The organism is Marinobacterium lutimaris (assembly GCF_900108065.1).
Lineage (GTDB): Bacteria > Pseudomonadota > Gammaproteobacteria > Pseudomonadales > Balneatricaceae > Marinobacterium_D > Marinobacterium_D lutimaris.
Window position 1 is genome coordinate 281,901 of sequence record NZ_FNVQ01000001.1, and the last position, 115,343, is coordinate 397,243.

The 115,343-nt window shown below is 55.4% G+C and carries 92 protein-coding genes (2 of these 92 cut by a window edge); 55 read left to right on the forward strand and 37 right to left on the reverse strand.

Translation table 11 applies throughout. From position 1 onward, the window contains the following. Positions 1 to 339 carry the 5' portion of a riboflavin synthase subunit alpha gene (locus C4S72_RS01400; protein ID WP_104001290.1) on the reverse strand. It extends 276 nt beyond the left edge of the window, so 339 of the gene's 615 nt are visible here — the first part of the coding sequence; the start codon lies at positions 337 to 339; the stop codon falls past the left edge of the window. Positions 340 to 488: 149 nt separating this feature from the next. Between C4S72_RS01400 and C4S72_RS01405 the strand changes: the two genes are divergently transcribed. Then, positions 489 to 1,373, forward strand: coding sequence for a TIGR01777 family oxidoreductase (locus tag C4S72_RS01405; protein WP_104001291.1), 885 nt, complete (start codon positions 489 to 491; stop codon positions 1,371 to 1,373). Here the strand turns inward: C4S72_RS01405 and C4S72_RS01410 are convergent. Next, positions 1,351 to 2,232 carry a potassium channel family protein gene (locus C4S72_RS01410; RefSeq protein WP_104001292.1) on the reverse strand — a complete coding sequence of 294 codons (882 nt, stop codon included), beginning with the start codon at positions 2,230 to 2,232 and terminating at the stop codon, positions 1,351 to 1,353. The two genes, C4S72_RS01405 and C4S72_RS01410, sit on opposite strands and share 23 nt — an antisense overlap. A 24-nt stretch (positions 2,233 to 2,256) precedes the next feature. Continuing rightward, complete coding sequence (locus C4S72_RS01415; RefSeq protein WP_104001293.1) at positions 2,257 to 3,915, reverse strand: BatD family protein; 1,659 nt, start codon at positions 3,913 to 3,915, stop codon at positions 2,257 to 2,259. Between the two features lie 124 nt (positions 3,916 to 4,039). Here C4S72_RS01415 and C4S72_RS01420 point away from each other — a divergent pair, with 124 nt between their 5' ends. Together C4S72_RS01420 and C4S72_RS01425 are read left to right on the forward strand one after the other, a co-directional pair. Beyond that, positions 4,040 to 4,258: a DUF2835 family protein gene (locus C4S72_RS01420; RefSeq protein WP_104001294.1), complete on the forward strand. Its 219-nt coding sequence runs from the start codon at positions 4,040 to 4,042 to the stop codon at positions 4,256 to 4,258. 113 nt (positions 4,259 to 4,371) lie between these two features. Beyond that, the gene (locus C4S72_RS01425; RefSeq protein ID WP_104001295.1) at positions 4,372 to 5,406 is read left to right on the forward strand and encodes a quinone-dependent dihydroorotate dehydrogenase; all 1,035 of its coding nucleotides are present in this window, start codon (positions 4,372 to 4,374) and stop codon (positions 5,404 to 5,406) included. Between the two features lie 75 nt (positions 5,407 to 5,481). Here the strand turns inward: C4S72_RS01425 and rmf are convergent, their stop codons facing one another. Then, positions 5,482 to 5,688: a ribosome modulation factor gene (gene rmf / locus C4S72_RS01430; protein WP_081849848.1), complete on the reverse strand. Its 207-nt coding sequence runs from the start codon at positions 5,686 to 5,688 to the stop codon at positions 5,482 to 5,484. Between the two features lie 306 nt (positions 5,689 to 5,994). On the opposite strand from rmf, the gene rlmKL reads away from it, so the two are divergent. The 5 genes from rlmKL to C4S72_RS01455 all read left to right on the forward strand — a co-directional run bounded on the left by rlmKL (position 5,995) and on the right by C4S72_RS01455 (position 13,509). Beyond that, complete coding sequence (gene rlmKL / locus C4S72_RS01435; protein ID WP_104001296.1) at positions 5,995 to 8,118, forward strand: bifunctional 23S rRNA (guanine(2069)-N(7))-methyltransferase RlmK/23S rRNA (guanine(2445)-N(2))-methyltransferase RlmL; 2,124 nt, start codon at positions 5,995 to 5,997, stop codon at positions 8,116 to 8,118. Between the two features lie 160 nt (positions 8,119 to 8,278). Further along, on the forward strand, positions 8,279 to 10,093 hold the full coding sequence (locus tag C4S72_RS01440) for a DUF3604 domain-containing protein (RefSeq protein ID WP_160115428.1): 1,815 nt from the start codon (positions 8,279 to 8,281) through the stop codon (positions 10,091 to 10,093). A 4-nt stretch (positions 10,094 to 10,097) separates the two neighbouring features. After that, a complete protein-coding gene (locus tag C4S72_RS01445) occupies positions 10,098 to 10,973 on the forward strand; it encodes a peptidyl-prolyl cis-trans isomerase (protein WP_160115429.1) in 876 nt (291 codons plus the stop codon). A gap of 86 nt (positions 10,974 to 11,059) precedes the next feature. Next, positions 11,060 to 11,965 carry a HupE/UreJ family protein gene (locus tag C4S72_RS01450; protein ID WP_200826639.1) on the forward strand — a complete coding sequence of 302 codons (906 nt, stop codon included), beginning with the start codon at positions 11,060 to 11,062 and terminating at the stop codon, positions 11,963 to 11,965. Between the two features lie 335 nt (positions 11,966 to 12,300). After that, positions 12,301 to 13,509, forward strand: coding sequence for an ammonium transporter (locus C4S72_RS01455; RefSeq protein WP_104001299.1), 1,209 nt, complete (start codon positions 12,301 to 12,303; stop codon positions 13,507 to 13,509). Positions 13,510 to 13,580: 71 nt separating this feature from the next. Here C4S72_RS01455 and C4S72_RS01460 read toward each other — a convergent pair whose 3' ends face one another. The 3 genes from C4S72_RS01460 to C4S72_RS01470 form a co-directional block, all read right to left on the reverse strand. After that, entirely contained in the window at positions 13,581 to 15,119 is a 1,539-nt protein-coding gene (locus C4S72_RS01460; protein WP_104001300.1) for an arylsulfatase, read from the reverse strand. Positions 15,120 to 15,587: 468 nt separating this feature from the next. Continuing rightward, positions 15,588 to 16,250 (reverse strand): thiopurine S-methyltransferase, encoded by a 663-nt coding sequence (locus C4S72_RS01465; RefSeq protein WP_200826640.1) that lies wholly within the window; start codon positions 16,248 to 16,250, stop codon positions 15,588 to 15,590. A gap of 286 nt (positions 16,251 to 16,536) precedes the next feature. Continuing rightward, on the reverse strand, positions 16,537 to 17,019 hold the full coding sequence (locus C4S72_RS01470; protein ID WP_104001301.1) for an FKBP-type peptidyl-prolyl cis-trans isomerase: 483 nt from the start codon (positions 17,017 to 17,019) through the stop codon (positions 16,537 to 16,539). A 306-nt stretch (positions 17,020 to 17,325) separates the two neighbouring features. On the opposite strand from C4S72_RS01470, the gene C4S72_RS01475 reads away from it, so the two are divergent. The 7 genes from C4S72_RS01475 (at position 17,326) to C4S72_RS01505 (ending at position 25,535) form a co-directional block, all read left to right on the forward strand. Next, positions 17,326 to 17,892, forward strand: a complete 567-nt coding sequence (locus C4S72_RS01475) for a glutathione peroxidase (protein ID WP_104001302.1) — start codon at positions 17,326 to 17,328, stop codon at positions 17,890 to 17,892. A 52-nt stretch (positions 17,893 to 17,944) separates the two neighbouring features. Next, positions 17,945 to 18,919 carry an NAD(P)/FAD-dependent oxidoreductase gene (locus C4S72_RS01480; protein WP_104001303.1) on the forward strand — a complete coding sequence of 325 codons (975 nt, stop codon included), beginning with the start codon at positions 17,945 to 17,947 and terminating at the stop codon, positions 18,917 to 18,919. 84 nt (positions 18,920 to 19,003) lie between these two features. Next, positions 19,004 to 19,936, forward strand: coding sequence for an AAA family ATPase (locus tag C4S72_RS01485; protein ID WP_200826641.1), 933 nt, complete (start codon positions 19,004 to 19,006; stop codon positions 19,934 to 19,936). Further along, positions 19,923 to 20,906 carry a DUF58 domain-containing protein gene (locus C4S72_RS01490; RefSeq protein ID WP_104001304.1) on the forward strand — a complete coding sequence of 328 codons (984 nt, stop codon included), beginning with the start codon at positions 19,923 to 19,925 and terminating at the stop codon, positions 20,904 to 20,906. The genes C4S72_RS01485 and C4S72_RS01490 overlap by 14 nt, the downstream gene beginning before the upstream one ends. Before the next feature lie 18 nt (positions 20,907 to 20,924). Next, positions 20,925 to 22,904: a transglutaminase family protein gene (locus C4S72_RS01495; RefSeq protein ID WP_104001305.1), complete on the forward strand. Its 1,980-nt coding sequence runs from the start codon at positions 20,925 to 20,927 to the stop codon at positions 22,902 to 22,904. 1 nt (position 22,905) lies between these two features. Further along, entirely contained in the window at positions 22,906 to 23,610 is a 705-nt protein-coding gene (locus C4S72_RS01500; protein WP_104001306.1) for a M48 family metallopeptidase, read from the forward strand. A 119-nt stretch (positions 23,611 to 23,729) separates the two neighbouring features. Further along, the gene (locus C4S72_RS01505) at positions 23,730 to 25,535 is read left to right on the forward strand and encodes a methyl-accepting chemotaxis protein (protein ID WP_104001307.1); all 1,806 of its coding nucleotides are present in this window, start codon (positions 23,730 to 23,732) and stop codon (positions 25,533 to 25,535) included. Positions 25,536 to 25,606: 71 nt separating this feature from the next. Here the strand turns inward: C4S72_RS01505 and C4S72_RS01510 are convergent, their stop codons facing one another. Both C4S72_RS01510 and ptsP read right to left on the reverse strand, forming a co-directional pair. Continuing rightward, positions 25,607 to 26,404 (reverse strand): response regulator, encoded by a 798-nt coding sequence (locus C4S72_RS01510; protein ID WP_104001308.1) that lies wholly within the window; start codon positions 26,402 to 26,404, stop codon positions 25,607 to 25,609. Positions 26,405 to 26,893: 489 nt separating this feature from the next. After that, a complete protein-coding gene (gene ptsP, locus C4S72_RS01515) occupies positions 26,894 to 29,185 on the reverse strand; it encodes a phosphoenolpyruvate--protein phosphotransferase (protein WP_104001309.1) in 2,292 nt (763 codons plus the stop codon). A 203-nt stretch (positions 29,186 to 29,388) separates the two neighbouring features. On the opposite strand from ptsP, the gene C4S72_RS01520 reads away from it, so the two are divergent. Together C4S72_RS01520 and C4S72_RS01525 are read left to right on the forward strand one after the other, a co-directional pair. After that, positions 29,389 to 31,926 carry an EAL domain-containing protein gene (locus C4S72_RS01520; RefSeq protein ID WP_104001310.1) on the forward strand — a complete coding sequence of 846 codons (2,538 nt, stop codon included), beginning with the start codon at positions 29,389 to 29,391 and terminating at the stop codon, positions 31,924 to 31,926. Next, positions 31,923 to 32,147, forward strand: a complete 225-nt coding sequence (locus tag C4S72_RS01525) for a hypothetical protein (protein WP_104001311.1) — start codon at positions 31,923 to 31,925, stop codon at positions 32,145 to 32,147. Before C4S72_RS01520 ends, C4S72_RS01525 begins: the two co-directional genes overlap by 4 nt. Positions 32,148 to 32,452: 305 nt before the next feature. Here the strand turns inward: C4S72_RS01525 and C4S72_RS26130 are convergent, their stop codons facing one another. From C4S72_RS26130 to C4S72_RS01535, 3 genes are all read right to left on the reverse strand, one after another. Then, complete coding sequence (locus C4S72_RS26130; protein WP_268807666.1) at positions 32,453 to 32,587, reverse strand: hypothetical protein; 135 nt, start codon at positions 32,585 to 32,587, stop codon at positions 32,453 to 32,455. 54 nt (positions 32,588 to 32,641) lie between these two features. Continuing rightward, positions 32,642 to 32,884 carry a GrxA family glutaredoxin gene (locus tag C4S72_RS01530; RefSeq protein WP_104001312.1) on the reverse strand — a complete coding sequence of 81 codons (243 nt, stop codon included), beginning with the start codon at positions 32,882 to 32,884 and terminating at the stop codon, positions 32,642 to 32,644. Positions 32,885 to 33,008: 124 nt separating this feature from the next. Next, positions 33,009 to 33,575, reverse strand: coding sequence for a TIGR04211 family SH3 domain-containing protein (locus C4S72_RS01535; RefSeq protein WP_104001313.1), 567 nt, complete (start codon positions 33,573 to 33,575; stop codon positions 33,009 to 33,011). Between the two features lie 247 nt (positions 33,576 to 33,822). Between C4S72_RS01535 and C4S72_RS01540 the strand changes: the two genes are divergently transcribed. After that, positions 33,823 to 34,632, forward strand: a complete 810-nt coding sequence (locus C4S72_RS01540; RefSeq protein ID WP_104001314.1) for a mechanosensitive ion channel family protein — start codon at positions 33,823 to 33,825, stop codon at positions 34,630 to 34,632. 36 nt (positions 34,633 to 34,668) lie between these two features. On the opposite strand, the gene C4S72_RS01545 is transcribed toward C4S72_RS01540, so the two are convergent. The 4 genes from C4S72_RS01545 to C4S72_RS01560 all read right to left on the reverse strand — a co-directional run bounded on the left by C4S72_RS01545 (position 34,669) and on the right by C4S72_RS01560 (position 40,604). Next, positions 34,669 to 36,846: a sodium:solute symporter family transporter gene (locus C4S72_RS01545; protein WP_104001315.1), complete on the reverse strand. Its 2,178-nt coding sequence runs from the start codon at positions 36,844 to 36,846 to the stop codon at positions 34,669 to 34,671. 36 nt (positions 36,847 to 36,882) lie between these two features. Further along, complete coding sequence (yidD, locus tag C4S72_RS01550; protein ID WP_104001316.1) at positions 36,883 to 37,143, reverse strand: membrane protein insertion efficiency factor YidD; 261 nt, start codon at positions 37,141 to 37,143, stop codon at positions 36,883 to 36,885. A gap of 100 nt (positions 37,144 to 37,243) precedes the next feature. Continuing rightward, positions 37,244 to 38,746, reverse strand: coding sequence for a malate dehydrogenase (quinone) (mqo, locus tag C4S72_RS01555; protein ID WP_104001317.1), 1,503 nt, complete (start codon positions 38,744 to 38,746; stop codon positions 37,244 to 37,246). A gap of 469 nt (positions 38,747 to 39,215) precedes the next feature. Next, positions 39,216 to 40,604 carry a PhoH family protein gene (locus tag C4S72_RS01560; protein ID WP_104001318.1) on the reverse strand — a complete coding sequence of 463 codons (1,389 nt, stop codon included), beginning with the start codon at positions 40,602 to 40,604 and terminating at the stop codon, positions 39,216 to 39,218. Positions 40,605 to 40,801: 197 nt separating this feature from the next. Between C4S72_RS01560 and ppnN the strand changes: the two genes are divergently transcribed. Next, positions 40,802 to 42,199 (forward strand): nucleotide 5'-monophosphate nucleosidase PpnN, encoded by a 1,398-nt coding sequence (ppnN, locus tag C4S72_RS01565; RefSeq protein WP_104001319.1) that lies wholly within the window; start codon positions 40,802 to 40,804, stop codon positions 42,197 to 42,199. Here ppnN and C4S72_RS01570 read toward each other — a convergent pair. Continuing rightward, the gene (locus C4S72_RS01570) at positions 42,186 to 44,678 is read right to left on the reverse strand and encodes an aldehyde dehydrogenase family protein (protein WP_104001320.1); all 2,493 of its coding nucleotides are present in this window, start codon (positions 44,676 to 44,678) and stop codon (positions 42,186 to 42,188) included. The genes ppnN and C4S72_RS01570 overlap by 14 nt on opposite strands. A 209-nt stretch (positions 44,679 to 44,887) precedes the next feature. Here C4S72_RS01570 and C4S72_RS01575 point away from each other — a divergent pair, with 209 nt between their 5' ends. The 7 genes from C4S72_RS01575 to C4S72_RS01605 all read left to right on the forward strand — a co-directional run bounded on the left by C4S72_RS01575 (position 44,888) and on the right by C4S72_RS01605 (position 55,941). Beyond that, entirely contained in the window at positions 44,888 to 45,820 is a 933-nt protein-coding gene (locus tag C4S72_RS01575) for a M23 family metallopeptidase (RefSeq protein ID WP_104001321.1), read from the forward strand. After that, entirely contained in the window at positions 45,769 to 46,278 is a 510-nt protein-coding gene (locus C4S72_RS01580) for a bactofilin family protein (protein WP_235009013.1), read from the forward strand. The genes C4S72_RS01575 and C4S72_RS01580 overlap by 52 nt, the downstream gene beginning before the upstream one ends. Positions 46,279 to 46,303: 25 nt before the next feature. Then, positions 46,304 to 47,104: a class II glutamine amidotransferase gene (locus C4S72_RS01585; protein ID WP_104001322.1), complete on the forward strand. Its 801-nt coding sequence runs from the start codon at positions 46,304 to 46,306 to the stop codon at positions 47,102 to 47,104. Further along, positions 47,101 to 48,744, forward strand: a complete 1,644-nt coding sequence (locus C4S72_RS01590; protein ID WP_104001323.1) for an AMP-binding protein — start codon at positions 47,101 to 47,103, stop codon at positions 48,742 to 48,744. Before C4S72_RS01585 ends, C4S72_RS01590 begins: the two co-directional genes overlap by 4 nt. Positions 48,745 to 48,785: 41 nt before the next feature. Beyond that, positions 48,786 to 52,697: an ATP-dependent RNA helicase HrpA gene (gene hrpA, locus C4S72_RS01595; protein WP_104001324.1), complete on the forward strand. Its 3,912-nt coding sequence runs from the start codon at positions 48,786 to 48,788 to the stop codon at positions 52,695 to 52,697. Between the two features lie 344 nt (positions 52,698 to 53,041). Then, positions 53,042 to 54,037 carry a porin gene (locus C4S72_RS01600; protein ID WP_104001325.1) on the forward strand — a complete coding sequence of 332 codons (996 nt, stop codon included), beginning with the start codon at positions 53,042 to 53,044 and terminating at the stop codon, positions 54,035 to 54,037. Positions 54,038 to 54,462: 425 nt separating this feature from the next. Next, complete coding sequence (locus tag C4S72_RS01605) at positions 54,463 to 55,941, forward strand: protein adenylyltransferase SelO (protein ID WP_104001326.1); 1,479 nt, start codon at positions 54,463 to 54,465, stop codon at positions 55,939 to 55,941. Between the two features lie 118 nt (positions 55,942 to 56,059). Here C4S72_RS01605 and aroQ read toward each other — a convergent pair whose 3' ends face one another. The 4 genes from aroQ to C4S72_RS01625 form a co-directional block, all read right to left on the reverse strand. Then, the gene (aroQ, locus tag C4S72_RS01610) at positions 56,060 to 56,488 is read right to left on the reverse strand and encodes a type II 3-dehydroquinate dehydratase (protein ID WP_104001327.1); all 429 of its coding nucleotides are present in this window, start codon (positions 56,486 to 56,488) and stop codon (positions 56,060 to 56,062) included. Positions 56,489 to 56,504: 16 nt separating this feature from the next. Beyond that, the gene (locus C4S72_RS01615) at positions 56,505 to 57,773 is read right to left on the reverse strand and encodes a TRAP transporter large permease (RefSeq protein ID WP_104001328.1); all 1,269 of its coding nucleotides are present in this window, start codon (positions 57,771 to 57,773) and stop codon (positions 56,505 to 56,507) included. Position 57,774: 1 nt separating this feature from the next. Further along, positions 57,775 to 58,248, reverse strand: a complete 474-nt coding sequence (locus C4S72_RS01620; protein WP_104001329.1) for a TRAP transporter small permease — start codon at positions 58,246 to 58,248, stop codon at positions 57,775 to 57,777. Positions 58,249 to 58,320: 72 nt separating this feature from the next. Continuing rightward, the gene (locus C4S72_RS01625; RefSeq protein WP_104001330.1) at positions 58,321 to 59,346 is read right to left on the reverse strand and encodes a DctP family TRAP transporter solute-binding subunit; all 1,026 of its coding nucleotides are present in this window, start codon (positions 59,344 to 59,346) and stop codon (positions 58,321 to 58,323) included. Between the two features lie 364 nt (positions 59,347 to 59,710). Between C4S72_RS01625 and C4S72_RS01630 the strand changes: the two genes are divergently transcribed. Continuing rightward, on the forward strand, positions 59,711 to 60,562 hold the full coding sequence (locus C4S72_RS01630) for a shikimate dehydrogenase family protein (protein ID WP_104001331.1): 852 nt from the start codon (positions 59,711 to 59,713) through the stop codon (positions 60,560 to 60,562). A gap of 202 nt (positions 60,563 to 60,764) precedes the next feature. Next, positions 60,765 to 61,436, forward strand: coding sequence for a GntR family transcriptional regulator (locus tag C4S72_RS01635; protein ID WP_104003004.1), 672 nt, complete (start codon positions 60,765 to 60,767; stop codon positions 61,434 to 61,436). Between the two features lie 83 nt (positions 61,437 to 61,519). On the opposite strand, the gene C4S72_RS01640 is transcribed toward C4S72_RS01635, so the two are convergent. Then, positions 61,520 to 62,452: an AEC family transporter gene (locus C4S72_RS01640; protein ID WP_104001332.1), complete on the reverse strand. Its 933-nt coding sequence runs from the start codon at positions 62,450 to 62,452 to the stop codon at positions 61,520 to 61,522. 320 nt (positions 62,453 to 62,772) lie between these two features. On the opposite strand from C4S72_RS01640, the gene C4S72_RS01645 reads away from it, so the two are divergent. After that, complete coding sequence (locus tag C4S72_RS01645) at positions 62,773 to 64,632, forward strand: bifunctional sugar phosphate isomerase/epimerase/4-hydroxyphenylpyruvate dioxygenase family protein (RefSeq protein WP_104001333.1); 1,860 nt, start codon at positions 62,773 to 62,775, stop codon at positions 64,630 to 64,632. A 69-nt stretch (positions 64,633 to 64,701) separates the two neighbouring features. Here the strand turns inward: C4S72_RS01645 and C4S72_RS01650 are convergent, their stop codons facing one another. Together C4S72_RS01650 and C4S72_RS01655 are read right to left on the reverse strand one after the other, a co-directional pair. Beyond that, positions 64,702 to 65,541 carry a sugar phosphate isomerase/epimerase family protein gene (locus C4S72_RS01650; RefSeq protein ID WP_160115430.1) on the reverse strand — a complete coding sequence of 280 codons (840 nt, stop codon included), beginning with the start codon at positions 65,539 to 65,541 and terminating at the stop codon, positions 64,702 to 64,704. 19 nt (positions 65,542 to 65,560) lie between these two features. Beyond that, complete coding sequence (locus tag C4S72_RS01655) at positions 65,561 to 66,376, reverse strand: hypothetical protein (protein WP_104001335.1); 816 nt, start codon at positions 66,374 to 66,376, stop codon at positions 65,561 to 65,563. Between the two features lie 313 nt (positions 66,377 to 66,689). On the opposite strand from C4S72_RS01655, the gene C4S72_RS01660 reads away from it, so the two are divergent. After that, complete coding sequence (locus tag C4S72_RS01660) at positions 66,690 to 67,364, forward strand: GntR family transcriptional regulator (RefSeq protein WP_104001336.1); 675 nt, start codon at positions 66,690 to 66,692, stop codon at positions 67,362 to 67,364. Positions 67,365 to 67,434: 70 nt separating this feature from the next. Here C4S72_RS01660 and C4S72_RS01665 read toward each other — a convergent pair whose 3' ends face one another. After that, positions 67,435 to 68,460, reverse strand: coding sequence for a zinc-dependent alcohol dehydrogenase family protein (locus C4S72_RS01665; protein ID WP_200826642.1), 1,026 nt, complete (start codon positions 68,458 to 68,460; stop codon positions 67,435 to 67,437). 445 nt (positions 68,461 to 68,905) lie between these two features. Here C4S72_RS01665 and C4S72_RS01670 point away from each other — a divergent pair, with 445 nt between their 5' ends. The 8 genes from C4S72_RS01670 to C4S72_RS01705 all read left to right on the forward strand — a co-directional run bounded on the left by C4S72_RS01670 (position 68,906) and on the right by C4S72_RS01705 (position 74,316). Further along, entirely contained in the window at positions 68,906 to 69,097 is a 192-nt protein-coding gene (locus tag C4S72_RS01670) for a CsbD family protein (RefSeq protein WP_104001337.1), read from the forward strand. Between the two features lie 468 nt (positions 69,098 to 69,565). Then, complete coding sequence (locus C4S72_RS01675) at positions 69,566 to 69,691, forward strand: DUF1328 family protein (RefSeq protein WP_456085542.1); 126 nt, start codon at positions 69,566 to 69,568, stop codon at positions 69,689 to 69,691. A 67-nt stretch (positions 69,692 to 69,758) separates the two neighbouring features. Then, positions 69,759 to 69,953, forward strand: a complete 195-nt coding sequence (locus C4S72_RS01680; RefSeq protein ID WP_235009014.1) for a hypothetical protein — start codon at positions 69,759 to 69,761, stop codon at positions 69,951 to 69,953. A gap of 241 nt (positions 69,954 to 70,194) precedes the next feature. After that, entirely contained in the window at positions 70,195 to 70,761 is a 567-nt protein-coding gene (locus tag C4S72_RS01685; protein WP_104001340.1) for a BON domain-containing protein, read from the forward strand. A gap of 15 nt (positions 70,762 to 70,776) precedes the next feature. Then, positions 70,777 to 71,235, forward strand: coding sequence for a PA2169 family four-helix-bundle protein (locus tag C4S72_RS01690; RefSeq protein ID WP_104001341.1), 459 nt, complete (start codon positions 70,777 to 70,779; stop codon positions 71,233 to 71,235). 253 nt (positions 71,236 to 71,488) lie between these two features. Then, on the forward strand, positions 71,489 to 72,799 hold the full coding sequence (locus tag C4S72_RS01695; RefSeq protein ID WP_200826643.1) for a sigma-54 interaction domain-containing protein: 1,311 nt from the start codon (positions 71,489 to 71,491) through the stop codon (positions 72,797 to 72,799). Positions 72,800 to 73,049: 250 nt separating this feature from the next. Next, entirely contained in the window at positions 73,050 to 73,235 is a 186-nt protein-coding gene (locus C4S72_RS01700; RefSeq protein WP_104001343.1) for a hypothetical protein, read from the forward strand. Positions 73,236 to 73,863: 628 nt separating this feature from the next. Next, a complete protein-coding gene (locus tag C4S72_RS01705) occupies positions 73,864 to 74,316 on the forward strand; it encodes a PA2169 family four-helix-bundle protein (protein WP_104001344.1) in 453 nt (150 codons plus the stop codon). A gap of 202 nt (positions 74,317 to 74,518) precedes the next feature. Here C4S72_RS01705 and C4S72_RS01710 read toward each other — a convergent pair whose 3' ends face one another. The 10 genes from C4S72_RS01710 to C4S72_RS01755 form a co-directional block, all read right to left on the reverse strand. After that, positions 74,519 to 75,316, reverse strand: coding sequence for a DUF4123 domain-containing protein (locus tag C4S72_RS01710; RefSeq protein ID WP_104001345.1), 798 nt, complete (start codon positions 75,314 to 75,316; stop codon positions 74,519 to 74,521). Positions 75,317 to 75,323: 7 nt separating this feature from the next. Then, positions 75,324 to 77,996 (reverse strand): type VI secretion system Vgr family protein, encoded by a 2,673-nt coding sequence (locus tag C4S72_RS01715; RefSeq protein ID WP_235009015.1) that lies wholly within the window; start codon positions 77,994 to 77,996, stop codon positions 75,324 to 75,326. Between the two features lie 36 nt (positions 77,997 to 78,032). Beyond that, positions 78,033 to 80,687 (reverse strand): type VI secretion system ATPase TssH, encoded by a 2,655-nt coding sequence (tssH, locus tag C4S72_RS01720; RefSeq protein ID WP_104001346.1) that lies wholly within the window; start codon positions 80,685 to 80,687, stop codon positions 78,033 to 78,035. Continuing rightward, positions 80,684 to 81,790 carry a type VI secretion system baseplate subunit TssG gene (tssG, locus tag C4S72_RS01725; protein WP_104001347.1) on the reverse strand — a complete coding sequence of 369 codons (1,107 nt, stop codon included), beginning with the start codon at positions 81,788 to 81,790 and terminating at the stop codon, positions 80,684 to 80,686. The genes tssH and tssG overlap by 4 nt, the downstream gene beginning before the upstream one ends. Next, a complete protein-coding gene (tssF, locus tag C4S72_RS01730; RefSeq protein ID WP_104001348.1) occupies positions 81,754 to 83,589 on the reverse strand; it encodes a type VI secretion system baseplate subunit TssF in 1,836 nt (611 codons plus the stop codon). Before tssF ends, tssG begins: the two co-directional genes overlap by 37 nt. Then, positions 83,589 to 84,071, reverse strand: coding sequence for a type VI secretion system baseplate subunit TssE (gene tssE / locus C4S72_RS01735; protein ID WP_104001349.1), 483 nt, complete (start codon positions 84,069 to 84,071; stop codon positions 83,589 to 83,591). The genes tssF and tssE overlap by 1 nt, the downstream gene beginning before the upstream one ends. Positions 84,072 to 84,159: 88 nt before the next feature. Continuing rightward, positions 84,160 to 85,659: a type VI secretion system contractile sheath large subunit gene (tssC, locus tag C4S72_RS01740; protein ID WP_104001350.1), complete on the reverse strand. Its 1,500-nt coding sequence runs from the start codon at positions 85,657 to 85,659 to the stop codon at positions 84,160 to 84,162. 28 nt (positions 85,660 to 85,687) lie between these two features. Continuing rightward, positions 85,688 to 86,221, reverse strand: coding sequence for a type VI secretion system contractile sheath small subunit (gene tssB, locus C4S72_RS01745; protein WP_104001351.1), 534 nt, complete (start codon positions 86,219 to 86,221; stop codon positions 85,688 to 85,690). A 70-nt stretch (positions 86,222 to 86,291) separates the two neighbouring features. Then, on the reverse strand, positions 86,292 to 87,041 hold the full coding sequence (locus C4S72_RS01750) for a hypothetical protein (protein WP_104001352.1): 750 nt from the start codon (positions 87,039 to 87,041) through the stop codon (positions 86,292 to 86,294). Between the two features lie 276 nt (positions 87,042 to 87,317). Then, positions 87,318 to 87,779: a copper resistance protein NlpE N-terminal domain-containing protein gene (locus tag C4S72_RS01755; protein ID WP_160115431.1), complete on the reverse strand. Its 462-nt coding sequence runs from the start codon at positions 87,777 to 87,779 to the stop codon at positions 87,318 to 87,320. Positions 87,780 to 88,020: 241 nt separating this feature from the next. On the opposite strand from C4S72_RS01755, the gene tssJ reads away from it, so the two are divergent. The 9 genes from tssJ (at position 88,021) to C4S72_RS01800 (ending at position 101,417) form a co-directional block, all read left to right on the forward strand. Continuing rightward, positions 88,021 to 88,578, forward strand: coding sequence for a type VI secretion system lipoprotein TssJ (tssJ, locus tag C4S72_RS01760; protein WP_104001354.1), 558 nt, complete (start codon positions 88,021 to 88,023; stop codon positions 88,576 to 88,578). A gap of 100 nt (positions 88,579 to 88,678) precedes the next feature. Continuing rightward, positions 88,679 to 90,004 carry a type VI secretion system baseplate subunit TssK gene (tssK, locus tag C4S72_RS01765; protein WP_235009016.1) on the forward strand — a complete coding sequence of 442 codons (1,326 nt, stop codon included), beginning with the start codon at positions 88,679 to 88,681 and terminating at the stop codon, positions 90,002 to 90,004. Next, a complete protein-coding gene (icmH, locus tag C4S72_RS01770) occupies positions 90,001 to 90,717 on the forward strand; it encodes a type IVB secretion system protein IcmH/DotU (RefSeq protein WP_104001356.1) in 717 nt (238 codons plus the stop codon). The genes tssK and icmH overlap by 4 nt, the downstream gene beginning before the upstream one ends. A 10-nt stretch (positions 90,718 to 90,727) precedes the next feature. Continuing rightward, the gene (locus C4S72_RS01775) at positions 90,728 to 94,729 is read left to right on the forward strand and encodes a type VI secretion protein IcmF/TssM N-terminal domain-containing protein (protein ID WP_104001357.1); all 4,002 of its coding nucleotides are present in this window, start codon (positions 90,728 to 90,730) and stop codon (positions 94,727 to 94,729) included. A gap of 33 nt (positions 94,730 to 94,762) precedes the next feature. Then, positions 94,763 to 95,692 carry a type VI secretion system-associated protein TagF gene (gene tagF / locus C4S72_RS01780; RefSeq protein ID WP_104001358.1) on the forward strand — a complete coding sequence of 310 codons (930 nt, stop codon included), beginning with the start codon at positions 94,763 to 94,765 and terminating at the stop codon, positions 95,690 to 95,692. A 13-nt stretch (positions 95,693 to 95,705) separates the two neighbouring features. Beyond that, positions 95,706 to 98,195, forward strand: coding sequence for a type VI secretion system membrane subunit TssM (gene tssM / locus C4S72_RS01785; RefSeq protein ID WP_104001359.1), 2,490 nt, complete (start codon positions 95,706 to 95,708; stop codon positions 98,193 to 98,195). Between the two features lie 198 nt (positions 98,196 to 98,393). Next, a complete protein-coding gene (locus tag C4S72_RS01790; RefSeq protein WP_104001360.1) occupies positions 98,394 to 98,924 on the forward strand; it encodes an Hcp family type VI secretion system effector in 531 nt (176 codons plus the stop codon). Positions 98,925 to 99,132: 208 nt separating this feature from the next. Beyond that, on the forward strand, positions 99,133 to 100,245 hold the full coding sequence (tssA, locus tag C4S72_RS01795; protein WP_104001361.1) for a type VI secretion system protein TssA: 1,113 nt from the start codon (positions 99,133 to 99,135) through the stop codon (positions 100,243 to 100,245). 2 nt (positions 100,246 to 100,247) lie between these two features. Next, a complete protein-coding gene (locus C4S72_RS01800) occupies positions 100,248 to 101,417 on the forward strand; it encodes a hypothetical protein (protein ID WP_104001362.1) in 1,170 nt (389 codons plus the stop codon). Here the strand turns inward: C4S72_RS01800 and C4S72_RS01805 are convergent. Beyond that, a complete protein-coding gene (locus tag C4S72_RS01805) occupies positions 101,408 to 101,677 on the reverse strand; it encodes a PAAR domain-containing protein (RefSeq protein ID WP_104001363.1) in 270 nt (89 codons plus the stop codon). The two genes, C4S72_RS01800 and C4S72_RS01805, sit on opposite strands and share 10 nt — an antisense overlap. A gap of 121 nt (positions 101,678 to 101,798) precedes the next feature. Here C4S72_RS01805 and C4S72_RS01810 point away from each other — a divergent pair, with 121 nt between their 5' ends. From C4S72_RS01810 to C4S72_RS01850, 8 genes are all read left to right on the forward strand, one after another. Beyond that, positions 101,799 to 104,456: a type VI secretion system Vgr family protein gene (locus C4S72_RS01810; RefSeq protein ID WP_104001364.1), complete on the forward strand. Its 2,658-nt coding sequence runs from the start codon at positions 101,799 to 101,801 to the stop codon at positions 104,454 to 104,456. Then, positions 104,453 to 105,355, forward strand: coding sequence for a DUF4123 domain-containing protein (locus C4S72_RS01815; protein WP_104001365.1), 903 nt, complete (start codon positions 104,453 to 104,455; stop codon positions 105,353 to 105,355). The genes C4S72_RS01810 and C4S72_RS01815 overlap by 4 nt, the downstream gene beginning before the upstream one ends. Continuing rightward, positions 105,348 to 108,011 carry a T6SS effector BTH_I2691 family protein gene (locus tag C4S72_RS01820; protein ID WP_104001366.1) on the forward strand — a complete coding sequence of 888 codons (2,664 nt, stop codon included), beginning with the start codon at positions 105,348 to 105,350 and terminating at the stop codon, positions 108,009 to 108,011. The genes C4S72_RS01815 and C4S72_RS01820 overlap by 8 nt, the downstream gene beginning before the upstream one ends. Further along, positions 108,011 to 109,012, forward strand: a complete 1,002-nt coding sequence (locus C4S72_RS01825) for a DUF6708 domain-containing protein (protein WP_235009017.1) — start codon at positions 108,011 to 108,013, stop codon at positions 109,010 to 109,012. Before C4S72_RS01820 ends, C4S72_RS01825 begins: the two co-directional genes overlap by 1 nt. A gap of 660 nt (positions 109,013 to 109,672) precedes the next feature. Next, complete coding sequence (locus tag C4S72_RS01835) at positions 109,673 to 110,518, forward strand: tetratricopeptide repeat protein (RefSeq protein WP_104001368.1); 846 nt, start codon at positions 109,673 to 109,675, stop codon at positions 110,516 to 110,518. 329 nt (positions 110,519 to 110,847) lie between these two features. Then, positions 110,848 to 111,447, forward strand: a complete 600-nt coding sequence (locus C4S72_RS01840; RefSeq protein ID WP_104001369.1) for a hypothetical protein — start codon at positions 110,848 to 110,850, stop codon at positions 111,445 to 111,447. A 117-nt stretch (positions 111,448 to 111,564) separates the two neighbouring features. Beyond that, positions 111,565 to 112,611, forward strand: coding sequence for a DUF6708 domain-containing protein (locus tag C4S72_RS01845; protein ID WP_146071848.1), 1,047 nt, complete (start codon positions 111,565 to 111,567; stop codon positions 112,609 to 112,611). Between the two features lie 179 nt (positions 112,612 to 112,790). After that, positions 112,791 to 114,035 carry a sterol desaturase family protein gene (locus C4S72_RS01850; protein WP_235009098.1) on the forward strand — a complete coding sequence of 415 codons (1,245 nt, stop codon included), beginning with the start codon at positions 112,791 to 112,793 and terminating at the stop codon, positions 114,033 to 114,035. 156 nt (positions 114,036 to 114,191) lie between these two features. Here the strand turns inward: C4S72_RS01850 and gltA are convergent, their stop codons facing one another. Beyond that, positions 114,192 to 115,343 carry the 3' portion of a citrate synthase gene (gltA, locus tag C4S72_RS01855; RefSeq protein WP_104001372.1) on the reverse strand. It continues 129 nt past the right edge of the window, so 1,152 of the gene's 1,281 nt are visible here — the last part of the coding sequence; its start codon lies beyond the right edge, outside the window; the stop codon is at positions 114,192 to 114,194.

The following is a 115,343-nucleotide window of genomic DNA, read 5'->3' on the forward strand; positions in this document are numbered from 1 at the left end:
TTCTATCGACAACACCTCAAGCGTGGCAAATACGTGGCCGGACATGGTATGACCACCAATCTCGTCGCCGACGCGCGCGGCACGTTCAAAGTTGACCTCATCACCTAAAGCCAATCTGCCCAGGTTGGTGGTATCCAGCGTTGCAGCGATCAGGTCAAAGCTGATCTTTGCGCCCTCGAAACTGGTTACTGTCAGGCAGGTTCCGTTCACGGCGATGCTGGCGCCGGTCTGCAGGCGCTCGCAATGCTCGATCGGCAGGGAGAGTGTCAGCCGCATGAAATCATCCTTTCTTTGCAGATCAATAACCTGCGCCTTGCCCTGAACGATGCCGGTGAACATGCTGTGCTAATCTCCTAGTAAGCAGGGTGTTGAAAAGCGCTTTTGAGGCAGCCGAGGCAACGCAGATAGCTTTTCAGCATCCTGTGGGTGAACCAAGTGGGATGGACTGCCCGTAGCAATATACCGGAAACCCACAGGGGAGAATAATCATGAGAGTCCTGATCACCGGCGGTACCGGCTTTATTGGGCGTCGTCTTGTGGCGGCACTGCTGGCGCGAGGTGATGACGTAGTGGTGTTGAGTCGCAGGCCCGAATCGGCCGAACTGGACGCCCGGGTTGGCCTGTACTCTGAGCTGGATCAGATACGTGGCCCCGTGGATGCGGTGGTTAATCTGGCCGGCGCGCCCATCGCCGACAAGCGCTGGAGTGATAAGCGCAAGGCGCTGTTGCGTGAGAGCCGCCTTAAAACTACAGAGCAGCTGGTCAGTTGGATGGCAGGGCTTGAGGCTCGGCCCGAGGTACTGGTGAGTGGGTCGGCCATAGGTTTTTATGGCAGTCAGGGCGATCTGGAGCTCGGTGAGGAGGCCGCTCCAAAGGTCGACTTTGCCCATCAGCTCTGCGCCGATTGGGAGGCGCAAGCGCTCAAGGCAAAAGAGCAGGGTGTGCGGGTCTGTTTGATCCGCACTGGCGTGGTGTTAGGCAAAGGCGGCGCGCTGAATAAGATGCTGCCACCGTTTCGCTTTGGCCTCGGCGGCCCCATCGGCAGTGGTCGGCAGTGGATGTCATGGATTCATATCGATGATGAGGTGGCCGCAATTCTCCACTTGATCGATCACGAAACCCTGGAGGGTCCGTTCAACCTGACCGCACCCAGGCCCGAGACTAACGAAAGCTTCAGTAAAACCCTGGCCTCGGTGCTGGGGCGCCCCTGTATTTTCAGGGTGCCGACGCCGGTGATGCAGCTGATGATGGGTGAGGCGGCGGATCTGGTGGTGAAGGGGCAGAGAGTGGTGCCTACCAAGTTAATGCAAAGCGGGTACAGCTTTCGCTACACCGATCTTGAACCGGCGCTTACTCAGGTTTTGAAGGCTTAGGGGGCGGCTCATTTTTTGGTGCCCGCTCCCGCGCCTCCAGTGCTTCAAGGCGCTCAAGGGTGGTGACGGCGCGAGCCAGATGGTGCTCGATACGATCGAGACGGGCCTCAAGCTGGTTGATCCGCTTGATGTTCTGATCTTCCTTCTCGACCATCTCCTGCTCGTCGCGCTCGATGAAAAACACCGAGAAACTGGCAGTCAGCATCGAAAACAGACCCAGCCCCAGCAGGATCAGCACCATGCCGAACAGGCGACCTTCGGTGGTGGAGGGAACCAGGTCGCCATATCCCACCGTAGTCATGGTCACCCATGCCCACCAGATGCCGTCGAGCGGGCCGTTAAAGGCTGGATCGATGCCTGAGATAAGGAATCCGGACATCACCAGAAACAGAAAGGCGATGCCCATGGTTTTGCCGAGTTGGTGACGCGACAGTATCAATCTCAGGTCCTGGGAGACTTTAAACAGAATGCTGACCATGATCAGCAGTCTCAGGCCCCTGAGCATGCCCGTGTAGAAAAACTGAGCGCCGAGAAGCACCGGGATACCGGTCAGTATAATCAGCAGGTTGAGCCAGTTGCGGCGAAGATAGCGGCGGCGATCATCAACCAGAGAGAGCATCACCGCCATTTCGGCCGTGAAGCAGAGCCAGGTAAACCAGTCTGTCAGCATCGTCAGCTGTGGCGAACCCATACCCTTGGCCTTCAAATACCAGTCCAGCACTATCCAGAACACCAGTGCCAGCATGGGCCACTCCATGCGCTTGCCCCAGCGTTGGGCGCGGGCGTTTTCGTGACTGCCGACGCCGCCAAGCCCTATCCAGTGCATCAGTCGGTTGTGTTGGCGGTAGCGGTCGCTCATGGTGCTAGAGTCCGGTTTTTGATATCAGGATGCCTGCAGAAAAGTGGGTTCGCTGGCGCTGTTGGTGACTGCTTCCTGCTGGTGCTGGCGCCTCCGCCGCAGGGTATCGATCGCCTGCATCAGCAGGTCGCCCTGCCAGAAACTGGCGTCATCGTGGAGCTGTTGTTCAAGGTCGAGAATCAGGTAGTCGAGCGTCTGGTTGCGTGCGGCATCACCGATATCTTCCAGGCAGTCGATATGGCGCTCGGGCCAGAAGTTCTGTGCCCACTCGGTGAGGCGTGCCTTGGCTAAAGCGGCGTTATTCTGCTGGCAGGCGATAGCCAGGGCCTGGAAAGTGTTGCGTTCTGCACGGTCGTTGGCAAGCAGGAGCTTACGCTGGCGGCGGATCTCCTCCTCTTTCTCCTCGGCGCTGTTATCGGCCTGGTATTTCTTAAGCTTTGACCAGGTGTAAAGCCAGCCCAGCGAGCTGACGATGCTGAGCAGGGTCAATAGCCCGATCAGGAGGTAAAGGCGAGGCCCGCTTAATGGGTTTGCGTCGAGCGATCCCACACCGGCAGCGGCAGAGTCTACCAGCGGCGGTGCTTCAACGTGGAAGCGGCGTGCGGGCAGGGCGGCGTGTCGCGCACGGTCCAGGCTGACATCCCACCAGTGCAGATCAATAGGGGGTAAACTGAAGTCACCGCTACCCAGCGGCTCGATGCTGACCGTCTCCCGTCGTGTGCTTACCAGACCAAACTGCGAAGCGGATTCGCTCAGACTCACATTCTGAATCTCAATGTAAGAGTCGTCGCTTTCGGTGGATACCAGCTGCGGCAGGCTGCTGGCGGGCAGGCCTGTCACGGTGAGGGTCAGTTCACGGGTAAAGCGTCCGCCGGGGCGCAGGTTCTGGGGTGGGCTCCAGCTCTCTTCCAGGCTGAGGCTTTGTGCCGGCAGCCAGGATCCCTGGGTGCTGCGATGGGCTGGCTCCAGCACTTCTACTTCCAGCGTTTCCCCCTGCAGCTCGGTCAGGTTCTGATCCGCGGTGCGTGGCAGCTGCAGCCGGGGCCCGTCGATTACCAACGGGCCGGTTTCCACCGGGAAGATCGCGTACTGCTGCTCGGTAATCTGATAGTTGGCGCCGCGGAATTCGCCGCTATAGTGCTGACGTTCACCAAGCTCGTGCACCTCGCTGTTTCCCGCTGAGGGGGCAATAAGGCGCGCGTTCTGTGGTAGCGGGTCGCGGTGGTAGATACGGGCGGTATAGAGCAGCTGGCCCTTCAGATAAACGTCGCGGCTGTCCAGGCTGCTATCGAAAAAGGTGGCGGCGCCGGGTTGGCCTGCCATGGCGGGGCTGACCTCTGCGACCTGAATGGCGATAGGTTGAGTCAGCTGCTCTGCCAGGGTTAGCGCCGGGACCTGCAGCGTGCCTGAGCTGCGTGGTCGCAGCGTGATCTGCCAGCGGGTGCGGACATCGCGACCGGCACTGCTGTGGCTGGAGATCAACGTGCGTTTACTGCCTAAAATACGGAAATCGCGGTGCAGCGGTGAGAAGTCGGGGCGGCTTTCGACCTGGTCATCCACTTCGAGAGTCAGTGTCAGGTTGTCCAGCGCAGTGATCTCGGTCCGGTCCAGCGTCGCTTCAGCCTCCGCAAATGCGGTTGTCGCGGTTCCCAGCAGTAACAGCGCAGCTAGCAATCGTTGCATTAATTAATCCGGACAGGTTTGGACTCGTCACCTCTAATTCATTATCAGTTAAGGTAAAATGCATGGCAACTGTATGAAAGAGCAGACGTGATATTAGTGTCTGTCAGTGAGCAAAAAAACGCCAATGAATGAACTTATTGTGGATCTAAACATAAGTGACAGGGAGTTTGAGCGGCTTTATCGCGGTGAAGTCCGCGATGTGGTCGTGCGGGCGCGTGACGGCCGCAGGGTACGTTTTCCTGCAACTTCGTTGAAGCGTTTCGTCACCCGTGAAGGGATTCGTGGCAGTTTCCGCATTCGTTATTCGCCAGAAGGGCGTCTGCAGGATATTTCCCGCCTTTAAACGACCTCGTTGAGCCGCTAATTACGCCGTCTTTTCTCTGCGAGAGTTGAGGTGTCAACTCGGCAGCAGATCGTTATAATGTCCAATCATTTTTTTGTGCCTGATGAGGAACCATGCTCTACGATCTGGCTCGCGCACTGATGTTTAAACTTGATGCCGAAAAAGCCCATGACCTGGCGCTTGGCAGCCTGTCGATGAGTTCTTCCCTCGGGCTTGATCGTATGTTCAGGTCTCCGGAAAGCTCCACGCCGGTAGAGGTGATGGGTATCAGGTTCCCCAACCCGGTTGGTCTGGCCGCGGGGCTCGACAAAAACGGCTCTGCCGTTGACGGTCTGGCAGCGCTGGGTTTCGGCTTTATCGAGGTGGGTACGGTCACGCCGAGAGCGCAGTCGGGCAACCCCAAGCCGCGCCTTTTTCGCCTGCCGGAGCATCGCGCGATTATCAACCGCATGGGCTTCAACAATGATGGCGTTGATCAGCTGCTTGCCAACCTGGAAGGCAGCCGGTACAAGGGCGTGCTGGGCATCAACATCGGCAAGAACAAGGATACACCCAACAACAAGGCTAACGACGACTACCTGTTGTGCCTGCGCAAGGTGTACGACCGTGCCAGCTATATCACGGTGAATGTTTCCTCACCCAATACGCCGGGGCTGCGTACCCTGCAGTTCGGTGAGTCGCTGAACAGCCTGCTTGATGCATTGAAAACCGAACAGGCGCGTCTGGCCCGGGTACACGGTCGCTATGTACCTATCGCGGTAAAGATCGCGCCGGATATGAGCGAAGAAGAGTTCGGTCTGGTGGCGGGTTCGCTGAAAACTTACGAGATGGATGCGGTTATCGCCACTAACACCACGCTGTCGCGCGAGGGGGTCGAGGACTCCCCGCTGGCGGATGAAGCGGGTGGCTTGAGCGGTGAGCCGGTGCGTCAGTTCTCCAACCAGGCGATTCGTACCCTGTCCAAAGAGCTGGGCGGCGCGCTGCCGATTATCGGTGTCGGTGGTATTTGCGAAGGGTTTGATGCGGCGGAGAAGATTGAAGCCGGTGCGAGCCTGGTGCAGATCTATACCGGTTTTATCTACCGTGGCCCGGCATTGGTTCGAGATGCTGTTCGGGAGATCGCGATGCTGAACAGCGCCAGGCGCTGATCAGCATCGGTGCCGGAACGCTAGGGTGGGGTTTAGCGGACCGGCGATCGTAAAGAATAGTCAGTTGTTAATCGGTTAATGAAGTGATGGATTTGCCTGTATTGCAGAAACGCCGGACATTCCGCTCCAGTGTGCCTCGCGTCCTTCACGCCAGCCGCTCATCCAGTGGCTTCTAAGTTCCGTTGCCTGAACCGGACATTCGCTCTGGGACTTGCCACAAAGACCGGCCTGAAAACCGCGGTTGAACAGAGTTGAGGTACGATCCCGTTTCTGTTTTTTCATATTGCGCCTCGCATTGTTCTATTCTTCGAAGTGGCGCGACGGGGAATACCGCCGCGCTTGACGCTTGAGACAACTAACCGCTGTCGTCTCGAACTCATTCATATCTCGAACGTCGTATTCAGGTGTAATTTAAAATACCTATTTGTAATAAATTTCTGATAGCGGAACTTATGACGCAGGTGCAAAATAACTGTAAATTCAAAAGCTTGTAACCTGTCTGAAATTAAGTTCCGTGCCGTGAAAATATTTCACCTGGCCAAAAAACTGAACCTGAGCTGAATTACCCACGCTGGAGCCCTGTCTGAGATGAGATTTTTCGTTACCTGCCCCAAGGGAATAGAGCAACTTCTGGAGCAGGAACTGTCTGCCTTGGGCGCCGAAAGCGTCAAGCAAACGGTTGCTGGTGTATACGCCGAAGGCGAACTTGAGATGGCTTACCGCATCTGTCTCTGGTCACGCCTGGCAAACCGCGTCCTGCTGCAGCTCTGCGAGGCAGAGGTAGAGACCGCTGACCAGCTTTATGCCCTGGTGCAAACGGTGGATTGGCTGGAGCACCTGCGCCCCTCGGGTACCTTCTGTGTGGATTTCAGTGGTAAGAGCAACGCGATCAATAACACTCATTTTGGCGCGCTCAAGGTCAAGGATGCGGTGGTCGACCAGGTGCGTGCTGCCACCGGCAAGCGTCCCTCGGTAGAGCGCACCGGGCCGGATCTGCGGGTGAACGTACACCTGGCTAAAGGCAAGGCCAGTGTCGCGCTGGATCTGTCCGGTGATAGCCTGCATCGCCGCGGTTACCGTCAGCAGGCGGGTGAAGCGCCGATGAAGGAGAACCTGGCGGCAGCGGTGTTGATCCGTGCCGGCTGGCCGGAGATGGGCGAGGGCACGCTTGTGCTCGATCCCATGTGTGGTTCCGGTACCTTGTTGGTCGAAGCGCTGTTGATGGCTACCGATACTGCGCCTGGCCTGCTGCGCAAGCAGTTTGGCTTCAGTTACTGGCCCGGTCATCAGTCGTCGCTCTGGCAGCAGCTCGTCGCAGAGGCCGAACAGCGTCGTGCCGCCGGTCTTGAGCGCTGCTCTGTCCGGGCGTTTGGTTTTGACGCCGATGACAAGGTGCTCAACAAGGCAAAGCATAATGCCCGCCAGGCGGGTGTGGATCGCTTTATCAGCTTCCGTCAGCAGGAACTCGCGGGTCTTAAGCAGCCTCAGGGAATCGAGCCGGGTCTGGTGATTACCAACCCGCCTTACGGTGAGCGTCTCGGTGAAGAGTCTGAGCTGATGTTCCTCTACCGCCTGTTCGGTCAATTGCTGCGGGCCCACTTTGTTAACTGGCGCGTCGGGGTCTTCACCGGTAACCCAGAGCTGTGCAAAGTGATGAAACTGCGCGCGGACAAGCAGTACCGCATGTTTAACGGTGCTATCCCGAGCCAGCTGCTGATGTTTCAGGTGCATCAGCGTGAAGAGTCTGCCGAGACTGAAACCCACAAGCTGTCGGATCAGGCGCAGATGTTCGAAAACCGCCTGCGCAAAAACCTCAAGCAGATGGGGCGCTGGCGCAAGAAAGAGGGGATCACCTGTTTTCGCGCCTACGACGCCGATATTCCCGAATATTCGGTGGCGGTGGACTGCTACGATTCCATGGTGATGGTGCAGGAATACGCGCCACCCGCCAGCGTCGATAAGGTGAAGGCGTTTGAGCGGCTGCAGGATGTGATGAAGGTGGTGCAGCAGGTATTTGAGCTGACCCCGGATCAGGTGGTGCTGAAGCAGCGTAAGCGTCAGTCGGGTACGGATCAGTACAACCGTCACGACGAGATCGGTCACTTCTTCACGGTTGAGGAGCATGGCTGCAAGCTGCGTGTAAACCTGCATGACTACCTGGATTCCGGGCTGTTCCTTGATCATCGCCCGGTGCGGCGCATGATTCAGCAGCAGGCCCAGGGCAAGGATATGCTGAACCTGTTCTGTTACACGGCCTCGGCCAGTGTTCACGCCCTGGTGGGCGGTGCCAAGAGCACCACCAGCGTGGATATGTCGTCGACCTACGTGGAGTGGGCGCGGCAGAACCTGGCGCTCAATGGTGCAGACCCTGCCAAGCATGTTCTGATTCAGGAGGACTGCTTCAAGTGGCTGTCGCGTCCGCGTAAGGAACGTTTCGACCTGATCTTCATGGATCCGCCCACCTTCTCCAACTCCAAGCGGATGCAGGATGTGCTGGACGTGCAGCGCGATCATGTGCGCCTGATCAAGGATGCCATGGAGCTGCTGCGTCCCGGTGGCCTGCTGATCTTCTCCAACAACTACCGCCGCTTCAGTCTTGATTATGAAGCGCTGGAGGCGTTTGCGATCCGCGATACCACACCGGCGACGCTGGATCCCGATTTCAAGCGTAATTCACGTATCCACTGCGTGTTTGAAATTCGCCACGGCTAGGCAAAAGCGAGACGTTTAAAAAGGCTTGTCTGCAGATGCAGATAAGCCTTTTTTTGGCTTTGAGCTGCGGAATGGTGAGTAGGACAAAGTCACTTATTCTTCATGGATAAATCATCGTATTCATCTAATATGAGCGTAATTCGTTCTGGAGATGGATGCCATGCGACTCTCAAATACCGCCCGTTACTCCGCTTTTGTTGCTCTCGCTTCAGTCATTACCCCCGTTTGGTCAGCCTCCGAAGCTGATGCTCCTCAAAATCCTCTTAAAGAAGCCTATTTCGGTGAAACCCATGTCCATACAGGGGTTTCCATGGATGCTTTCATTGCCGGTAACCGCCTTACGCCCGATGATGCCTATCGCTTTGCCAAGGGTGAGGAGATCATGGTTAACGGCAGCCTGCACAAGATAAAGCGCCCGCTGGATTTTGCTGCAGTCACCGATCATTCCGAGTTCCTCGGTGAGGCGTACAGCCTTATGAATGAGGGAGTGGCGGGGTATGACGATGACGTCGCTGTAGCTTTTCGTGAGGCCCCAGATCTGGAAACGGCACTGGGTCTTTACAACAAATACGTGTTGGCGCCTTTGGCGGGAGGGGGCGATCCGCATCCAGAATTTTTCCAGGGTATCGAGGCGATCAAGTCGACCTGGAAACAGAACTACGAAGCGACGCAGAAGCATTACGAACCCGGCAAGTTCACCACCATTCATGCCTATGAGTGGACCTCAGCCCCGGGTGGGTCGAACCAGCACCGCAACATCCTGTTCCGCGATACCAATCTGCCCGATATGCCGTTTTCATCCAGTGATGGTTCGGATCCCGAACAGCTCTGGGCCTGGATGCAGACCCATCGTGACGATGGCAAAAAGGTGTTCGCAATACCGCACAACTCAAACGAGTCCAAGGGGCTGCTGTTTGCTGAAGCCAGCTTGACCGGCGTGCCGATCGGTAAGGAATACGCGGAAACCCGCGCCAGCATGGAACCTCTGATCGAGATGATGCAGGTGAAGGGTAACTCCGAGGTCGTGCCTAACTTCTGGCCCAATGACGAGTTTGCCGATTTTGAGAATGCGGTTTCGATTCAGAAATTCAGCGGCCGTGGTTTCGTCAAGGAGAACTTCGTTCGTTACGGCCTGGGACGAGGCATCAAATATAATGCCGAGATCGGCGTGAACCCGTTCAAATACGGCTTCGTTGGCGGTACAGATAACCATAACGGTACGCCGAGCAATGTCGAAGAGGATAACTACAAGGTAGGTAGCCACGGCTATGCCGACCAGACTGCGGCGGTGCGTGCCACCTCCATGCTGGAAGGTGAAATGCTGATCGCCGACGCCAACCCCGGGGCACTGACCGGTGTCTGGGCGACCTCTAACACCCGTGGTGCGATCTGGGATGCCATGCTCGCCAAGGAAACCTTCGCCACCAGCGGCCCGCGTATGAAGGTCCGCGCCTTCGCCGGTCAGGGATTTGCCGGCAGCTACGACAGCTATGAAACCCTGGTGATCGATGGCTACGCCAAGGGCGTGCCGATGGGCAGTGATTACACCGGAGAAGAAGCACCGCAGATTCTGGTGTGGGCGCTTAAAGACCCGATCGGCCCGAACCTGGACCGCATTCAGATCATCAAGGGATGGTATGAAAACGGTGAGATGAAAGACAAAGTCTATAACGCCGTGGCTTCGGGTGATCGACTCAAGGCGGATGGCAGCGTTGAACCTATTGATGCGCCGATCAACCTGTCAACCGGTGAGTTCAACACTGAAAAAGGTGATCCCGAACTGATGGGCGTCTGGACCGATCCGGATTTCGATCCCGCACAGCAGGCCTATTACTACGTTCGTGTTCTGCAGCTGCCCACCGCACGCTGGACTCTCTACGATGAGCTGCGTGAAGGTGTGAAATATCCCGACGAGGTTAAGCGGGAGATCGTTGAGCGTGCCTGGGGCTCGCCCATCTGGCATGAGGTCAACTGAAGTTATGACAGGAAACGCATGGAAAGCGATCGTCAGGGAACCGCTGCTTCACTTTCTGCTAGTAGGTGGTTTGGTCTTCGGTGCTTACTCCTGGGTAACGCCAGAGGCGCAGGTTGAGACTGATAGCGAGGTGATCCTGATCGATCAGGCTGAGCTCGATCACCTTAAGACGCTCTGGAAAGCCCAATGGCGCAGAGACCCGAACACAGAAGATGTGGCGGCGATTATCGATCGTTATCTGCGGCAGGAAGTTTTCTACCGGGAAGCGCTGCGGATGAACCTTGATCACAACGATCAGATCGTGAAGAAGCGCCTGGCACAGAAGATGGAAGCGGTGGCGAACGATCTTTCTACGCTGATGCAGCCGCCCACCGATGAACGTCTGCGCGCCTACTTCCATGAGCGCGAAGCCTTTTTCACCCTGCCGCAGGCATACGCGTTCAAGCAGCTGCTGTTCGCGCCTCATACCTCTGAGGAGCAGCTCAAGCAGACACTCGCCAGCCTGCGTGCGAATGCCGAGGTGGCGGCCAGTCTGAACTCTTCTTCGCTACCTTTTGAATGGGAGCTCGATTCTGAGACGGCGATCGAGAATGCCTTTGGCGGTGGTTTCAGCAAGGCTCTGGCAAGTCTGCCAGCCGGGGAGTGGGCCGGCCCTGTTCGTTCTGGACTTGGTTGGCACCTGGTCTACCTGGAGCAGAATCAGCCTGAGCATCTGCCGTCCTTCGAGTCGGTGCGGGATTTCGTTGCACGGCAATACGAGTATTACGCCGTATTGGAAGCGCAGGAGCAGGTGTTTGATGAGCTGATCGGGAAATACGAAGTGCGTATCAGTGCTGAGGATGTTCCGGACGCTATTCTGAATGAGTTTCCGCAATCATGATGAGGCTCGGATATCTGTTCGCATTCATTGCCTGTTGCATCGCGCTGGTATCGCCCGCTGGAGCACATGAAATCAGGCCTGCTTTCTTGCAGATTAACGAGATATCAACCGGCCTCTATGATGTGCTCTGGAAGGTGCCGGTTAAGGGGAGTATGGCGCTCAATATTCAGCCGGAGTTTGATCCGGCATATACCCTGAAACGTGCAGGGGAAGAAGCGTTGCTCGATGGTTTCGCCGTTTACCGCTATCGCCTGGCCGGTGATCAGGGGTTGCCGGGTTCCGTGGTCAGGGTTCCCAGTCTGAGAAATACCACGGTTGATGTGTTGGTGAATATCGCCCTGGAAGATGGGGTGCACTACAGCTTCGTGATGAACCCGAAAGATCCGCAGGTACAGGTGCCGCAGACGCCATCGAGCCTACAGGTTGCGAAAACCTACATTACACTCGGCGTCGAGCATATCCTGGGTGGTATTGACCACCTGATGTTTGTGGCCGCGCTGATGCTGATCGTACGGGGTTGGCCGATGCTGCTGAAAACCATCACCGCTTTTACCCTGGCGCATTCAATTACGCTGGTGTTGGCCACGCTCGGCCTGGTATCTCTGCCGCCACCACCTGTTGAAACGATGATAGCGTTCAGCATTTTGCTGGTCGCAGTGGAAGCGGTGCGGCTGCGCCGAGGGCAGACGAGCCTTGCTACCCGCTGGCCCTGGGTGGTCGCCTTCGCTTTTGGTCTACTGCACGGTTTTGGCTTTGCCGGTGCATTGGGCGATATCGGTCTTCCGCAGACCGATATCCCGCTGGCGTTGCTGTTCTTCAACCTGGGCGTGGAGTCCGGTCAGATTATGTTTATTGCTGCGGTAATGGCGCTGGTCTGGCTGCTGCACAAAAGCGTTACTTTGCCCGAGCGCGCGCCGGTTGCCGCCGCTTACGCCATAGGTTGTCTGGCTAGCTTCTGGGTGTTTGAGCGCCTCGGGACCCTATTCGTCTGATTCTGTTTGTCTGATTCATCACTTCACTTCTGATCTTTTCCGGCTATGCGCCCAATTCTGATATCAACAGCTAGTTTATGGTGCGGGCGCAGTGGTCTGGATTATCTGGCGTGCACTAATATGTGGCTCAAATATTGCTTATATTGGTGCGCACTTATCCAGTTTGCATTAAAACAGTGCTGTTCCTTGTCTTTCCGGAAGCCTTGCTGCTTGTGGGCGAAGTGTGGAATTCGATACTGAAACGATGCCCTATTCATCATTCAATTAATGCTCTATTAAAGTGCTAAAAATATAAAATGCCCCGTAATTGTGCGAAATATTAGGCAGGAGAGACTGTGGATACGATCAACAGCGCGGTAGAAGCGCTCACTCAGGGCGCTAACACCCTCTTTATTCTTATGGGCGCGATCATGGTGTTTGCCATGCATGCGGGTTTTGCGTTTCTTGAAGTAGGCACGGTGCGGCGCAAGAACCAGGTCAATGCGCTGGTCAAGATCATGACCGACTTCGGCTTTTCGGCGTTGGCCTATTTCTTTGTTGGCTACTGGGTCGCCTACGGTGTGACCTTCTTTACCGATGCGGCAACGCTGGCCCAGGGCAGCGGCTATGATCTGGTTAAGTTCTTCTTTCTGATGACCTTTGCGGCGGCGATACCGGCTATCGTCTCAGGTGGTATAGCAGAGCGAGCCCGCTTCTGGCCGTTGCTGACCTGTTCTGCACTGTCGGTGGGTCTGGTATATCCGTTTTATGAGGGGATGATCTGGAACGGCAACTACGGTTTTCAGGCCTGGCTCGAGGCCAGCTTTGGCGCGCCGTTCCATGATTTTGCAGGCTCAGTCGTGGTTCATGCGGTAGGTGGCTGGATCGCGCTGGTGGCGGTATTGCTGCTCGGTATTCGCCGTGGCCGTTATCGTGGTGACCGGCTGGTGGCCTTTCCGCCGTCCAATATCCCGTTTCTTGCGCTGGGTGCCTGGATACTCTGTATCGGCTGGTTCGGCTTTAACGTCATGTCGGCACAGACGCTGGACAGTATCTCCGGCCTGGTAGCAGTTAACAGCCTGATGGCGATGGTCGGCGGTATTGTGGTTGCCACTATCCTGGGCAAGAACGACCCTGGTTTTATTCATAACGGGCCGTTGGCCGGTCTGGTGGCGATCTGTGCCGGTTCCGACCTGGTGCATCCGATCGGTGCGCTGGTGATTGGTGGTGTCGCCGGAGGTCTCTTCGTCTGGGTCTTCACTCTGCTGCAGAACCGCTGGAAGATCGATGATGTTTTGGGTGTCTGGCCGCTACACGGTCTCTGCGGTATCTGGGGCGGCGTTGCTGCAGGTATTTTCGGTAGCGAATCCCTGGGTGGACTGGGTGGCGTGTCCCTCATATCGCAGCTGATGGGCAGCCTGGCGGGTATCGCCGTCGCCGTGATCGGTGCTTCGATTATTTACGGCCTGGTGAAATCTGTGGTCGGACTGAGGCTCAGTGAGGAAGAGGAGTTCGACGGTGCTGATCTGAGTATCCATCGCATCGAAGCCACTTCTGAAGATTGATCAAGCCGATGGCAAACAAAAGCCCGCTCCTGTTGGATGCGGGCTTTTTAGTGGCTGGTGTTTGAAGGATCTTAGCGGGTGGCGGCGGCGGCCTTGGCTGCTTCGATCGCTTTGTTCACATCCAGTGATGCCGCTTCCTGGCGCGGCGGGAACTCGGCGAAGGTCGCTACGTGCTCATTCAGCAGCGCGATAATCGGCTGCAGCACCCAGCTTTTACGCATTACCTGCTGGAAGCCGATATCGCCGTCATACTGCTCGTAGGGGTCTTTACGCAGGTTGAACAGCTTCGGCATGGTGTGGCTGACCATATCTTCATAGTACTTGCCACCCGGCTTGCTGGAGAAGTGCAGCTTCCAGGGGCCTACGCGTACCGCAGAAAGGGTGGTTTCGTAGTAGTAAAAGAAAGAGTTGCGTGCGGATTTATCGGTCTTGCCTTCCCAGTAATCCAGGTTGTTGTAACCGTCGATCAGCACCTTGTGGCTCTCTTTCAGCTCCTCAGAGATATTGGGGCGACCCGCCGCTGCGGCGATGGTCGGCAATACATCCTCGTGTGAAGAGATGCCGTTCAGCTCCAGGCCCGCGGGGATGTGCGCTGGCCAGCGAACCAGGAAGGGCACGCGGACGCCGCCTTCCCAGGTGGTCATCTTCTCACCGCGGAACTGGGTGACGCCGGCATGCGGCCAGCTGCTGCTTTCGGGGCCGTTGTCAGTGGTGTAAATGACGATGGTGTTGTCGGCGATACCGAGATCGTCCAGCTTGTCGAGCAGCTGTCCGACATGGCCGTCATGCTCCATCAGGCCGCTACCGAAGAGATCATCAGCGGAGCTGATTGGGGTCGCCAGGTTACGGCTTTCCTCTTTCAGGTGGGTATAAACGTGCATACGGCTGGGTGCGTGCCAGATAAAGAACGGTTTGTCGGCCTTGACCGCGCGCTCCATGAAGTCCAGTGAGCGAGCCAGAACTTCTTCATCGAAGGTTTTCATACGCTCGGTAGTGAGCGGACCGGTATCCTTCACGGTCTGGCCGCCATCTGCGGTGGCGAATGACTCGATAACGCCGCGGGGACCGAATTTTTTCACGAACTCTGGATTGGTCGGGTAGTCCGCCTGTTCCGGTTCTTCCGACACGTTCAGGTGGTAGAGGTTACCGAAGAACTCATCAAAACCATGCACGGTTGGCAGATGCTGATCCAGGTCGCCAAGATGGTTTTTACCGAACTGCGCGGTCATGTAGCCCTCTTCCTTGAGAACTTCCGCCAGGGTGGGGTCTTCCTTCTGGATACCCAGCGGGTTACCCGGCTGACCAACGGTGGTCAGGCCCGTGCGGATCGGCATCTGGCCCATGAGGAAGGCGGCGCGACCGGCGGTACAGCTGGGCTGTGCGTAGTGGTCGGTAAACAAAGCGCCTTCATCGGCGATGCGGTCGATGTTTGGGGTCGGGTACTGCATGCCGTGGCTGTAGGCGGCGATGCTGGTTTGGGCAACGTCATCAACCATGATCGCGAGTACGTTCGGCTTATCGGCAGCCTGCGCGAAGGCGGAGGCCCCTAGCAGGGTAAACGCGAGAGCGCTGGCGAGGCGGCCGTTGCGACGCGAGGTAGGGGTTTTCATGAAATGCTCTCCTTTCTGGCATTCAATCTGTGCTTTAACGCACCATTAATTTATTGAAATAAATACGGTTTCCATGTTTTTTCTGTCTGGTACGTCAGTACCCATATTGCCTATGGGGGAAATCAAAGGCTAGTGCTATTTATGGCTGGTCGATCCCGCTTCTGTTCCGGAGCAGCATCGGGAGGAGTTCCGTAAAGGAAACCCGCTTCTCCGAAAGCCCGCTGGTTAGCATTGACTCCTGTTCACCACTACAGCTGCTTAGTGGCTGGTAGGGATATCCGGCTGGACATGGGAAATCATTGATTTCGAAAGCCCTTTGAAAAATAGTCCAGGTTTATGACAGTCGCTAGCGGTAGTGGGCTGTTAATTTGGCGGTGGGAGATGTCTATAGAAGGTCTAAAGTCGGCGCGCAGTGGTTTCGTGCAAGGAAAGCAACGTGGCGGTTCTGCTTGCAGGGCAGGGATGGCGTCAGTCTAGAGGGGTTAGTCTATAAACCTTGTTGAGTGCGTCGGTATCACCTTGCGAGAGGTTTTTTTCTTGACCTGGATAGGCTGCTTCGAAGTGTTGCAGGTTGATCCGGTATCGCGTTGCGCACAGCAGGCTTAATTCCGTGTCGATGCCTTGAAAATGTTGATCCGATTCGTTCTGCTGTCGGTCCTCGGTTGTAAGCAGCAGTGCGGGCGAGTGTTTACCGGTTAGATGTTGAAGGTGTTCTATGTACGCGCCTCTTAACCCTGCTGGCAAGGCGGTCAGTGCGGCCCGGTCGTAGATTGCATCGATTCGACCCAGTTGTTCTGGTTGTAGCTGAAATAGGTCGCCGCAGTAGATCGATAACCTCCCATGTTTCCACAGTGTCAGCTGGCCGTCGCGCTTTCGCGAGGGTTTGATGTGGTTCTCTTTAAAGAAGGTTTTGACCGCTAGAGGGCTTAGCTCGACGCCGATCACTTCATGTCCCTGTTGCGAGAGCCAGATCATATCGAGACTTTTGCCGCATAACGGAACCAGAATGCGGCTGCGTCGCGGCAGCTTGAGCTCTGTCCAGAAGCGTATAAGCAGGCTGTTCACCTTACGCTGATGAAATGCAGTGTCGCGGTCACGCCAGAGTGAAAGCCAGAGATCATTATCGTTCATGGTCAGCTGCACCAGTCAGGGGCGGAGCCGCTGGAGCCATGCTCATGCCAGGAGATTGAAAGGGAGGTCGGCTTTGTTGGGGGTGGAGCGCACGGGAGGTTGTGCGATAAGGAGGCCAAGCTAAACCCTTGAGTCTTGAGACTAGCACGCTCATCCTGAGTACCCTAGTAAAAAATAGGGTTTTGGGGGCGGGCGACGAGTACGGCCTTGTTGTCAGGGGCGGCTGGGCTGGCCATAAAAAAGCCCGCAACAGGATGCGGGCTTTTTTAGGTAAATGCGGAGGAGCTTAGTGCTCGTGACCGCCTTCGCCGTGTACGTGACCGTGGGAGAGTTCTTCCTCGGTAGCTTCACGTACTTCAACAACTTCTACGTCGAAGCTCAGGGTCTGGCCCGCCAGCGGGTGGTTGCCATCCAGAGTGACGTTGTCGCCTTCAACCTTAACAACGGTTACCGGCTGCTGACCCCAGGGAGTCTGAGCCATGAACTGCATGCCCGGCTCAACCACGTCGATGCCTTCGAAGTTGGAGCGGTCCACTTCCTGAACCAGCTCTTCGCGCACTTCGCCGTAGCCTTCTTCCGGCTCAACGGTAACGCTCAGCTTGTCGCCTACGGCTTTGCCGACCAGGGCGTTTTCCAGGCCCGGAATGATGTTGCTGGCGCCGTGCAGGTAAGCCAGCGGCTGCTGACCTTCGGAGCTGTCCAGTTTTTCGCCGGCGGCGTTGGTCAGCGTGTAATGGATGGATACAACGGCGTTCGCTGCAATCTGCATCTATGTTCTCCTGTCGTTCAGAGGTGCGTTACCGCACAGACAACCTTCTGCAGCGATGCCTCGCCGCCAGCGTGAACTTGCTCGCTGGCCGGGACATTGAACGTGCGGATGACTGAGGGTTATGCAGTGCTCCCGGGATGGGGGTTAATCGAACCGCACATGCTAACGGACAGATCCCGGATAACGCAACCGTATAGCGTCTGAAATCGCCGTACCGCCGACTGCAATTTGATTGAAACCGCCAACGAGACAAAATGTCGTATTAATGTATGTTATGAGAATGCTGTTATCTGAGGAGGTTAGGACATGTTGAAACGATGGAGGTGGCTGTCGCTGCTGCTTGGTATCGCTGTTGCTGGCTCAGGTGTGGCGAGGGGGGATGCCGAGGGGCTGCTGAATTTTGATCTGCGCAAACTGGCGGACGACAGTGAGGTTAATCTTGGCGAGGAATATTCCGGTCAGGTGTTGCTCGTGGTCAATACCGCAAGTCGTTGCGCCTTTACCAAACAGTACGATGGGCTCGAAGCGCTGTATGCTGAGTACAAGGATCAGGGCTTCGCGGTGCTCGGCTTTCCATCGAACGATTTCGGTGGCCAGGAGCCTGGCACCGAAGATCAGATTCAGGACTTCTGCCGTACAACCTACGGTGTCGAATTTCCCATGTTTGCCAAAAGCCGGGTGAAAGGCGCTGATGCAGATCCGTTCTGGCAGAATCTGGTGGCGGTCAGCGGCACCTCACCGAAATGGAATTTTTATAAATATCTCATTGGCCGTGATGGCCAGATGATCGATACCTATTCCAGCATGACCTCTCCGGATAGCGACCGCTTGCGGGCCGATATCGAAAAGGCACTGGCTGACAACAAGAAATAAATAAAAGAACCTGAAGTTGATTTGCGGGTTCAGAGTGAAACAGGGAGTGCAAATGACAGTAGAGAGAGTAGCGATCATTGGCAGTGGTATTGCCGGAATGAGGCTCGGGGAGCTTCTAAGCAATGCCGGTATTGACGTTGTCGTGTTTGAAAAAAGCCGGGGCACGGGGGGGCGCCTTGCGTCCACCCGTTTGGGGCAGGGCAGTGCCGATCTGGGAACGGCGTTGATCGAACCGGGCAGTGCGGCATTTGAGTCCTGGCTGCAGGCTCAGGGTGCGCGAGAGTGGGCACCGGTTAAAACCGATTTTTCATTGAATCCGCAAGAAGGTCATCGTGGCTGGGTGGGCTATCCGCGTTCCAGTTCGCTGACCCGCAACCTGACTGGAGCTGTCGAGTTGCGTACCGAAGTGCGCGTGGGTGTTGTCTGGCCGGATCGGGAGGGTGTTCTGCTGCGTGACAGCGAGGGTGAGCCGCTCGGCTACTTCGATGCAGTGGTGGTGACCACCCCGGCACCTCAGGCAGCGCCGCTGCTGGATGCCGTGCAGCGGTTCAGACAGCGTGCGGAAAAGGTGGAGATGCATCCGGTATGGAGCCTGCTGCTGTCCTTGCCTTCACGCCCCCAACGCCTTGGCGAGTGTGATTGGCTGGAGGGTGCGCATCCGATACTTCAACGCGTGGTTCGCGACAGCAGCAAGCCTGGCCGCGAAGGTGAAAACTGGGTGATTCAGGCTTCTCAGGAGTGGAGCCAGTTACATCGTGACGAGGAGCCGTCCTGGGTAGCCGAGCAGCTCACCGCGGCCTTGTCAGAGCTCTGTGACGAGCGTGTCCATCCCGCTTTCAGTCGCGTTCACCGCTGGGCTTATGCCCGGGCGGCCGTCGCTGCTGGCCAGGAACTGTCACTCTGGGATGAACATCTCGGGATCGGTGCCTGCGGTGACTGGCTGAGTGGTGGTGATGTGGAAGGAGCCTGGCGCAGCGCCAACGAGCTGGCAGCCAGGATTCTGGAGTGTTCATCGAAGGTTGCTTGAGTGGCTGCTTTGAGACAAAGTTGATGCCTGTTCGCGCAGGCGACCGGCTTAATTAAACGTGGAACGGAATTAAAGGGAGGTTGATTGGCCGATTCTTTGTTAAGGGGTGTTGAAGAGGCATCCCGCTCGCTGGAAAAGGTACTACTGGGCAAACAGCAGCAGATTCGGCTGGCGCTGACCTGTCTTCTCTCGCAAGGACATCTGTTGATCGAAGACCTGCCTGGCATGGGTAAAACCACGCTGGCGCATGGTCTTGCGAGAGTGCTGGGTCTGGAAGATCAGCGCGTGCAGTTCACCTCCGATATGCTGCCCGCCGATATTATCGGTGTTTCCGTATTTGAGCCGTCCAGCGGTGAGTTTCGTTTTCATGCCGGGCCGGTCTTCTGTCAGCTGCTGCTGGCAGACGAGATCAACCGGACCACACCGAAAACCCAAAGCGCCTTGCTGGAGGCGATGGAAGAGGGGCAGGTAACTGCTGATGGTCACAGCTACCGGTTGCCCAAGCCTTTCTTTGTCATAGCGACACAGAATCCGGTGACGCAGTTTGGCACCTTCCCGCTGCCAGAATCCCAGCTTGATCGTTTTCTGATGCGAATTTCTCTGGGGTATCCTGCGCCAGAGGTTGAGCGGCAACTGCTGCTCGGGGGAGATACCCGGTCGATGCTGGACAGTCTGCCGCGCAGCCTGACGCCCAATGATCTGCTCGATATTCAGCAGCATTGCAGCCAGGTGCATGCGTCGAGCAGCGTGATCGATTATCTGCAGCGGCTGATTCAGTTTACCCGTGATTCCGAGCTGTTCAGCTATGGGGTCTCGCCGCGTGGCGGACTCGCACTGTTGCGCAGTGCCAGGACCTGGGCCTGGCTGGATGGCCGTACCCACCTGGTCCCGGAGGATATTCAGCAGGTGCTGGAGCCGGTGATAGGGCATCGCATCCGCCCCGCTGAGGAGATCGGCAGTCACGCCGGTAAACGTCTGGTTAACGAACTGCTGGCGCAGGTCGATGTTCTGGGCTGATCGTAAACCTGGTTTCTCTCTTGCCCAGCGTCTGCGTAACTGGAGCGTGCGACGCTTTCCGCGGAACCGCACCGTTAAGCTGACGCAGAAGCGTATCTACATCCTGCCCACCGGGGCAGGGTTGGGATTCTGCGTGCTGTTGCTGCTGTTGCTTCTGCTGGCGATCAACTACGAGAACAACCTGGCCTATGCGTTGACCTTTCTGCTGGCCGGAATCTTTGTGGTCTCGATTATTCATACCTTCGGCAATCTTGCCGGGCTGCAGGTGAGCGCGCAGGCGGGGCGACCCTGCTTTCGCGGTGATAAGGCCGGCTTTTCACTGCAGCTGACGGCAGCGCCCAAGCGCGATCATGAGCAGTTGAGCCTGTGCTGGGAGGGTGGGGTCGCGCAGACGCTCGATCTGACCGAAGAGCGCATGCTTCAGGTGGAGTTGGCTTGTGATGCCGCGGAGCGAGGCTGGCTCGATCCTGGTCCGCTGTTGGTGGAAACCCGATTTCCATTAGGACTTTTTCGCGCCTGGACCTGGATTGATACGGGTCTGAAGGCGCTGGTGTATCCGCGTCCTGTCAGTTGTGCAGCGCCACCAGCGGGGGGTGGTGAGGGCGGCGCGGAAGTCACCGGTATCAAGTCGCGGGGGCCTGAGGACTTTCAGGGGCTGGCACGCTTCGAAAAGGGCGGCTCGCTGAACCAGGTGGCCTGGAAGGTCTATGCCCGCGGCCAGGGACTGCATCTGAAGCAGTATGCCGGCACGGTCAGTGAAGAGATCTGGCTGGACTGGGAAAGCTGGCACAACGGCACGGTTGAGGAAAAACTGTCCGGTATCTGTTTCTGGGCGCTGGAGTTTCATCAGCGTGAGCAGCCTTATGGCCTGCGTCTGCCCGGCCTGATTCTGGCGCCGGCAAGCGGAGAGGCGCAGCGTCAACGTGTACTCAAGGCGTTGGCGCTATACGGGCGTGAGCAGCAGGAATAAGACGGAAATGAAGCAGAGATGAAACAGCTCAGTCGTGCCGCCGTTCTGTGGCAACTGGCGGCCTTTTTTGCCACCCTGGCGCCACACCTTTCGTGGCTGCCATTCTGGCTTATCGCGCTGGCGATCATCACGCCTGGGATTCGTCTGATGATTTACAGCGGGCGTTGGCCGCTGCCGCACTGGAGTGTGAAGCTGGTGCTGGTGCTTGCGGTCATCGGCGGACTGCTGCTCACATTCACCCGTGAAACCGGCATGGCTGCCACGGTGTCGCTGTTGATTGCTGGTCTCGCGCTCAAGATGATCGAGATCTACCATCGCCGCGATGCGCTGGTGTTGCTCTATGTGTCCCTGTTTGTCTCTGGAACTGCATTTCTGTTCCATCAGTCGATCCTGATGGCGCTGTATGCGTTGTTCAACCTGGTGTTGATCATCGCTGCGCTTAACAGTATCTACCAGGATCCGTTGCGCAACGACTGGCTGCGGCCGCTGAAGCGCTCCTTACGTCTGCTGGGGTTCGCGCTGCCGTTGATGCTGGTGCTGTTTATCGTATTTCCGCGTATCGGTCCGCTCTGGTCGGTGCCCATGAACCAGAATGCGGCCCGATCGGGGCTTTCTGACCAGATGGCGCCCGGCGATATTTCACGCCTGACCCGCTCCAATGATCTGGCGTTTCGTGCCACCTTCGATGGTGCGGTGCCGCCGCCACAGCAGCGCTATTGGCGCTCCATGGTCTATGGCAACTACGATGGCCGGACCTGGAGCCGGGTGTCGCGTGGCGACCAGTTCAGGCTCGCGGATGTGGAGCTGATCAGCGATGCCACTCCCCTGGCCTATGAAGTGGTTTTCGAAGCTTCTAACAACCCCTGGTTGGTGGCGCTGGATCAACCGAGCGCTGCGCCTGCTGGCAGTTTCCTGACAAAAGGTAATGCGCCGTTAAGGTATCGGCCGGTGGATAGGCGGATCAGTTATCAGAGTAGCGCTTTGCTCGACTATCGGTTGCAGCCCGACCTTACCGATTTTGATCGCGAGATTTATCTGCAGCTCCCGGAAGGAAGCGATCCCCGCAGTCGTGAACTGGCCGAGCGCTGGCGGCAGGAGAGCGGCACGGATGATGCCGCTATTGTGCGCCGCGCCTTCGAGCTGTTTAACGCGGAGTTCACCTACACCCTGACACCACCGCAGCTTTCGGGCGATCGTGTGGATGCCTTTCTGTTTGATTCCCGGCAGGGGTTCTGTGGCCATTTCGCGGGCGCTCTGACATTCCTGCTGCGCTCTGCCGGAATACCGGCGCGTGTTGTCGCCGGCTATCAGGGTGGCGAATGGAATGAGCGCGAGGCCTACCTGACCGTACGGCAGTACGATGCTCACGCGTGGGTGGAGTATTGGCAGCAGGATGAGGGTTGGATTCGGGTAGACCCAACCGCAGCGGTGGCTCCGGAACGGGTCAGTCAGCAGGCCGATCAGCTGTTTGCCGATGACCCGGCGTTTCTTGCGGATACGCCGATGGCCCGGTTGCAGTTTGGCAATGCCTGGATGCTCGATATCAGGCGTCAGATCGATGCGCTTAACTTCAGCTGGAACCGTTGGGTGCTTAACTACCAGGGTCAACAGATGCAGTTGCTCAAGGATTTGCTGGGCGAGGTGAATCTGACACGGCTGGCGCTGCTGTTTATTGTGCCATTTGTGCTGGTGATGGCGCTGGTGGCGTGGATTCAGCTTGGCGGTCGGCGTCGACCCAGGGATCCTCTGGAGCGTGCTTTGGAGCGTCTGCTCGATGGTTTTGCCAAACGCGGTTACCGGCGTGAGAGTCGCGAATCTATCCAGGCGTTCAGTAAGCGTATGGCGAGCGATTTTCCGTCGATGGCGGGCGAGCTGCGTGCTCTGGCGAACTGTGACGAGGCGGTCCGTTATGCCGCGCGGCCAGATGGCAGGAAAGCGTTGCTTGCAGCGATCAAGGCCTGTTACCGTGCGCTGAAAACCATCAAGGCCCCTGCATAACGTGAACAGCGAAACTGAACTGCCTTTTGACTATCACATTGTCCGCAGCCGCAAGCGGCGTACCGCCTCGTTGATGATCGATAAGGGCCGGGTCGAGGTGCGGGTGCCGGCATTGGCGGATGAGTGCTGGATCGACAACTGGGTGCGCAGCAAGGTGGACTGGGTTCTGCCGCGTCTGCAGCGTCAGACCCGCGCGTTGGAGCAGCGGGCGATAGAGATCAGCCAGGGCGGTCGCTTCTTCGTCAATGGCAGGGAGCTGGCACTTAGCTGGCGCCGAGCGAGTCGCTCGGGCGTGGTCATGGCAGATCAGGAGATCCAGGTTAGCATTTCCGCCCGAGTGCGCCGGCCGGAATCCGAGGTTGTGCATGAGCAGCTTCAGCAGTGGATGGCGCAGCAGGCGGAAGCGATTCTTGTGCCCCTGTGTCTGCAGCTGGGCAGGGAGATGCGCCTTGTGCCCTCCACCGTGCGGATCAAGAATTACCGGCGTAAATGGGGGCAATGTGACAGTCGTGGTGTGATTACGCTGAACTGGCGAATCCTGCACCTGGACCCCGCATTGCAGAGATACATCCTGGTGCATGAGCTGTGTCATCTAAAAGAGATGAATCACAGTAGTGCGTTCTGGCGTCTGGTATCGTTGCACTGCCCGGAATATGCAACGCTCAGGCGCCAGCTGACGGAAACCTACCCCTATTTGATATGGTGACTACGACTTTTGGCGTGTTGTGAGGCTCGCGTTAAGTACGCAGTATGCTTATGGCTACAGATTTATAAAAAGTAATTCGTAAACAACACACTATAAAAATAAAAGGATTACGCTGGGTGATGGGGCTCTATACGGCGATAGAACGCAGGTTCTTCAACTCACTGACCAGAAAGATTGTTGGCAACGTGGTGTTTCTGCTGCTGCCTCATCTCGCCATGGTATTGCTGGGTATCCATTATGTGGGCGAGTTGCGCTTGCAGCTGGGTTCCCTGGGGCTCGAGGGCGGGACGCTGGGCTCATTAGAGACCCTCCTTGATAACTTTTCTCTGTACGCACTGGTGACGGTGGCCTTTGCCCTGATGGCGGGTGTCGGCACTATCTTCTTTATGCGTCATCTTTTCCTCAGGCCGATCAGTGCAATCACCAAGGTGCTTCACGGTATCAAGGATCGTGGCGGTGATATCTCGGCAACGCTGCCTGCTTATACCTACGACGAAATCTCTGAGATGGCGCAGGCTTACAACGACTTCTCTGACAATCTTAAGCGTATTATCGCCGAGACCCGCCGCCGTTCCGTGAATGTGTCGGTCAGCGCGACCCGCTTGCAGAAGGTGATTCTGCAGGCGCATGATTCCGCCGAAACTCAGGAAGCTCAGGCGCAGCAGGTGTTCCAGTCTTCCAGTGAGGCGACCCAGGCAATAGATGAAATTGCTGCCACCACACTCAATATCAATGAGCAGAACAGCACCAACATGGAAGAGGTGCGCAGCTCCAATGAAGAGTTGCAGCGCGTATCGAAGCAGGTGGGTGATACCCGGGAGCTGGTCACCCGGTTTCAGGACACGGTGGAGCAGCTACAGGAAAATTCGCAGAACATCACTCATATCCTCGGCATGGTACAGGAGTTTTCGGAGCAGACCAATCTGCTGGCGCTGAACGCGTCCATCGAAGCAGCGCGGGCTGGCGATGCCGGTCGAGGTTTCTCGGTGGTGGCGGATGAGGTGCGTAACCTGTCGCAGAAGGTGAGCCAGGCGACCACAGAGATTGAGAGCAATATCGGCCAGATGGCGCGGCTGGTAGGGGATACCCGCAAGAGTGCGGGCGATATCCTCCAGGGTATCGAAGAGACCGAGGCGTTTATCGGCGACACCAGTACCCAGTTCCAGAAGCTGGTGAAAGACTTTGATGTCGTCAATGGCCAACTCGCCGGAATCAGCAGCGCTATAGATGAGTTGTCCTATACCAACAGGGAATCCCACGGTCATGTGGCGCGAATCACCGAGCTCTCTTCTGCGATTAAGGCAGAGATGGCGGAGTCACGGGATTACTCGCGCCAGCTGGAGCTTTCCACCGAGGAAACCCAGGAGCTGTTGTCGCGCTTTATCATCGGCTTTGGCGGCTTTGAAAACATGCTGTTGACCGGTGCGCAGTGGGCGAAGCGCACCGAAGAGGCGCTGCAGGCGTTACAGGGGAAAGGGCTCGATCTGTTTGATCGCAACTACCGCCGCCTGAACGACGGCCAGAAACCGGAAAAATTCGAAACTCGATACAGTGCGGCCTACGAGCCGGTGATGCGTGCGCTGTTCGATAGCTTTATTGAAGAGCGTCCTGAATTTATCTACGCCATCGCGGTGGATACCAAGGGTTATGCGGCCGCTCATCACGCCAAGGTGTCCCATCCGATGACCGGCGATTTCGCGGTAGATAATCTGAAAAGCCGTCATATGCGGATCTTTGCCGGTAACCGTGCCGAGAAGCGCCGCGCCAGTCATACCTCGCCTTTCCTGTTGCAGACGTTTGTTCGCGATACCGGCGAGGTGCTCAATGATCTTTCGATCCCGCTTTACCTTAATGGCAAGCATTGGGGCGCGTTGATTATGGGCTTTAACCCTGAATGTCTACTTGATGAGGGGAGGAAGGAGTAAGGCGGCGCTGTGACTGGGAGTCCTGCCGATAGATGGTTACCGGCAGGGTTTTACGGCTGGCAGGATGAGGCTCAGAGGTCGCGGTCCGCAACCAGCTGCTGAATCAACTGCTTCATCATGTCATAGGAGAGCGGTTTGGAGCATAGCGCCGAGACGCCGGCGTTTTGTATTGCGGCGAGGCGGCTTTCATTCTGTTCCGAGGTGATCATCATCACCGGCACCGTTGGCTGAGAGCTGTAGTTGCGGATGTGCTCCACCAGTTCAAGACCATCGATATTGGGCATGTTGTAATCCGAGATAATCAGGTCGAACATGCGCTCTTCCAGGAACTGCAGTGCTTCGGCACCATCCTTGGCTTCGACGACATTCTCGATGCCTGCGGATTTCAGAATCTGATGTACAAATTTGCGCGACATGCCGCTGTCATCAACGACCAGAACGCTCATATCCTCGAAAAACTCATCTTCCTCTTCGCGCAGCTTGTCGCCGATGTAGTGCATGGTGCTTTGCAGCGCTCGCATCAGGTCGTTACGGCTGAACGGCTTTGGCAGAATTGCGATGGCACCAGCCTGGCGGATCGGCTCCAGGTAACGGTAGTGGGTTTCAGATGAAACCAGCAGAAAGGTGATCTCTGAAAGCTCCGGCTGCTGGCGCATCCGGGTGACCAGTTCAGTGCCGGTAATATCCGGCAGGTGCATGGAAGACATCACGATATCTGGCTTCATGATGCTCATGCGGGTGAGCGCGGGGGCTGCTGAGTCGAACGTCTCGATCTGCTCTATACCCAGTTGGCGCAGGGCATCAACGATGATGTGGCGTTGCACCCTGGAGGGCTCGATCACCTGAACCAGAAGCTCGTCTAATCTCATAACAACCTGTTCCGCAAACTGGTTTATGATGTGGGAAATTTGTAGCTATTCTAGCACGCTTTGATCTGCGTTCGAGCCCCTTGGCTTGGGGCTTGGCCTTGGATGCTAGGCCAAAGAGGTTCTGAAGGGCAAATTACTTGCCTGAATATTTTCCTTCAATAGGGTTAACCTGAACGTTGTTAAGGAAACTGTTCAGCTTCGGTTCATGTCCGTTTTGCTTTACTGGCAGTCCGTATCGATAGTCGCTGTACCGGAGCAGGGCTGTCAGCAGGCGGTCAGGAGCTTACAGGCGTTAATTTTTAGTACGCCGGGTTGATGGATAAACAGCCCATACAAATTTTTTCTTCATATTTTCACTTCAAGGGTCGCTATCAGCGACCCTTTTTCTTTTCTACTGCGCTCGAGCGCTACATCCTTCGTCCACCGCGGTAAGACGGCAAAGGGAGCCTTTGTCGCTCCCTTGGCGTATTAGTCCTGGGATGATTGATCTCAGGCCGCGCTTGAATCCTCAGGGGGCTGGCGGCCATCCTTCGACCATCCCAATTTGACCAGTACGGGCTCAAACAGTGCGCGAATCTGGCTTTCGTCCGTGCAGTCGCGAGCTTTTTCCAGCAATGGCATCAGGTCGGCGCGGCGCACGGAACGGATCAGCAGCTTGATCTTTGGAATGTTGTAGGCGCTCAGGCTAAGCGTGTCGTAGCCGATCGCGATCAGCATCAGAACGGCCACCGGGTCGGAAGCCATCTCACCGCAAAGCGAGACAGGCAGTCCGAGGCTTTTGCAGGTGGTCAGGATCTGCTCCAGTGCCACCAGCATGGCCGGATGCATATTGTCGAACAGGTTGGATACACGCGGGTTGTTGCGATCCACCGCCAGCAGATATTGGGTCAGGTCGTTGGAGCCCACCGAGACAAAATCGATATGCTGTGCCAGTTTGGGTAGCAGCAGCATCGCCGAGGGCACCTCGATCATCATGCCTACCTGGGGACGCGGTATCTCGATGCCATCGCGCTTCAGCGCCTCTGAGGCTTTATCAAGAATTTCGCGTACGGCGATAATCTCATCCACGCGGCTGATCATTGGCACCAGTAGCTTCAGGTTGCCGCATTCGGCATGGGCGCGCAGCATGGCGCGGATCTGGGTGACCAGAAGCTGGGTGTTATCCAGAGTAAAGCGGATACCTCGCCAGCCCAGGTAGGGGTTGCTTTCGTTGATCTCGAAATAGGGCAGTTGTTTGTCGCCGCCGATATCCAGAGTACGCATCGATACCGGTAGCGGGGAGTACGCCTTGAGTACGTTGACGTAGATGCGGTACTGCTCCTGCTCGGTAGGGAAGCTGTCATGAACCATAAACGGAATTTCTGAGCGGTACAGGCCGACGCCTTCGGCGCCGCGCTCAAGACCGGGGGTGGCGTCCGCCAGAAGACCGGTATTGGTATGCAGTTGGATGCGCACATTATCCAGGGTTTCCGCCGGCATGTTGCGCAGTCGCTCCAGGTCGCGCATCACGCGATTTTCCTGGTCGATCATCCGCTTGTATTCGGTCAGCAGCGCCTGAGGCGGATTGATGATGCACTCGGCGCGGTTGCCGTCGATAATCACCTTGGCGCCACGGTTCTGCTCCAGCTCGACACCCTCTACACCCATCACGGCCGGGATGCCCAGGGCGTTGGCGACGATGGCGGTATGGGACAGTGTCGATCCGGAGGTGCACACCAGGCCCTGGATGCGCTCCTGCGGGAAGGCGGCCAGGTCGGCGATGCTAATTAGTTCGCCGCCCAGTATCAGAGGCTCGTCCGGCGCTTCAAGTACCTGCTGGTCCCGCTCCAGTAACTGGTTCAGGATACGCTGGCCGATATTGTAGATATCCTCGCTGCGCGCCTTCATGTACGGGTCGTCGGACTGCTCGAACAGGGAGGCCATCCCTTCGATGGTCTGTTTCAGTGCCCATTCAGCCGAAGCGCCTTCGGTGATCAGTTGCTTGACGCCGTCGCTCAGCTCCGGGCTCTGCAGCATCAGCTGATAAACATGAAACAGGGCGCTAACGTCGGACGGAAGGTGCTTGCCCAGACGTCCGGAACCTGACTCCAGCTCTTCCTTTACCGAACTCAGGGCATCCATGAAATCGCTTTTCTGCTGCGCCGGATTGCTCGTCATTGACGGCTTGATATCTGCCAGCGACAGCTGGGGATGAACCAGCCAGAGGCGGCCGCAGCCAACGCCGGATGCGCCTTTGACGCCGCGGTAACGGCGAAACGGAGAAATATCCTGAACGTCCGACATCCATTCGCCGTCGCGGTGCAGCTGGTAAAGGGTGCTGCCAAGCTGCGAGGCGACCGTGATCAGGAAGGCTTCATCCTCTTCGCTGAACGGCTCGCGCTGATGACCCTGAATAACCAGTACCCCAACCAGTTTGCGCAGGTGCAGAAGCGGCACGCCGAGAAAACGGTGGTAGGGCATCTCATGAGTTTCGGGAATGTAGACGAAGCGGTCATCTGCCGGCGCATCGGCCAGGTTGACGGCGCTGAGCGTGCCGGCGATGTTGCCAACCAGCCCCTCGTTCACCGCCAGCTGCACATGGCCGACTGCCGCCGGAGACAGCCCCTGGGTGGCCGCAAGAATCAGCGAGTCACGCTCTGGAGTGCACAGATAGATGCTGCAGACCTCCACATTGAGCAGCTCGCTGAGGCGCTGCACGATGGTGGACATCATAGCCGTGGGGTCTTGGGTACGCGCGATCTGCTCGACCAGCGAAGTTAGCGTACTGAGGGGGTGATGCATGGCTGTGTCGGCTCCAGACGCAGGTTTCCAATGCTATGAATAATACAGTATTTTGATGGTGGTTGGCGGCACTTAATAAAGATCAAGGTTGTTGCCGTTTTCGTCAGGAGCGGGCCCGATAGCTATATCTCGGGTGCATCGAACTGCTACAATCGCCTTCGCCGCTTGCCCCCTTTTCCCCGTGGAGTGACCTCGCTGTATCCATGAACACCGAAGTAAAATTCAGCCATGAAAGAGCCGTTTCCAGGATCTGCCAGACAGACGTGGTTTGCTGCTCCCCAGAGGAATCCCTCGACAGTGCACTGAAATCGATGTCCCGTCGGGGCATAGGTTCAGTACTCATCTGTGAGGGTCGCAAGCCTCTCGGTATTCTGACGCGCCGTCAGGCGATGAGCTGCTGTGTTCGCGGTATCGATGCAGAAAAGGTGGCTCTCGATGAGGTGATGTCTTCGCACCTGCTGCTGGTTCGAGGCGACGACAGCATAGATGAAGTGGGTGTCGAAATGATGACACGCCGGCTTCAGCATGCCGTGGTCACCAATGAAACCGGAGCTCTGGTTGGAATCGTCAGCGAAAGCGATATCGTCAACAGCCAGGGGATAGAGCACGATCTGTTTCTGCGCAGCGTGGTCGATATTGCGCCGGCCCGTTCTCTGTTTCTGGATGATCAGCTTTACATGCGCGATGCAATTCAGCGTATCCGCAATGAAGACAAGAGCGCCGCCGTAGTGCGCTCCGCTGGCCGTCAATACATCATCACGGAAACCGACATCATCGGTTTGCTCGCCTCGGGTACCGATCTGGATTGTCCCCTCTCCGAGTTTACTCTATCGGAGCTTGTCACCATTGATGAGTCGATCAGTCTCTACATTGCGCGCAAAATTTTCCGGCGTCATGGTTTTCGACACCTGGGGCTGACCGATGCAAGCGGGCGTGTAACCCGAATTCTCTCTTACGCAGATATTCTGCGCAGCGTGGAGCGCGACTACGTTGCACGGCTTCGCGAGTTGCTGGCCAATCGTAATCACGCGTTACAGCAGTCACAGCATAACCTGCGCCTGATCGAGCGTGTCATCAATGCGTCGATGGAGGGGGTTGTGGTAACCGACTCCAACGGCGCTATACAGAGCGTAAACCCGGCATTCAGCGCGATTACCGGTTACGAGGCTCATGAGGTTATCGGACGTAACCCCAATATCCTCAGTTCTGGACGCCACGGTCGCGAGTTCTACCAGGAGATGTGGAGCACGCTGAAGCGGGAAGGTGAGTGGCAGGGTGAGATCTGGAACCGGACGCGCAGCGGCACGGTTTACCCTGAGTGGCTGAGTATCACTGCGATCAGCGATGATAAGGGGCAGGTCACCCAGTATGCGGCTATCTTCCACGATCTTACGGAAACCAAGCGGTCCGAAGATAAGATTCGCCGTATGGCTCAATTCGACGAGCTGACCCGGCTGGCAAACCGCAAACTGTTTTCAGACCGGCTGGGGATGGCGCTGCACTACGCCCATGAACAGAGCAAGCGTGTGGCTGTTCTCGCGGTGGACCTGGATATGTTCAAGCGGGTCAATGATCGCTTTGGGCATGATGCCGGCGATGATGTGATCCGCACTCTGGCCAAACGTATTGAGAGCACTCTTGGTTCGGGTGATACGGCGGCGCGTCCTGCGGGCGACGAATTCTCGCTGATTCTCAGTGATATCACCGAGGAGAGCCTTACCTGTCGTGTCGAGCATCTGGCACGGGTGATTTCTACACCGGTTCTGGTAGGTTCCTCCGAGCTGCGCATTACCGCCAGTATCGGCGTGGCGATCTATCCATCGGATGCTGATTCTGTGGAGGAGTTGCTGCGCGCGGCCGATGCAGCCATGCACAACTCCAAGGATCTGGGCCGGAACAGCTGGTCCTACTTTTCCAGCGAAATGCATCAGCGGCGTCAGTCACGTTATCTGATCGGCGCGCATCTGCAGCAGGCGCTGCAGAATAATGAGATGCATCTTGCCTACCAACCCAAGCTCTCTTTGGGCACGGGGGAGGTGGTTGGTGTCGAGGCGTTGCTGCGCTGGCAGAATCCAGAGCTGGGTACCGTTCCTCCGGATCAGTTTGTACCGCTGGCGGAAGACAGCGGGCAGATTCACGAGATCGGCGACTGGGTGCTGGAAACGGCGATAGGTCAGGCCCGGCGCTGGGAATTGTCGGGTCGGTGCATACCGGTAGCGGTCAACCTTTCCGCCCGCCAGTTTCAGCGCGAAGGTCTGGTTGCCCGGATCAAGCAGTTGCTGAGTAAGTATTCGCTCGACGCGTCGCTGCTGTGTGTTGAACTCACCGAAACCTGTTTTCTGCATAGCGCGGAAGAGACAGCCCTGGCGCTGCATGAACTGCGCGAGCACGGGGTCAAAGTATCGATCGACGACTTCGGCACGGGTTACTCCAGTCTGAGTTACATTCGCACCATGTCGCTGGATCAGCTCAAGATCGATCGCAGCTTCGTCAACAACATCAATGAAGCGCAGCGTGATCGTCAGTTGGTCAGTGCAATGATCGCCATGAGCCAGGCCCTGGGGCTCAGTGTTGTTGCCGAGGGGGTGGAAACCCGGGAGCAGTTGGATATGCTACGTCAGCTGGGTTGTGACGAGGTTCAGGGTTATCTGATCTGCAGACCTATCCCGGCGGAAGAGCTGGATAAAGTATTGCCTGATCTGGCCGGAAAAAACTGGATTGACGCGGGAGAAGAGCGGTGAAAAGTTACCTGTTTACCACCAGCAATGGGCGTGGCGGCGTAATGCTGTGCGATATCGATACGCTGGAGGAGGCCGTGCCCTATCTGCAGAAGCGCTTTGATGGTGTGGTGCGTATCGAACAGGGCTTGGAACTCTGGACAGCGGAAGAGGGCTTCGGTGAATTTAAGCCCAGTTCAGTGGAAGAGGCATTGGCTGCCAGCGGCGAGTCCGGCGGGCGCTAGCCCCGTCACATTTCTATCTGGCGCCGGTGCCACCGGCGCTCATCCTTGATCAGTTCAAATCCGTGGTTGTGAAACTGTATCCGGCCTGATGACATCAATCGGTGGTCGCGGTTCTGTTGTGGCCGAAATTTGTGGCCGAAATTCATACAGGCGCTAGCAGCGATATATCGTTGTGCCTAGCGTGTCTGGGCCAGTTGATCTGCCCCCGCCAGGCAGGCAGAGGTGGATAAAACAACAAAGACTGAACCGGACCGACTCATTATGTCGGCCCGTGATTCAGGACTGAAGAGGAAGGGGAGTCTCGATCAGCGACGACGACGGCGAGGGTGCTCGTCCTCAACGCGGATGCGAATGGGGGCAGGCTTGGACTGCTGCTGAAGCAAGTACCAGCCGGCACCGGCAATCATGACTGCTGCAATAATAAACAGTGACGTCAGCATCGAGAATCTCCTCTCTGGTCGGGGTATACGTGGCGCGTCTTGCTGTTATTGAGGTTAAGACTGCGCTTCTGAGATAAATGCCGCAAATTCAGTATAACCGCCTATATGTTTCTGACCACAAAAAATTTGCGGTACGGTTTCTACAGACTTGCCAACGGTTTTCTCAAGATCGGCCTTGGTGATGCCTTCGGCATGGATGTCGATATAGCGATGATCCAGGTTCTGGGTTTCGCATAGCTGTTTGGCGCGAACACAGAAGCCGCAACCCGGACGGCCGAAAATGGTAATGCGTTCCATCAGGTTCTCCCTAAAAGTGTGAGTCGATTTCAATAAAACCATTAAACCCGGGTCGGCGCGGGATGAACAATCGTCATCATTAATGGTGCCGATTGCCTCTTGCTATCGCCCAGTGTTAATCGGCTTAGAACCAGTCATTACGCGGCTTGCGGCGTTTCGGCAGATAGGGAACCAACAGTCCGAGGATGACGCCGCCCAGGGCAACCAGGCCGCCGTGGGTCAGCCAGCGCATCAGGTTCGATTGATCCATGTTGGTGATCTGCGATTTCAGCGAGGTAATCTCTCGCTCCAGTTCTACGACTCTCGCCTTGCTCTGTTCATTTTCACTGGCGTGAGACTGAGCGGCCTGCTCCAGAACATCTATTCGCTGCTGCTGAGTGCTGATCAGCTGTTTAGACTCTTGCAGCTCCGTTTCCAGTTCCGGCATGCGAATCAGGTTGCTTTCGCCCTCGGCGACAAAGTTCGCCGGCACCCAGCCTACGCGGCCGCCTTCTGTGCGGATCTGGATATAGTCGTTGCGGCGGTCCAGGGTCTCGATCGCTTCGCCGCTGTTGACGCGCCCATTGATGCGGTACTGGTTGCTCGGTCCGCTGTTCATAAAGACATACACATCATCCGCTATGTGTGCAGACTCGGCGGTGGCGTAGCTTGAAAGCCCGGAAAGTAGAGCGACTAGTAACACTTTTTTCATACAGCAGTCCGACGGTGTTGCAGGGTGAATTGGGTTCTTTCGACTGTTGATGGAGGTTTAAGTTCACCAAGTGTCGAAAAGCGTACAGCTTACCACAGTCGGCGCTTCCCCGGGCCGCGTTAACTCCTTAGTTTGATTGACTTTGGTGGCCCTCCCTTTCATTCTTCACCTGTTGAGCGGGTCTCCCCCGTATCCCTAATTAAGATGTGCCTGTTATGGGCATGAATAAGGAATCGAGGATCTTTAAATGGAAAGCTTCTGGGATCTTTACGTGGTGCCCTGGGCGTTGAATATCGCCTTTGCGCTGGCGATTTTCTTCGTTGGGCGCTGGATAGCCAAGCGTCTGGTTAACCTCTGCGGCCGCTTGATGCGTCGTGCCAAACTTGACGAGATGTTGATCAATTTTGTCTCGTCGATTATCAGCGTGCTTCTGCTGCTGTTTATCATCGTTGCAGCACTCGGTCAGCTGGGTGTGGATACGACTTCGCTGATTGCTCTGGTCGGTGCCGCTGGTCTGGCGGTTGGTCTGGCTCTGCAGGACTCGCTGAAGAACTTTGCCGCTGGCGTGCTGCTGATCATCTTCCGCCCGTTCCGGGAAGGGGATTTTGTTGAAGTGGCCGGCATAGCAGGTATCTGTGAGCACATCTCCATTTTCAATACGGTTATGCGTACCGGTGATAACCGTGAGGTGATCGTTCCGAACGGCTCTATCTACTCAGGTGTCATCACGAACTATTCGGCCCGTGATACCCGTCGTGTGGATATGGTGTTTGGTATCAGCTACGACGATGATCTGCGCAAAGCGAAAGAGATTCTGATGGATATCGTCAAGTCCGACGAGCGCGTGCTTGCCGATCCGGCGCCGGTGGTGGTTGTGGCTGCGCTGGCTGATAGCAGCGTCAACTTCAATGTACGTCCCTGGGTTAAGACTGCCGATTACTGGGCGGTTCTCTGGGATGTGACCGAGCAGGTAAAACTGCGCTTTGATGAAGCCGGTATCACGATTCCGTACCCGCAGGTTCAGGTACATACCAATCAGCCGGAATCTACCGACTGATACAACCGGCGCCCCTTCGACAGGGGCGCCGTTTTTTTAGCTGTCCAATTCCATTTTCCTTAGCTGTTCCCTGATTGCCTCGTTGTCCTGCTTGAGGCGCTGTTCGCTGATCCTCAGGTTGAAGTTCTTCTCGAACAGGGTTTCTAGTCGCTTTTCCATCTGAATGAGCTTTTCCTGCTGCTCAGTCTTTTCTTTCTCCAGTGCTTCTACCTGTTGCTGTAACTCAACCAGCAGACTGTAACCATCGCTGTCGTTGTCCTGATCCGGCGTGAGGCTTGGCCGTATTTCGCTGACCAGGTGGCTGTACAGGGCCTTGAGGTCGGTGGATTCGCGGTCGTTGTAGTGGATCTCTTCACTGATGGCGCTGTGGGCTGCGGCTGCACCGATCGAGCCCGCCAGGAAATGTTCCAGCATACGGTGGAACTCCATCAGTTCGATGACCGTGATCTGGTGCTTGCCACTTACCTGAAGATCGTCTGTCAGCTGGCTGAGACTGCTTTCAACCTTACCCTCCGGCAGATAGCGGCTGAGGATACTACGCGCTTCCTCCAGTTTCGGGGCGAAGCTGATGTAGGGGTCCAAACCGGTGGGGCGGGCTCGGTTCAGTAGCGGATTGCCGCGCATACAGTTGAATAGTTCGCGGGTCAGGCGGCGTTCTTTCTTGCTCGCTTTAAGTACCAGGCTTAGCAGGATATACACCAGCAGGTTGAGCGACAGGGACCAGATCACGCTGTGGCTGAGCGGATTGAGGGCGCCAAGGCCGAACAGCTGCTCGGGTTTCAGTTGCTCTATACCGAAGGGCCCGCGCAGCAGCATCTGGCTGTTGATCCAGCCCTGTTCGATAAAACCGGGGATCATCAGGGTATAAAACCAGACGATAAAGCCTGTGAGCAGACCGCAGAGAGCGCCAAGGCTACTGCCGCGGCGCCAGAACATGCCAAGCAGCATTGCAGGTGCAAACTGGAGAACGGCAGCAAAGGAGATCAGGCCGATCGATACTAGTATGTAGGTGTCGCTCAAGGTTCTCGCTGTGAAGTAGGCGAGCGAAAGGATGGCCAGCACGAGCACCCAGCGGATCTGCAGCAGGTAGCTGCGCAGCGGGGCAAGAGGGCCGATTTTCTGGCACAGAGGCAGCACCAGATGGTTGGATGCCATGGTGGCCAGCGCCATGGTGGTAATCAGGATCATGCCGGTGGCGGCCGCATAGCCGCCCAGAAAGGCGATCAGTGTGAATAGTGGGTTGTCGGCGAGTTGTGGAATGAGCAGCATAAACTGGTCGCCGCTGTCCGCGGGCAGGCCGAGTAGCAGGCCTGCCGCCGCGATCGGAACCACAAACATGCTGATCAGTACCGTATAGGCCGGAAAGCTCCAGGGCAGGGTACGTAGATGGTGGCGGCTGCTGTTTTCCACGACGGCCACATGGAACTGGCGTGGCAGGCAGTGGATCGCGGCAAAACCGAGCAGTATCAGCGTAAACCAGCTGACGCCGGGATGCGGGCCCTGGGTGAAGCTGAGCAAGTGGTCCAGGTTCTGTTCGCGCAGCTGATAGGCGATATCGGTGGGGCCGTCGAACAGGCTGTAGGCAACAAACAGCCCTATAGCGATAAACGCCAGCAGCTTGACGATACACTCTGCCACCAGTGCCGCGACTATGCCCTGGTGTCTTTCGGTGGGGTCGAGCCGGCGCACGCCAAAGACGATAGTAAAGATCACCATCAGTCCGGTCACCAGGGTGCCGGCCAGGTTCCAGTCTGCGCTATTTTGGCCGTTGGTGGTAATTACGCTAAGGCTGTCAATAATCGCTTTCAACTGCAGGGAGATGTATGGAATCAGGCCTATCAGCGCTATCAGCGTGACCAGAGAGGCGATTTTTTGGGAGTGACGGTAACGGATCGAGAGGAAGTCGGCGATGCTGGTGATGCGGAACGCCTCTTTGGCTCGCACCATGCGCTTAAAGGTGAAGCCGGACAGCATCATGCCGAGCATTGCGCCGATATAAATGCCGAAGAACTGCAGTCCATATTCGACGGCAAAGCCGACGCTGCCAAAGAATGTCCAGGAGGTAAAGAAGACCGCTTGGGACAGAGCGTAAACCCAGGGAGAGTTGAACCGGCTGCGGCCCACAGAAATACGATGCTCCACCCACTGCGCCAGGGCGAAGATCAGTGCCATGTAGCTGAGTACCGCCAGCAGAACGCTAATCGGTGAGAACATCGGTGAAGCTCCCGGTAACTGACCTTCAGGCCAGTATCAATGCTGCTCCGGGTGTTTGCAACAGCCCTTCCTGGGCGGAACGGGGTCGATGCCGCCGTCGGAAAACGGATGGCAGCGCAGGATTCGCTTCAGTGCCAGCCAGCTGCCGTAGAGAGGCCCGTGAGTACGAATTGCTTCGATGGCGTAGCTGGAGCAGCTGGGATAAAAGCGACAGTTGCTGCCGAGAAACGGGCTGATCAGGTATTGGTAACCACGGATCAGTAGTGTCAGCAGGCGAATGGCGAGGTTTCGGACCACAGATTTATCCGGGCTTGTTCACGGAAAGGCTAGGATAACGCGGGGAGGCCTCCGTCGCCAGTGACTGGCGACGGAGGCTGGGCGGCAAAGATTGCCGCGGTCAGACGTCGGCGGTTTCGCGCTTTTGCAGCTCGAGGGTGCCCAGGGTGCGCTCACGGATGCTGCGCAGCAGTTCGGGGTTATCGTTGAGTGATTCGCCATAGGAGGGAATCATGCTCTTGATACGCTCTTTCCACTCGTTCTTGCCGCGGTGCTGGATGTAGCAGCGCTCAACAATGCTGATCATGGTCGGTACTGCGGTGGATGCACCTGGAGATGCGCCAAGCAGGGCGGCGATGGAGCCATCCTCTGCGGTGATCACTTCGGTGCCGAACTCCAGCTTGCCGCCGAGTTTCTCATCCTTCTTGATGATCTGAACGCGCTGGCCGGCATGCGCCAGGGTCCAGTCTTCATCGCGGGCATCCGGGAAGAAGTTGCGCAGGGCATCAACACGGGCGCTGTGTGACTGCATCACTTCGCTGATCAGGTAGCGGGTCAGATCCATGTTCTTCATCGCTACTGACAGCATCGGTTTGATGTTGCCTGTACGGATGCTCTTAGGCAGGTCAAACAGGGAGCCCTGCTTCAGGAACTTGGTGGTGAAGCCGGCAAACGGGCCGAACAGCAGGGCGCGCTGGCCATCGATAATGCGGGTGTCCAGGTGCGGAACCGACATGGGAGGTGCACCAATCGGCGCCTTGCCGTATACCTTGGCGAGATGCTGTTCGACGATCTCCGGTTTCTTGCAGACCAGCCACTGGCCGCTGACGGGGAAGCCGCCGTAGCCCTTGCCTTCCTTGATGCCGGATTTCTGCAGCAGCGGCAGTGCACCACCGCCAGCGCCGAGGAATACGAACTGGCTGTTGATCACCTCTTTTTCACCGGTATCGGTGTTCTTGAGGGTGACGTTCCAGCTGCCGTCGGACTGCTTGTCGAGATCGTTGACGATACGGCTCAGCAGCAGGTCGAAATCGGGCTGGGTGCCCAGGTGTTTGGCCATGGAGCGGGCCAGCTCGCCGAAGTTGACGTCGGTGCCGTAGCTGACGCGGGTAGCGGCAACCCTGTCGGCCGGGTCGCGGTGCTGCATTACCAGCGGCATCCACTCCCGCAGTACTTCAGGATCTTCGCTGAACTCCATATCGCAGAACGCGGCGGTGGCTGACAGCGTCGCGTGGCGCTGGCGCAGGAATTCGACGTTTTCTTCACCCCAGACGAAGCTGATATGCGGTGTCGGGTTGATGAACTGTTTCGGCGAGGGCAGGACGCTCTGTTCCACCAGGTAAGACCAGAACTGCAGGCTGGTTTCGAACTCTGAGTTGATCTTGAACGCCTTGGTGGTATCGATGCTGCCGTCGGCCTTTTTCGGCGTGTAGTTCAGCTCGCAGTAGGCGGCGTGTCCTGTACCTGCGTTGTTCCAGCCGTCAGAGCTTTCGTGGGCCACGTAGTCGAGTCGCTCGACCATACAGATTTTGATGCTGGGATCTAGCTGCTTGAGCAGCATCCCCAGGGTGGTACTCATGGCACCTGCACCGACAAGCAGTACGTCGACAGATTTTGTAGTCATAGGAATACGCCAATTGATAATAAACAATGGGATTCGTTACGCACCTGATAAGGGCTTTTGGCGCCATGCACGAACGAGAGTTCGTAGATCAGGTGTCGTCCCCCGGATCTGATCGCCCGGGTTGGGCTGGGCGTTATCGCCTGCGGATCAGTCGGGGTGGGTCGCCGTTAAATGGGACCCTGGAGCAAGTTCCCCGTTGCGCTCTCCGGCAGACAGTAAGGGCCTGCTCTGGATAAGTCGCACGAGGTTATAGTTTTAAATTCTGTTTCACGGTTGCTGCGGTGCATTATAGGGATTCGGATGCCAAAAAAAACCTGTGAAACATGAGGTAACCCCATGAAACTCAGTGTTTCTGGTCTGCAGGTCGCGGATGGCGCGGGGTTTGGCGTGATTAAGACTTTCGTCTGTTAGGCTTTTTTGTAGGGCTGAAACGCCGATGGTACGACGTTTCAGCCTGTTGGCGGGGGCGTTACAGCTGTTCTTCGGCGTATTCCGCCAGACGGGAGCGGAAGATCCCTTCAAAGTGGATACTGGCCGAGCCGCTGAATCCGCGGAAGCGTTCAACGATATAGGTCAGACCTGAGGTCAGCGCGGTCAGGTAGTTGGAATCGATCTGCGCCAGGTTACCGAGGCAGACCATCTTGGTGTTTTTACCGCAGCGGGTGAGGATGGTTTTCAGCTGCTGAGGTGTAAGGTTCTGGGATTCGTCGATCAGGACGATGGCGTTCTGAATGCTGCGACCACGGATGAAGTTCAATGACTTGAACTGGATGTTCGCCTTTTCGATCGCGTATTTCACGCTGCTCTGCGGGCGTTCGTCATGCTCGTGCATCGCTTCCAGGTTGTCGTTGATCGAGCTGAGCCAGGGGGTCATCTTCTCCTCCTCAGTGCCGGGCAGGAAGCCGATATCCTCGGCTACCGGCGGGGTGGAGCGGGTGACGATAATCTTGTTGTAGCGGCGGTCCTCGATAACCATCTCCAGGGCGCAGGCGAGGGCTACCAGCGTTTTACCGGAGCCTGCGGCACCGAGCAGAATGCTCAGATCGATATCGGGATCGAGCAGGGCGTTCATGGCGAAGGCTTGCTGCACGTTGATCGGCTGGATACCCCAGCAGCTCTGCTGCATCAGGCGGTCGTAGCCCAGGTCCAGCAGTGTCACCTGATCTTCGGTGACCTCGACGGTGCGCGCGGCGAAGTCTTTGCTGTCATCGAAGATATACTCGTTAGGATAGGTGTCCGGTAGTACCTCGCGGGCGACGCGGTGGTAGGTATGGCCATCCTTCTGAAAGCTCTCAACCTGTTCTACACCTTCCCAGAAAGGGGTTTCCATGTGCAGATGGCCGGCGGGCAGCAGTTCGATATCCGAGACAAGCTGGTCGGTACGATAGTCTTCAACCTGCTGCAGTCCCGCGCCCAGAGCCTTGAGGCGCATGTTGATATCCTTGGTAACAAGGATCACCTGGCGATGCGGGAAGGTGGCCTGCAGGTGCAGGGCACAGTTGATGATCTTGTTGTCCTTGTTGCGCTCGTCGGGGAGGAACCCCTGGCGGGTGGTCAGTTCGTGGTCGGGGAAAATGGATAGGCGGCCCAGCTTGGTAACCCTGTCCTTGCCCTCAAGCTTGATCTGAACCCCTTTGGTTATCTGGCTGGCATCCTTTGCCGTGCTGATGATGTCGTCTATGGCGCGTATGGCGTGTCGGGCTTCGGCGGCCACGTTTTTCTTGCGGTCCTTGATGTCATCCAGTTCTTCAAGAACTGTCATCGGGATGGTGATGTCCTGTTCCTTGAATTCATAGAGACACTTAGGGTCGTGCAGCAGAACGTTGGTGTCGAGAATGTACAGCTTGGACGCAGTCATCTGGCGCTTCCTTCTGCGGAGGGATCTGTCCCAAAACTAATTCAACGGATCGGTGTTTACAATCGTTGTCTGATACAAACTCTCCCAAGTAACTGTTTTTTATCAAGCTAGTAGCCAAAGAGCGGCAAAGGGTTCATATTGGATCTGTCGCTTGCGGCAATCCCGGAGGCGATTTCATCCGTGCAGGGAGGTCGAATATGATGACTGAAGCTTTTGTAAACGCCAGCGTCACCCCGCTGGAAAGTCTCGACATGCTTTCCCCCTACGAGGTGGCAAAACTTCAGGATAAATCCCAGGGCGGCCTCTACCGGCTGCTGCGTCAATGCGCACTCGCGGTACTCAATTGTGGCAGTGAAATGGACAGTACCCGAATGGTGCTGGAGCGCTACCGCAAGTTCGATATTCAGATCAGTCAGAAGCACCGCGGGGTTCAGCTGGACCTTATCAACGCACCAGCATCCGCCTTTGTCGACGGCGAGCTGATTCAGGGTATACGCGAACATCTTTTTGCCGTCGTTCGCGATCTTCTTTACGTTCAGGACGAATTCAAAGACTGCTGTGACGGCCTGGCGCCGTCCGCTGTCGCCACCAACCTGGTCTTCCATACCTTGCGCCACGCCAATGCGTTTCGCCCTCACGTGAAGCCCAATGTGATGGTGTGTTGGGGCGGTCATTCGATCAGTCGTCCCGAGTATGAATACACCAAAAAAGTCGGCTATGAGCTCGGCCTGCGGCGGCTGCAGATCTGCACCGGCTGCGGTCCCGGTGCCATGAAGGGCCCGATGAAAGGGGCGGCCATCGCCCATGCCAAGCAGCGTAAGGCTGCCCCGCGTTATATCGGTATTACCGAGCCAGGAATCATTGCCGCTGAATCGCCGAACCCGATCGTTAACGAGCTGGTGATCATGCCGGATATCGAAAAGCGGTTGGAGGCGTTTGTTCGGCTCGGACACGGCATCATCGTATTCCCGGGTGGTGCCGGGACGGCGGAGGAGATTCTCTACATGCTCAGCATTCTGTTGCGCGAAGAGAACGATGCGATTCCCTTCCCGTTCATCTTCACGGGGCCGGCCGGCAGCGAGGAATACTTCGAGACCGTGGATCGCTTTATCGCCGATACCCTGGGCGAGAGAGCGCGCAGTAAATACGAAATTATCATCGACGACCCGCACGGCGTTGCGTCGCGGGCAAAAGAGGGGTTGCTGGACGTAACCGCGCATCGACGCAAGATGGGCGAGGCGTTCCACTACAACTGGCAGTTGCATATTCCGCTGGATCTGCAGCAGACCTTTGAGCCCACCCACGCCAATATGGCGGCATTGAACCTGTCACTTGATCAGCCCGATTACGAGCTGGCGAGCCAGCTGCGCTGTGCCTTGTCGGGCATCGTTGCGGGCAACGTGAAGGAACCGGGGATCAAGGCGATTGAGGAGTTCGGGCCTTTCGAGCTGCATGGCGAGCCGGCGTTGATGGCCTCGCTCGATCAGCTGCTGACCGCGTTTATCGAGCAGCGGCGCATGAAGATCGACTTTGAGGACTACCAGCCCTGTTTCCGTATCGCCAGGGAGGACAAGGACCGGGTCAGCTCAGGTTGATCCCGTCTCCGGGTTCCGATAACCGCTGATAGCGCACCAGTGCGCGCAGATAGTCAGCGGTTCCGGGACGGGCAGCGGTGCCGGAAAGGCCGAGGCCCGCACCGGGGCACTCCATGCTATTGGGGCAGAGTGTCGGCGGGTTGATGTTCAATTCGCTGGCGCGGCTGTAACGTTTTACCTGCTCAGTAAGCGCGCTGTCGCCTGAAAACAGCGATAGTGCCATACCTATGCCAGAACGGTTGATCTCATCCAGCTTGGCGTTCAACTCCTCTCGATCAAACCTCACCAGATGCAGAATCGGTGCTTCGATCTGCTCCTGAAGCTCGTCCAGAGTGTAGAGCTTTAGCAGCGTGGGCGGCACGAAATAACCTTCTTGATGAGCGGAGTTCAGCTCGCCTTGCGCCAGCAATCGGCCGGCCGCCTGGAAACGCTCTATATGCATGTACGCATTATCCATCTGCTTGCGGCTGACCAGTGGGCCTATATCGGTTTCGCGGCTTTCCGGTGAGCCGATGCGCAGCTGGTTTATCGCCTGGCTTAGCAGATCCAGGAGCTCATCGGCCAGGGTCGTTTCCACGTACAGGACACGTAGCGAGCCGTGGTGTTGGCCTGCATGGGAGAATGCGCCGCGCAGCAGTCGCGGTAGCAGATCGTTGATCGACTGGTCGGCATCGATAATGGCGGCGTGGCGCCCGCCGGTATCGCTGATAACCGGTATTAGCGGTGCGCCTGCACGTTTGGTGAGGCGGTGCTGGATCTCTGCGGCGGCGAGAGCGCTGCCGCAGAACAGCACGCCATCGAGACGGTAATCCTCCAGCAGATAGCTGCCAACCTCATCCAGAGAGCCGGGCAGTAGCGCGAAGTATTCAGCGGGGACGCCGCAGGCCAGGAGCTGATCGAACAGCCAGTGTGCGGTCAGGGCGGCCTGGGCTGCCGGCTTGATCAGCAGGGTGTTGCCTGAAAGCAGCGCGGCGCTGGTCATGGCGATGAACTGAAGGATCGGCTGGCTCCAGGGGGTAAAGCCGAGCAGGGTCCCGAGCGGTAGTGGGGTCAGCTCACAGACGGTATCGCAGCTGGCGTGGATCTCCTGGGGCGACAAAAGGCTGCTGGCCAGTTGCAGGTGTTGATCGAGCAGTACGATGGAATCTTCAATCTCATACAGGCAGTCGTTCACCGGCTTGCCGGTCTCCCGGGCGCAGAGGCAGGCCAGTTCAAACTGTTGTCGGAGTACCCTTTCCGCAAAGGCTTCTAGCAGGGTCCGACGAGCGTAGGCTGAAAGTGTGCTGTTGATGCCTTCCCCTTCGCTGCAGACCTTGAATGCCTGTTTTGCATCCAGCTCGGTAATATCAACCTGGCTGCCGACCGGCGTATGAATGTCGGAGGGGAGAAAGCGGACCTTTGCTGCCTGGCTGGTCAGGGCCTCGCCGGCAATAACCGGGGCTGCCTTGGGTTGCTGCAGCTCAAGGGATTCCCGTGTTAGCTTCAGCCGCTGCTCGATAATATGAATGCCGCGTAATGAACAGGGGCGGTCACTGAAACCGAGATCTGACTTGGGTTTTGGGGCTGGTGGTGGATCACACAGCCTGCAGGGCCAGCTCTTACTGCTGCAGATCAGCCCCATTACCGGTTGCAGGCGCGGGTCGCTTATCACCAGCTCGGGTTGAAGATGCTGGCTGTTGGTGCTTTCGAGGAAGGCGCAGGCGGCGGCCAGGTTGAGTCTGATCGCGCTGGCCATGGTCAGTATCGGCGTCTCAAAACGGGCGTAACTGCGTTGATCGTTATTGAACGGCTGCTCGAGAATCTGGATCGCTATCTTACTTTTCAGCTCATTGCCCAGGCTTTCAAGATAGCCAAGGGTGGGCAGCAGGCGTTTGGAGGCGGCGCTAAGGCCGATACCCACACCGAAATTACTAATCCCTTGGGGAGTCTCTTGAGAGGTCTCTTGTGAACTCTCTTGACTGGTGCCACGGAGCGCAGGATCGCGCATCAGATCGTTCAGCAAGGATAGCCAGCACTCGAGCTGCTGTTCTGTAGGTTGCTGCAGAAGCAGGCAGATGTTTTCAGCCCGTGCCAACTGCAGCAAAGCCGCCAGCTTTTTGATCAGGCTGCTTCGGGTGCGATGGTCCGGGTTGAGTGAGCAGTTTGGATACAGATTAAGCGGATTGATCTGGAGCTGTTTTATGCTTTCTGTCGGCCGGGATGCGAGCTCTTCTATCTGGTGAAGGTATAGGTTGAACTGGTGATTGGCCTGGTCCCAGGTATGTACACGGGCGGATGTTGCAGGCATGGGAAATATGGGAAGAGGCGCGGTGCTGTTTGCAGCGGTGCTTGTGCTGCCCGTGAGCGTGAGCCCCAGCGACTTAAGTTCTGTGCTCAATCGGGCTTCTTCTATCAGCGCCGATTGGAATACCCCCTGCAGCAGCTGGTTAGCGCTCATCAGGCGGAACTCTTCAGAGAAATAGAGCGGCAGTGGTAGCATTTTCTTTCCCTGTCATGAGCCGGGCCTGGTAAATCCGGCCAGTTAACTTGAGCTTTAGAGCCCCTTTCCCGGTCTACGTTCCCTGCGCAGACTGCCCGTTTTCCGCGGCGACGCTCGTTTTAAAGCGTACTTGCGTTGACGCTGTTATGACATCACGCGCACAAGGCGTTATATTAGCGCGATTTTCTCTCTATCCGCGGGTGTTCGTTTTGCGGCGAAAGTTAGTAGTTACGCTGACGACCGTGCATGGATCACGGCAGTATACGCTCAATCAGTTAGCGAAGTATCTGGTGGCAGGTTTCCTGCTCATGGCTGCGCTGAGCTTTTTTGTGTCCAACCTGTTACTGGTAAAGACCACCGACGATCTGCTTGATCTCGAGGACACACACCAGCAGTTGACGGACCAGTATGACCTGATGCTGGGAACCCAGCAGCTCTATCGAACTGAATTGGATTCGCTCGGAGACGCTTTGTCTCAGTTGTCGGATGAGCGCGATGAGCTGGCAGCGGTTAACCAGGTTATGGGAACCGAATTGGGCGATCTCGAGTCAATGCTAGGGATTCTCGACAGCGAGCCTGTCGCCTCACCGGTGGAGCGGGCTGCAGTGGCTAAGGCTGCAGCCAAGGAGCGCCTGTTCATGCTTTATGGCGTCCCCAATGGCGTGCCCATTCAAAGTGAAAGAATCAACGATGAATTCGGTATGCGCTACCACCCGATTCTGAAGAAACGGGTGTTGCATAGCGGCATCGATTTCAAGGCAAACGTCGGTACGCCTGTCTATGCAACCGCGGATGGGGTGGTCGAGTTTGCCGGTTTTACCAAGAGCAGCGGATATGGCTATATGGTCCGCCTGACTCATAACCTGGGCTTCAAGACCTACTATGCTCACCTGGATAAGGTGTTGGTCAAGCCCGGTGCGTTTGTGCACAAGGGGCAGAAGATTGGTCTGAGCGGAAACAGCGGACGTTCTACCGGTCCACATCTGCATTACGAGGTGCGTTATCTCTACACGGCGATAGATCCTGAGCCGTTTTTGAAATGGGGTCTGAACAACTTTGAGTCGATATTTACAGAAGTTGAGGATGTACCGTGGGAATCATTAAGCGCAATGTATCCGCTAAATCAAACCGCTCAGCAGTAACCATCATTGCCCAGGGAAACCGCTTCCATGGCGACACCAGCATTTCGGGCAAAATGCATGTGGATGGCGAGTTTGAGGGCAGTATTGATTCCAGCGACGATATTTCTATCGGCAAGGCGGGTCGCATCTGCGGCCGTATTCGCGCGCACGCTGTCAATGTCAGCGGTGTGCTCGAAGGCGAGCTGATCTGTGAGTCGCTGCATATAGAGCGTGGCGGACATGTCTGTGCCAACGTGTTTTGTTCTACCCTGTCCATAGATCCGGAAGCTACCTTTATTGGTGAACGACGCCTGCCGGGTGAGAACCGCCTGACCTGGGAGTCCGAGGCGCGTCAGATCGAATCGACCTACGTAGAGCCTGAATCGGACTTTGAGCAGGCTGAGGTTGCCGAATACTTTGACCCGGATGCAAACCTGATCGATTCTCTGCCGGATCGCATTACCCTTTCCCGCAAGTAGCAGGGCAGCAGGAGAGCAGTAAAAGATGTGCGAATTGCTTGGTATGAGCGCCAACGTACCCACCGATATCTGTTTCAGTTTCGCGGGGCTCGTCCCCCGGGGCGGTGGTACCGGGCCGCACCGCGATGGCTGGGGAATCGCCTTTTACGAAGGTCCGGGCCTGCGTGCATTTCACGATCCACTTCCGAGTGCGGATTCCCGTATTGCTGAACTGTTGGTTTCTTACCCGATAAAAAGCCGGGTGGTGATCAGCCATATCCGTCAGGCCAATGTGGGCGATGTTTGCCTCGCCAATACGCATCCGTTCAGTCGTGAGCTCTGGGGGCGGGTTTGGTGCTATGCCCATAACGGCCAACTGGAAAAAGAGATTTTCGACTGGCCTCTCAGTTACTACCACCCGGTGGGCACCACCGACAGCGAATATGCCTTTTGCTGGCTGCTGGATCAGATCCGCAAAGAATTTCCGGATGGTCCGCCGGATGACGCGGATGAGCTCAGTGCGCTGATTCATCAGTGTTGTGAAAAGCTTCGGGCGCTGGGTGTCTACAACCTGCTGCTCAGTGAGTCTTCGCGGCTGTTCTGCTTCTGCACGACCAAGCTTTCCTGGATTACCCGTCGTGCGCCTTTCGGTGAAGCCCGGCTGAAGGATAGCGATATGAGTGTGGATTTCGGTGCTGAAACTACGCCCAATGATGTGGTCACCGTGATCGCCACCGAGCCGTTGACCGACAACGAGCGCTGGGAGTCTCTGAATAGCGGTGAAATGGTCGTCTTCAAGGATGGTGAAGTGGAGTGGCGGGCTCGCGCTGAGCAGGCGCAAAAATGAGCCATACCCTGGATGGCCTGGTGACTGAACTGGCCAAACATCAGGGAGATCGGCCCGCCTTTGGTCATCTCGGAAAGAGCCTCACGTACACCGAGGTCGATGTCCTCTCCCGGCGTTTCGCCGCGTGGATTCAGCACTGTACAGATCTTGCGCCGGGTGATCGTCTGGCGATTCAGCTCCCCAACTGTATGCAGTATCCGGTAGCGCTTTTTGGCGCTCTGAGAGCCGGACTTGTGGTGGTGAATACCAATCCGCTCTATGGTGAGGCGGAGTTGAAACACCTGCTTCAGGACAGCGGCGCGCGAGCACTGCTTGTTTACGAGCCACTATCGGGCCCTGCTTCTCGGGTCATCGCTGAAACCAATGTTGATTACGTGCTCACGACCCAGATTGGTGATCTGCACAGTGGTTGGCGTCGCTGGCTGTTAAACACCTGCGCGCATTATCGGCGTCGTGGCGGCGGCCGGCGAATGCGTGGTGGCACGCCGCTGACCGAGGTGTTGAAAACCGAAACAGGTCGTCACTGGGCACCGGCGCCCACGTCAGAGCTTGCTCTGCTGCAATACACCGGCGGCACGACTGGAGCGGCCAAGGGAGCGATGTTGACCCATGCTTCGCTGCTGGCCAATGTCGAGCAGCTTCGTCAGCGTTTGCAAGAGGTCGACACCGAATCCGGTATGACCCTGCTGCAGCCACTGCCGATGTACCACATCTATTCCTTTATTCTGGTGATGCTGATGTTCTCCCAGGGGAGGTATGTAGAATTAGTGCCGGATCCCCACGATGCCAAGTCGCTTGCCAGTGCGTTTGAGCGGGTAAAGCCCAGCTGTTTTGCCGGCATCAATCCGTTGTTTGTTGCCCTGTGTCAGAAGCCGGAGTTCAGTCAGCTTGATTTCAGCTCACTGAAACTGACTATATCGGGCGGCATGGCACTGACGGAGTCGGCCGCCAGACGCTGGCAGGACGTCACCGGCTGTGCGGTCACCGAGGGCTATGGTCTGACCGAGTGCTCGCCGGTAGTCAGCGTCGCCAGGCCTGGTATGGAACGGATCGGCAGTGCCGGCATGCCCTTAACGGGGACCGAAGTACGTATAGTCGATGAACAGGGCGAGCTAGTGCCCTGCGGCGAAAGTGGCGAAATTCTGGTGCGCGGTCCGCAGCTGATGCAGGGGTATTGGCACGAGCCGGACAATAACGGCCAGATCCGCACTGGCGGCTGGCTGGCCACCGGCGATATAGGGCAGATCGATGAAGGCGGCGAGATTCACATCATAGACCGGCGCAAGGAGATGATTAATGTCTCGGGGTTTAAGGTCTATCCCAGTGAGTTGGAAAATCTGATCAGTGCTCACCCCGACATTCTCGAATGCGCGGTCATCGGTCTACCTGACGATGAACGGGGAGAATTTATCAAGCTCTATGTCGTGTCTAATAACCCGCGCCTGACCGCCCGCGGTGTACGCGAGTATTGCCGTGAACGTCTGACCTCTTACAAGGTGCCGCGCAGTGTGGAGTTTCGCCATGACCTGCCTCGCAACTCGATAGGTAAGGTGATGCGCCGCACCCTGCGAGAGGAGGCGCTGGTTGAGCAGGGGGAGAATGCGGGGATCGACTCGCAACAGGCCCGGCGGCTGGGCTAGAATCCCGCATCCGTTCTTCTGAATTCCAAGGTTGACGCGCTTTGACATCCGCTATTGCTGAACTCCGCTCTCTGATTCCCCAGTGCCGAATCGCCGATCGTTTCCGTCTGCGCCGCCGCCTTGATGAGCTGGCGCGTAAAAAGGACGTAGGCGAGCAGCTCGATGCGCTGGCTGAAGCGCTGGAGCTATCCCGCGCCGCAGTAGAGCACAAACGTTCGCTTTCCACGCAGATCAACTATCCGGATCTGCCGGTATCGGCGCGGCGCGAAGAGTTGCTGGAAACGATCCGTGATAACCAGGTGGTGGTTATCGCTGGTGAGACCGGGTCGGGTAAGACAACCCAGATCCCGAAAATATGTCTTGAGCTGGGGCTTGGTTGCGAGGGCATGATCGGTCATACCCAGCCGCGTCGTCTGGCTGCACGCAATGTGGCGGCACGTATTGCCGAAGAGATGAATACGGAGCTGGGTGAGCGGGTTGGTTATCAGGTACGTTTTCATGATCAGGTTTCGGAGTCGACGCAGGTCAAGCTGATGACCGACGGTATCCTGCTGGCAGAAACTCAGCACGACCGTTTCCTGGAACAGTACGAGGTGCTCATTATCGATGAGGCGCATGAGCGCAGCCTCAATATCGATTTTCTGCTCGGCTATATCAAACGGATATTGCCAAGGCGCCCGGATCTTAAGGTGATCATCACCTCGGCTACCATCGATCTGGAGCGTTTCTCGAGCCATTTTGATAATGCGCCTGTGATCGAAGTCTCCGGTCGCACCTATCCGGTCGATATTCATTATCGTCCTCTGCATGAGATGGAGGCTGAGGATGAGAAAGCGCTGGATCTGCAGCAGGGCATTCTCGCAGCGGTTGATGAGCTGACCCAGATCGACCGGCAGAAAAAGGAAGCCGGCCCCGGCGATATTCTGGTGTTCCTGCCGGGCGAGCGTGAAATCCGCGAGACGGCGGACCTGCTGCGCAAGGCGCAATTGCGAGATACCGAGGTTATTCCGCTTTACGCCCGCTTGTCCCTGAAAGAGCAGAACCGAGTCTTTCACGGTGCGCGCTCTGCAGGCCGGCGCATCGTGCTATCAACTAACGTGGCGGAAACCTCGCTTACGGTGCCGGGCATCCGCTATGTGATCGATCCGGGTGTGGCCCGTATCTCACGTTACAGCTACCGCTCCAAGGTGCAGCGGCTGCCGGTGGAAGCTATCTCCCAGGCCAGTGCCAACCAGCGCGCCGGCCGTTGTGGTCGTGTGGCGCCGGGTACCTGTATCCGCCTCTATTCCGAAGATGACTTTAATAATCGCCCCGAATTTACGGATGCAGAGATACGCCGCACCAATCTCGCAGCGGTTATTCTGCAGATGCTGCAGCTCAAACTCGGCGATATCAGCGATTTTCCCTTTGTGGATCCACCGGATTCCCGTTTCGTAAACGATGGCTTTAAACTGCTGGAAGAGCTGGGTGCCGTCGATTCCAAACGTCGCCTCAGCGAAGTAGGTCGCAAGCTGGCGCGTCTGCCGGTGGATCCGCGTATTGCGCGGATGGTTATCGAGGCGGGGCAGTATGATGCGCTAAAAGAGGTGATGATCATCGCCAGTGCGCTGAGTGTGCAGGATCCAAGGGAGCGACCCCACGATAAACGCCAGGCGGCTGATGAAAAGCACAAGCTCTACAGCGACGACCATTCCGACTTTATTACGCTGCTGAATCTCTGGAATCTTTATGAAGAGCAGCGAGGGCTGTTGAGCCAGAATCAGCTGCGCAACTGGTGCCAGAAAAACTTCATCTCTTTTATGCGGATGCGTGAGTGGCGAGATGTTCATCGTCAACTGCATTTGAGCATTAAAGAGCTCAAACTTAGGGAAAATGCTGAGCCCGCCGACTACGCGCCGATTCACCGCTCGCTGCTGGCAGGGTTGCTGAGTCATATCGGTAATCTGGTAGAAAAAGGGGAGTACCTGGGGGCACGTAACCGTCGCTTCCGCATATTCCCGGGCTCGGGCTTGTTCAAGAAAAATCCCAAATGGGTTATCGCTGCCGAGATGCTGGAAACCAGCAGACTCTATGCGCATCAGGTCGCGAAGATTGAACCTGAATGGATAGAGGCGCCAGCAGGGCACCTGGTCAAGCGCAGCTGGTCGGAGCCGCATTGGGAGAAAAAACGCGCCCAGGTGGTGGCTACCGAGCAGGTTACGTTGTTCGGGCTGATCATTGTGCCGAAGCGGAAGGTCAATTACGGCCGCATCGACCCCGTAGCCGCTCACGAGATCTTTTTGCGCAGCGCCTTGGTCGAGGGTGAGTTCCAGACCCGGGCTGACTTCTTCCATTCCAATCGCGCACTGCTAGATAGTGTCGAGACTCTGGAGTCGAAGTCCCGCCGTCGCGATCTGCTGGTCGATGAGGAGTCGCTCTATCAGTTTTATGCCGAGCGGTTTGCGCAGCTCGGTGGCGATCAGATCGTTAACGGCGCGGGTTTCGAGAAATGGTACAAAAAAGTCGCCAAAGAAAAACCCGATGCGCTGAAAATGACCGAGGAGGATATCCTTCAGCGTTCTGCCGAGCATGTCAGTGTTAATGCCTACCCCGACAGTATGAAGGTCGAAGGTGTGGAGTTGTCGCTCGAGTACCTGTTTGATCCATCTTCCGATCAGGATGGGGTGACGCTGAACTGCCCGCTGCCACTTCTTAAACTGCTGCCCCTTAAGCGCATGGATTGGCTGGTGCCCGGCATGCTGGAGGAGAAAGTGACCTCCATTTTAAAAGGCCTGCCAAAACAGGAGCGCAAGCACTTTGTGCCTGTGCCTGATTATGCCCGGGCGTTCTGTGAAGTCGCAGTGTTTGGTGAAGGGGATCTCTATGAGGCCTTAAGCCATCAACTGCTTCGCATGACTGGACACAATGTTTCGCCGGAGATGTTGCGTCAGGCCTCTTTGGAGCGCCACCAGAGGGTCAATATTTGCCTCTCGGATGCAGCAGGTAACAAGGTCGGTGAAAGCCGCGATTGGGACCGGCTTAACCAGCGTTTTGCTGATCAGGCTGAAGCTGAGATGCAGGCCGGTAGTGACAACGCCTGGGGAGAAACCGGACTGACCAGATGGAGTTTTGGTAGGCTGGATGAGTCGGTTAGAGTCCGTCAGGCCGGCGGTATTGAGATTGAAGCTTACCCGGGGCTTGAGGATTGCGGTTCAGGTGTCGCCCTGAAATTGTTTAGTTCGTCGGACGATGCTGTTCATTCTACAATCCGTGCTCAGGCCCGTTTGTTTTTACTGGCGATGCCTGAAACGGTTAAGTATGTGCGCCGCAAGTTGCCGTCGATCGATAAGATACTGCTGCAAAGTGGCAAGCGCTTTAACCGCAAACAGTTCGAAGACGAGCTTCTTCTAAAAGCAGCGTTGAGAGCAAGCGGGTTGGAAGAGGGTGGAATAGTTCGTGATGAAGCTGCCTTTAATGGCGCAGTTGAGCGGGTGAAAAGCGCACTGGCGGACGCGGCCGATGCACTTTGCGAGTTTTCTCTTGCCTGCCATCAGCGCCTGCATCGAATTGATAAGGCGCTTAATGGCCGTATTGATCTGCGTGCGGTGCCGGTGCTTAATGATATTAAGGCACAGCTGGATGCGCTGATGCACCCTCGCTATCTTTCGGAAACCCCTGATACCTGGCTTGCTCAGTACCCACGCTACCTGGAAGCGGTGGAGATCCGGCTGGAAAAATATCAGCGGGAGCTGCGCCAGCAGGTATTACAGTCTGAACAGCTACAGCAGATGAATCAGCGTTACAAAAAGCTGCTCGATGAGGCCCGATCACGGGACGTTCTGACGCTTGATCTGCTCGAATTTCGTTGGTGGCTTGAGGAATATCGTGTATCTCTCTTTGCGCAGCAACTTGGAACACGTTTCAGCGTATCGGAAAAAAGGCTGGAAAAAAGGCTCAGGGAGCTCGCTCAGTAGTACGGAATTTTCATGAAAAAACCCGATGAATCATGCAGAACAAAGGGTTGCACAGGTTCTGGGCCTGTGGTGTAATGCCAAAAATTTAGCTGCTGGAGCTGCTGTCAAGCGTGCTTTAGTATTTAAATGTTTGCAGATGTATAAAGAAGCATACAGTCAAGCGACTTAAGTGCTCAGGTCTGCGAAAAAAGTGTTAAAAACCATACGAATGGCTCAGATCAAAAAAGTTCATTCACTGGTTTGAAATATTCATGAATTATAGTATTTTCGTAGGTGGCACTCCGGTGTGCCAATGAAAACTAGAATTCACTACTAGTAAGTTGAATTACTGAAGGGGAAATTTGATGAAAAAGTCACTGATTGCTCTGGCAGTTGCTGGCGCGATGACCGCTCCGGTCGTAGCTCAGGCTGACGCTACTCTGTACGGTAACGTAGAAATCGAAGGCGTTTTCGCTAACGACGCTGACGCTGAAATCCAGGTTGACGACGCTCGCATGGGTGTTAAAGGCTCCGACGAAACTTACATCGACGGCGTTTCTTCTTTCTACCAGATCGAACTGGAATACAACCCGGATTCTGTTCTGAGCGACGGCAACAGCGTAACTGTACGTAAAGCCAGCGCTGGTCTGACCGGTGGTTTCGGTACCGTAATTGGCGGCCGTTTCAGCAACCCGGTTGAATCTACTGAACTGAACGACTTGTACTCCGAGTCCCTGTCTACTGACTTCTTCTTCCGCGATCCGGACCGCATCGGTAGCGCGCTGGCTTACATCACCCCGACTTTCGGTGGTTTCAGCGCTTACGCTGGTATCGCTGCAGACGGGAATGCTGACCGTCACGCACTGAACGGTGCTGACAACGATCGTGAAGATCTGGACGGCTACCTGGTTGGTGCTGATTACACTATCGGCGGTTTCGGTGCTCACCTGGGTTACTGGAGCATGGACAAAGACGGCGACTCTGAAGCGGCTGGTGCAGCGCACGACGCTGAGTACATCGGTCTGGCTCTGAGCTACGCTGTGTCTAACTTCACCTTCACCGGTTCTTACGCTGAAGCTGACAGTGTTGACGGTGGCTTCATTGCCGGTACTGTTAACACCGAGCTGTGGACTCTGGCTGCTGATTACGCCATGGAAAACACCAACTTCGGTATCTCCTACATGGATTACCAGGAAAGCCAGAAGTCTAACGACATCGACGCTGACGAGTGGGGCGTTTACGTTTCTCACAAGCTGAGCAACAAAGCTTCTGTTAAAGCTCAGTACACTTCTGCTGACGTCGACAACACTGACATCGTTGGTGAAGACGTATTCGTTGTTGGTTACAACGTAAGCTTCTAATCTCTGTTTAAGAGATAGAAACGAGAAAAGGCTCCTTCGGGAGCCTTTTTTGCGTTAGCTGTTTACTTGAATTTGGTTGTTCTTTTCTGCTCTGAAACACGCTGGGTTCTCGGCATCTTTTATCTTTTCGTTGCGGTATTTCTCTTTTGGGTTACGACTGGCTCGATAGTCCGAGATTTACCGAGATCGTGTGCCTGCGATTTTTTGATTCGCCTTCTCCTCTCGTCCGCATTCATAACCCAGCTTTGCTGGCCCGTCGTTTGCAGATGCACCTTCTGTTTGGTTGGTTTTAATACAAAGCAGGTTTACCGGCTTTGTCGGTTGGTGAGTTAATCGGCACGAAAAGCTTTGTGTAGTTTAGGCTGAAATTATCCGATCAAAATGCTAGGGTATTGTCGATTAGAGATGAGAGGTTGGAGATGGATATGAAGGCGCGTAGCGTTGGGCTTGAGCAGCTTAATTTTGATAATACCTATGCTCGTCTGCCGGAGCGCTGGTATCAGCGCCGCGAACCGACTCCGCTGAAAGGGGCGCACCTCGCAGGCTTTAATCCTCAGGTTGCAGCCATCATTGGTCTAGATCCCTGTGAAGTGGATCCGAGAGAGCTGGTGCCTTTTTTTAACGGCGAGAAGGAATTGCCGGGCGCTGAACCGCTTGCAATGAAGTACACCGGCCACCAGTTTGGGTTTTATAACCCGGATCTGGGTGATGGTCGTGGCTTGCTGCTGGGTGAGGTGGTTAATGAAAGCGGCGAGCGTTTTGATGTCCATGTTAAGGGTGCGGGGCGGACCGCCTTTTCTCGTTTCGGTGATGGTCGCGCGGTGCTGCGCTCCAGTATTCGAGAATATCTCGCAGGTGAAGCAATGGCTGGACTGGGGATTCCCACTACGCGGGCGCTCTGCCTTATTGCCAGTGAACAGTTCACTCAGCGTAATGGTATGGAACCCTGCGCTCTGTTGGTCCGGGTGACTCCCTGCCATATACGCTTCGGGCATTTTGAATACTTTTTCTATACACGTCAGTACGATGAGCTGAAACAGCTGGCTGACTATTGCATCGAGCGTTTCTACCCCGGTTGTAAGACGGCGGAAAATCCCTACCTGGCGATGTTTCTCGAGGTGCAGGAGCGAACCGCAGAGCTGGTAGCGCTCTGGCAGTGCTATGGCTTTGTGCATGGTGTCCTGAACACCGATAACATGTCGATTCTTGGTGAGACCTTTGATTACGGGCCTTACACGTTTCTTGATGGTTACGATCCCTCCCATGTGGCGAACAAGAATGATCATGAGGCTCGTTATGCTTTCGGCAAGCAGCCGGAGATCGTTCTCTGGAATATGAGCGCCTTTGCCCAGGCGCTTGTACCTCTGGTGCCGCAGAAGGATCTCGAGCAGGCGCTTACAAAATTTATGGCGCGGTACCGTTTCCACGAACTGAAGCGGATGCGCGCACGGCTGGGACTGCAGCGTGAAGAGGAGGGGGATGCTGAACTGATTGCAGGGCTTAAAAAGCTGGCTGCAGCACAGGATCTCGATCTTGGGCGCTTTTTCTACCGGCTTTCGGAGATGGATGGCGGCGGTGCCGCTGATTGGGAGGGACTCTTGGCTCTTGTCTGTAACCCTGTGGATTTGGAGGCCTGGTTAACGCTATACCAGCAGCGTCTGGATAGGGAGGTCGCCAGTTTTCCGATTCGGCAAGCGCAGATGAAGGCCGTTAACCCACGTTATGTTCTGCGTAACTACATGGCGGAAGAGGTGATCCGTGAAGCTCATGCCGGGGACTACAAGCCTCTGAATGAGCTGGTGGGTTTGCTGCGCGATCCCTCCAGGGTTCATCCTGAGTTAGATCGTTATCATGATGAGCCGCCCGAGTGGGCTGCTGCGATCTGTTTAACCTGTTCTTCCTAGCACAATCTTGTCGGATTGGCCTGGACATCTAATGGCATTCAGTTCGGGTTGAGATAGCGCAGGAGAAAAAAAGCCCCGTACCGTTTTATCGGTACGGGGCTTTTTAATAGGCTCAGTGTTAGTTGGCGAAGTAGTCCAGTGCCAGCACGTAACCCAGGGTTCCGAGCCCAGCGATCACGCCCTCGGCGCGGCTGGATACGTACGAGTGATGGCGGAAGGCTTCGCGTTTGTGAATGTTCGAGATATGAACTTCCACCACCGGATTTTCAAAGGTGTTCAGTGCATCCAATATTGCCACGGAGGTGTGGCTGTAGGCCGCAGGGTTGATGATGATTCCGGCCGCGTTTTCACGGGCTTCGTGAATCTTATCAACCAGCGCGCCTTCATGGTTGCTCTGGAAAAACTCCAGCTGAATGCCCAGTTTATCCGCTTTTACCTGCATCTTTGCTGCGACATCGGCCAGGGTTTCTGAACCGTAGATTTCCGGCTGACGCTTGCCCAGCAGATTAAGGTTTGGACCGTTCAACACATAGATCAATTTGCTCAATGTTCGCTCTCCAGTCTTAGAACCCGAACAGGCGTGGCAGGAATGTCACGGTCTGAGGAATAAAGGTGATGATCGCCAATACTAGCAGCTCTACCGCGAAGAACGGCAGGATGCGGCGTGAAATGGCGCCTATGCCGACGTTGGCGATGGAGTTGGATACGAACAGGCAGATACCCATGGGTGGCGTAATCAGGCCGATCATCAGGTTGAAGATAACAACGATACCGAAGTGAACCGGGTCGATTCCAAAGCTCATGGCGATCGGGTGCAGAATCGGCAGCAGGATAAGCATCGCGGCGATACCTTCCAGAAACAGACCAACCACCAGCAGGATGACGTTAACCATCAGCAGGAACACCAGCGGGTTGGATATTTCCGCCAGTACCATGGCGCTGACTTTCTGCGGCACCTGGGAGAAGGTAAGCATCCAGTTGGCCAGTGATACCACAGCGATAATGATCAGGATCACTGAGGAGTCGCGCATCGCATTAAGGAAGATGCGTGGTAGCTGGCTAACCTTCAGGCTTTTCAGAATGAACATACCGGCCAGCAGGGCATAGCCACCGGCGAGTGCCGCTGCTTCGGTCGGTGTCACAATGCCGGTCAAAATAGATCCAACGATGAACACCGGCATAAACAGCGGCACCCAGGCGTCGATAAGGGCACGGAAACGGTCTTTCCAGGGCACCGGTTCATGCTGTTCCTCATAGTGGCCAGCAAAGGCACGAACATAGATGGAGAGCCCGATCGCCAGCAGCAATCCTGGTGCAACACCGGCCAGGAACAGGGCGGGTACCGAGACGCCGGTGGTGATAAGCGCGTAGATGATCACCGGAATGCTTGGCGGGATCATCGGGCCGATCACCGATGAGGCTGCAGTCAGTGCTGCTGCGAAGTCACGGGGGTAGCCGCGCTTTTCCATCTCCGGAATAAAGATGCGCCCCAGTGCTGAGGTGTCCGCAACTGCGGAGCCGGAAAGGCCTGCGAAGATGACAGAGGCCCAGATGTTAACCTGCGCCAGACCTGCTCGCATATGGCCGACGCAGGCCTTGGCGAAAGTGATGATGCGGCTGGTGATGCCGCTCTCGTTCATCAGCTCGCCGGCAAGTACGAACAGTGGGATCGCCAGAATCGCGAAGGAATCGAGGCCCGCGAAGATGCGTTGGCTGATCAGGCTAATCGGGAACGGCGTGTCGGCCAGGTGGGTCAGCACGGCTAGAAGAATCGCAAAAGCGATAGGGCTACCTATGAGTAGCAGGGCGATAAGTACGATAAAACCGACCATATTAGACCTCTGCCTCGTAACGCTTCGCTTTGAAATGAGACGGAATCTGGAACAGGGCTGCAATAACCAGGCAGACCCCGCCAATGACCATCGCGGACTGGAAGACGCTCATTGGCAGTCCGGTGCCCGGTGCATCAATGCCGCCACGTTTCATGACGAACAGATAGCCGGACCAGGCGAGAACCACGCCGGTGCCCAGGGTGATGAGGTCCAGCACCAGGTTGAGAATGCGTGTTAGCAGAGTAGGGAGGCCCTGCTTCAGGAAGCCAAATTTGATATGGATGTCTTCCATGTAGCACAGCACGGTGCCAAACATGGTGCCGTAGATCATGGCGTATTTTGCTACTTCTTCGCTCCATTGGATTGGAGCGTTGAGCAGGTAGCGGGACAGACTACTGACCAGTACGACGCCGAATACGACAGCCAAGGAGCCGCCAGTGGCAATTGCCAGGAGTTTCTTAAACAGAGATTTCATAGGGGCTAGCCCGGGATAAGCGGTTGGGAGGCGGGCGCCGAAGCCTCCGTTCAGCGCCCGTATTGTGGGGACTTAGTCAGCTGAAGCGGTTTTTACCGCATTCAGTGCTTTGTCGACCCACTCCGGTTCGATTTCGGTTTTCAGCCACTCGACCACTGCCGGCTGAGCTGCTGCCTGGAACTGGGCCTGCTGCTCCGCAGTCAGGGAGGTGATCTCCATGCCGTTCTCGGCCAGCTCACCTAGGCCTTTGGCCGAGTTGACCTGCTGGATAGCACGACCGACGGTGCCGGCGATGATAGCGGCGCGTTGGATCAGCGCACGGTCCTTCTCTTCCAGGCCCTGGTAGACCGCTTCATTGATCACCAGGAAGTCGGTGCCGTAGATGTGGTTATCCAGGGTGATGTATTTCTGCAGTTCATAGAACTTGTTCGCAGCGATAACGCTGACCGGGTTTTCCTGACCGTCGACTACACCGGTAGAGAGTGCAGAAGGTACTTCAGGCCAGGCGATCGGTGTCGGCTCACCGCCCATGGACTTAACCATCTCAACAAACAGCGGCACGGTCATTACGCGAATTTTCAGACCTTCAAGATCTTTAGGCTCGCTGATCGGGCGTTTGGAGTTGGTGAAGTTGCGGAAGCCGGTTTCACCGTATGCAAGGGTGCGCAGGCCGGTTTTTTCCAGGCAGTGCTGGGAAAGATCCTTGCCGAACTGCCCATCGAGTACTTTCCAGGCGATCGGTGCGGAAGGGAACAGGTAAGGAGTATCGAGAACGGCGGCCTCTTTGCAGACTTTACTGAAAGCGCCGGAAACCATCGCCATGCTCAGGGTTGCGTCCTGGGCTGACTGGATCAGGTCGGTTTCACCGCCAAGCTGTCCGTTAGGGTAAACATTAACTTCGATGCGGCCGCCGGACTCGGCTTCAACCAGCTGTTTGAACACCTGCGTGGCTGCGCCTTTTTTGGAGGTCTGCCACTCGGGAGGGTCAACGTGACCAAGGGTCAGTGTGATGTCGGCTGCGAGGGCCTGGGCTGAGAGAATGCCGGCCATCAGAGGAGTTGCCAGGGCGGCGGCAAGGGTCTTCTTCGAAAACTTCATACTGTTTTCCTTATTGTTCTCACGCGGAGATGCGATCCATTGCTCAGAGGGAAGCGCTCACCGCAGTTTATTTTTTTAAGTGCCAGTCGCGGCCTTTTATGGGGTAGGCGCGCAGGCTGCCATACTCAAGTTGTTGGAGGCTAGCAATACAATTGACTAGGGTCAAGTCTGTAGGTTTAAATAAAAAATATCCTATATTATTGGTTTTGCCATACACTTGCCTCTCAAGCCCGATCTGACCGGCTCCATAAGATTAGTTCGGTTGCGTCAGGATCGCCTGCAAGCTATTCCAATAGGGTTACCGTCAAAGTGTTCTCACTCGGTCTGAATGGGCGGGTGTGTGTTGTATTCAGGAGAAAAATAAATGATCAAGCTGGGTCTGATTGGACAGTCTATTGCCAAGTCCCGTGCCCCCTCGCTGCATATCATGCTGGGTGAGGTTTATGGCATCGATGTCAGTTACGAGTTGCATGAGCCGCGCGATACCAGTGCCGAGGCTTTCGCCGAAACACTGGGCCAGATGCGGGCAGAAGGATACAGCGGCACCAATGTGACCTTTCCCTATAAGCAGATTGCTGTGAATTACGCCGATAACGTCAACGAGGCGGTAAAGCTTGTTGGTTCCACCAACACGCTGTCGTTGCAGGAGCAGGTGAGTGCTGCGAATACCGACTATACCGGCTTTATCCGGGGCTATCGCAGCCGTCGTAACGATGCCGAGGCCGGTCGGGTGTTGATCCTCGGTGCGGGCGGCGTTGGTCGCGCTGTTGCGTTTGGGCTCTTTGAGGTGGGCGCAAGCGAGGTTCTGATTTTTGATCTGGACGAAAAGGGGGCGGCCGGCCTTTGCGCTGCGCTGAATGCCGCCGGCAAGCGCGCACGCGTGGTGCGTAAGGATGAGCTGGCCGATGCCGCCCGTTCCGCTGATGGGCTGGTTAACTGCACGCCGGTGGGTCATTACAAAACGCCTGGCAATCCGCTTGCAGCAGAGCTGTTTGGCGGCCAGTCCTGGGCGTTTGATGCAGTCTATACGCCGATGGATACCGAGTTTCTTCAGGCCGCGCATAGCAGTGGGCTGCAACTGGTCTCAGGCTTTGATCTCTTTATTTATCAGGGGCTTGATGCCTTTGAAATCTTCACCCAGCGTAAGGTTGATCCCGCTCGGGCGATCCAGCGATTCAAGGAAAAGTTCGAGATTCATAGCGACCTGGTCGATTGATTGGGGCTGACCTGGAAACTCCGCCGGAGGTTGGGGTGTTGTTTTGTCAGTGCGTGGTTGGCTGGCCAGGATTTTCTGATCGAGCTGTTTAGAGGAGGGATTCCTCCTCTTTTTTTATTGTCTTTATCACATGTTGTTCCGGCGCGATTTTTTTCCGCCGACTGGTGTAACATGGGCGAAAAAAGAGGTCCGTGTGAGCAGTATGAATCTTAGTGTGGAACGTAAGCTTGTGGGCGAGTCTGCTTACGAACAGCTCCGCAATCACATAATGCAGGGCAAGCTGACGCCGGGGCAAAAGCTCAAACTCAATGCTCTGCGCGATGAATACGGTGTCAGCGTCAATACGCTGCGCGAGACGCTGATGCGTTTGGCATCCGATGGTTTTGTCGAGGTTGAGGGGCAAAAAGGGTTTCGCGTAAAACCGGTCTCCATTGCCGATCTCGAAGAGCTGGTAGAGCTGCGCAGGACCCTGGAAACCCTGGGTCTACGTAAGTCGATGGCAAACAAGTCTGGGCATATGGACTGGAAGTCCAAGCTGATCAGTACTCACTACCGTCTCAGCTGCATGGAAAAACTGATGATGGAGGATGAGTCGTCTAACGTTCAGGAGTGGGAGAAGGCGGACCGCGATTTTCATCGTGCGATCGTCTCCAACTGTGGCTCACAGCAGCTCATGCGTTATCACGCCTCTATTCTCGAGCTGTCGATGCGTTATCAGCTGTTGGCTCTAAGTAAACGACCGTTCCGTGGTGAAGCGGCGGCTGAGGAGCATCGCGAGTTGCTTGATGCGCTTGTGAGCGATGATGTTGAAAAGGCGGTAGAGATGCTGGGCGACCATATCACCAAGGGCGCTCAAAAAATCCCCGAGTTTTAACCCCACCTCTTTCAGCCGTAAAGGCTTCTCTTGTAAGGCTGGCCGTTCCTGCCAGCCTTACTTATCTGACTATCGGCTTAGCGTCAGGTTAGTACGCTCAAAAGCAGTGTGATGGTCACAAACGACAGTACCGTTGTAATCAGCAACATGCTGGCACAGGTGCTGCGAAAACCGTAATTACCGCCAATGATTGGGAACACGCTCATCATCGGCATCGCCGCAATAATCATCACGGCCAGCTCCAGCCTTGGATCGAAAGGTGGCCAGAACCAGAGCACCAAGGCCACCAGTAACGGGTGTAGCAGGAGTTTACCGGCTACAACGGTGCCAATGCTGTAGATGTTGCCGCGAATCTGTGTGCCCATCAGCGATGCGCCTATCACGAACAGGGCGGTGGGTGCGGAGGCCCGAGCCAGCATCGACAGGGCTTCGTTGACCATGGCAGGCATCTGGATCGACAGGGATGAGCAGAAAAGGCCGGCGGCGATAGCGATGATCAGAGGGTTGCGGGTGATGCGTGAGAGCACCGGCAGCCAGATATTGCCTGAATTTTCTCCCTCCTTGCGCCGGCCTGACTCAATAATGATCAGGGCGAGCGGCAGAATGACAATATTTTCCACCATGATCGCCAGCGCGAATGCCTGGGTGATCGGCGAGTCAAACACCTGCATCAATATTGGGAAGCCGATAAAGGCACTGTTGGGTATCGACATGCCGATCCCTTTTACACCGCTTTCTACCAGCGATTTGCGCAGCAGAAACTTATGCAACGCGATGCCGCTGAGCAGCGCGAAGAGCGAGCCCAGTGCATATACTGCCAGGTAGTTCGGCTCGATGACCTCTTTAAAGTCCATGTTCGAGATGGTGCTGAACATCAGCGCAGGCAGTGCAAAATAGATGACGAAGCGGCCCAGTCCGGGGATCGCGTCCTGCGGCATCAGCCGGGTTTTAACGGCAATATAGCCCAGAGCGATAAGCAGGAAGATGGGGGCGGTAATCGATAAAACAGCAAGCATCGTTCTCTCCATGAAGGCGCTTCAGCCTGGCGGTTCCTGCTACCTTTCTTATTGGACAAAGGGCCGGCTAAGGGCGAAAAGCATAGGCAAGGGCGACCTATTCTCGCCTTTAGTGCGCAGGTTGTGAAATAAGCTTTACGTGTCTATCTATTCAAAATGTTGATGTCTACGATAAGTGCTTAGATGGTATGTGTTTCGTTTGATCGGTTAAAAATAAAAAGATAGGATATTTTTACTTTCATCCATCTGAATGGCTGCCGACCCTGTCGCCAGGGCGACTCGTGTGTGCAGCAGCGACAACTTCCAAGCGGGGAACAATAATGAAAAAGGCGCTAGCCACCGTGACGCTGTCGGGATCTCTGCCGGCTAAACTCGAAGCTGCTGCCGCGGCAGGTTTTCAAGGTATAGAGATCTTTGAGAACGATCTGACCCAGTTCAACGGATCCCCGGCAGATGTGCGGCGCATGGCTGAAGACCTTGGGCTTGAGATCATCGCGCTGCAGCCGTTCCGCGACATGGAAGGGATGCCGGAACCCTACCGCAGCCAGAAGATGTATTACATTCAGCGCAAGTTCGACCTGATGCATGAGTTGGGCACCGACCGTCTGCTGATGTGCAGTAACGTGTCGCCCCATGCGAGCAGTGATCGGGCGCAGTGTGCCGCCGATCTCCATGAGATTGCAGAGATGGCATCCCGCGAAGGGCTGCGTGCCGGTTATGAAGCCCTGGCCTGGGGCCGTCACATCGCCGATTACGAAGATGCCTGGGACCTGGTCAAACGGGCTGACCATCCCGCTCTGGGGATCAACCTCGATACCTTCCATATGTTTGCCCGCGGCAATACGCTGGATTGCCTGCGCAACGAGATCCCGGTCGAGAAGATCGCCCTTGTGCAGGTGGCTGATGCGCCGATCATGCAGATGGATGTGTTGCAGTATAGCCGTCACTTTCGCTGCTTCCCCGGACAGGGTGACCTGCCGGTGGTCGAGTTTGTGCAGTGCCTGAAAGACAAGGGCTTTGACGATTACCTCTCGCACGAGATCTTTAACGATGAGTTTCGTTCTTCCTCGCCGAAAGAGAAGGCGGTGGATGGCGTTCGTTCACTGATCTGGCTCGAAGAGCAGGTCGGTAAGGATGCATCGATTCCTGAGCCGGAAATCACCGACGTTGAGTTCGTAGAGTTCGCTGTTGAGGGCGAAAGTGGTGAAGAGCTGGTTCAGCTCCTCCAGAGCCTGGGTTTCCGTGAAACACACAAGCACCGTTCCAAAAACGTGAGCCTGATGCGCCAGGGTGATATCAACCTGGTACTGAACCGTGAGCCTGAAAGTCTGGCCCGTGAACATTACCAGCTCCACGGTGTTTCGGTCTGTGCTCTGGCCCTGGCAACCAATAACCTGAAGGCGCTGCTGGAGCGTTCCGAGCGCTACAAGCTGACCCGGTTCGCTAACCAGGCGGGCCCTGGCGAGCTCAACATTCCGGCGGTTCGTGGTGTCGGTGACAGCCTGGTCTATTTCGTTGAGCGCAGCAGCAACTTCCGCTTCTTTGATATCGATTTTGTACCGGTGGCCGGTGAAGAGAGCGGACTGGGCTTAGCGCGGATTGACCATATTGGTCAGTCGGTGGCGAATACCGATTTCCTGTCCGCCTCGTTCTTCTATAAATCCCTGTTCGACTTCACCATTGAGCCGAGCCAGGATCTGCCGGATATCTATGGCCTGGTGGTTAGCCGTACCGCTGAAAGTCGAAATGGCCGGGTACGTATTCCGATCAATATGAGTGAAGCACGGCAGGCGTCGCCGCAGCGCTTTATTCAGCGTTCAAGAGGCTCGGGTTTCCAGCAGGTTGCGTTTGAATGTGACGATATTTTCGTTGCGGCGTCAGGGGTTGATAGCGACAAGGTGCTGCCGGTGCCCGGTAACTACTATCGCGATATTGAGGCCAAGTTTGCGCTCGATCCTGAATTGATTGAACGCCTGCAGAGCCTGAATATTCTGTACGACCGCGATGAGAAGGGCGGTGAGTTCTTCCACTTCTACACCCTGGAAACCCATGGGGTATTTTTTGAAGTGGCGCAGCGCAAGGGCGGCTACAGTCGTTACGGTGAGGCGAATGCGCATATCCGCTTTGCGGCACAGTCGCGCTATTACGAGTTGTCTGATGATGAGGGGGAGCTGTCCTGATTCATCTGTCTCTGTATACGTAGCTAAAAAGAATCGGGCGCCTTTGGGCGCCCGATCTGTTTGTTGCTGTTAAGCTCCGATCTTCTCCAGAATCCACTCTCTGGAGCGCACCGCATGTTGTATCGACTCCGCTGGTGCCATGGCCAGATATTTGTCGTTATACACATCAAAGACGAAATCCCCACCGAAGCCCTTGTCTACACAGTACTTCACCAACCCGCAGATACTGGCGCCATGGCTGCCCTCGCCTGGATAGAGACGATGGTGGCGGGCGATATCGATCTGGTCTTCAACCAACGGTACTGATGTCATGGCGAAATCGGATAGCTGCACCAGGCTGATAGCCGAAGCCGGTATCTCATCCAAAACATCTGGCGCCTGCATCTGAGCCTGCAACTGATAGCTGTCGAGCACCAGGCTGAGATTGCTGTTGTCGGCTTGCTGGATCAGATTCCAGGCTGAGACATAGGTGTTGATGCTTGGTGACCAGGAGAGAGGCTTGAAGCCGATTTTAACCCCAAGTGGTGTGGCCAGCGTGGCCAGGGTACGAAGATCTGCGGCGATTCGGTCCGCGTCGAGTTTTACATGGGTGGACGTAGCCGGGGTGACAATCAGCAGTCGACATCCCAGCCTGCGCATCAGGCGAAGATAGGATTTGGCCAGCTCCATTTTGTAGGCCAGGATCCTGCCCGAATGACCGCCAAAATCCTTTACCTCCTGCAAGGCGCTGATCTGAACACCACTCTGCTTGATCAGCTCGACCGAGCCAGAAACCCCATCGCTGGAGCCGGAGAGGTCCAAAGCTCCAAGCTCGACGGAGCGGAAGCCCGCAGCGGTTATTACCTTGAGTTTTTCGTCCAGGCTCCCGGTGAGGCTAAGGGTGCTGATGGAAAAGTTGGGCGCTTGCATGCTCATGGCTCCAGACCGTTCAACGGGAAATAAATACGCGGACCGAGAGTTCATCCGCAGGCAGGACAACTTCAAGCTTGCTGGCGTCAGCGGTTGGCTTCAGGGAGAGCCCCTGTTTTTGCAGCCGAGCCGTCGTGAGCTCCAGATCGGGCGTCGTGAATATCAATGCGCTGATGCACTCGTCTTCCAGGCTGCTGCCTTCGGCGCTCTCCAGGTTGATCGTCGTATGCTCATTGATTATGAGCTGCTCGGTGTTGGTCAGGCCAAAGCCAAACAGTTGGCTGAAATAGTCGCGCCAGGGCGCCTTGCGCTCAGGTGCCAGAGTCAGGGTCAAACCGCTGAGAGCGCCAAGGATGGGCGACTCTGGGGATGGCTCATCCACCGGTTTGAAGTCGATATCGTAAATACTGATGCCATCCCCGTAGCGGTCGATCAGGTAGATCTGTGAGCCACCGATCGACTCTACGGCTGGGATATTCAGTTCCATCGCGCCGGCCGAGGTCTGGGTTTCCCAGGCGCCGCGAGTCAGGAGGTTCTGGTAGGCGCTGCTGGCATTGGGCGTGGTTAACGCCAGGGCACAGACGGAGGTTCCGTGCAGGTCGGCAAAGCCTGCGGCGAAGCTGTCTTGCGTAAGGTTGACGACCAGGTTAATCGAGCCCTGGCTGTAAAGAGTAACGTTCTTGCTGCGGTGCTGAGCCCGTGGAGAGAACCCGAGTTGGCGCAGAATACGGTCGGTCGCCTCGGGCTGGTTCGTCGCCAGTTCGATAAACTCGATACCCTCAATAGCGGGTGCTGCGTCCTGGTTGTTACCGGGCTCAAAGTAGGGATCAGGCATGAGGTGCGCACTCCGTTCTCTTCACATGTAAACCTGTGGCGCAAAGCGAGCCTTGGATCCTCGGCCTTGCGATGTTGTGCAGTTAACTATAGTGCGCTCCCTGTTGCAGGCGCCACAGCTAGGGTAACTGTCGTATCAAATATTTTAAGTCCTATCTAATTCAAATAATAGTATGTAATGGGTGTGGTCATTAGATTGTACTAGTTGTGATATGCTGAGTTTCTTATGAAGTTGTGTGGATTGTAAGTCGGGTAAGGTGGCCGCCTGACGTGCCAACCAGGCAACTCAGGCTTTGACTCACGAGACTGTGGCAATGGAAAACCTCGATACTCTGGAAAACAACAGTACCTATCAGCAACTGAGAAACGACATTCTGGACGGTTCGATTGAGCCTGCCAGCAAGCTGTCTATCGCGCAGTTGAGCAGTCGCTATAACGCCAGCGCCGCGCCGGTGCGTGAGTCGCTATCCCGTCTGGCGGCGGAAGGGCTGGTAATACGTAAGGGGCAGAGAGGTTACTGGGCCGCGCCCGTTTCGGTAGAGGAGTTTGTCGAGGTCGCGCGTCTGCGAGAGATGCTCGAGGTCGACGCCTTTCGCCAGTCCATACTGCATGGTGATCTGGATTGGGAGGCGAATATAGCCGGAGCCCGGCACAGAGAGCTCACCGTGCGGCGTAACGCCGAGGGTAACTACAGCGAGCACGCAGGTGAGCTGATTCGCGAAAACCGCCGTTTTCATATGGCGCTGATTTCCGGCTGTCCTTCCAAGTGGCAGCTGCGTTTTATTTCGACTCTGTACGACCAGTCGGAAAGATTCCGGCGCCTGTCGCTGATCAGCCTCGCGGATACCCGTCCGGGGGGCGATGAGCATGAAGCGATGGTAGAAGCGGCCTTTGCACGAGATGAAGAAAAAGCCTGCGCGCTATTGAAGGCACATATCGAGCACTCCAACCAGCGCGTGATAGAAACGCTGTTTCCGGAACGTAGTTGATACCCATGCTCTGGCTGGAGCCATTTCCGGTCTTTAATAAATAGAAACGTTCCAGGCGCTGCCGTCAGGTTTAACAGCGAATCACCGTTTTACCAAAGTGATTGCCACTATCGAGGTGATGAAAGGCGGCTCGGGCATCCTCAAACGCAAAGACTCGATCGATTACCGGTTCAATTTCCCGAGCGGCCATCGCTTGGCAAAGTGCCTTGACCAAAGCCCGGTTGCCCACCTGAATCATGCGAAGCTCGGCGCGCGTGGCGAACAGTTGATAAAAGTCGATCCCCTGATCGCTCTGGCCGCTGAGAAAGCCGATGGAGTCGATCTTACCGCCCAGTTTGATCGCCTTGAGCGATTGGTTGAAGGTGTTGGCGCCGCCGACCTCGATAACGCGATCCACACCCAGCCCGCCTGTTAACTGTTTGGCTTTGACGCCCCACTCAGGCTCCTGACGGTAGTTGATGACCTCATCGGCGCCGAGCGCCTTCAGGCGGCCCTCTTTGTCTGTCTGCGATGTGGTGGCGATCACCTTAGCACCCATGGCCTTCGCCAGTTGCAATGCAAACAGTGAGACGCCGCCGCTACCCTGTACCAGAACCGTATCTCCGATCATCGTAGGTACTGGGCCGTTCAGTGCATTCCAGGCGGTGGTGGCCGCACAGGGCAGAGTCGAGGCCTGCTCAAAGCTGAGATAGTTGGGAATCGGGACTATCGATTCGCGGCTGATCACCTTGTATTCGCACAACCAGCCATCAATCTGGCTGCCATAGGCGCTCTGGCCGATATCCAGCGGGATAGGTCCTTCAAACCAGCGTAAATGGAACAGCCCCATCACGCGATCACCGGGCTGAAACTCATCGACACCTTCACCCACCTCGACCACTTCGCCCGCGCCATCGCTGCAGGGAATCAGCCCTGGACGATAAGGCTGAGGGTATCGCCCGCTTAGCATAGCGACATCACGAAAGTTAAGTGAGACTGCGCGCACACGAATCAATACCTCACCCCTTTGGGGAGAGGGGCGTACCTCTTCGGTGAGTTTGAGGCCATCTATGTGAGTGTTCTCGCTCGAACGCCAGCTTTGCATCATTCCTCTCATAACTGATCCCTTTGATAAGGCCTCCATGGGGTGAGGTTCAAGGTTAGCATGGCTTGAGGGGCAAGAAAGCGGGGTTAAGCCGCTTCGACTTCGGCTGCAAGAACAGATTGAGACGTTCGATTGCTGCGAGGGGCACCGCTGGTTTGGCCCCAGATTTATTGGAGCCTGGTTCGAAGGTTCTCTGCGCCTCAATCGTAAAAAGCTCATACCTGGCGTGAAAAAATTTTAGGCGGGTGGACTTTTAAAGCGCCCCTGACGATCGATATTAACCGAGGCTAAATATTAAAGCATATATAAAACAATGGATTATGTTTTTTGGCACGCTGTTGGCTTAGATGAAATTACGATATGAAGGTCGTGTGTACTGAGACTCTTTTGGGCTTCGGTGCATGGTAAACCGCAGCGGGCGGAGGCTCGCTGAATCAGTTCAGACAAGGAGATAATGATGAATATCGATATCGCTGAAGGTAAATGGAAGCAGCTTAAGGGCGAGGTGAAGGATCGCTGGGGTAAGCTGACTGACGACGAGCTGAACCAGGTTGAAGGGCGCAGTGAGCGTCTGGTTGGTCTACTGCAGGAGCGCTACGGTCTCGAGCGTGAGCAGGCCGAGAAAGAGATAGAATTTCTGCTGCACTGACAGAATTGTTTTTAGCGCACATGGTAAGCCGCCCCCCTGGGGCGGCTTTTTTGTTGTGGGTCATCAGGATGATGAATTTGTCCGCAACAGACTTGTGAAGACGCCGTGCATTGATGCAAGGGTGAGGTGATAAAGACATATTGCCCCAATCAATATTCCTGTCGGGAGCTCTCAATAGTTTTGAATCGGTGGCTCTTCTCCTGCTTGGCGTTAAGTACAGTTGAATTCAGACTTGATTGGTTACAGTCGTCAGGTAAAGACGGTAAAAACTTCATTGTCACCCTGTAAAAAGCTTTCAATCCATCGGTAAATTTCAACCTATGATGCTTTAAAAGCCTATGCTTCCGGGATTTTTATAATTGGCATGGTATCTGCTTTATACATGGGGATTGAAAAAATATTGATGGAGGGAACGTTATGCTTGGTTGGGCTGTCGTATTTTTCATTATCGCATTGATCGCTGGTGTTATGGGTTTTGGTGGTATTGCCGGGGCTGCAGCCGGAATGGCCAAGATACTGTTTTTTGTATTTTTGGTATTTCTGCTTATCAGCGTTTTTGTTCATTTAACTCGCGGTCGTGGCCCGCGTATATAAGCCGCAGTTGTTACAAGAGAATTGACGCTTTTTGAATACGATACACTTCGTTCGAAGGAGACAAATGATGAAAAAATGGATTGCAATGCCCCTGGTAACCCTGGTTTCTGTCCTGATGCTCAGCGCATGCAGTGAGCCGGAAGGTCCTGCAGAGAAAGCCGGTGCGAAGATTGATGAGATGGCAACGGACACCGGTAACGCCATTGAAGACAGCTGTGAAGAGCTTAAGGAAGGAGTGGGTGCAGACGATACCGACTGCTAATTAATTCTTGTCGCCCACCAAAAAAGCCCACGTACCGTGGGTTTTTTTATGCCTGGTTCTAAGTGGTTTTTTTAATGTAAAAACTACACAAAGAATAAGTAAGAGTTTCACCGTTTTCTTAAAATTGTCGGTTATTTTAGCTTTGATTTACGCTCCGGGCCCCATTTTATGGGTTTTTTGATTTTTGGCATGATATTAGCTTTATACATGTGGACAAAATGATATATCCAAGGAGAATAGCATGAAGATCAAAAAGACAGCTCTGGCCTTGGCGACAGCTTCAGTTCTGGCTGCACCGGTTGCAATGGCAGATATGAACGACTGGGAAGGTCAATCAAAAGATGCTTGGCTGGATGGCAAACTGGAAACAGCCCTGATGCTCAACACTGAACTGAATAACTTCAAGATCGATACCGATGTCGATAAGACCGTTGTCACATTGAGTGGTCAGGTCAGTAACGAGACTGAGAAAGAGTTGGCTGGTCAGATTGCGGCGAATATTGACGGGATCACCGACGTTAACAACGAGCTGATGGTTGAGAGTGAAACGGAGGCATCCGATGAACCCAACGTCGCGGAGCAGTTCGCCAGTGATGTCAACGACCTGACGATTCAGGCCGGGCTCAAGATGCGTTACGCCACGTCCGATGGATTGGATGGCAGCGATATAGATATCGACGCGGAGGGCGGTGTAGTGACTCTGACCGGTCAGGTACCAAGCAACGCTGCGCATGATCTGGCACTGGAGATCGCACAGGGTTATGACCGCGTCCGAGACGTGGAAGATGAGCTTAAGGTGGTTAACTAATCCGGAGGCGATCTTATGTCAGGTGCGCAGGATAGCGATCTCGTAAATGAGCTGATTGCTGTGTGCCATGACGGAGAAGGTTTTTATCGCCATGCCGCCAAGGCGGTAGAGAACAGCGAGTTGCGCTCTCTGTTCTGGGAGATGGCCGATAGCCGCCGACAGATCGCTGAAGCACTCAGTGATAAGGTGGTTGGCAGGCTGGGAGAGGGGCGTGACAGCGCGGCCCTTTCCCTAAGGATGAGGCGGCTCTACGCCGAGGTGGAAGCCAGATTGGCCCGAGACAGTGATGTGACATACGTCTCTGAGCTTGAACGTAGCGAGGCCAACACCTTGGACAACTTTCGCCAGAGCATCGGCAGCGTGCAAAGTACGCGGCTCGCCCAGGAACTGGCGAGACATCTGGCCTCCATTCAGGTGATGCATGATCGAATGCATCTGATCAGGGAGGAGATTGAGGGGCGTCAGAGGCGATAAAACCCTCTTGAGGGCACTCAGTGATCAACCGGGGCATCTACCCCGGTTTTTTTATGTTTGGGTGGTATTTGGGCGCGAACTTCGTCGAAACGGTTTTGTCATAGCCGTTGCTATAAATCGTTGTTAAGAATGGTATAGTTCACTGTCAAAGTTGCCGTCCAAGGCAACTACTACAAACCTGCCGGAATACCCACATATGCCAAGACTCCATCTGATATCTGAGGATATCGCCTTAGCGGAGCAGATTTTGCCCATGCTCGATGAGTCAGGTTTCAGGGTTGGGCAGTCGGCCGAGATGGCGGCGGATCTGACAACACCGCCTCAGGGTGATGTGGTGATTTTTGCGCCTTATCAGTTTGATGAGGATCAGTATCGGCTCTATCTGGAACACCCGCTGCATGAGGATGCTGAGTGGATGCTGGTGAGCAACGGCGTCCCTAACCCCTGGTTGGACAAGATGATGAGTCAGGGGGTCGCTTATCATTTCCGGACTCCGATCGATGACAAGCATTTTAAAGAGGTTATCGGTGACTTCTATGTAGAGATTCGTGAAGAGAAGGCGACTCATGCTGAAGCACCCTTAACCTCCAATCTGGACCAGTTTGGCCTGCTGCTAGGTTCCTCCGCCGCGATGCGGCGGCTGTATCGTCTGATTCGTCGTGTCAGTCAGACGGATGCAAACGTGTTGTTGATCGGCGAAAGTGGCAGCGGTAAAGAGCTGGCCGCGCGCACGATCCATCAGCAGAGCCCGCGTGCCAACAAACCATTTATCGCCATTAACTGTGCGGCTTTGACGGCCGAACTGGTCGAAAGTGAGCTGTTTGGTCATAAGAAAGGCGCGTTTACCGGCGCTATAGCCGATCATGTCGGTTTCTTCGAACAGGGTGGTGATGGCACGCTGTTTCTCGATGAGATCACCGAAATGCCCCTGGCGCTGCAGAGCAAACTACTGCGTGTGCTGGAAACCGGTGAGTTTACCCGTCTCGGCAGTGATAAGGTGATGCGCACCCAGGTACGTGTGGTGGCAGCGACTAACCGTATCCCGTCTGAGGCGATAGACGAGGGCTACCTGCGTGAGGATCTCTACTTCCGTCTTGCACATTTCCCGATTCAGCTGCCGCCGTTGAGGAAACGCGGCAGTGATGTGATTGAGCTGGCCAAGCACTTTCTTGCTTATCGCAACCAGGCAACCGAGACCAGCAAGGCGTTTACCGAAGAAGCACTGGATGCTATCGGAAAATTTGACTGGCCAGGTAATGTTCGTGAGCTTAAGCACAGCGTTGAACGCGCTCATATCCTGGCGATCGATGATATTACGTTGGCTGAGCTACCGTCGCTGACGGAGCGTCAAAAAATCGATCCTAACCTGATTCGTCCGGGTGTCTCGTTAAAAGAGGCTGAAAAGGCTCTGATCCTCGCGACACTCGAAGCCTGTGAACAGAACAAAACACTCGCCGCCGAACAGCTGGGTATCAGTGTAAAAACCCTCTATAACAAGCTTGAACGTTACGAAGCCGAAGAGTCGGGCAGCGTGCAGGGCGCTGCTGAGCAGGACGAAGAATAGCTCCTACCCATTCGCGCAGGCTTCCAGGGCCTGCGCTGTCTCCTGCTTAAATGCTCTATTCTGATCACTCCTTTCCGAATACTCCTTACTGGACGTTCCTTTCTGTGCTGTAAAAAATTCACGACAGTTTTTCATTCTTACCGGCGTGATCTTGGTTCTGCGCCAGGATGTTGTTATTTAATCCAACAAAAACAATGACTTGTATTTTGGCATGCGGCTTGCTTTCTCCATCCTAAAGGAGGAATTGACCATGCTTGGAATAGGTACTTTAAGTTTTGTTATCGCTTTGATCCTGTATGTCGCTGAACTGCTCTTCGGTTCCAATTCATCTGTTGGCAGCATCAGCGAAACTCCGCTACAGATTGCGGTTCTGGTGATGGCTCTTTCCGTTATTGCCCATATCGGGCGTCGACTTTGGGTGCCGGAGCCGAACTGACTCAAAGGAGCAGTGAGGTTCTTAAGAAATCATGGTTACGGAAATCATGGTTGCAGAAATCATAGTCACGATAACAGTGTGAGCAGAAAAGCGAGCGAACGATGAAATGGATTAAAGCCCTCTCGAAAGTGGCATGTTTCAGTGGTCTATTCATGCTTATCTCAGGATGCGCCATCGACAGAAATGAACATGCATCGGCAGCAGATCAGCAGCCGCAGGCTCCGCGGTTATCCACTAGCCAACTCACCAGTCCCGTACTGACTTTTTGAGTGATGCTCAGTAAAGCTACGAAGCGTTTTTACAGAGGTTTGTAAGAGTTTCAGACGAATGTTGTAAAATTTTCAGGCTGAATCTGCATAGCAACCGATTTGAAGCGGTAATGCGCTATAACTTGTTGATTATGAATGCTGAATAAGTGGCATAAGATTAGCTTGGGAGGTATAGAGGGTTCCGTACAGGGATCTGATACCGCTGCAATTTCGGTCGGTATCGGGTGTATCGGAGCAATAAATACGATTCGGCGAGAAAGCGTGCAGGAGGAGAGGAGGGGAAACCCCAAGTTTCAGTTGTGGCGCGCCGCTGAATCAAGCAGAAGTAGCTTGGCTGCTGGTGTAGAAAAGGTTCAGGCATGTTGGAAGCACGCGACAGTCAGGTGGTGAATGAACTGATTGCTGTCTGTGTCGATGGGGCTCGGTTTTATGAAACGGCCGCCCGCGAGGTAGAGGACAGTGAACTGCGCATACTGTTTCGGGAGATGGGAAGTACGCGACAAACGATCGCTGAAGCGCTGGCACACAAGCTTAAAGAGCTTGGTTACGAACCGGATATCAGCGGTACGCTGGCTGGACGGATGAAACAGCTTTATACAGAGCTTCGCGCACGGCTCGCTGACAACGGCGACCAGCGATATATCGCCGATCTTGAATCGTTGGAGGCCAATGCTCTCCACGATTTCAAACTCAGTACCCATAAGGTGAAAAGCACCAGAGTTGCTCAGGAGCTTGCCAACCACCTGGCTACTATTCAGCTTAGCCATGATCAGCTTAGGGCGTTGAAACAGACCCGTCTCGATCGTATCTGACGCACCGTACGAAATGGGCCAACTCTCGGGAGGCCTTTTCATAGGTGTAGTTTGAAGATGGAGACCTGACACAATCCGCGGTATTGGGTCAGGTCTCTATTTCCTATTCTCTGGAGTTTCTCAGTATTTCTTATCACTGACCGGGTAAAGAAAACTACTCACTGCCCAGACCTGGAACATCCCACATTATGATTTTATGTCGTCAAAGAGATATTCCCTCTTCCAGTGCCGCCTGACGGCAACATTGGATCTGGGTGGCGAAAGTGGACGCAGAGCTTTGCGCATCATCCAGAACCTTCACAACCCAGTCATAACGTTTTGAGGGAGGTGCCAGGCCGTTAAAGAGGCCAGGTTCATTGCGGCGTAACCCATCAATTACAGCATCTATCCTGTTCATATCGGAAAGTCTTTGAGTCTGAGTGTCGTCAAACTCGATCTGCACCAGCTTATTGGGCTCAGCGCTTTCAATTTGGTCGAAGGGCAGTGAGTGCCACAGAGCATCGCGACCGATATAGCTCCAGCTGAGCATATTCCCTGTCAGTAGTTCTCGTTGATCTTGATGCAGCACTTCAAGGATCTGGGGCAAGCGGCGGGTGTCCGCAAGCCGCAATATGTAACGGGAGTCTTGGACTTTAACGACTCGGAAAGTGGAAAAACGCAGTGCCAGAGTCTCTAGCGTCTCAGAGCTGGCAATCAGGCTTAACATTGGATAACCGCTAGTCTCGCGTGCGATTGAAGCCAAGGAATCAAGACTATTGGCGTTTAACTGAATCAGTAGGGGCGATACCGCTAGAACGTGGTCGCTGGTATCTGGACTATCCTTGTACAGGGCATACCAGCTATCTGTCGGGAATAATCGCCGGACTAGCGAAAGGCAGGTTTCATGTTTGAATGATGCGTCGATCAGCAGGTATACCCATGCCTGCGACGACAGGTTCTGCTCTACCAGAGTGTGTGTTTCCGTGATCCAGTCATCTGAATAGTGATCAATCAGTTCCATAAACGCCTCAGGCTACATTGACCAGTGGTGAGCCGCTGGAAAGGTTTTTCAGCAGGCACTCAACGCAGATGGCCTCCGGCATCTGAGGTAGCGCTGCAGACATCTGGGCAGGGCCGCCAAAGCTTTGGCTGGCTCCCTTGATATTCACACGACCAGGCGCATGCAGCTGAATATCACCGCCCTTGATGCGCACATAGGCGCCACCGCTGACCAAGAGAATTTCTTTGGCGGCGGCCAAGTCGATCTTCTGCTCGGTAGATGTGGCTTTCAGGTCTTTCTCTGCCGTCAACTCCATGGCATCGCTCTGTGCCTGCACCTCCACCTTGCCCCGTGCCGCAAACAGCTTGATGCCGGCGCGGTAGACGAACAGCGAGAGCTTTTCGGAGATGGCCGCGACCAGACTGCGACCAGCCGCGATATTGACGTCATCGCCGGTGGATACACTCAGTGAGTGGCCCTGTGCCATATGGGTGGATTGCGGGGTGCTCATTGTGATGCCCGCCGGGGAAGCCATATGCAGCCAGGGGGCTTTCATATTGGCGGCCTTGCCGCGACCGCCGGAGTCACTGGCAGCAGTGGCGTTGTTCTGCTGGCTGCTATCCGCTACTTCGCTGGTGCCGTAGTCGCTGTCGGCATCTTCACCCGCCTGTTTCAGGTTCGCTCTGGCTTCCAGGGCTTCGGCGTTATGGTCTGCCGCGCTCTGGCTGAGGCTGTCGGTGAGGTGATAGGCGCTGTTGAGCTGCTGGCGCGCCGGGGTCATGTCGAGCTGATCGCCACTGGCGCCAAGCTGACCCCAGCTGGAGAGGTATAACCCTTGATTGGCGCGAATGGCGCCGTAGGCGTCGGTGCGCAGCTCAAAGCCGGTACCGCGAAACGGCCCACGGTAGTTACCTTGCTGATGAATGAGGTAACCGAGGTTCAACTGGCTCTTTTCGTTCTCGGAGTTGAGACGCACGCGCTCCTGATCGGTGGCGTCATCAAACACCAGTTCGTTGTATTTGCTGCCACGGTAGGCTTTGCTTTTAAAGCCGGAGAGCAGGCCGTGGCTGTGCCAGTCGGGGTTCTGCTCGCCGTTATAGACGCGCCCGGTAAGCAGCGGCCTGTCGGCATCACCCTCTAAAAAGTCGACGATTACTTCCTGGCCGATACGCGGTACAAACACACCGCCCCAGTTGGGCCCGGCGTTGGGTTGGGCGACACGCAGCCAGACACCGGACTGTTCGTTGTGTTGGCCTAACCTGTCCCAGTGGAACTGCACCCGCACGCGGTTGAGATGATCGGTGTGGATCTCTTCCCCTTCGGGACCCACCACGGTGGCGGTCTGGGGGCCGCCGATGACGGGGCGATGGTGCAGCAACGGGGAGCGGTAAGGCTGGGTGCGGCGCTGGGCCTCAATCTCGATCAGACAATGGCCGGTACCGGCGCTGCGGTAATCGCTGAGAGAGTCACCGAATAGATCCGCATCGTTATCATTCAGTCCTTGGGAGGCCTTGGCCGCATCGATCTGTGGCTTGAGGCTGCCGGGCAGTGCATTGAGCTGGGCCGAGACCGGCAGGGCGTTCTCGGCATGGATGGTGACGCCCAACAGCAGGAACTGTCGCTCCGCTTCGCCACCCAGGCTATGCCGCGGATGCTGGCTGAGTTCAAACCAACGCCCCACCTGCATCTGACGGGTGCCGCCGGCACCTCGAAAACGCTTGGCTTGGGACTCGTGCGATTCCAGTCGGTTAGCGGTGAGCCGTTCACCGCGGTCATAGCCGTAGTAGTAATACTCACCGGCGTAGTCGTAGACCTCTTCATCGCTGAGGTTGCCCTGGTCGCTAAGGGCGCTGAGCCCGGTGCGCTTGCTCAGTGAGGGCTGCTTGTAGTCGAAGGTGCCAACACTGACACGGGTGGGTTGCTGCTGACGTGCACCGCCCCATTGGGTCAGGGCATCTTCCTGTTCGGTAGCATCCTGACGGTGAAAACGCACCACCTGCGGTGAGACCGGCTGTGTGGTATCCACATCGTCGGTGATTACCAGCCGATGGCCGTTGAAGGCGTTGTCTTCACCATTACCACTCTCTTCAGCACCTGTCTCGTCGTTACCAGCATGCTCGAAGTAGTACCAGAGACCTTCCTCTTCCATCAGGCGGCTGACGAAGTTGAAGTCGCTCTCGCGGTACTGCACACAGTAGCTGCGGTTAGGGTAGTCACGACGCAGGTCAAAACGGTATTGCCCCTGCGCCAGCTGATGGCCGTTGAACACCTCGGTGAGGACATCAACCACGGAGCGGTCCTGAAACAGCCGGCTGTCGCGGCCGAGCTTGAGCATCTCCAGCCAGGGGACGATGGTGAGCTGGTAGTAGGTGACACCACCATCCTCGCCCAGCATGCAGGCTTCGGAGACAAGGCCGTGCAGGGTCTGATAACCGCCACTGGCCTGCAGCAGAGACAGGCTCGCCGGCTGGGCCATCAGGGTCTTGAGCTCGATATCCCCCTGCTGGGAGAAGCAGTCGACGACGTAGCGATAGGGTTCGCTAACGCGCTGCTCACCCACCAGGCGGTGCGGAATCAGAGCTGCACCGGACGTTGAGCCGAGCGACAGCTTTACCAGTCGCTGCGACTGAGACAGCGGGGTGTCGAAGCTGTCGAGAAATCTCGACAGCACGTCATTCCCATCCATGATTGACTCCGCCATTGATCATCCTTGTCTACTAGTCGGCATTCATTCGTGTCAGTGCAGTGCGTAGGAAAAGTCGCCCTGGTCATCAAGGCTGACGATCATCCGTTCGATCTGCTCTCCGGTGGCCATTCGGCCCAGCGTATGTGCCGCGATGGTCGGCATCAGGCTGCCGGAGATAATGTTGTCGATATTGCGGGCGCCGCTGTCACTGTCGGTGCAGCGTGCGGCGATGGCATCGACAATCGCCTGGTCATACTCAAAGCTCGCCTTGTGGTTGGCTTCAAAGCGGCGTTTGATGCGATCGAGCTTGAGGTTGACGATGCTGTTGAGAATCTCATTCTGCACCGGGTAGTAGGGCACAATGTTCAAACGCCCGAGGAAAGCGGGCTTGAACACCGAGTTGAGCTGATCCCTGAGGCTTTCGGTAATCGTCTCTGGCGCCGGCAGGGTTTCAGCCCCCAGACACTGGCGCATAATGCTGTCGGTGCCGACATTGGAGGTCAGCAGAATGACGGTATTACGGAAGTTGATTTCGCGGCCTTCGCCATCATCCAGCACGCCCTTGTCAAACACCTGGAAGAACAGCTCCAGCACGTCGGGATGGGCTTTCTCCACCTCATCGAGCAGTACCACGCTGTAGGGTTTGCGCCGTACCGCCTCGGTCAGTACGCCGCCTTCACCGTAACCGACATAGCCCGGAGGTGAGCCTTTCAGGCTGGAGACGGTGTGGGCTTCCTGATATTCCGACATATTGATGGTGATGACATTACGTTCACCGCCATAGAGCACGTCGGCCAGTGACAGCGCGGTTTCGGTTTTGCCGACGCCGCTGGGGCCGAGCAGCAGGAACACGCCGATCGGTTTGTTGGGGTCTTCCATGCGGGCGCGGGAGATGGCGATGCGCTTGCCGATCTCGGCCAGAGCATGATCCTGCCCCAGTACCCGCTCGCCCAGCAGCTCGGGCAGCTGCTGCACGGTGATGATCTCATCGCGCAGCATTTTACCCAGCGGAATGCCGGTCCAGTTGGAGATCACCTCGGCGATGACGTTGCCATCGACATGGCCATGTACCAGTGACTCTTCACCCTGAACCTCGGCCAGCTCCTGGCGTACGCCGCCGATCTGCAGGCTGATCGCATCGGCATCGCCTGACTGCTCGCCACTTTCCACCGCAGTGCGCTGTGCTTCGAGCTCTTTGAGGCGGGTGACAATCGCCTGCTCCTGCTCCCAGCGGGCGCGCAGGGCTGCAATTTCGCTTTGAGTCGCTTCATGCTGCTGAGCGAGCTCATCCAACACCTCGTCGTGCGCGGCGCCTTCGCGCTGCTCCCGCTTGAGCACGTTGATTTCGCTCTGCAGGTTATCGATGCGACGGTACGCATCTTCCAGTGCGGCCGGCTGTGACGATTGCGCCAGCGCCACGCGGGCACAGGCGGTGTCGAGCACGCTGACGGCCTTGTCAGGCAGCTGGCGGCCGGTGACATAGCGGTTGGAGAGGCGCACGGCCTGCACGATGGCGTCGTCGAGAATGCTGATCTTGTGGTGATCCTGCATGCGCTCAGCCAGGCCGCGTAGCATGTTGATCGCCACCGGTTCATCCGGCTCCTCCACCTTGACCACCTGGAAGCGGCGGGCGAGGGCGGCGTCTTTTTCAAAGTACTTTTTGTACTCGGCCCAGGTGGTGGCGGCGATGGTTCGCAGCTCGCCACGGGCCAGGGCGGGTTTTAACAGGTTGGCGGCATCGCCCTGGCCGGCCTGACCGCCGCTGCCGATCAGCGTGTGGGCTTCATCAATAAACAGAATGATGGGGTGCAGGCTGCGTTTGGTCTCTTCGATGACGTTTTTCAGGCGGTTTTCAAACTCGCCCTTAACGCCGGCACCGGCCTGCAACAGGCCAAGATCCAGCGTGCGCAGCTCCACGTTTTGTAGCGGCGGTGGCACATCGCCGTTGACGATGCGAAGGGCCAGCCCTTCAACGACGGCGGTTTTACCGACGCCAGCCTCGCCGGTGAGAATCGGGTTGTTCTGGCGGCGGCGGGTGAGAATATCGACCATCTGGCGAACCTCCTCCTCGCGCCCCAGTACCGGGTCGATGCGCCCGGCGCGGGCGTTGCCGGTCAGGTCGATGGTGTACTGATCCAGCGCCGGGGTTTTGCTGCGGCCGTTGCTTTTAGCCGCAGGCTCGCCGTTGCGCAGGTCGCTGGCTGATGATTGGCCTTCGGCTGTGCTTGCATAGCCGCCTTCCGCGCTGCCTTCAATCAGGTCACGCAGGTGTGCCTGCAGCTCATCGACGTTGATGCGTGCAAGCTCGAGGGCGCCGTCGAGCACCACACGGCGCAGGTCATCCTCTTTTAACAGCGCCAGCAGCAGATGGGCGCTGCGCACGCGGTTTTCGTCGAGATCGACCGAGGCGACCACCCAGGCGCGCTCAATCAGCTTGGTCAGACGTGGCGACAGCGCTGGCGTGCGGGTGTTGCCGGTTTTAAAGCTGGAGATGGTGTCCTCAAGCTGGCTGGCGAGGCGGTCCAGCGCCACATCGTAGTGGCGCGCGATGCGCAGAAAATCGTTGTCATCGCTGTCGAGCAGCTTCAGCAACAGGTGTTCGATATCCACATCGTATTGGCGCTCGGCCAGGCACAGGGCCGCGGCGCCTTCAGTGGCTTCGCGGCAGGGATCGTTGAGTTTGTCGAAAAGCGATTTCAGATTCACACCGTTGCTCCATCATAGGTGATTTCGAATACAGCCCGGCCGTCCTCTGTGGCCGGTTTGTCCGCGGGCGTTAGCCAGCTCAAGCGCCCCAGAGACAGGGTGCTTAGAGACAGAGTGTTTAGAGACGAGGTGCCTGCCTTGCCGAGCTGGGGAGCTGGGATTTCAGATTTTTTCAGGATCAGCTCGATCTCAAAGTCCAGCTCAATACCGGCATAGAACCGCAGCAGCCGGACCAGCTTTCGATGGGTGTCGGTATCTGGCAGCAGTTCGCGGTAGGCGGCGAGCGTCAGGGGGCCAAAGCTGACCCGGAATGATGACTGGTAGTCGCGCACTCGCGTGCCGGCCACCGCACTGCTTCCCAGGCAGGCGTTTGCCCTACCCAGGGTGGTGCATTGATCGGGCGCGAGAGGTATCCAGCGCCCACTGAATGATTTGACCTGGCAAGGTTGGCCAAAGGTGTAGCCCAGCATCGCTTCCAGGTTGCCGGCATTACGTGGGCGCTGCGCCATCAGGCCGGAGAACCAGCTGAACAGGTTACGGGTTAATGAGCCCTGGTCGTCCTGGCGGTTCAGGTTCTGTTTCAGCGTCGTGGGTGTAAATCCAACCAGATGCAACAGCCACTGTTCGAAGTCGGAGCTGCCCTTGCGTTCATACTCGATATGGAAACGGTACTTTTGCCAGGCCTCGTAGAACAGGGCGGTCATCCGGTGGGAGTACAGGTCCAGAAACGCATGGGCAGCATCATCCCGCTTTTCGATATGGCGGTTGATCAGTAGCTCGGTATAGGGCCGCGGCAGCACTCCTGAAGGCCCGACCAAGCCCATAAAGGTGACCTGGATTTCGCTTAACGGCTCGTCGCTGGCAGACCTGTTCTGCTGATTTTCGAACGACAGGTTGCTGATCTCACTGGGAGGAAAGTTCAGCGACAGCAGGGAGCGAAAACGCAACGGGTCCTGGTGCGGGCGATTTTCCGGATCGATACGACCGGTGCGGCTGTAGTGCAGTTTCAGTAACCGCACGAGCTGAAAGAACCCGAAACGCCAGGGTTCAGCACGTGCCTGGTCGATCAGACCAGGGGTTGAGTACCGGTTCGTGGCTTCCATTGGGCGACTCTCTGCTCGCGCTGTGTCGAGCGTAAGGTAAGTTGGGTGAAGCTGTTCAGGCTGCAGTACTGGCCGAAAAAGTGGTCCAGCACCATGCCGAACAGATAGATACCGCTGCCGATAAATTGGTTTTCGTTCAACTCAAGGGTGATTCCGGTGCCACGGACGAAAGCCGGACGGGGATGGCCGATCCGTGTCATCACCGGTTCGCTGCTGATTTTGGTAATGCCGTTAATCTGTTTGCGGATATCCGCCGCCTGGCGGTAGTTATAGAGCGACAGCAGCTCCATCAGCGCTTCACGTCCATCCGATACCAGCGACTGGTGGTTGAGCGACAGGTGTGAGATCAGGCGCCAGATCAATCCTTTACCCATGGGGGCTCGCACGGCGACGGTGGGTTTCCTGAGGCAGCGGATCTGCTGAACCACCTGCTCATGCTCCAGGGTGAAGTCTCCCTGGGGATGACCAAGGGTCATCAATTTGGGCAGGTCCTTATTGCTGCAGGTCAGGCTCAGACTCAGCGTATCGCTGCTGCCATCGAGCAGCTCCAGTTCGCGATCGACAATCCGCAGACGCATTTCGGTGCCGGGATCCCGGGCGTTTTCGGCCTGAATGCGGCGGGCGATCCAATAGCTCTGGTCGGGCTGTCTTTCGCTGTCTCTTGGCTCGAAAAAGGGCAGGCAGGGCATCACTCTGTCCTTGGTTGCCGTGCGGATTACGCGAGTCACCTGGTCGATAGAGACAATCTCGGTGGAGTCAGAATGGCGTAAATCCGGAATGACGGGGTATTCGTGGCGCGTATGGGACAGCTTGATCGGTTCCGCCTGCTGCTTGAACAGATTAACCACGGGGGTGCAGCCCAGTCGGAAATTGCGCCGCTCAAGGTTTTGCGCCAAACGCGCCAACGTTTCCTGCTGCTCGTAATCACTGAACAGGAAATGAATCTGGATATGGGTGACCGGCTTATCCAGCAGAGGGCGCTTGAGCCCGTTCAGATCAAAAAACAGAAACTTCTCGGGAAAGGTGAAGTATTCGTGCAGCAGGCGATAGCCAAGGAAGGAACGCTCGGAGTAATCGATCAATCCTTCGTCGGGATCAAAGCCCACCGGTGATAGCGCGTCAGGCATCAGTGCTATTTCACGCGCCTGGCCATCGTCGTTAAAGCTAACGGAAACCCTGGCTAGATTGTTGAACAGGATTTCGTACAGCGGGTGCATCAGAGGCCCTTCGCCGTCCAGAAAAAATCGCAGGCGGTCTATGCCCAGTTTGCCGAAATCGGTATTACCCAGGGTTTTCAGTGTCAGCGACAACCGCGCAACGTGCTCGTTGCCGTGTCGACTGAATGAGGAGCGCTCAAGCCGCGTGAATTCGGCGGCGGTGAGGCTCACCGGCCAGACATCGACCGGGTAACAGGTGCGAAAACGACAGAAGGTTTCGCCGACACGGCGCGAATGCAGTCCGCTATGCCGAGGCAGATGGTAGCGCCCGGTCAGAGAGGTCTGGGGCCCGGGGTCGAATTCAGCGATCGATAACGCGGGTGTGGGCCGCAGATAATGTGGGTAGAGCACGTCGAGAAAGGCTTCGACGATCTCCGGGAAGTCATCGTCCAGCTTCTTGTGAATCCGTGCACTCAGAAACGCGAACGACTCGATCATCCTCTCTGCGTGAGGATCTTCACAGTAGTCGTCCTCAAGCAGAAGGCGAGAGGCGATTTTGGGGTAGCGAGCGGCAAACTCCTGCCCCAGATAACGAAGATGCGAGAGTTCTTTCTCGTAGTAAGGTAATAGATCGTCGAGCATCAGATCAGATTCTGAACCTTGTATTGGCGGGTGTTGACCTGGAGTACGGCATCAAAGGCAACCTGATGGCTGGCCTCGCTGAGCGCCAGCATTGCCTCGATCCGAAACTGAAGAATACGGGCGTGGGTATCGGGGTTGAGCAGTTTTACCCGAACATTGCTGAAGCGGCGGTCACCCGTTTCGATGGTGTGTTCAAGCTGGCGCTGGATCAGGTGACGATCTTCGGTGCTGTGCACGCCCCGGCTCAGGAAGTCGGGCAGGCCGAAGTTCAACTGGGTGTCCTGAAGCGTTGGCCAGGCATCGAGTTCACCGGCGACCAGTTCGCGGCGGGTATTAACCAGCAGTTCCAGATCCCTGACAACAGAGGCTTTGTATTCAGGCACCGAACAGCGGTGGCCGGGCGTGGCCTCGGTGGTGTTCTGAGGCGCATCATCCAGCAACCTGTCCAATAGCGTTGGAACCATCTGCGTGGTGTTGCTCATCGCACAGCACTCCTTGCTGGCTTAAAAACAAGAGCGCGGCCACGACGCGCTGCTGTCGTGACCGCAGGTCGATCAGTCACTCACTGGTTCAGGATCCGCGGGTAGACTGCGGCAGCTCCGATACCAGGCGCAGAGACGCGGTCAGTTCATCAAGCTGGTAATGCGGTCGCAGGAAGGTTACCGCCTTATAGCAACCGGGCTTGCCGGGCACCTCGGCCACTTCAACACGCGCTTCGCGCAGCGGGTATTGCGCCTTGGCTTCCTGGCCAGCGTTGTCGTCCAGCAGCACGTACTGGGACAGCCACTCGTTGAGGAAATCTTCAACGTTCTTGCGTGAGGCAAAGCTGCCCACCTTGTCGCGCATGATCGCTTTCATGAAGTGGGCGATACGTGAGGTGGCGAATATGTATTGCAGCTGTGAAGAAAGACGCGCGTTGGCGTTGGCTACATCGGTGTTGTACTGCTTGGGCAGCTGCGATGACTGGGTGCCGAAAAACGCGGCGTAGTCCGTGCCTTTACAGTGCACCAGCGGGATAAAACCGAGATCGGATAGTTCTTTCTCGCGGCGGTCTGTGATCGAAATCTCGGTGGGGCACTTCAGCGCCACTTCACCATCATCGGTCTGGAAGGTATGGGTCGGCAGGCCCTCAACCAGACCGCCACCCTCAACACCACGGATTGCAACGCACCAGCCATACTTGCTGAATGCGTCGGTGACACGTGTCGCCATGGTGTAGGCGGCGTTCATCCATAGATACCTGTTGTGATCGCGGCCATCGACGCTTTCGGCGAAGTTGAACTCCTCAACGGGGGTAGTTTCCTCGCCGTAGGGCAGACGTCCCAGAACGTGGGGCAGCGTCAGGCCGACGTAGCGGGCATCTTCAGAGTTACGGAAGGATTTCCATTTGGCATATTCGACGGTATCGAAGATTTTCGACAGGTCACGCGGGCCCGCCATGTCGGTGAACGAATCCCAGCCGAAAAGCTCTGCCGATGCAGAAGAGATAAACGGTGCGTGGGCCGCCGCAGCGACGTGGGAGACCTCTTCGAGCAGATACATGTCTTGAGGGTGACGGCCAAACTCATAGTCGCCGATCAGCATGCCGTAGGGCGCGCCACCAAAGGTGCCATACTCTTCTTCGTACACTTTCTTGAACAGCGCGCTCTGATCGAATTCAGAGGCTGACTTGATATCTTTGAGCAGATCTTTCTTTGACGCGTTCAACATGTGGATCTTCATGTTGGTGCTGGTCTCGGTTTGATCTGTCAGGTATTTGAGACCGCGCCAGGAGGCTTCAAGCTGCTGGAACTCACTGGCGTGCATGATTTCGTTCAACTGATCTGAAAGCAGAGAATCGATCTCTGCGATACGCGAATCCAATACCGCAATCAGGTCTTTGCTCGGCGTAACCTCGCCTTCGAGAACCTGGTGAACCAACTCATCGATCAGGTCGCGGGTACGGGTGCGCTCGGTTTCTGAACGCGCTACCCGGCTTTCGGAAATGATGCTGTCGAGCAGGGAAGTCTCCGGGGCGAAGATCTCCTGGGGTTCGCTGGTGGTCGCTTGATCTATCTGGGTGTCGGCCATGAAAAGCTCCTTCTTCGCCTGAATTCCGTTAGTCCTTGTCGCTCTGGGGCTCTGCTGCGGCTTCGCGGCCCAGCTCTTCACCCAGAGTTTTCAGCTTTTCTGTATTCTGCAGTACGTCCATCAGCAGCTCTTCAAGCTTGTCGTTGCCGCCCATTTTGTTGCGCAGGTCGGCAAGTTTGCTGCGTACTTCCAGCAGTTTGCGCAGTGGCTCGACCTGACGTACCACTTCCTGGGGTTCGAAGTCTTCCATCCGCTTGAAGTTCAGCTCGACTGCCAACTGGGAGCCATCGTTGGCCAGGGTGTTGTCCACCCGGTAACTCAGCCGCGGCTTGATACCCTTAAGGACGCCATCGAAGTTGTCGCGGTCGATATTAACGAACTTGCGATCTTTCAGGCGTGGAAGCGGTTCAAGCGGATTGCCTGAGTAGTCACCCATGACGCCCACCACGAACGGTAGTTCTTTTTTCTCAATGCTGTCGCCGATCTCCACATCGTAAGTCAGGTGAACACGGGGCGCTCTGGTGCGCGATAGTTTGTGCTGTGTACTCTCGTTCTTGGCCATGTCGTCATCCTTTCTCGTTATGGCGGTGTGTGGTGGCTTTTCCGTCGTTACATACGACTTGGTCGTTTCTTCAGGAGGCCGTCTGCAGAATCAGCAGAAGGTCCTCTCGCAGGTCATCTTGCAGCCGGTCGATGGAGTCCTGCGAGATAAGCTCTTCAAAGCTGAGGTTGCCGGAAATTTCCGTGCTGTTGCGTATCACCTCGTCACCCGGAAGCGATGACTGTACCGGGGAACTGACAACGCAGAAGGGCAGCTCTCCGAAATCGTCCAGGCACTGGAAACTCAAAGGAAACCTGAGGCCTTTCAGCAGGCGGCCGAGGCCCGCCGCTCGACTGAAACAGTGGAACAGCATCAGATAGTGGAGCACAAACCGGTGAAGTTCAGAGCCGCTTCGATTAGGGTCCTGGGCCACTTGGCGGAAGCGGCGCAGATCGAAGGAGTTATACCCGATGACCCAACGGCTCGGGCTTGTAACCCGCACGGTAGAACCACTGGATAGCTGATGGTCATATTCCAGCGGAAACAGCTCAGGCGTCGAATTTATGATGCTGAGTGGAACCTCAAGTTCATTGATCAGGTTAAATGGTCGTTGTCCCGCGTGTTTGTCGAAAAGGGTACGGAATTCCTTGAAATGATGCTGGGTCTCGCGGCCGCTACCTCGTGGCGCTCCCTGGAGATACTCGCCAAACAGGGGTTGTGGACGGACAAGGGGTGAAAGAGTAGCCAGGTAATCAGATGCCAACACCTTAAGCCGGTCCGATATCGCGCGCGTCTGCTTGCGCGAGCGAATGAAGCTGTCTACATCAAAGGGTTGGTTCATCGTCATTCCTTGAGGCGTTCGCGTTAATGCGTTCGGCCAAGATTAAAATTCCAGTCTAGTTTGAGTCCTGTTAGTGGTTCTGATCAGGTTCGAACCCGGCGCAATGAACGCTCGAAAGCTCACTCCCATCACTGTTGAAACATCTCAGTAGCTACATCATTTGCCGGTCGTCGGTAACCGCAGCTATGTCCGCGAGTGGTGACCGTTCGTTTGCAAAAGAGACCTTTTAAATAAACTTTTTGCCAGTGTGGTTAAATTCCCTTTGATTCCTTGTGTTTAATTGATGTCAACACCAGGAATCACGCGGTTAAGCGCAACAGGGATACCGTCTTCGTTGTTTACTGGCTCTCCATGACTATCGACAACCTGCAGCCTTCCATCTGATCCAGACCGATAATAGCGGGGGTCTCCGATTTCGGGGTGGAGTATATAGATTACTTCGGTACTGCTATTAATGTTGTCTTTTTGCGACCATTCCCCCCAGCTGGTATTTACCCGCTCTCCACCGGGGGCATCGATCTTGATCTCGTGAAGGAAAAAACCAGAAGGTGTTCCTTCCGGTATTTTTCGTTTTAAAATCAATTCTGTAGATATTCCTTTGCAGTCTGGGCAAGGGACGACGCCGCTAAAGTTTTCTGTTGCGAATGAGAGACTTTCTTGGCTTTTTTGGGTGCTTGAACATGCAGCTGTAAAGCAGAATAAGCTAAGGATTGTGATCCGGTATATAAGCACTTTCATAGCGGGTTCCATCCTTGGAATTAAAGCTAGTTAACGTGTCTTTCCTTGTCGTTGGGGATATTCTATTGTAGCGTTTTCGATCTGTGCAAGATATTATCGCACCGATTTTGAGACAGGGTATTATATTAATACCATCTCATACGCTTGTTTTCGCGGTGTGTATCCGTGTGCTGGATTGGGCAATTCCGGCAATTTAAATCGATGGAATGATATTAAGACTGATCAATGGAATGATAGAGTCATGATGGCGCTTTTCCGCAATTTCGCTGGATTTCTTCTCGTCGCGACGCTGCTTGGATGCGGTGTTGCTGACCGTGTTGGTAACCGCTTCAGCGACAGCTGGGTGGGTGAACTTGTTGGCAATGAAGAGCGGGTGCGCGTCACGGTGAACAGTGACGAGTGGCTTAATCCCGGTGCCAGTGGTGAACCCCTGTCGGTCGTCGTAAGAATTTACCAACTTTCCGAATCGGGGGCTTTCGTCTCTGCGTCGCCGCGTCAGCTATGGAGCGGGGCGGATCTGGTTCTGGGGCATGGGTTGATATCAGAGCGTGAGATCACGGTTCTCCCAGGTGAGCAAAAAGTTGACGTGTCTGCGCTCGCGTTGCAAACGCAATACGTTGGTGTCGCCGCGTTCTTCAGAAATACCGGGTATTACGGCGACTGGCATGTGGTGTTTGATGCCGACGAATTGCGTAAGGACGGGCTTTTGGGTGCCTCAGAGGGGGTCCGTCTCCATCTTGCCGGTGACAGGATTGAAGTTGAAAGGGGTGACAATCTGCTTAGCCTTGTTTCGGAATAGCAGATAGCCGCGAGAGGCCGTCAAACAGGATTTTGATGGTGCGAGAGAATACTCAGCAGTTAGAGGTTCATACAGGGACGTGAGTAAGCGAAACCGCATAATGTGGTCTGAAGGGATGTTCCTTCAGCCGCAGCATTTTCAGTATCAGGATGAGTATCATCAGCGTCAGCTGGTCGAAGCGCGTGGTAGCCAGACCCCGTTTCAATGGGGTGTTCAGGCGCTGGGTTTCGATTATGGGGCCTTGGATCAGGGTGTTCTGCGCCTGACACGGCTCAAGCTGGTGTTCCCCGATGGTACGCTTATCGATGCACCGCAGCATGACTTGCTGCCTCCTGGTCGTGACCTCAGTACCCTGTCTCGCAATGGCGAGATTCGGGTGTATGTGGCTCTCAAGGTGATTGAGTCCTGGTCTCCCAGTTATCTTTTTGAAGATGCCCCCCGTCACGGTGGGCGCCGCTACGTACAGCAGTTTGCAAACCTTCCTGACCTGAATGAAGGGTCGCTGGAAAATGAGCTGGGTACACTGGAGCTGAATCCGACCCTGCTGATGGAAGGCGATAGTCTGGATGGCTTCACCTGCTGTCCCATCGCTATCCTCAAACGTAACGCCGCCGGCGGTTTCAGTATCGATACCGAGCAATTCATGCCGCCGGCTCTGCATCTTGATGCAGTAGCTCTTCCCTTTGATATCGCCAATCGGTTGATCGGTATGCTGCAGGCACGCAGTGAAGCGCTGTCGGGTCGTCGGCGCGAGCGCGCCGATCAAGTGGCTGAGTTTGGTTCCAGCGATGTCACCCTGTTTTGGCTGCTGTACACGATCAATCGTGCCTATCCGCAGCTTGCTCATATGCTCGCGCACCCGGGCCTGCATCCGGAGACTCTGTACAGGTTTCTGGCCGAGTTTGCGGCGGGACTGATGACGTTCTCCATGTCACACAAGCTCGCTGATATTCCGGAATATGATCATCGTGATCCGGCCAGGGCGCTGCTGGGGTTGGAAAAGGTGGTGCGTGAGCTGCTCGAAGTGGTCGTTCCGAACCAGTACATACCCATCCCTCTGGAGCAGACGCGCTCTTCCTATTACGTCGGTCGCCTTAACGACGCGCGCCTTAAAGAGGCTGATTTTTATATCAGTGTGCATGCCGATATGCCGGGCGCGCAGATTCTCGAACTTGTGCCTCGCGCATTTAAGGTCGGGCCGTCCGAAGAGATCGAGGTGGTGGTTAATACGGCGATGCCCGGGGCGTCGCTCAGGCATGCGCAGCGGTTGCCCAGCGCTATTCCTGTCCGTCTCGATAATCACTATTTCGCGATTGAACCTCACGGCCCGGTCTACCAACGGATGATGGACGCTCAGGCGATCGCCTTTTACGTCCCCAGTGGATTTAAAAACCTTAGCATCGAACTGATGGCGGTAATGAAATGACTGAATCCCAAGTGCAACCTTACGACGTGGCAGAAGACCTACAGACACTCAAAGTCTTGGTACGTGATTTCATCTCCATGGTGCTGATGGTTCGCCGTGGTCAGCAGGCAGAAAGTGTTGAGGCTTTTCTGGCCCGGGTTGATGCCTGGCTGCGTGAATTCGAGGAAAGAGCGCGGGCGGCAAACTACAGCGCCGAGGCTGTCAAGGATACGCAATATGCGCTGTGTGCCTTCCTCGATGAAAGCATTCTCAAGGGCGGGGCGGGAAATATTCGAGAGCAGGTAGAGCTTGAGCCATTCCAATATCGCTACTTCGGTGTGCATCTGGCAGGTGAGGGATTCTACGATCGCCTGGATTCACTGCGTACAGACCTGAAAGCCAATATCGATGTGCTTGAGGTTTACCACCTCTGTCTGGCGCTTGGCTTTGAGGGTAAATACAGCCTGGAAAGCCGGGATCAGTTGCGCTACATAGCCAACACTCTGGGTCAGGATATCGCGCGCTATCGCAGCCGCCGAAGCAGCAGTTCGGATGGCTGGCAGTTGCCTGACCAGGTCGGCCAGTTACTGCGTTATGAAATTCCGCTCTGGGTATACCTCCTTATGATCGTTCTGGTGTGTCTTGCCGTCTACGGCAGTCTGAACTGGTGGTTGGGCACGGAGACCGACTCCCTGATTCGGCAGATCAATCACCTGTTCGAAAGGAACCTTTGAGGAGGTCGTGATGCGTTTTCTTCGCTTTCTGCGGTCGCTGAAAGGGTTCTGGCCGCTCTCTTTGATGCTGTGGCTGGCAGGGCTTATCTGCTGTGTGCTGCTTGTGCCTTTGCTGACGCCGGAGCGTGAACTCGTTTTTATCGCGATGGCGCTGGTAAGCGCCTGTTGGCTGCTGGCCGTCGTATTAAGGCAGTACAAGCGAATCCGGGCCGAGCGCAATATTGAAAATCTGGTCGAGCTCGAGGTGCATCGCGAGGCTGCTGCTACCGATAGCGGTGATTACCAGATTCTCAACGAGAGGCTCAAGCATGCTCTGGCGATGCAGCGGGCCGCGCGCTCGGTGGACGGCGGCAAGGCCTCCCTTTATGAGCTGCCCTGGTACCTGGTGATCGGCATGGCGGCTTCGGGAAAAACCTCGCTGCTCACCCGTTCGTCGCTGTCAGCCACCGTAGCGGGCGGTAATAACGTATCGGGGGTGTCCGGAACCCAGCACTGTGATTGGTACTTCAGCCGCGAGGCGGTGATGATCGATACCGCGGGGCGTTACCTTGTTGAGGACCGTCCGGCACGGGAGTTCTCCAACTTTCTGAAAACCCTGCGCAGGCAGCGTAAGAAGCCGGCGATTAATGGTCTGGTTCTGGTGGTCAGCCTGCCCGAACTGCTGCAGCAGTCGCGCCAGGAAATGCACGCACTGGCTGAACAGCTGGTGGCCAGGGTGGACGACTACCGACGTTGCCTGGGTGGAAATCCACCGCTGTACCTGTTTTTCAGTAAATCCGATCTGCTGCCTGGCTTTACCCAGACTTTCGAGACAATGAGTTCGGCAGAGCGCCAAAGCCCCTGGGGAATGACCTTCTCCCTTGACGAACTGCAGCGGCAGGGTGTCACCAGTGCCTTTCAGCATCGTTTCCCGGGATTGGTGGCGGCACTGCGTGATCGCGTCGATCAGCGGGTGCTGGATGCCGGTGGCGATGCCGATAGTAAGCTGCTGCGTTTCCCCGATTACTTCTCCGAACTCTTTGGCGTACTGAGCGATTTCCTGGAGCAGTTTGACAGCCAGCAAAATGCCGAGCGTGCGCCAGTGCTGCGTGGGCTGTACTTCACCAGTGCGCTGCAGTCCGGCGACACCCTCCCAGCGCTGCTTGATGAGCAGACGCGCGAGGACTTCGCTTTGGCATCCTCCGCTGTAGCCACCAGCGGCAATAAGGCTGCGGATAAAAACTACTTCATCACCGATACGTTCAGGAAAGTGATCTTCCCTGATCGTAATCTCGGCCTTTATTACTCTCAGAATGGTGCGCAGCGTTCATTACCGGGCTTCATGATCGGCACCATGGGGCTGCTGGCGGTTGCGGTGATATGCGCCCAGGGCTGGTCTGCATTTAATAACCGTCAGTGGCTTGATCAGATTCATGACAGCGTGGTCCTGCTGGACTTCAGAGATGGTGATCGTCAGCTCAGCGTTGCAGAACGTGGCAAAGTGCTGGATGAGCTACAGCGACAGTTGACCGAAATAGAAAGCGATCTTGAGTACGGCGCGCCCCTGGATCGGGCCTTAGGGCTGTATCAGGGTAGCAGTCTTCGTGAACCGCTGAAGCAGGCATGGGAGGAGCTGTTTAAACAGCAGGTACTGACGCCGGTGGCTGCTCACCTGGCTTACCAGTTGAGTAGCTGGGGCGAGTTCAACGGCGCCGTGCCAGAGTTGGCCAACCTGACTCAAATTACCGAGCCTGAATCTCTGGAGTCTGCCGACAGTAAGGTCATGTCTGTGGAGGAGTTGGGAGCTCCGGCCGATGAGATCGGCGCCAACAGCCTTGATCGCATGCAGGAGCGGGCGACGATTACACCAACGGTTGGTGGTGTGCCCACCAGCTTTGCCGAGGTGGGTAGTCGACTGCGCAGCGAAGCGCGCTCACGCACCACCGATAATGCGCGAGACGCCTGGTACTCGGCTCGCAGCGAGGCGGAGTCGCTTTTTGAGGAGGATTTGCGCGATCGTAGCCTGCAGATGAATGGCGATGACCTGGGTAACACCACTGAAGCGGATGCTGGGCGCCGACTGTCGGGGGAACAGGGGCCCTCTCTCTCTGAGGAGCTGCTGACCAAGCTCTCCCGTGAAGAGGTCGAGAAGCTGATAGAAAGCTACTCCTCCCTCAAGCTCTATCTTGTTCTGACCGCTCCGGGGCTCCATTCTGACCAGGATGACTTTGTCGCTTCTGCTCTGCCGAGACTATGGGCAGCGGTAGGTGGCAGTAGGGGAGGAGCGTTGGTTGATGACAGTGTTGTCGATAATACAGCGCTCTATACCTATTATCTGAACCGCGGCATGGCGCCAGCTCTTGAGCAGAACGAACGCCTCGTCAGCCATAGCCGTGACCGGCTCAACTCGTTCCTGATTGATAGCACCCTGGTGGATCGTGAGTATCTGCGCTACCAGTTAGAGGTTGAAGAGCTTTACGAACCGTTGACGCTGTCTCGCATGCTTCCTGGTATGCGTGGGCGGCTGCTCTACTCTAGCCGTGCTGTGCCCGCCTTTTACACCCGCGAAGTATGGGAAGACTACCTGCGTTCAGCGATCATCGAAACCGCGTCTGGAGATCTTCGCGATGATACCGACTGGGTGCTCGACGAGGCTGATGTAGATGATGCCGTTGAGGTCAAAGCCCGGTTTGTGCGACAGCTGATGGCCCGCTACAAACGAGATTACGCGATCGCCTGGGAACGCTTTCTCGCTAACACCTATGTGGGTGATTTTGACACCCTGGATCAGGCCAGCGCCAGGCTGGCGCTGTTGAGTGATCTGCAGGATTCGCCGCTGCGTCAGGTACTTGAAGTGGCTCGTGCCAACACAACCTGGGATGACCCTGAACCTCAGGATGAAAGCGATGGCTCCGCTGGCGAGTCCGGTGAGCAGGGCTTCTGGCGGCGGGTGACCAGCGTTTTCGATGCTGGTGATGCCGCTGCCATGGGGCAGAGCCTGGCTTCGCTGCCGAAGATCAACGACGGCGCGCTCACAAATCATTTTCGCCCGATTACGCGGATGCTGTCTGCCGATACGAGTACCGCAGGCGGCGACTCGGTGCTTAATCAATACCTGCTTAACCTGAGGCAGCTGAAGGTGCGCATCGATAATGTCAGAGGGTCCCGCGATATCGGCAATAGCAGTAAGGCGCTGATCGTCGAAACGCTGTCCGGCGAACCGAACGAAATTAACACTTTGCGCAACTTTGTCGCGTCTCGTATCGATACCTCTCAGACCTCTTTGGTAAGTGCGCTGGAACCGCTGTTCAGTGTGCCAGTGAGTCACACCCGCGAGGCTCTGCAGGGGCCCGCACGGCAGCGACTCAATGCCGCCTGGGATGAAAAAATCGTCAAGCCCTGGGGGCAGATGGTAGCCGGCCGTTATCCCGTGACCGACTCGGTAAACGAGGCTTCAGTGCGTGATATGGAGTATTTCATCGATCCTGATAGCGGGGTGATGCCAAGATTCAGGCGCGAAGATATTGGTGATCTGGTTGCTGGTGATAATGAGCAGAGCTCGCCGATGGTGGATCGGCGCATGCTCGCCAGCATCGACACGGCGACTGCGCTGGGCAGCGTTATCGACAGTCTCTCAGATCTGCGCAACGGCTTTGAGATTCAGATGAATCCCACCGCAGGGCTGACCGATATCATTCTGACCATCGATGGACAGCGCCTGCATTACCGAAATAACAGCCAGAGCTGGGAGCGTCTTACCTGGCCCGGTAATGGCGATCTTTTCGGGGCGCGCCTGGATGTTATCAACTCCGACGGACGGCGCCATACGGTATTCGATTACCCGAACCGCTGGGGTTTCCTGCGGATGATCGAAAGCGCCCGAATCACACCCATAGACAATGCGCGTCAGCAGTTCAGCTGGCAAACCCCGCTGGGTGCGGTGAGTTTCGACGTTCGCAACTTCGGTGGAGTCAAGGTTTCCGATCTGCAGTCCGTCAAATCACTGCGGCTTCCAGTGATGGGTGAATACTGAGATGTACAGCAAGGCAGTAATGGGGCTTAAGCGATGATCGGGTGTTTCGGAAAGATCCCGGCAAAGGCTGATTTTATCGGCCAGAACGCTACCGGAAGTGTGATTCGCGAGCTCGATCAGTGGCTACAGAACGCGCTGCTGCATTTCCTCGATCATGAGGATTGGCAGCGCCGCTTTGATGAGCTGCCTGTGTGCTTTTTCAGTTATCACGCGAAAAATGGAAGCGATGTGATGGGGGCGATGATCAGTTCATCCGATTCTTCCGGTCGGCGATACCCATTCTTTATTCATCAGATTCTGGCTCCCGAAGGGCGCCCGGGCCTGCTGCCTTATATGAATACCATGGCAGAAACCTTTGCGCGTCAGGCTTCACAGATTCTGCTGGATTCTGTTCATGGCGAGGCGCCTGTCGATCCTTTGCCCAGGGTGCAGGACCTGCGTGCACTGAATGCTCAGGATATCGCGCTCTATCAGAGTATCCATGAGCGTTTCCTGCAGGACTACAGCTTTGACGATGTGGGCAAGGCGCTGCTACCCGGCTGGCCTGAATTTGTAGCCAGTGCTTTTCTCTACCGTCTGCACTATGCCCAGAGCTGCTGGCAGGCGGGCAGTGTGCAGGCAGTGATGCTGCCGCTTCCAGCGGAGCGTGGTTTAAAACGCCCCGTGGCCGATCTTTGGTTGCACTGGCTGGGAAGAGCCTGTGCAGCGGGTACGCCGGTAATGAGCATGCTGGTCGATGATTTTATGCGTCCGAAACTGCTGTTGATGCCGGCCTGGTGCGGTGCTGAACAGTTTTTCGAGGTGTTGTCGGATCCGGGTAACAGGCGTTTGTGTATCGATGTTTTGTCGCCCTTTGCGGAGGAGGAGCATCACCCTGGCACTCTGCCGCTACCTGATACGCGGCTTTGTCTCGCTGAGTTCCTGGAGCAGTTTCCGGGCGAAGTGGTAAACGTTAGAGCTTAAGCAGATAGCGCTGATGAAACGGTTCAAAATAGCTTATATCAAATACATATTCTTCAAGTATCAGCCCTACATACTTGGGTTGCTGTTCTTCGCCGCGATCTTCCTGGTCTGGTGGCTGGGCGTGCTGGCGGGCTTGTCTTCGCTGACGAGTCTGCTGGTGGGTATCCTGCTCTTTATACTGCTGTCTGCCTTCTATGTGTTGCTGCTCTACCGGGGCGCCGGTAAACAACCGGATCTGGAGGCGCTGTTGCGCGACGATGCCGACGCTGCAGTGCTAAATGCCCGTCCAGAGGATCGCGAAGAGCTGAGTTTGCTCAGGGAGCGGCTGCTGCAAACGATTGAAAGGCTGAAAAAGAGTGGCAAGGCCAAGGGTAAAAAAGGCAAAAATGCGCTCTATTCTCTGCCCTGGTACATGATTGTTGGCCAGCCTGCGGCGGGGAAAAGCACCATGGTGTACCAGTCCGGGCTGAATTTCCCCTTTGCCGAACGGGAAAACGCGCGAGTGGCCGGCATGGGCGGTACACGGCACTGCGACTGGTTTTTTAGCTCAGACGCGATACTGCTCGATACCGCTGGTCGCTATATGGATAGCGAAGAGGAGGCTGGGAAATGGAAAGGTTTCCTGTCGCTGCTGAAAGAGTTTCGTCGCAAGTGCCCGCTGAATGGCCTCATTGTCACTGTGAACATCAGCGATGTTATCCAGGTCAGCGACTCGCAGCGCGCCAACCTTGCGCGGCGTTTACGGGAGCGGATTCAGGAGGCTCGGGATCATCTGGAAGGGCGCCTGCCCATCTATCTGGTGTTTACCAAGTGTGACCTTATTGAGGGCTTTACCACCTTTTTCGATCGTATCGACCCGCGGCATGAAAGCGAGGTACTCGGTCACACCTTTGCCCATCAGCAGCCAGCGGGAATTAATTGGGCACAGACTTTCGACCAGGCTCTGGCCAGGCTGTGCGAACACTGGCGCGAAGTCGGTGATCAGGAGATCGTCGAGCGGGATATTGTCGATACTCAGCGTGATATCGCCGCGTTTCGTTTTCCGCTGGAGCTGAACGCACTGCGTGAGCCGCTGACCCGCTTTGTCGATGCGCTGACCAATGCGAATCCATATCAGAGCGCACCGCTGCTGCGGGGGTTTTACTTTGTCAGCGCTCTGCAGAATGAAGCCGCCGTTGAGGGTGAGTATGGCGGCCGAATCGGTCGACACTTTTCCTTGGCGAAACCGACTAAAGCGGATTCGCCTTCGGTGGCCCGTCCTTTCTTTATCGATAATCTTTTCCGCCGCGTCATCATCGCTGACCAGCATCTTGCGGCTCTCTACGCCAGCGATAAGAAGGGGCGTCGCCGCAAGATACGCTGGATACTGGCGGCCAGTCTGGCCGGTATTGCGGTCTGTTCGCTTTGGGTGACATCGGCGTTGAATAACTACGCGGAAATCGATGGCTTTGCCAAAGCTCTTGATGAAAGTAATCGCTACGATGAGCAGGCGCCGGAGCAATATGCAAGCTGGGCCAGTCTGGATCTGCTCAGAGGCGAAGCCTCACAGCTCTATGGTTGGCATCGTGACGGCGTACCCTGGAACATGAAGTGGGGGTTGTACCGGGGCTATGAGATTGAGCCGGAAATCCGCGAAGTCTACTTTGAGCAGTTGCGTAGTGTGATGCTTCAGCCGGTCGAACAGAACCTGACGAGGTCCCTGTTCGAGCTGACCACAATTCCCGTTTATCGCCGGACAACGGATGAGCTGCAGACGGTTGATGGACCGGAATCCGTGGCGCCTCATGCGCGCCCAGCAGATAACCGCGCCGAGTCCCTGGCCAAGTTTGGCCGCGCAACCCTGGGCACCTACATCATGCTATCCGATAGTGAGCGCGCAGAGATCGATCCTTCGCAGCTGAGGGCTCAGCTGCCCGCTTTCTGGTATCCGTCGATTCAGACGCAGACCGGGATTGCGATCGATGAAGACGAACGCGACTACCGCTATGCCAGCCGTCAGGTTGATTTTTACCGCGATCAAATCGACGAACTGGATGTGCCGCGGATTTCTTCAAATGCGTTCCTGATTTCTAGCAGTCGCAATTATATCGACAGCCTGCTGGAACAGACGTTAACCAGTATGGAAACGATTGTTCTCGAATCAGATACATTATTTACCTTCGGCCGTGGAGATTATGCGGGTTTGCAGGAAGCTGGCCTGCAGGAGCTGGATAAACTCGCAGAACGGCTGCTTAACACGCAGGACCTTGGAAAGATTTTAATTACTGGTCATGCGGACCCCATAGGTAATGAAGAGGCAAATCAAAAGTTGTCGCTACAGCGTGCAATGACGATACGTCAGTATCTGATCGGTAAGGGCGTGCCTGCAGGGCTTATTGAGGCTCAGGGAGCGGGAAGCGAACGTTTGCTGGTGAGTTGCGATCTTAACCAGCCTCGAAGCCAGCTGATTGCTTGTCTGGCGCCCAATCGGCGAGTGGAAATTGAAGTCAGAAAGCAACAATAACCCGACATGCAGAAATAATGGTTTTGATATGCTTTCTAAACCATTTAATTAAATGTTCAAATAGAATTTTGAGTAAAAGCTTATTAATCTTTGCTCGAAATAAAGCAGAATAAATGTATTTTCTGCTTCAGCGGGAAGCTTCTTTTAAGTGATGTAGGTAGCTTTCTTTTAAACCGTCAAAAAGGAGACTTAAGCAGGATGGCTTTTGATACATATTTGAAAATTGATGGTATTCCAGGAGAAAGCCTGGATGACAAACACATGGACTGGATCGAGCTGAAAGGTTTCGATTTCGGGGCCAGCCAGGCCACATCTGCTACAGCCAGTTCAGCAGGTGGTGCTTCTGCCGAGCGCGTGAATCTGAGTGAGTTCAGCATTCAAAAGCTCGTCGATAAGGCCTCCCCGAAGCTGTTTGAAGCTTGCTGTAAAGGCCAGCATATCAAGGAGATTGTGATGCACGTTAACCGTGCGGGTGGCGACAAGGTGCGCTACGTGGAGATCAAGATGGAGGAGGTGATCGTTTCTTCCACCGAGATGCAGGGTACATCTGCGTCGTCCAGCTATGAGCAGGACGACAAGGACGACAAGATCGATCTGCCGTACGAGAAGGTCAAATTCAACTATGCGCGGATCAAAGTCACCTATACGCAGCAGAAACGTTCCGATGGTCAGGGTGGCGGTAACGTCGCTGGTGGCTGGGATCGTACCCGTAACAAAGTCTTTGCGTAAACGCTTGGCTTGTTGCTAGCCGCAGGTGGCTAACAGGCGCGCCCGCCCTGAACGGGTGGGCGTGCCCTCCGGGCGCAGAGTGGGGCGGTTTGACCCGGCGGGATGGCAATGTCCCGCTCGGTGAAGCACTCCAGTTTCAATTTAAATTCATAGCCGGTCGAACCCGTTGAGAAGTTTGTTCCGGCCCAGCGTGCTAATGAAGGAAGACATGGAACGTCTCAACGAACTCTCTATCGATGAGCTGCTGGCGCCCATCGACGGCGGTAGCCATGCCTGCGGCGAGGATCTGACTTTCTCTCTGCTCTTTGATCAGATCAAGGAGGCGCGCCGTGCCGATCCCACTTATCTGCCCCAAGGGGAGTGGGAAACAGAGCTCAAACAGTCTGACTGGGGGCAGGTGATCAGCCTTGCCGGTGACGCTCTGGCCACTAAGAGTAAGGACATTCAACTACTGGGCTGGCTAACCGAAGGCCTGGCACATCGTGAGGGCTTCAATGGTATTACCTTCGGACTGACCTACGCCGCACGTTTGCTTGATGAGTATTGGGACAACCTCTATCCAGAGTTGGATGAGGGTGATTTCGATGAGCGTGTGGCGCGGCTGAACTGGTTGGGTGATGCCCTGGTTGGCGTTGTCCGCAGCTTGCCCTTGATTGCAGGGGAGGGCTATGGGCTGGCGGATTACGAGGAGTCTCGTCAGGTCGAAAACCAGGCGCGTAACGATCCGGACTCCATGGCCAGGGCTCTGGGGGAAGGCAAGATCAATGACGAGATCTTTCAGCGCTCCGTGGTGTTGACCGCCAGTGAGTTCCTGCAGGAACGGCACGCGACCATCGCAGCGGCGATCGCCGCAGTCGATGGTTTGGATGAGGTTGCCGATCGCTATTTTGGCCAGGATGCGCCCAGCTTTTCCGCTCTGGAGAAAATACTCGTTCAGTGCCGCGATCTGATCGCTCGGTTGCTTGAGGATCGGGGTGTTAGTGTGGTTGCAGTAGCTGAGCCGGAGATTGCACCGGTTGAACGCCCAGAGGACGAGGTTATAAGCCAGGTCCCGGGTCGTGCGGAGCCTAGGGGTGAAGGTACCGGGCGACTTCGGACCAAGCCGGAAAGCCGTGATGAAGCGTTTGAAATGCTCACCGGCGTTGCTCGTTACTTTAAGGACAGAGAGCCGCACAGCCCTGTCCCTTATCTGGTTGAACGCGCCATCAAATGGGGGCGGATGCCGCTGGAGGAGTGGCTCAAGGACGTTATCAAGGATCATGGGGTGGTGGAAAACATCAAGGATACTCTGGGCACCCAGTCTCGGGATGAAGATTACTGATTATGTCTCGCGCCTCGATTTTTGATCGCCTGCACCAGCGGTTGCCCGAGCCTGAGCCGGAACCAACGCTGGATCAGACACGTACTGACTACGATCCTGACCGGCTGCGCCTGATCGATGGTGTCGCCCTGACGTCTGCCGGATTTGTCGGTAACGGCGATATCCCCGAACCCGCGGGCGCTAGCTTGTCAGAGTCTCTTCACGGGGCTGATGGGTACAGATTGCTGGTTCACGAAATCAGTGACCTGCCGCCGCTCTCAGACCTGCGGCTCAAGCGTCTTGAAGCCAGGGCTGTGCGTCTACAGCAACTGCTGCAGGCGATAGTCATCGATGCTCTGATGTTGCTTGAATCGGTGCCGGAAGATAGCCGTTTCGATGTGATCCTGACTGCACCGGTCCGCTCCCCTGAAGCGACCGATATCCTCACCCGTTACCTGCAAGATCTCTTCGCTGAAACCGCCTTTGGCGAGCGCTTGGGGGAGCTTCGTGTTACTCGCAAGGCGGATGATCCCCACAGACTGCTCGGTGTCACAGAGGAAGGTGGCATGCCGTATGTGCTCTGGATCTGTGCCGATTCCTTGCTTAACCCTGAAGCCCTCGCCGCGCCGGATATTAGAACTCTGTTATCCCAGGCTTCAAGGGGCGCGGGTGTATATCCGGGCGAAGCCGTTGTCGCGTTGCTCGCACAAAGGGTGTTACCCCAGCAGAAGTGTTTTGAAGAGGGGTGGTTACTTGGCAAGGGCGTAACACATGAACATTCCGCACGGGCCAGCTTGCGCAATAACCAACGACGTAAGGAGCTGATTGAGCTGTTGCAGTCGGTTTGGGTAAATGCCGAGGAGGGTGACGAGCCGGCTCGTATGGTGATTGATGCCTTTGCTTTGCCGGGGCGAGCCATCGAATTGGGCGGCGCAGTGATTGAATGCTGGCCGGGTGTAGATGCTCTTGAGGATGCGGTAGCGCTGGATGTTTCCTGTGGCTGGACCGGTGAAGCAATACCGGCGTTGATGTTAGTGATGGCGATGACCGGGCTGGGTGCCGATCAGGAGGCTGTCATCATGTCCCTGAGCGCAGAAACCTCTTCAGAGGCCTGGGTGCTGCGCAGCTTTCACCGAAGAGCTGCGCAAACCGAGGCGCTATCAGAGGCGCACACCAAGGAGAATCACTCGTGACCGCTATGGCCGTTGTGCGAAGAGATCAGGCTGGCGCCGCAGGCGGTCTTATGACCGTGCAGAGCAACAGGTTTGCCATTGATCTTCATGGTCGGATGGCCTTCGACGATAACGGTCGTGCCGCCGTGGCCTTTCTTCGGACAGGTGACGGTATCGCCCACACAGGCCACGGGTTTGCCATCGATCAGATAGTTGCTTTGGGCAGAGATGACTTTGCCACCATGAGTGGTGGCATCACCAAGTACGACGATTCCTTTCATCGATAAGGTTTTCCTGACAAAGGTGATAGGGATCTCCCCGGAAGGGGATAAACGACAAATAATCTAGCAACCAATTGATATTGGGAGCAAGAACCGGTCGGGATAAAAAGGGAATTTTCAAATGGCTGAGTCCATACTCGACAACATACTTGAAACTTTCAATACACCGCTGTCCCAGGCGCAGCGACTGGTAAAGCTGTCGCTCGGTTCAACCTCTGGCGCGGCTCTGATACCCCATCGGTTGGTGGGTGAGCAGCGCGTTAGCGAACCCTATCGCTACGTTGTGGACTGCTTCTCCCAGCAGGGGGATATCGAGCTCAAGACCCTGATGGCCCAACCGGCGAGCCTGTCTCTGCTGCAGGCCAGCGGCGGTTATCAGACCCTGCACGGCCTTGTCTCCGAGGCCTGCATGCTGGGCGAGGATGGCGGTGTCACCTACTACCAGCTCACCATCGTACCCTGGCTGGAGATGCTCAAGCTTGGCCGCGACAGTCGTCTGTTTCAGGACCGCTCCGTGGTGGACGTCCTTACCGAAGTGTTCAACGGCCACAAGCTGGCGCAGGGGCAATACCGTTTCGACCTGCGTCGTGACTACCCGGCCCGCAGCTACTGTGTGCAGTACCGCGAGAGCGACTTCAACTTCGTCAGCCGGCTGATGGAAGAGGAAGGTCTCTGGTACTACTTCGAGCATGCTGGTAACGACGAGACAGGTGCTGAAGAGAGTGGTAATGGTGAAGACAACGCCTTCAACGGCCATCGGCTGGTAATCACCGACGATGTGGATACCACCCAGCCGGTCTCACCGCAGGTGGTGCGTTTTCACCGTCAGGATGCTACCGAACAGGAGGATGCCCTGACCCAGTGGGGTGGCGTGCGTCAGCAGCAACCCACCCGCGTCAGTGTTGGCACCTTCGACTACAAGCAGCCCTCACTGAGCAAGCGCACCGGGCTCAGCGCCCTTAGCGACCAGGGCAACCTCAGCAACGAAGAGGTCTACGACTACGCCGGCGAGTATTACTACTACGGCTATGATCGCGGTGAACGTCTTACCGCTAATCGCCTTGAAGCACACGAGTCCCAAGCCAAGCGTTTTCGAGGTGCTGGCGGCACCCGTCAGATGCAGGTGGGGCGTTGGTTTGAACTCAGCCAGCATCCGCGGCATAGCCTGGGTGGTGAAGCGGAACGCCAGTTCCTGCTGCTGGGTGTCACCATCCATGCCGAGAATGCCCTGCCGGTCTCGGCCCAGCTCAATGCACTGCCCGGCAGTCTCAAGCCACAGATCGATGCGGCTAAACAGGCACAGGGGCTGACTGATAACAGCCACGCCGAGCTAAGCAGTGATTATCGCAGCGCCGGTACCGGCCATTGTCTGATCGAGATTGAGGCCCAGCGCCGCACACAGCCTTACCGCTCCCCGTTGCTGCACCATCGCCCCGTCATCGGCGGCCCCCAGACCGCCACCGTGGTGGGTCCCGAAGGGGAAGAGATCCACACCGATCATCTCAACCGCGTCCGAGTGCAGTTCCATTGGGACAGGTTAGGCCAACACAACGAACAGTCCGGTGTCTGGCTGCGTGTCGCCCAACCCAACGCCGGCCCCAACTGGGGCGGTGTGTTTGTGCCGCGTATCGGCCAGGAGGTGATCGTTGATTTTCTGGAAGGCGATGCCGACAGGCCTCTGATCACCGGCCGCGTCTATAACGGCGAACAGAACCCCGAATGGCACAGCCACGGTCTGCTCTCCGGCTTCAAAAGTAAAACCTATCGCGGCAGCAGCTACAACGAACTGGTCTTTGACGACGCTACCGATCAGGAGCGGGTGCGCCTTAACTCCGAGAACGAAAAGAGCCAGTTGAACCTGGGTTACCTGATCCATCAGCAGGGCAACTATCGCGGTGCGTTCCGTGGTACCGGTTTTGAACTGCGCACCGACGCCTACGGCGCTATTCGTGCCAACCAGGGCTTATACCTTTCCAGCTGGGGCCAGCTCGGCGCCAGTGGCGATCAACTCGATATGACCCCCGCGCGGGATCAGCTCGGCAGCGCCTGGAACCTCACCGACAGCCTCAGCCAGAGCGCGGCGGATCACAACGCCGAAGCGCTGGAAGCCAGAGCCAACCTGAAACAGGCCGGTGAGGATGCCGACAGCGACTACGGCACCAGTGAAGTAGCGGATAGCAGCCAGCAGGACAACGCCAGTGCCGCCAGCGACACAGGCGGTCGCGGCAAGGCCGCCAATATGAAAGCCCCCTGGCTGCATATGGCCTCCGCGGCGGGTATCACAATGAGCACGCCGCAATCCACCCATATGGCACAGGGTCACTCCCTGAGCGTCTCCACCGGCGATGACGTCAATATCGCAGCTGGCAGAAGCCTTGTCGCCGCCATCACCGAGAAACTCTCGCTGTTCGTCTACCGCGCAGGGATTAAGCTGTTTGCCGCAAGGGGTAAAGTCGAGGTTCAGGCGCAGAGCGATACCATGGAGCTCACGGCAGAGAAGGATATGAAAATCACCTCCACCGAAGGGCGAGTCGAGATCAATGCAGACAAGGGAATACTGCTCAGTAGCGGTGGCGGTTACATCCGTATAGAAGGCGGCAATATCGATATCCACTGCCCGGGGATGATCGATGTGAAGGGGGCCCAGCATGCGTTTAGTGGGCCACAAGAGATGTACGTCGGGAAACCTGAATTGCCCCAGGCCGATGAGCCGGTTTGTGTAAGTTGCTGGATGAAGGCGCTAAAAGAGCAAAGGGCGCTGGTTAAGGTGCAACTATGAGCCTAGAAAATATGAGTCTGAGTAACGAAGAACTGAAAACGCGGGTTTTCGAGTATATCCGAGTGCTTGAAGATAAAGACCGAGATTCCGTATCGGTATGTGCAGTCGTTGAAACAGGGTTGCTCGCTCAAAGAGAACGGGAAGCTCTTTGGGGAGGTTTTAAAGGTCATCCCTGGCTGCAACAGTCTCAGTTTGAAGCACTTAGACCATTAGGGCCTTGGCTGTTTCAAAGTGATATCGATACCTTGCTTTCCAAACTGTATCCGATGGCAGAGAGCGGCTTGCATGGACTGCTGCTCACTCATCAACCTGTGGCAGACGAGGCAAAAAAGCTGGGGCAGCTCTGCGTCGTTGAAGATGAAAATGGCGAAGCGCAGTTGTTGCGTTATTACGCTCCTCATGTGATGCCCGTTTTACATCGTCGATCGGACATGCGTTGGCACAGCCGACTGTTCGGCAGTTTGGGCCTTTGGTGGTTACCAGGGCTCGACGGGTGGCTGGAGTACGCCGGCCGCTGGAACAGCAAAGAACCGCCAGTGGATAGTGACTCAACCATAACCATGACACCTGAACTGATCCAGGCCATTGGTAGCGATCCGTTAACGCATCAGATACTTGCGGAACTTGAGCGCTCCTCACCCTCTCTATTTGAAGTCGCATGCCCTGGACTGCGTCTGGCTATTGTCGATAGCGCGGTGGATTCAGCACGAATGGCTGGCCTTGATGACATAAAGGATTTGAGTGTATTTGCCGCTTATTGTGTGGCTTATGGAATGGAAGTAGTTCGTGATCCAGGTTTTTCGAATGCCGTTGATTTGTCTGTGACAGGCCCCCGCTCGTTGGCGGAAAACTTGGAAATGATAGGCCCGCTAAGCATCAGGGAGAAGCGTCATGACTAGTGTTTTGGATCCCCTCAATATAGGGCAAAGCATAGGAAACCGATTATCAGCAATGCCTCAGCCCGGAGGGGATGGTGCTACGGTGGATTGTAAAAAATCGGTCAACATTCTACCGCTGCGATACAGTGCTGTTTATGCCGAAGATGAAGATGTAGTGGCGCTTAATAGTGTACCTGAATACAAGGGCGCGCCTGTTGCAGATATAAATCTTTCTAGAGGCAAGTATGCCGCCAGGTTCCTCCGGGAGGGTTACCTATACGTACTACTAAATCGCCTGGGGACCTACCGTTGGGAGCATTGCTACTACGTTTCTCCAGACGCATTGCTATCTCATATAAATCCATACGAACCAACCCGGAAAGGCGGCGGCTTATCTTACTTCACGATCAACGACGCAGAGGATGTGTCGGAAGGATATATGCTGTTTCTGCCGGACCCTCTAAGCGTCCGCATGCTGGATCGCATCAAGTCTAGCTCGCGGCTCAGGGAATCACTTCAGCAGTTCCCTATATCGGAGTTAGCCCAAAGTTGCGTGGGTGAAAGTGTAATTCCTTCCACCCTGCTGGATACCGAGGTGGCTGAATTCGTTGGTCATCAGGATGAGAGCGTTTGTGAGTTGTTGCAGAAACAAACGTTTCCTCCGCTGACCAATCCGTTCGACGAAGCGGCTCAGCCCGCAAATCTTAAAAATTACTGGTCTCGGTTTGACGGTATACATAGAGCGCTAGACGGAGTCCGAGGCTTTGCTGTTGTGCTGGCAGATGCCATCGGTATTACTCAAGAGTTGAACAATCATCGTAACGATGCCCTGGAGTCGCTACGCGACTGGATGGAAAAAGAGGACGAGAAAGGACTCACTAACGAACAGCGTTTCTACACGTCGGAATTAATACGGGATTTGCGCGAGAGCTACGTTAAAGGCCGGGTTAACGGCTTCGCACAACGAGACCTGACCAGGTTTAGATCGCAGGTCGGGCTGAAGTATATGCCACACGTCCGTGTTGTCGGAGAAGCGGAAATCGGTGGCCGCCGTGAGCCAACCGAGCGTGACGTTGAACTGGTCGAAGAATATGAAGAAAGGCAGGCCACGATACTGGAAGAGAGCACCCGACGTATTACCGCCGAGCGTACTACTGAGTTCCAACATGAGTACGACAGCACGTACGCTCCGCTACTGAACCAGAATGCGCGCCAGACCTTTGACGATAGCATGGCGGACGAATCCCGTCGTCAGGAGACGTTATTGGCTAACCGTGTGCAGGATCACCTCGCCTGGCTTCAGGGGGATCCGTTTCTCAATGCGTTGGATCTCTATGACTCCCGCGATCCTATTAGAGGTTGGGCCTACAGCATCCAGGCAGTTCAGGCCACGGTGGGGATGGAGGCTTCCGAAGAAGGTGCGGCATTAGTGAGCCAGTGGTGCCGGAATATTAAAATGAACGATCGGTCAAACCTGATCTGGGCGGTGTACTGTTTGAATCAATACGATATTCGGCGAGCTGGCCAGCAAGATATCGTTGCCTTTCGTGCTAAGGATACACTGGCTGCCAACAGCAATGATGACAGCTGGCTAGGACCGCACCCTGAGAGGATTATCCAAGGGTTCAAACATCTCATCGCTGCGTTTAATACGGCCAATGCGGCCCTCGAAGGGCCTCCCGACTGGTTCCGCTCCGGGAGGTTGGGGCTCACTATGGCCTGGTATACCCAAGTGATGAAAGGCTTCTTTGAAAAAGCCAGCATCGCGCCTCTGGATCGTGGCACGCTGAGGATATCCTTCGGTCTGATGCGTGCACAGCTCGCTCGTGATGCGGCGAAAATCGCTATAAATCGCCGTTGGTTTAACAAGGGGTCGGCCCGGGAACTCGCCAAGGCTAAACGTTATTTAGCCCGTGATATGGAGACTGCGTTGGGCGGGGCGGCCAGCGATTTTATGCAGTTTCGGTTAGGTGTAGTGGTGGCCATAATCGAAAGCTTCGTCCTTTACGAGGCCCTCTCGAAGCAAGACAAAGATTCGCGCGACTATATGCAAATGGCGGGTGCTTTTATCGTTGTGGCTGGCTCTATCGCAGATACGGCGGCCGCAGGGGCCAACATGGTTATGGTGATGGGTAAATACCGTGCGACCGATGTGGGAAGCGCTCTGAGGTTCCGGTTGGGAGGCTTCTCTTTTTGGGGAGGGATGTTGGGTTCGGTGGGGGCGTGCTTTGGGGCAATTGATGATGCTATAGAGGCAACAAAGCTTCTCAGACGAGGTGATAATACTCTATTAGCATCTGCGTACGGGCTTAGATTTTTTGCGAATGTCGGAATTGCGATATTAGGAACAGCTGTGACTTTGGCATCTTCGGTCGCGTTTTTATCCCGAATCGCAGATCAGGGAAAGAGCGTTCTTGCAAAACGGCTAGCCTCGCTGCTATTGCCGTTGGCTCGTACTTTGGCCTCAGCGGCAATCCGCGGAGTTGTTTTACTCGGCTTTGCCTTGGTCTCTTGGGCCGCAATCATCATCACGATCGGGCTCTGGATTTTTGGTGACGATGCGCTTGAGGAGTGGTGCAAACGCTGCGTATTCGCGCGTGAAGCTAAGCCAGATTATTACGATGACTACGCCGAAGAAGTTGGTGCGTTTCACCACGCTTTACAGGATGTGACCTGATGTATTTTGTTGAGTGGCTCATGCGCCGTACCTTGACGGCTAGCAAGAAAGATATCACTGGATTTGAAGGTGATATGAAACAGTTTGAAAAAACGACCCAAAAATATGGTAAGCAGTACCGACGTATGCAAGAGAGACAGGTCAGCGATTGTCCCTCTGACTCTCGATCAATCTATCATTTCAATGATACCTACATGGATGTGAGAACATTTTTTGATGAGTGGCGGGGAGGTATTTTACTGGGCTTGTTTCCCTTGATTTTTGGTCTTGTTTTTTTTCCAATTTTTATTCTTCCAGAGGTTACTGGTATATTATTTACAGGATTTGTTTCTCAAACGGACAGGCTTGCAGGTATTGACGATTACATCGGTGCTACTATTTTCTGGGTCATATGGTTTGCACTGATTGTTGTGTTTTTTTACTTGTTTTGGATATTTAGAATGGAATGTCTTGTCCAGCGCCACATAGTCGTCCGCTTCAATCGTAAAACCCGAAAAGTCTATATCAATCGTCCGAATTTTTCAGGCGGGAATAAAGTTTATAACTGGGATGATGTGGTCGCCTCTGTCGATCCTGATGACAAGGTGGTAACGAAAAAGCGCAAGCGTGAGATCCTGATGCTGTTCTTTTTCAAGCAGCGTACCGGGGAGGAATATCACGATGTGGTCTTTCTCGGAGCGCCACTGCGTAGCGATCATGAGCTCTATGCGCTCTGGGAGTATATCCGCCGCTATATGGAAGAAGGGCCAGAGAGTATCCCCAAACCCAAATGTATCCCCAGTTTCCCTTGGCCCTGGCGTTCGCTTTTGGCACCCTGGAGCTTTCTGGAGAATAAATGGGCGGAAGCCCCCTGGAGTCCAGGCATGATCGCGCTGGTACTCATTGCCTCCCCACTCATGCTGCTTCACGCGACGGCGCACTGGTGCTCCTTGATGCTCTGCTGGCCGGTGTACTGGCCAAGAAAGCTACGCCGGGAAAGCACAGCTTCTACTCAGCTATAAGCAGAGTTTCTTGTTCGGTGGTCTCGCCAAAGAAGATTTTCCGGTAATCGGCAATAGGGCTCTGCCCTCTATTTCCGGTCACCGGCTGTCAGTAGCGATGATGACAGCTCGCTGAGACCGCACCCTATTAGAAATAGGGCTCTGACCCCTATTTCACTCTCTGTCAAACCTCGTGCGAGTGGATTAGATGTTGCGGGCACAGGGTTAATCCGTCTGAACTGCCTGGAAAGGAAGTTCGCTGACGGAAAAAGCAGAATATTGACGCCTCATTTGAGTTCCAATTGCGGGCATATGGGGTCAGGTCTTGCCTTTTGCCGATTCACACAGATTTAGCAGGCAAAAAGCAAGACCTGACCCTATCACGCACAATAGGCCGGAAACGATAGTGGGGTGGTCCTATCAGAAGAGCCAAAGTAGTGAAACTCTAGTACCTGGCGCTAGTCGGCGCTCGCTCCCCGGCGCTGAACCTGATAGCTCTCCGGAATTCACCCTGAAAGACAACGCCTTCGAGACGGAATGGTCCGAGGTATACTCGAAAAGCAACTTGACCCAATTGCTCGACTTAACGATCAGGTTTAGATCTAGAGGTAATCAATCGTTTAGGAAGGATGTCTTGACTGTACAAATCAAAGATCGAAAAAACGAATTGGAAGCGGCCAAATGATACGTTTTATTTCTATGATCGTGTTGTGTCTATCGACCAGCGCACAGGGTGAAATCCTGTTTCAAGACCCTACTCGGAAGGCAATTGCTATAGCTTTCGAGCAGCTTTCAGAGAAAGAGGTCAAGGATATTTCACCTCCGAGTGTTAGTAAAAAGCAATATTTATTAGGACTTCTTTATCTGAACGGTGATAGCGAATTCAATGTTGAGCGGAACTGTCAAAAAGCTGTTGAACTATTAAAAAAATCGTGGAGCGCCGAAATTTCCGATGCTGGTCACGCTCTCGCTACTATGTATTATCATGGCGTTTGTGTCGAAAAAAACATCGAAAAAGCGAGAAAGCTAGCAAATAAAACGGCAAAGGATGGCTACATCCTTGCACAAAGAATGCTAGGTATGGCCTATGTGGGGAAGGACTGGAAAGAGCTTTATGAAAAAGATATGGATAAGGGAATTTATTGGTTGAGTAAAGCTGGTGAATCTGGCGATAGAGTTTCGGCAGGGCGGCTTTCTTACATGTATGACAAGGGAATTTACGTTTCTCAGGATAAAGAAAAGTCTTTTACTTGGTTAAAGAAAGGTATTTTTAACAGGTTTGAAGAAGGAAATATAGCAAGTTTTCCAGTGTTGGCTGAGAGTTATGAGGAAGGTGATGGCACCGAGATCGATTTGGTCAAAGCCTATAAATATTACGACTTAAGCGGTACTGCCGGTGTCAAAGGAAAGAAAAGAATCGCAACCAAAATGACCCAAGAGCAAATCGATGAGGCCCTGCGTCAGTCCCGTGAGTGGCAGGAAGAGCACAATATCCAAGTGGGTGGTGGTTGGATCCAGTTCAATTAAGGGCTGGAAACAGCACAACCTGCGCTCAGCAAACGCGGGGACGTTGCCCATCTTCCCCGTCAAGCATTGCGATCGCCAATACCTACCGCTCTACTTGCTAAGAGCGGCTCCCGAATAAATCCTGCCCACAATCCATCGAGTCGATAGCTCAGGATGCCGTTATCCCTGAGTCAGTAATGACTGAATGTGGCTAGCTGTTTAAAAGCCACTAGTTACAAACGCTTAGCGCCCGGGCCCCTGATTGTAAACAGGACTTTACCCCAATTTTCACTATTAAAAGTATTATCAATCTCTTATCGGGATTTAATGTTATTAGAAGGATCTTTTAAATGGTTTGTGATGTTGTTCCTGAGAATATAAATGTAGATAAAACTATTAATGAGAATAGACTTTTCACATATGATGAAAAATTAGATAACATTAACAAAGGTTTTAACTCTTTTGTTTTAGGATTCTTGATTGTTGTTTTGATTCCGTATTCGGTATCCTTAATTGATTGGCAATCAAATGAATATTTTTATGGTAATACGATTTGGGCTGTTGCTTTGATTGATATAATGACTGTAATTTCTATTATCTTTGTCATTACGGCTTGCTTTGGAATGTCAAGGCGCAGAAAGATTTTGACAATTATGGGGCGGTCAGAATTGGAAAATAAAAAAATAATAAATAAACTATCTGAAGATACGGGTTGGTTCCTTAATGACAGTAACGAAAAAGTTCATGTATTGTTATCGCCTCCTCCCTGGAGTGCAAAATTTTATGACTCTAAGGGTGAGGGTAAGGCTTTGGTTGTTATATATAATGGAAATAAGATAATGATATCTTTAATGGTATTTATAAAATCAAATCCTGGTGGTTCATGGGAGGCGGTGGACCTCCTTAATAAGCAAATTAAGCTCTATAATAAAATAGAGTCGTATTTGTAAAGAAGTATATTTCCCATTTTCTGTAATTTATATTTTTAGAGTAAATACAATAAATAATGTAGGAAATATGACTCTTCTCCTATATTTTGGGGCGTTATGAAGTATAAAGGGCTGAATATGGACTACGCGGGACTAGATTATCGTAACATTCGTTTTTCTGTCGATCGCTCTTTAACGAAAATAGAACGTAAAAACCAATACAGTCGAAATAGAAAAACAAATGCTAAACCTACGGATTTCTTATCGGTCATCGAAATCAATAGTAATTATATTGATCTAGTGGATCGGTGGTATTCTATTAAAGGGTTTAATACTTGGCTCGGTGCATGCGTGGTTCTTATCGGGTTTTCTTTCGCAACAATGATTGCGGTTGCACCTTTCATGACTCCCATCGCAGATGAACCGGGAGCTATGTGGTTCATGCTAATTTTCTTGCTCCCCGTTTCTTTGCTTCTTGCCTGGGGTGGGTGGTGGTTGATTCGAACAGAATGCGGTCGTTATACACACTATCCTATGCGCCTGAACCGTAAGACAGGGCAAGTACACTTCTTTCGTCAGAATGGCACGGTTCTTACCGTCCCTTGGGATTCTCTTTTCATCACGCTTGGCGAAGCAAAGAGCTCTCTAACCGGTACTACCTATGATCTTCGTGTCCATGTGTTAGACCTTGACGGGAAGACTGTGCGGGAGTCTTTTTCTTTAGGGTATCCTTCGATATTGGGTAACGCGGAATCGATCGATAGATTCTGGGCATTTATACAGCCGTACATGGAAGCACATGATGGTATTGAACGAACTTGGCAGCACCTCAAGCAAAAGACTGGTTACCTTTTACCTATTGAGGGTCGAAAGGAAGGCTGGCGTTGGAGCATCGTTCAAAACTATGCTTGGTCGGGATATTGGCCCTGGCTGCAGCTTATCGCCTCGCCGGTTTTGGGCTTGAACGCCATTGGGCGAATGATCGCCATGTGGTCTTGTAAGCAGCCTGAGTGGCCGGCAGAGGTGGAAAGAGAAAGTACGATCGACGTTGATGATTCATATGTACTGACCTGGCGTGACAATGGCCCGCTGGGGTGGTGGGAGCTATGGTACCCGCTGATCTGCACTGTGTTAGGGATAGGCACGGCAATCGGTATTATCGGCTGGATGTTCTATAGTATTTGACCTTAATACTGATCCTAGAATTCTCAGGGAAAAGTGATCGTAGCCGAGGATTTTTTGTCAGTCTCATTAGCGGCAGCTGAAGCACAACGTCCGAATCATGGCGGCTGGATCCAGTTTAATTAAGTAGTGCTGTACACTCGCATTGATCTTAGCGCGCAGACTGGTGTGCTCGATTGAGTGTGTCGCCAGATGAACGTCTTCTGGCGGCCGAAGACAGTTTTATTGATGGATCAGTAACAATTATGGATAGCGGTTACGAATACCGGCCCCGAGAGGTGGTGAAAGACGTTACTCAAGAGTTTCGGTTAGGGGAGGGGCGCATCAGTGCTTATCTCTCCGTCACCCTGGGTGTGCTCAGTGTGCTTTCTGTTCTGGCTTATCTTTACCCCTCATATCTCACTACCACCGATTTACGAAAAGCCTATGATGGCGAGCAACTTCAGCACGTCCTCAAGTACGGTATGTATGCGTCTCTGCTGTTCGGCATGCTGACGTTTGTCCTGAATCGGGCGGCTTATAAAAAGCTGGGGTTGATAGGTGTCGGGTTGACGCTCGTGGCGTTTGCCCTGGGCGGTTACAGCGTGCCGGTAGGGGATGTGGAACCCAGGGAGTTATCACTGGGTGTCGATTGGTTGGTACTGGCGTTTCTTGGATCGACGCTGATCTTTATGACGCTGGAGAAGCTGTTCCCCAAGTACAGCGACCAGCTGATTCTGCGGCCGGAGTGGTCAGTCGATCTCTTCTATTTCTGTTTTAATCATCTGGCGATTTCCGCCATCCTGATTTTTGCCAATTACCAGGCCAGTCACTTTGATTGGGCGCTAAGTCCTGCCGTGCAGGACGCCGTAAGAGCAACTCCGGTCTTATTGCAGGTGGTGTTAATCGTCCTGTGCGCGGATTTCGTGCTGTATTGGGAGCATCGGCTTTACCACGAGGTGCAGCTGTTATGGCCGATTCATGCTGTGCATCATTCGGTTGAGAATATCGATTGGCTGGCAGGCTCTCGGGGCCATTTTGTGCAGGTGTTCTCGGAACGTGCGCTGGTGATGGTGCCGCTTTATCTTCTTGGCGCGGATGAAGCCGCGTTGAACATATACGTGGTATTTGCCGCTTTGCAGGCGGTGTTGATCCACTGCAATGTGGCGATCCCTTTCGGCCCTATCAAGTATCTCCTGGTGACGCCGCAGTTTCATCACTGGCACCACAGCTCTGAGAAGCCTGCGCTCGATACCAACTACGGCGCTCATACGGTACTTTTTGACCGTCTGTTTGGCACCTACCATATGCCTAAGGATCTCTGGCCTGCGTTTTATGGCACGACGACACCCTTGCCGCGATCGGTGATCGGGCAGCTGCTCTATCCTGTTACTGCCAATCGGCAGCGTTGGGCGAGAAAACGGAGAAAGCGCAGCCAGACGGATTAGCTATCCGACCTCTTTGAGTCGCCGGGGGGCGCTCATACGGTGAGTGACTGTAGAATCTGAGGCTTTTATCTCCTGATACTGAAAACGATGGGATTTCAGTGTTCCAGAAATAAAACAGCCCGCACTTGGCGGGCTGTTTCAGTTGCGAAGTAAGACTTACTTCGTCGGGTAATCGCGCTGTTTCGGGCCGGTGTAAAGCTGACGCGGACGACCGATTTTGTTCGGGCTGGAATGGAATTCATTCCAGTGGGAGATCCAGCCGATGGTACGGGACAGGGCGAAGATCACGGTGAACATGTTGGTCGGAATGCCGATCGCCTTCAGGATGATGCCTGAGTAGAAGTCGACGTTCGGGTACAGCTTGCGCTTAACGAAGTATTCGTCTTCCAGAGCGATCTGTTCAAGACGCTTGGCGATCTTCAGCAGCGGGTCGTTTTCGACGCCGAGCTCGGACAGCACTTCCTCAGCGGTCTGTGCCATAACCTTGGCGCGGGGGTCAAAGTTACGATATACGCGGTGACCAAAGCCCATCAGACGGAACGGATCGTTCGGATCTTTAGCACGTTCGATGAACTCAGGGATGCGTGACTCGTCGCCGATTTCGTTCAGCATCACCAGTACGGCTTCGTTAGCACCGCCGTGAGCCGGTCCCCAGAGTGCTGCTATACCGGCAGCGATACAGGCGAACGGGTTGGCGCCTGAAGAGCCCGCCAGACGGACAGTAGAGGTTGAAGCGTTCTGCTCATGGTCAGCGTGGAGGATGAAGATCTTGTCCATCGCCTTGGCCAGAGTCGGGCTGACTTCGTATTCACCGCAGGGGGTGCTGAACATCATGTGCAGGAAGTTTTCGGCATAGCTCATCTCATTACGCGGGAAGATGAACGGCTGGCCGATGGAGTACTTGTAGCACATGGCTGCCAGCGTCGGCATCTTCGCGATCAGGCGGTATGCGCAGACTTCGCGGTGGTATGGATCATTGATATCCAGGGAGTCATGATAGAAGGCTGACAGGGCGCCGACCACGCCGCACATGATGGCCATGGGGTGAGCATCACGACGGAAGCCGTTGAAGAAGTGGCTCATCTGCTCGTGGATCATGGTGTGGTTGGTAACAGTGTTGACGAACTCTTCTTTCTCTTCGTCGGTCGGGAGCTCACCGTTCAGCAGCAGGTAGCAGACTTCAAGGTAGTCGGCGTTTTGCGCCAGCTGTTCAATGGGGTAACCACCGTGAAGCAGGATGCCTTTGCCACCGTCGATGTAGGTCAGTTTGGACTCACAGGCTGCCGTAGAGACGAAGCCGGGATCGTA

Excerpts from the sequence above, each read along its gene's own strand:
- C4S72_RS01710 (WP_104001345.1), bottom strand. The coding sequence starts at position 75,316 with ATGGAACTGATTGATCACTATTCAGATGACTGGATCACGGAAACACAC.
- C4S72_RS01585 (WP_104001322.1), top strand. The coding sequence starts at position 46,304 with ATGTGCGAATTGCTTGGTATGAGCGCCAACGTACCCACCGATATCTGT.
- mqo (WP_104001317.1), bottom strand. The coding sequence starts at position 38,746 with ATGACTACAAAATCTGTCGACGTACTGCTTGTCGGTGCAGGTGCCATG.
- C4S72_RS01615 (WP_104001328.1), bottom strand. The coding sequence starts at position 57,773 with ATGGTCGGTTTTATCGTACTTATCGCCCTGCTACTCATAGGTAGCCCT.
- C4S72_RS01625 (WP_104001330.1), bottom strand. The coding sequence starts at position 59,346 with ATGAAGTTTTCGAAGAAGACCCTTGCCGCCGCCCTGGCAACTCCTCTG.
- C4S72_RS01630 (WP_104001331.1), top strand. The coding sequence starts at position 59,711 with ATGATCAAGCTGGGTCTGATTGGACAGTCTATTGCCAAGTCCCGTGCC.
- C4S72_RS01475 (WP_104001302.1), top strand. The coding sequence starts at position 17,326 with ATGTTGAAACGATGGAGGTGGCTGTCGCTGCTGCTTGGTATCGCTGTT.
- C4S72_RS01670 (WP_104001337.1), top strand. The coding sequence starts at position 68,906 with ATGAATATCGATATCGCTGAAGGTAAATGGAAGCAGCTTAAGGGCGAG.
- C4S72_RS01590 (WP_104001323.1), top strand. The coding sequence starts at position 47,101 with ATGAGCCATACCCTGGATGGCCTGGTGACTGAACTGGCCAAACATCAG.
- C4S72_RS01460 (WP_104001300.1), bottom strand. The coding sequence starts at position 15,119 with ATGAAAACCCCTACCTCGCGTCGCAACGGCCGCCTCGCCAGCGCTCTC.
- C4S72_RS01810 (WP_104001364.1), top strand. The coding sequence starts at position 101,799 with ATGGCTGAGTCCATACTCGACAACATACTTGAAACTTTCAATACACCG.
- C4S72_RS01490 (WP_104001304.1), top strand. The coding sequence starts at position 19,923 with ATGTTCTGGGCTGATCGTAAACCTGGTTTCTCTCTTGCCCAGCGTCTG.
- C4S72_RS01680 (WP_235009014.1), top strand. The coding sequence starts at position 69,759 with ATGAAAAAATGGATTGCAATGCCCCTGGTAACCCTGGTTTCTGTCCTG.
- ptsP (WP_104001309.1), bottom strand. The coding sequence starts at position 29,185 with ATGCATCACCCCCTCAGTACGCTAACTTCGCTGGTCGAGCAGATCGCG.
- C4S72_RS01715 (WP_235009015.1), bottom strand. The coding sequence starts at position 77,996 with ATGGCGGAGTCAATCATGGATGGGAATGACGTGCTGTCGAGATTTCTC.
- C4S72_RS01790 (WP_104001360.1), top strand. The coding sequence starts at position 98,394 with ATGGCTTTTGATACATATTTGAAAATTGATGGTATTCCAGGAGAAAGC.
- C4S72_RS01540 (WP_104001314.1), top strand. The coding sequence starts at position 33,823 with ATGGAAAGCTTCTGGGATCTTTACGTGGTGCCCTGGGCGTTGAATATC.
- tssJ (WP_104001354.1), top strand. The coding sequence starts at position 88,021 with ATGATGGCGCTTTTCCGCAATTTCGCTGGATTTCTTCTCGTCGCGACG.
- C4S72_RS01505 (WP_104001307.1), top strand. The coding sequence starts at position 23,730 with ATGGGGCTCTATACGGCGATAGAACGCAGGTTCTTCAACTCACTGACC.
- ppnN (WP_104001319.1), top strand. The coding sequence starts at position 40,802 with ATGATGACTGAAGCTTTTGTAAACGCCAGCGTCACCCCGCTGGAAAGT.
- C4S72_RS01655 (WP_104001335.1), bottom strand. The coding sequence starts at position 66,376 with ATGCCTGATCCCTACTTTGAGCCCGGTAACAACCAGGACGCAGCACCC.
- C4S72_RS01410 (WP_104001292.1), bottom strand. The coding sequence starts at position 2,232 with ATGAGCGACCGCTACCGCCAACACAACCGACTGATGCACTGGATAGGG.
- C4S72_RS01405 (WP_104001291.1), top strand. The coding sequence starts at position 489 with ATGAGAGTCCTGATCACCGGCGGTACCGGCTTTATTGGGCGTCGTCTT.
- tssK (WP_235009016.1), top strand. The coding sequence starts at position 88,679 with ATGTGGTCTGAAGGGATGTTCCTTCAGCCGCAGCATTTTCAGTATCAG.
- C4S72_RS01560 (WP_104001318.1), bottom strand. The coding sequence starts at position 40,604 with ATGACTGCGTCCAAGCTGTACATTCTCGACACCAACGTTCTGCTGCAC.
- tagF (WP_104001358.1), top strand. The coding sequence starts at position 94,763 with ATGATCGGGTGTTTCGGAAAGATCCCGGCAAAGGCTGATTTTATCGGC.
- C4S72_RS01815 (WP_104001365.1), top strand. The coding sequence starts at position 104,453 with ATGAGCCTAGAAAATATGAGTCTGAGTAACGAAGAACTGAAAACGCGG.
- C4S72_RS01700 (WP_104001343.1), top strand. The coding sequence starts at position 73,050 with ATGCTTGGAATAGGTACTTTAAGTTTTGTTATCGCTTTGATCCTGTAT.
- C4S72_RS01415 (WP_104001293.1), bottom strand. The coding sequence starts at position 3,915 with ATGCAACGATTGCTAGCTGCGCTGTTACTGCTGGGAACCGCGACAACC.
- tssF (WP_104001348.1), bottom strand. The coding sequence starts at position 83,589 with ATGCTCGACGATCTATTACCTTACTACGAGAAAGAACTCTCGCATCTT.
- C4S72_RS01840 (WP_104001369.1), top strand. The coding sequence starts at position 110,848 with ATGGTTTGTGATGTTGTTCCTGAGAATATAAATGTAGATAAAACTATT.
- C4S72_RS01440 (WP_160115428.1), top strand. The coding sequence starts at position 8,279 with ATGCGACTCTCAAATACCGCCCGTTACTCCGCTTTTGTTGCTCTCGCT.
- tssC (WP_104001350.1), bottom strand. The coding sequence starts at position 85,659 with ATGGCCGACACCCAGATAGATCAAGCGACCACCAGCGAACCCCAGGAG.
- C4S72_RS01530 (WP_104001312.1), bottom strand. The coding sequence starts at position 32,884 with ATGGAACGCATTACCATTTTCGGCCGTCCGGGTTGCGGCTTCTGTGTT.
- C4S72_RS01775 (WP_104001357.1), top strand. The coding sequence starts at position 90,728 with ATGCGTTTTCTTCGCTTTCTGCGGTCGCTGAAAGGGTTCTGGCCGCTC.
- C4S72_RS01470 (WP_104001301.1), bottom strand. The coding sequence starts at position 17,019 with ATGCAGATTGCAGCGAACGCCGTTGTATCCATCCATTACACGCTGACC.
- C4S72_RS01825 (WP_235009017.1), top strand. The coding sequence starts at position 108,011 with ATGTATTTTGTTGAGTGGCTCATGCGCCGTACCTTGACGGCTAGCAAG.
- C4S72_RS01750 (WP_104001352.1), bottom strand. The coding sequence starts at position 87,041 with ATGAACCAACCCTTTGATGTAGACAGCTTCATTCGCTCGCGCAAGCAG.
- rlmKL (WP_104001296.1), top strand. The coding sequence starts at position 5,995 with ATGAGATTTTTCGTTACCTGCCCCAAGGGAATAGAGCAACTTCTGGAG.
- C4S72_RS01495 (WP_104001305.1), top strand. The coding sequence starts at position 20,925 with ATGAAACAGCTCAGTCGTGCCGCCGTTCTGTGGCAACTGGCGGCCTTT.
- C4S72_RS01545 (WP_104001315.1), bottom strand. The coding sequence starts at position 36,846 with ATGTTCTCACCGATTAGCGTTCTGCTGGCGGTACTCAGCTACATGGCA.
- C4S72_RS01620 (WP_104001329.1), bottom strand. The coding sequence starts at position 58,248 with ATGAAATCTCTGTTTAAGAAACTCCTGGCAATTGCCACTGGCGGCTCC.
- C4S72_RS01665 (WP_200826642.1), bottom strand. The coding sequence starts at position 68,460 with ATGAGAGGAATGATGCAAAGCTGGCGTTCGAGCGAGAACACTCACATA.
- C4S72_RS01835 (WP_104001368.1), top strand. The coding sequence starts at position 109,673 with ATGATACGTTTTATTTCTATGATCGTGTTGTGTCTATCGACCAGCGCA.
- C4S72_RS01510 (WP_104001308.1), bottom strand. The coding sequence starts at position 26,404 with ATGAGATTAGACGAGCTTCTGGTTCAGGTGATCGAGCCCTCCAGGGTG.
- tssG (WP_104001347.1), bottom strand. The coding sequence starts at position 81,790 with ATGGAAGCCACGAACCGGTACTCAACCCCTGGTCTGATCGACCAGGCA.
- C4S72_RS01570 (WP_104001320.1), bottom strand. The coding sequence starts at position 44,678 with ATGCTACCACTGCCGCTCTATTTCTCTGAAGAGTTCCGCCTGATGAGC.
- C4S72_RS01800 (WP_104001362.1), top strand. The coding sequence starts at position 100,248 with ATGTCTCGCGCCTCGATTTTTGATCGCCTGCACCAGCGGTTGCCCGAG.
- C4S72_RS01845 (WP_146071848.1), top strand. The coding sequence starts at position 111,565 with ATGGACTACGCGGGACTAGATTATCGTAACATTCGTTTTTCTGTCGAT.
- C4S72_RS01520 (WP_104001310.1), top strand. The coding sequence starts at position 29,389 with ATGAACACCGAAGTAAAATTCAGCCATGAAAGAGCCGTTTCCAGGATC.
- tssE (WP_104001349.1), bottom strand. The coding sequence starts at position 84,071 with ATGAGCAACACCACGCAGATGGTTCCAACGCTATTGGACAGGTTGCTG.
- C4S72_RS26130 (WP_268807666.1), bottom strand. The coding sequence starts at position 32,587 with ATGCTGACGTCACTGTTTATTATTGCAGCAGTCATGATTGCCGGTGCC.
- C4S72_RS01690 (WP_104001341.1), top strand. The coding sequence starts at position 70,777 with ATGTCAGGTGCGCAGGATAGCGATCTCGTAAATGAGCTGATTGCTGTG.
- C4S72_RS01685 (WP_104001340.1), top strand. The coding sequence starts at position 70,195 with ATGAAGATCAAAAAGACAGCTCTGGCCTTGGCGACAGCTTCAGTTCTG.
- C4S72_RS01535 (WP_104001313.1), bottom strand. The coding sequence starts at position 33,575 with ATGAAAAAAGTGTTACTAGTCGCTCTACTTTCCGGGCTTTCAAGCTAC.
- tssM (WP_104001359.1), top strand. The coding sequence starts at position 95,706 with ATGAAACGGTTCAAAATAGCTTATATCAAATACATATTCTTCAAGTAT.
- C4S72_RS01820 (WP_104001366.1), top strand. The coding sequence starts at position 105,348 with ATGACTAGTGTTTTGGATCCCCTCAATATAGGGCAAAGCATAGGAAAC.
- icmH (WP_104001356.1), top strand. The coding sequence starts at position 90,001 with ATGACTGAATCCCAAGTGCAACCTTACGACGTGGCAGAAGACCTACAG.
- C4S72_RS01445 (WP_160115429.1), top strand. The coding sequence starts at position 10,098 with ATGACAGGAAACGCATGGAAAGCGATCGTCAGGGAACCGCTGCTTCAC.
- C4S72_RS01605 (WP_104001326.1), top strand. The coding sequence starts at position 54,463 with ATGAAGGCGCGTAGCGTTGGGCTTGAGCAGCTTAATTTTGATAATACC.
- C4S72_RS01600 (WP_104001325.1), top strand. The coding sequence starts at position 53,042 with ATGAAAAAGTCACTGATTGCTCTGGCAGTTGCTGGCGCGATGACCGCT.
- C4S72_RS01650 (WP_160115430.1), bottom strand. The coding sequence starts at position 65,541 with ATGCAAGCGCCCAACTTTTCCATCAGCACCCTTAGCCTCACCGGGAGC.
- C4S72_RS01755 (WP_160115431.1), bottom strand. The coding sequence starts at position 87,779 with ATGAAAGTGCTTATATACCGGATCACAATCCTTAGCTTATTCTGCTTT.
- tssB (WP_104001351.1), bottom strand. The coding sequence starts at position 86,221 with ATGGCCAAGAACGAGAGTACACAGCACAAACTATCGCGCACCAGAGCG.
- C4S72_RS01420 (WP_104001294.1), top strand. The coding sequence starts at position 4,040 with ATGAATGAACTTATTGTGGATCTAAACATAAGTGACAGGGAGTTTGAG.
- C4S72_RS01480 (WP_104001303.1), top strand. The coding sequence starts at position 17,945 with ATGACAGTAGAGAGAGTAGCGATCATTGGCAGTGGTATTGCCGGAATG.
- C4S72_RS01465 (WP_200826640.1), bottom strand. The coding sequence starts at position 16,250 with ATGAACGATAATGATCTCTGGCTTTCACTCTGGCGTGACCGCGACACT.
- tssA (WP_104001361.1), top strand. The coding sequence starts at position 99,133 with ATGGAACGTCTCAACGAACTCTCTATCGATGAGCTGCTGGCGCCCATC.
- C4S72_RS01425 (WP_104001295.1), top strand. The coding sequence starts at position 4,372 with ATGCTCTACGATCTGGCTCGCGCACTGATGTTTAAACTTGATGCCGAA.
- C4S72_RS01805 (WP_104001363.1), bottom strand. The coding sequence starts at position 101,677 with ATGAAAGGAATCGTCGTACTTGGTGATGCCACCACTCATGGTGGCAAA.
- C4S72_RS01660 (WP_104001336.1), top strand. The coding sequence starts at position 66,690 with ATGGAAAACCTCGATACTCTGGAAAACAACAGTACCTATCAGCAACTG.
- C4S72_RS01635 (WP_104003004.1), top strand. The coding sequence starts at position 60,765 with ATGAATCTTAGTGTGGAACGTAAGCTTGTGGGCGAGTCTGCTTACGAA.
- rmf (WP_081849848.1), bottom strand. The coding sequence starts at position 5,688 with ATGAAAAAACAGAAACGGGATCGTACCTCAACTCTGTTCAACCGCGGT.
- C4S72_RS01705 (WP_104001344.1), top strand. The coding sequence starts at position 73,864 with ATGTTGGAAGCACGCGACAGTCAGGTGGTGAATGAACTGATTGCTGTC.
- C4S72_RS01695 (WP_200826643.1), top strand. The coding sequence starts at position 71,489 with ATGCTCGATGAGTCAGGTTTCAGGGTTGGGCAGTCGGCCGAGATGGCG.
- C4S72_RS01675 (WP_456085542.1), top strand. The coding sequence starts at position 69,566 with ATGGGTTTTGGTGGTATTGCCGGGGCTGCAGCCGGAATGGCCAAGATA.
- C4S72_RS01645 (WP_104001333.1), top strand. The coding sequence starts at position 62,773 with ATGAAAAAGGCGCTAGCCACCGTGACGCTGTCGGGATCTCTGCCGGCT.
- C4S72_RS01640 (WP_104001332.1), bottom strand. The coding sequence starts at position 62,452 with ATGCTTGCTGTTTTATCGATTACCGCCCCCATCTTCCTGCTTATCGCT.